Origin of the sequence: Chryseobacterium nakagawai (assembly GCF_900637665.1) — a bacterium.
GTDB lineage: Bacteria > Bacteroidota > Bacteroidia > Flavobacteriales > Weeksellaceae > Chryseobacterium > Chryseobacterium nakagawai.
The window spans coordinates 2,421,959-2,537,301 of sequence record NZ_LR134386.1 but is presented as its reverse complement, the minus strand read 5'-3'; the positions used below and the strand labels follow the sequence as shown (position 1 = coordinate 2,537,301).

97 protein-coding genes and 2 pseudogenes (2 of these 99 running past the window's edge) are annotated in these 115,343 nt (G+C 35.5%); 51 read left to right on the top strand and 48 right to left on the bottom strand.

Annotated features, from left to right (window positions below; translation table 11 throughout):
* The 4 genes from EL260_RS11530 to EL260_RS11515 all read left to right on the top strand — a co-directional run.
* Positions 1-1,890, top strand: partial view of an AAA family ATPase gene (locus EL260_RS11530; protein WP_123860415.1) — the 3' portion only. 87 nt of this gene lie to the left of the window's left edge; only the last 1,890 of its 1,977 coding nucleotides appear in the window; its start codon lies beyond the left edge, outside the window; it ends in the stop codon at positions 1,888-1,890.
* The gene (locus EL260_RS11525; protein WP_123860414.1) at positions 1,890-2,861 is read left to right on the top strand and encodes a hypothetical protein; all 972 of its coding nucleotides are present in this window, start codon (positions 1,890-1,892) and stop codon (positions 2,859-2,861) included. The genes EL260_RS11530 and EL260_RS11525 overlap by 1 nt, the downstream gene beginning before the upstream one ends.
* Positions 2,862-6,901: 4,040 nt before the next feature.
* A complete protein-coding gene (locus EL260_RS11520; protein WP_123860413.1) occupies positions 6,902-8,386 on the top strand; it encodes a DUF11 domain-containing protein in 1,485 nt (494 codons plus the stop codon).
* A gap of 19 nt (positions 8,387-8,405) precedes the next feature.
* Positions 8,406-8,945, top strand: coding sequence for a hypothetical protein (locus EL260_RS11515; RefSeq protein ID WP_123860412.1), 540 nt, complete (start codon positions 8,406-8,408; stop codon positions 8,943-8,945).
* Between the two features lie 655 nt (positions 8,946-9,600).
* Here the strand turns inward: EL260_RS11515 and EL260_RS11510 are convergent.
* Complete coding sequence (locus EL260_RS11510; RefSeq protein ID WP_123860411.1) at positions 9,601-11,085, bottom strand: DUF11 domain-containing protein; 1,485 nt, start codon at positions 11,083-11,085, stop codon at positions 9,601-9,603.
* A 200-nt stretch (positions 11,086-11,285) separates the two neighbouring features.
* On the opposite strand from EL260_RS11510, the gene EL260_RS11505 reads away from it, so the two are divergent.
* A complete protein-coding gene (locus tag EL260_RS11505) occupies positions 11,286-12,113 on the top strand; it encodes a helix-turn-helix domain-containing protein (protein ID WP_123860410.1) in 828 nt (275 codons plus the stop codon).
* Positions 12,114-12,250: 137 nt separating this feature from the next.
* Here EL260_RS11505 and EL260_RS11500 read toward each other — a convergent pair whose 3' ends face one another.
* The 3 genes from EL260_RS11500 to EL260_RS11490 are packed head-to-tail and all read right to left on the bottom strand — an operon-like array spanning position 12,251 to position 15,658.
* Positions 12,251-13,006 (bottom strand): SDR family oxidoreductase, encoded by a 756-nt coding sequence (locus tag EL260_RS11500; protein WP_198418066.1) that lies wholly within the window; start codon positions 13,004-13,006, stop codon positions 12,251-12,253.
* A gap of 47 nt (positions 13,007-13,053) precedes the next feature.
* Positions 13,054-14,706 (bottom strand): flavin-containing monooxygenase, encoded by a 1,653-nt coding sequence (locus EL260_RS11495; RefSeq protein ID WP_123860408.1) that lies wholly within the window; start codon positions 14,704-14,706, stop codon positions 13,054-13,056.
* A gap of 4 nt (positions 14,707-14,710) precedes the next feature.
* Positions 14,711-15,658, bottom strand: a complete 948-nt coding sequence (locus tag EL260_RS11490) for an alpha/beta hydrolase (RefSeq protein WP_123860407.1) — start codon at positions 15,656-15,658, stop codon at positions 14,711-14,713.
* Positions 15,659-15,829: 171 nt separating this feature from the next.
* On the opposite strand from EL260_RS11490, the gene EL260_RS11485 reads away from it, so the two are divergent.
* Complete coding sequence (locus EL260_RS11485; protein ID WP_123860406.1) at positions 15,830-16,723, top strand: AraC family transcriptional regulator; 894 nt, start codon at positions 15,830-15,832, stop codon at positions 16,721-16,723.
* A 189-nt stretch (positions 16,724-16,912) separates the two neighbouring features.
* Here EL260_RS11485 and EL260_RS11480 read toward each other — a convergent pair whose 3' ends face one another.
* The gene (locus EL260_RS11480; RefSeq protein ID WP_123860405.1) at positions 16,913-17,893 is read right to left on the bottom strand and encodes a hypothetical protein; all 981 of its coding nucleotides are present in this window, start codon (positions 17,891-17,893) and stop codon (positions 16,913-16,915) included.
* A gap of 617 nt (positions 17,894-18,510) precedes the next feature.
* Here EL260_RS11480 and EL260_RS11475 point away from each other — a divergent pair.
* Complete coding sequence (locus EL260_RS11475; protein WP_123860404.1) at positions 18,511-19,404, top strand: MBL fold metallo-hydrolase; 894 nt, start codon at positions 18,511-18,513, stop codon at positions 19,402-19,404.
* 308 nt (positions 19,405-19,712) lie between these two features.
* Here the strand turns inward: EL260_RS11475 and EL260_RS11470 are convergent, their stop codons facing one another.
* From EL260_RS11470 to EL260_RS11460, 3 genes are all read right to left on the bottom strand, one after another.
* On the bottom strand, positions 19,713-20,444 hold the full coding sequence (locus tag EL260_RS11470; RefSeq protein ID WP_123860403.1) for a hypothetical protein: 732 nt from the start codon (positions 20,442-20,444) through the stop codon (positions 19,713-19,715).
* Between the two features lie 33 nt (positions 20,445-20,477).
* Entirely contained in the window at positions 20,478-21,221 is a 744-nt protein-coding gene (locus tag EL260_RS11465; protein ID WP_123860402.1) for a hypothetical protein, read from the bottom strand.
* A gap of 61 nt (positions 21,222-21,282) precedes the next feature.
* Positions 21,283-22,008, bottom strand: coding sequence for a hypothetical protein (locus EL260_RS11460; protein WP_123860401.1), 726 nt, complete (start codon positions 22,006-22,008; stop codon positions 21,283-21,285).
* Between the two features lie 385 nt (positions 22,009-22,393).
* On the opposite strand from EL260_RS11460, the gene EL260_RS11455 reads away from it, so the two are divergent.
* Positions 22,394-23,215, top strand: a complete 822-nt coding sequence (locus tag EL260_RS11455; protein WP_123860400.1) for a helix-turn-helix domain-containing protein — start codon at positions 22,394-22,396, stop codon at positions 23,213-23,215.
* A 1,076-nt stretch (positions 23,216-24,291) separates the two neighbouring features.
* On the opposite strand, the pseudogene EL260_RS11450 reads toward EL260_RS11455, so the two are convergent.
* Positions 24,292-24,495: pseudogene (locus EL260_RS11450) on the bottom strand (AraC family ligand binding domain-containing protein); the annotation flags it as partial.
* A gap of 124 nt (positions 24,496-24,619) precedes the next feature.
* Entirely contained in the window at positions 24,620-24,868 is a 249-nt protein-coding gene (locus EL260_RS11445; RefSeq protein ID WP_123860398.1) for a hypothetical protein, read from the bottom strand.
* A 575-nt stretch (positions 24,869-25,443) separates the two neighbouring features.
* Between EL260_RS11445 and EL260_RS11440 the strand changes: the two genes are divergently transcribed.
* The 3 genes from EL260_RS11440 (at position 25,444) to EL260_RS11430 (ending at position 31,499) form a co-directional block, all read left to right on the top strand.
* The gene (locus tag EL260_RS11440; RefSeq protein ID WP_123860397.1) at positions 25,444-27,897 is read left to right on the top strand and encodes a DUF5686 family protein; all 2,454 of its coding nucleotides are present in this window, start codon (positions 25,444-25,446) and stop codon (positions 27,895-27,897) included.
* Positions 27,898-27,949: 52 nt separating this feature from the next.
* Positions 27,950-30,436: a DUF748 domain-containing protein gene (locus tag EL260_RS11435; protein WP_123860396.1), complete on the top strand. Its 2,487-nt coding sequence runs from the start codon at positions 27,950-27,952 to the stop codon at positions 30,434-30,436.
* A 205-nt stretch (positions 30,437-30,641) separates the two neighbouring features.
* Positions 30,642-31,499, top strand: a complete 858-nt coding sequence (locus EL260_RS11430; protein WP_123860395.1) for a hypothetical protein — start codon at positions 30,642-30,644, stop codon at positions 31,497-31,499.
* A gap of 379 nt (positions 31,500-31,878) precedes the next feature.
* On the opposite strand, the gene EL260_RS11420 is transcribed toward EL260_RS11430, so the two are convergent.
* The 6 genes from EL260_RS11420 to EL260_RS11395 all read right to left on the bottom strand — a co-directional run bounded on the left by EL260_RS11420 (position 31,879) and on the right by EL260_RS11395 (position 37,115).
* Positions 31,879-32,079, bottom strand: a complete 201-nt coding sequence (locus EL260_RS11420) for a DUF1266 domain-containing protein (RefSeq protein WP_232534828.1) — start codon at positions 32,077-32,079, stop codon at positions 31,879-31,881.
* A gap of 153 nt (positions 32,080-32,232) precedes the next feature.
* On the bottom strand, positions 32,233-32,931 hold the full coding sequence (locus EL260_RS11415) for a hypothetical protein (RefSeq protein ID WP_123860394.1): 699 nt from the start codon (positions 32,929-32,931) through the stop codon (positions 32,233-32,235).
* A 41-nt stretch (positions 32,932-32,972) separates the two neighbouring features.
* Positions 32,973-33,521 carry a hypothetical protein gene (locus tag EL260_RS11410; RefSeq protein WP_123860393.1) on the bottom strand — a complete coding sequence of 183 codons (549 nt, stop codon included), beginning with the start codon at positions 33,519-33,521 and terminating at the stop codon, positions 32,973-32,975.
* Between the two features lie 14 nt (positions 33,522-33,535).
* Positions 33,536-34,435 carry a serine hydrolase domain-containing protein gene (locus tag EL260_RS11405; protein WP_123860392.1) on the bottom strand — a complete coding sequence of 300 codons (900 nt, stop codon included), beginning with the start codon at positions 34,433-34,435 and terminating at the stop codon, positions 33,536-33,538.
* 138 nt (positions 34,436-34,573) lie between these two features.
* On the bottom strand, positions 34,574-35,149 hold the full coding sequence (locus EL260_RS25970; protein WP_228445417.1) for a helix-turn-helix domain-containing protein: 576 nt from the start codon (positions 35,147-35,149) through the stop codon (positions 34,574-34,576).
* 805 nt (positions 35,150-35,954) lie between these two features.
* The gene (locus EL260_RS11395) at positions 35,955-37,115 is read right to left on the bottom strand and encodes a hypothetical protein (RefSeq protein ID WP_198418065.1); all 1,161 of its coding nucleotides are present in this window, start codon (positions 37,113-37,115) and stop codon (positions 35,955-35,957) included.
* Between the two features lie 601 nt (positions 37,116-37,716).
* Between EL260_RS11395 and EL260_RS11390 the strand changes: the two genes are divergently transcribed.
* Positions 37,717-38,640 carry an alpha/beta hydrolase family protein gene (locus tag EL260_RS11390; protein ID WP_228445415.1) on the top strand — a complete coding sequence of 308 codons (924 nt, stop codon included), beginning with the start codon at positions 37,717-37,719 and terminating at the stop codon, positions 38,638-38,640.
* Positions 38,641-38,732: 92 nt separating this feature from the next.
* Here EL260_RS11390 and EL260_RS11385 read toward each other — a convergent pair whose 3' ends face one another.
* From EL260_RS11385 to EL260_RS11360, 6 genes are all read right to left on the bottom strand, one after another.
* Positions 38,733-39,044 (bottom strand): hypothetical protein, encoded by a 312-nt coding sequence (locus EL260_RS11385; protein WP_123860389.1) that lies wholly within the window; start codon positions 39,042-39,044, stop codon positions 38,733-38,735.
* A gap of 91 nt (positions 39,045-39,135) precedes the next feature.
* Positions 39,136-39,915 carry a hypothetical protein gene (locus EL260_RS11380; protein WP_123860388.1) on the bottom strand — a complete coding sequence of 260 codons (780 nt, stop codon included), beginning with the start codon at positions 39,913-39,915 and terminating at the stop codon, positions 39,136-39,138.
* Between the two features lie 184 nt (positions 39,916-40,099).
* Positions 40,100-40,594 carry a hypothetical protein gene (locus EL260_RS11375; RefSeq protein ID WP_123860387.1) on the bottom strand — a complete coding sequence of 165 codons (495 nt, stop codon included), beginning with the start codon at positions 40,592-40,594 and terminating at the stop codon, positions 40,100-40,102.
* A 98-nt stretch (positions 40,595-40,692) separates the two neighbouring features.
* Positions 40,693-41,043 (bottom strand): immunity 51 family protein, encoded by a 351-nt coding sequence (locus EL260_RS11370; protein WP_123860386.1) that lies wholly within the window; start codon positions 41,041-41,043, stop codon positions 40,693-40,695.
* Between the two features lie 513 nt (positions 41,044-41,556).
* A complete protein-coding gene (locus EL260_RS11365; protein WP_164466634.1) occupies positions 41,557-43,332 on the bottom strand; it encodes a S41 family peptidase in 1,776 nt (591 codons plus the stop codon).
* Positions 43,333-43,408: 76 nt separating this feature from the next.
* The gene (locus EL260_RS11360) at positions 43,409-43,912 is read right to left on the bottom strand and encodes a DinB family protein (protein WP_123860384.1); all 504 of its coding nucleotides are present in this window, start codon (positions 43,910-43,912) and stop codon (positions 43,409-43,411) included.
* Between the two features lie 179 nt (positions 43,913-44,091).
* Between EL260_RS11360 and EL260_RS11355 the strand changes: the two genes are divergently transcribed.
* The 7 genes from EL260_RS11355 to EL260_RS11325 all read left to right on the top strand — a co-directional run bounded on the left by EL260_RS11355 (position 44,092) and on the right by EL260_RS11325 (position 49,077).
* The gene (locus tag EL260_RS11355) at positions 44,092-45,234 is read left to right on the top strand and encodes a tetratricopeptide repeat protein (RefSeq protein WP_123860383.1); all 1,143 of its coding nucleotides are present in this window, start codon (positions 44,092-44,094) and stop codon (positions 45,232-45,234) included.
* A gap of 292 nt (positions 45,235-45,526) precedes the next feature.
* Positions 45,527-45,733 carry a hypothetical protein gene (locus tag EL260_RS11350; protein ID WP_123860382.1) on the top strand — a complete coding sequence of 69 codons (207 nt, stop codon included), beginning with the start codon at positions 45,527-45,529 and terminating at the stop codon, positions 45,731-45,733.
* Positions 45,734-45,855: 122 nt separating this feature from the next.
* Positions 45,856-46,194, top strand: a complete 339-nt coding sequence (locus tag EL260_RS11345) for a nuclear transport factor 2 family protein (protein ID WP_123860381.1) — start codon at positions 45,856-45,858, stop codon at positions 46,192-46,194.
* A 161-nt stretch (positions 46,195-46,355) separates the two neighbouring features.
* Positions 46,356-47,306 (top strand): helix-turn-helix domain-containing protein, encoded by a 951-nt coding sequence (locus EL260_RS11340; protein ID WP_123860380.1) that lies wholly within the window; start codon positions 46,356-46,358, stop codon positions 47,304-47,306.
* Between the two features lie 14 nt (positions 47,307-47,320).
* Positions 47,321-48,061 carry a GNAT family N-acetyltransferase gene (locus EL260_RS11335; RefSeq protein WP_123860379.1) on the top strand — a complete coding sequence of 247 codons (741 nt, stop codon included), beginning with the start codon at positions 47,321-47,323 and terminating at the stop codon, positions 48,059-48,061.
* A 216-nt stretch (positions 48,062-48,277) separates the two neighbouring features.
* Positions 48,278-48,583 (top strand): thioredoxin family protein, encoded by a 306-nt coding sequence (locus EL260_RS11330; RefSeq protein ID WP_123860378.1) that lies wholly within the window; start codon positions 48,278-48,280, stop codon positions 48,581-48,583.
* 5 nt (positions 48,584-48,588) lie between these two features.
* Positions 48,589-49,077 (top strand): DUF2938 domain-containing protein, encoded by a 489-nt coding sequence (locus EL260_RS11325; protein ID WP_123860377.1) that lies wholly within the window; start codon positions 48,589-48,591, stop codon positions 49,075-49,077.
* Between the two features lie 141 nt (positions 49,078-49,218).
* On the opposite strand, the gene EL260_RS11320 is transcribed toward EL260_RS11325, so the two are convergent.
* The 3 genes from EL260_RS11320 to EL260_RS11310 form a co-directional block, all read right to left on the bottom strand.
* Positions 49,219-49,779 carry a DUF6624 domain-containing protein gene (locus EL260_RS11320; protein ID WP_123860376.1) on the bottom strand — a complete coding sequence of 187 codons (561 nt, stop codon included), beginning with the start codon at positions 49,777-49,779 and terminating at the stop codon, positions 49,219-49,221.
* Positions 49,780-49,850: 71 nt separating this feature from the next.
* Positions 49,851-50,414, bottom strand: a complete 564-nt coding sequence (locus tag EL260_RS11315; RefSeq protein WP_123860375.1) for an AAA family ATPase — start codon at positions 50,412-50,414, stop codon at positions 49,851-49,853.
* A 275-nt stretch (positions 50,415-50,689) separates the two neighbouring features.
* On the bottom strand, positions 50,690-51,046 hold the full coding sequence (locus EL260_RS11310) for a winged helix-turn-helix transcriptional regulator (RefSeq protein WP_123860374.1): 357 nt from the start codon (positions 51,044-51,046) through the stop codon (positions 50,690-50,692).
* A 102-nt stretch (positions 51,047-51,148) separates the two neighbouring features.
* On the opposite strand from EL260_RS11310, the gene EL260_RS11305 reads away from it, so the two are divergent.
* Positions 51,149-52,291: an MFS transporter gene (locus tag EL260_RS11305; RefSeq protein WP_123860373.1), complete on the top strand. Its 1,143-nt coding sequence runs from the start codon at positions 51,149-51,151 to the stop codon at positions 52,289-52,291.
* 14 nt (positions 52,292-52,305) lie between these two features.
* Here the strand turns inward: EL260_RS11305 and EL260_RS11300 are convergent, their stop codons facing one another.
* From EL260_RS11300 to EL260_RS11285, 4 genes and pseudogenes are all read right to left on the bottom strand, one after another.
* Positions 52,306-52,533 carry an ATP-binding cassette domain-containing protein gene (locus tag EL260_RS11300; RefSeq protein WP_123860372.1) on the bottom strand — a complete coding sequence of 76 codons (228 nt, stop codon included), beginning with the start codon at positions 52,531-52,533 and terminating at the stop codon, positions 52,306-52,308.
* Positions 52,534-52,689: 156 nt separating this feature from the next.
* Positions 52,690-54,189: a sodium/proline symporter PutP gene (putP, locus tag EL260_RS11295; RefSeq protein WP_123860371.1), complete on the bottom strand. Its 1,500-nt coding sequence runs from the start codon at positions 54,187-54,189 to the stop codon at positions 52,690-52,692.
* A gap of 249 nt (positions 54,190-54,438) precedes the next feature.
* Positions 54,439-57,006 (bottom strand): M1 family metallopeptidase, encoded by a 2,568-nt coding sequence (locus tag EL260_RS11290; RefSeq protein WP_123860370.1) that lies wholly within the window; start codon positions 57,004-57,006, stop codon positions 54,439-54,441.
* 180 nt (positions 57,007-57,186) lie between these two features.
* Positions 57,187-57,724, bottom strand: a pseudogene (locus EL260_RS11285) (REP-associated tyrosine transposase); the annotation flags it as partial.
* 171 nt (positions 57,725-57,895) lie between these two features.
* On the opposite strand from EL260_RS11285, the gene EL260_RS11280 reads away from it, so the two are divergent.
* The 12 genes from EL260_RS11280 to EL260_RS11225 all read left to right on the top strand — a co-directional run bounded on the left by EL260_RS11280 (position 57,896) and on the right by EL260_RS11225 (position 74,791).
* Positions 57,896-58,777 (top strand): cupin-like domain-containing protein, encoded by an 882-nt coding sequence (locus tag EL260_RS11280; protein ID WP_123860369.1) that lies wholly within the window; start codon positions 57,896-57,898, stop codon positions 58,775-58,777.
* 87 nt (positions 58,778-58,864) lie between these two features.
* Entirely contained in the window at positions 58,865-59,587 is a 723-nt protein-coding gene (locus EL260_RS11275) for a hypothetical protein (protein WP_123860368.1), read from the top strand.
* Positions 59,588-59,771: 184 nt separating this feature from the next.
* Positions 59,772-60,308, top strand: coding sequence for a TetR/AcrR family transcriptional regulator (locus EL260_RS11270; RefSeq protein ID WP_123860367.1), 537 nt, complete (start codon positions 59,772-59,774; stop codon positions 60,306-60,308).
* 61 nt (positions 60,309-60,369) lie between these two features.
* A complete protein-coding gene (locus EL260_RS11265; RefSeq protein WP_164466633.1) occupies positions 60,370-61,212 on the top strand; it encodes a tail fiber domain-containing protein in 843 nt (280 codons plus the stop codon).
* 99 nt (positions 61,213-61,311) lie between these two features.
* Positions 61,312-66,951: a hypothetical protein gene (locus EL260_RS11260; RefSeq protein ID WP_123860365.1), complete on the top strand. Its 5,640-nt coding sequence runs from the start codon at positions 61,312-61,314 to the stop codon at positions 66,949-66,951.
* Positions 66,952-67,203: 252 nt separating this feature from the next.
* Positions 67,204-68,037, top strand: coding sequence for a sigma-70 family RNA polymerase sigma factor (locus EL260_RS11255; RefSeq protein ID WP_123860364.1), 834 nt, complete (start codon positions 67,204-67,206; stop codon positions 68,035-68,037).
* Positions 68,038-68,081: 44 nt separating this feature from the next.
* Positions 68,082-68,669, top strand: coding sequence for an FMN-dependent NADH-azoreductase (locus EL260_RS11250; protein WP_123860363.1), 588 nt, complete (start codon positions 68,082-68,084; stop codon positions 68,667-68,669).
* Positions 68,669-69,028, top strand: coding sequence for a nuclear transport factor 2 family protein (locus EL260_RS11245; protein ID WP_123860362.1), 360 nt, complete (start codon positions 68,669-68,671; stop codon positions 69,026-69,028). Before EL260_RS11250 ends, EL260_RS11245 begins: the two co-directional genes overlap by 1 nt.
* A 156-nt stretch (positions 69,029-69,184) precedes the next feature.
* Positions 69,185-69,568, top strand: a complete 384-nt coding sequence (locus tag EL260_RS11240) for a hypothetical protein (protein WP_123860361.1) — start codon at positions 69,185-69,187, stop codon at positions 69,566-69,568.
* A gap of 88 nt (positions 69,569-69,656) precedes the next feature.
* Positions 69,657-70,790 (top strand): DUF4236 domain-containing protein, encoded by a 1,134-nt coding sequence (locus EL260_RS11235; RefSeq protein WP_123860360.1) that lies wholly within the window; start codon positions 69,657-69,659, stop codon positions 70,788-70,790.
* Positions 70,791-70,932: 142 nt separating this feature from the next.
* Positions 70,933-73,743 carry a TonB-dependent receptor gene (locus EL260_RS11230; protein ID WP_123860359.1) on the top strand — a complete coding sequence of 937 codons (2,811 nt, stop codon included), beginning with the start codon at positions 70,933-70,935 and terminating at the stop codon, positions 73,741-73,743.
* A 4-nt stretch (positions 73,744-73,747) separates the two neighbouring features.
* On the top strand, positions 73,748-74,791 hold the full coding sequence (locus EL260_RS11225; protein WP_123860358.1) for a phytase: 1,044 nt from the start codon (positions 73,748-73,750) through the stop codon (positions 74,789-74,791).
* Positions 74,792-75,003: 212 nt separating this feature from the next.
* On the opposite strand, the gene EL260_RS11220 is transcribed toward EL260_RS11225, so the two are convergent.
* The gene (locus EL260_RS11220; protein ID WP_123860357.1) at positions 75,004-77,253 is read right to left on the bottom strand and encodes an ATP-binding cassette domain-containing protein; all 2,250 of its coding nucleotides are present in this window, start codon (positions 77,251-77,253) and stop codon (positions 75,004-75,006) included.
* A 53-nt stretch (positions 77,254-77,306) separates the two neighbouring features.
* On the opposite strand from EL260_RS11220, the gene EL260_RS11215 reads away from it, so the two are divergent.
* Positions 77,307-77,729 carry a MarR family winged helix-turn-helix transcriptional regulator gene (locus EL260_RS11215; protein ID WP_123860356.1) on the top strand — a complete coding sequence of 141 codons (423 nt, stop codon included), beginning with the start codon at positions 77,307-77,309 and terminating at the stop codon, positions 77,727-77,729.
* A 236-nt stretch (positions 77,730-77,965) separates the two neighbouring features.
* Here EL260_RS11215 and EL260_RS11210 read toward each other — a convergent pair whose 3' ends face one another.
* The 9 genes from EL260_RS11210 to EL260_RS11170 all read right to left on the bottom strand — a co-directional run bounded on the left by EL260_RS11210 (position 77,966) and on the right by EL260_RS11170 (position 89,695).
* On the bottom strand, positions 77,966-78,688 hold the full coding sequence (locus EL260_RS11210) for a sterol desaturase family protein (RefSeq protein WP_123860355.1): 723 nt from the start codon (positions 78,686-78,688) through the stop codon (positions 77,966-77,968).
* Between the two features lie 171 nt (positions 78,689-78,859).
* On the bottom strand, positions 78,860-79,129 hold the full coding sequence (locus EL260_RS11205; RefSeq protein WP_123860354.1) for a hypothetical protein: 270 nt from the start codon (positions 79,127-79,129) through the stop codon (positions 78,860-78,862).
* A gap of 35 nt (positions 79,130-79,164) precedes the next feature.
* Positions 79,165-80,511 (bottom strand): S41 family peptidase, encoded by a 1,347-nt coding sequence (locus EL260_RS11200; protein WP_123860353.1) that lies wholly within the window; start codon positions 80,509-80,511, stop codon positions 79,165-79,167.
* 6 nt (positions 80,512-80,517) lie between these two features.
* The gene (locus EL260_RS11195; protein ID WP_228445413.1) at positions 80,518-81,258 is read right to left on the bottom strand and encodes a hypothetical protein; all 741 of its coding nucleotides are present in this window, start codon (positions 81,256-81,258) and stop codon (positions 80,518-80,520) included.
* Between the two features lie 177 nt (positions 81,259-81,435).
* Positions 81,436-82,362 carry a T9SS-dependent choice-of-anchor J family protein gene (locus EL260_RS11190; RefSeq protein ID WP_123860352.1) on the bottom strand — a complete coding sequence of 309 codons (927 nt, stop codon included), beginning with the start codon at positions 82,360-82,362 and terminating at the stop codon, positions 81,436-81,438.
* Between the two features lie 76 nt (positions 82,363-82,438).
* On the bottom strand, positions 82,439-83,737 hold the full coding sequence (locus EL260_RS11185) for a hypothetical protein (protein WP_123860351.1): 1,299 nt from the start codon (positions 83,735-83,737) through the stop codon (positions 82,439-82,441).
* Positions 83,738-84,072: 335 nt separating this feature from the next.
* Positions 84,073-85,362 (bottom strand): hypothetical protein, encoded by a 1,290-nt coding sequence (locus EL260_RS11180; protein WP_123860350.1) that lies wholly within the window; start codon positions 85,360-85,362, stop codon positions 84,073-84,075.
* A 44-nt stretch (positions 85,363-85,406) separates the two neighbouring features.
* The gene (locus EL260_RS11175) at positions 85,407-88,694 is read right to left on the bottom strand and encodes a TonB-dependent receptor (RefSeq protein WP_123860349.1); all 3,288 of its coding nucleotides are present in this window, start codon (positions 88,692-88,694) and stop codon (positions 85,407-85,409) included.
* A gap of 53 nt (positions 88,695-88,747) precedes the next feature.
* Complete coding sequence (locus EL260_RS11170; RefSeq protein ID WP_228445411.1) at positions 88,748-89,695, bottom strand: FecR family protein; 948 nt, start codon at positions 89,693-89,695, stop codon at positions 88,748-88,750.
* A gap of 242 nt (positions 89,696-89,937) precedes the next feature.
* On the opposite strand from EL260_RS11170, the gene EL260_RS11165 reads away from it, so the two are divergent.
* Positions 89,938-90,564: an RNA polymerase sigma factor gene (locus EL260_RS11165; RefSeq protein ID WP_123860347.1), complete on the top strand. Its 627-nt coding sequence runs from the start codon at positions 89,938-89,940 to the stop codon at positions 90,562-90,564.
* 71 nt (positions 90,565-90,635) lie between these two features.
* Here EL260_RS11165 and hxpB read toward each other — a convergent pair whose 3' ends face one another.
* Both hxpB and EL260_RS11155 read right to left on the bottom strand, forming a co-directional pair.
* Entirely contained in the window at positions 90,636-91,277 is a 642-nt protein-coding gene (hxpB, locus tag EL260_RS11160; RefSeq protein WP_123860346.1) for a hexitol phosphatase HxpB, read from the bottom strand.
* Between the two features lie 31 nt (positions 91,278-91,308).
* A complete protein-coding gene (locus EL260_RS11155) occupies positions 91,309-91,929 on the bottom strand; it encodes a helix-turn-helix transcriptional regulator (RefSeq protein WP_123860345.1) in 621 nt (206 codons plus the stop codon).
* A 192-nt stretch (positions 91,930-92,121) separates the two neighbouring features.
* Between EL260_RS11155 and EL260_RS11150 the strand changes: the two genes are divergently transcribed.
* The 7 genes from EL260_RS11150 to EL260_RS11120 all read left to right on the top strand — a co-directional run bounded on the left by EL260_RS11150 (position 92,122) and on the right by EL260_RS11120 (position 96,703).
* Positions 92,122-92,748 (top strand): superoxide dismutase, encoded by a 627-nt coding sequence (locus EL260_RS11150; protein WP_123860344.1) that lies wholly within the window; start codon positions 92,122-92,124, stop codon positions 92,746-92,748.
* A gap of 21 nt (positions 92,749-92,769) precedes the next feature.
* Positions 92,770-93,270 carry a DUF2480 family protein gene (locus EL260_RS11145; RefSeq protein ID WP_123860343.1) on the top strand — a complete coding sequence of 167 codons (501 nt, stop codon included), beginning with the start codon at positions 92,770-92,772 and terminating at the stop codon, positions 93,268-93,270.
* Between the two features lie 6 nt (positions 93,271-93,276).
* Positions 93,277-93,846, top strand: a complete 570-nt coding sequence (locus EL260_RS11140; RefSeq protein WP_123860342.1) for an NADPH-dependent FMN reductase — start codon at positions 93,277-93,279, stop codon at positions 93,844-93,846.
* A gap of 1 nt (position 93,847) precedes the next feature.
* A complete protein-coding gene (locus EL260_RS11135; protein ID WP_123860341.1) occupies positions 93,848-94,900 on the top strand; it encodes an NAD(P)/FAD-dependent oxidoreductase in 1,053 nt (350 codons plus the stop codon).
* Between the two features lie 5 nt (positions 94,901-94,905).
* A complete protein-coding gene (locus EL260_RS11130) occupies positions 94,906-95,229 on the top strand; it encodes a 2Fe-2S iron-sulfur cluster-binding protein (protein WP_123860340.1) in 324 nt (107 codons plus the stop codon).
* A gap of 132 nt (positions 95,230-95,361) precedes the next feature.
* Positions 95,362-95,712, top strand: a complete 351-nt coding sequence (locus tag EL260_RS11125) for a 4Fe-4S dicluster domain-containing protein (RefSeq protein ID WP_123860339.1) — start codon at positions 95,362-95,364, stop codon at positions 95,710-95,712.
* 106 nt (positions 95,713-95,818) lie between these two features.
* On the top strand, positions 95,819-96,703 hold the full coding sequence (locus EL260_RS11120) for an alpha/beta fold hydrolase (RefSeq protein WP_123860338.1): 885 nt from the start codon (positions 95,819-95,821) through the stop codon (positions 96,701-96,703).
* Between the two features lie 109 nt (positions 96,704-96,812).
* Here EL260_RS11120 and EL260_RS11115 read toward each other — a convergent pair whose 3' ends face one another.
* The 4 genes from EL260_RS11115 to EL260_RS11100 all read right to left on the bottom strand — a co-directional run bounded on the left by EL260_RS11115 (position 96,813) and on the right by EL260_RS11100 (position 101,601).
* The gene (locus EL260_RS11115) at positions 96,813-97,748 is read right to left on the bottom strand and encodes a ketopantoate reductase family protein (protein ID WP_123860337.1); all 936 of its coding nucleotides are present in this window, start codon (positions 97,746-97,748) and stop codon (positions 96,813-96,815) included.
* 363 nt (positions 97,749-98,111) lie between these two features.
* Entirely contained in the window at positions 98,112-98,702 is a 591-nt protein-coding gene (locus EL260_RS11110; RefSeq protein WP_228445409.1) for a Crp/Fnr family transcriptional regulator, read from the bottom strand.
* 203 nt (positions 98,703-98,905) lie between these two features.
* Positions 98,906-99,700, bottom strand: a complete 795-nt coding sequence (locus EL260_RS11105) for a class I SAM-dependent methyltransferase (RefSeq protein WP_123860336.1) — start codon at positions 99,698-99,700, stop codon at positions 98,906-98,908.
* A 239-nt stretch (positions 99,701-99,939) separates the two neighbouring features.
* Entirely contained in the window at positions 99,940-101,601 is a 1,662-nt protein-coding gene (locus tag EL260_RS11100) for a GIY-YIG nuclease family protein (protein ID WP_123860335.1), read from the bottom strand.
* Positions 101,602-101,754: 153 nt separating this feature from the next.
* Between EL260_RS11100 and EL260_RS11095 the strand changes: the two genes are divergently transcribed.
* A complete protein-coding gene (locus EL260_RS11095) occupies positions 101,755-102,312 on the top strand; it encodes a GNAT family N-acetyltransferase (RefSeq protein ID WP_123860334.1) in 558 nt (185 codons plus the stop codon).
* A 126-nt stretch (positions 102,313-102,438) separates the two neighbouring features.
* Here EL260_RS11095 and EL260_RS11090 read toward each other — a convergent pair whose 3' ends face one another.
* Positions 102,439-102,987, bottom strand: coding sequence for a hypothetical protein (locus tag EL260_RS11090; protein ID WP_123860333.1), 549 nt, complete (start codon positions 102,985-102,987; stop codon positions 102,439-102,441).
* Positions 102,988-103,283: 296 nt separating this feature from the next.
* On the opposite strand from EL260_RS11090, the gene EL260_RS11085 reads away from it, so the two are divergent.
* The 9 genes from EL260_RS11085 to EL260_RS11045 all read left to right on the top strand — a co-directional run bounded on the left by EL260_RS11085 (position 103,284) and on the right by EL260_RS11045 (position 111,079).
* Entirely contained in the window at positions 103,284-103,646 is a 363-nt protein-coding gene (locus tag EL260_RS11085; protein ID WP_123860332.1) for a hypothetical protein, read from the top strand.
* A gap of 117 nt (positions 103,647-103,763) precedes the next feature.
* Positions 103,764-104,117, top strand: a complete 354-nt coding sequence (locus EL260_RS11080; protein WP_123860331.1) for a hydrogenase maturation nickel metallochaperone HypA/HybF — start codon at positions 103,764-103,766, stop codon at positions 104,115-104,117.
* A gap of 1 nt (position 104,118) precedes the next feature.
* Positions 104,119-104,832, top strand: coding sequence for a hydrogenase nickel incorporation protein HypB (gene hypB / locus EL260_RS11075; protein WP_123860330.1), 714 nt, complete (start codon positions 104,119-104,121; stop codon positions 104,830-104,832).
* Between the two features lies 1 nt (position 104,833).
* Positions 104,834-105,310 (top strand): urease accessory protein UreE, encoded by a 477-nt coding sequence (locus EL260_RS11070; RefSeq protein ID WP_123860329.1) that lies wholly within the window; start codon positions 104,834-104,836, stop codon positions 105,308-105,310.
* Positions 105,300-106,313: an ABC transporter substrate-binding protein gene (locus tag EL260_RS11065; protein WP_123860328.1), complete on the top strand. Its 1,014-nt coding sequence runs from the start codon at positions 105,300-105,302 to the stop codon at positions 106,311-106,313. The genes EL260_RS11070 and EL260_RS11065 overlap by 11 nt, the downstream gene beginning before the upstream one ends.
* Positions 106,313-107,323: a FecCD family ABC transporter permease gene (locus tag EL260_RS11060; protein WP_123860327.1), complete on the top strand. Its 1,011-nt coding sequence runs from the start codon at positions 106,313-106,315 to the stop codon at positions 107,321-107,323. Before EL260_RS11065 ends, EL260_RS11060 begins: the two co-directional genes overlap by 1 nt.
* Positions 107,320-108,090, top strand: a complete 771-nt coding sequence (locus EL260_RS11055) for an ABC transporter ATP-binding protein (protein ID WP_123860326.1) — start codon at positions 107,320-107,322, stop codon at positions 108,088-108,090. Before EL260_RS11060 ends, EL260_RS11055 begins: the two co-directional genes overlap by 4 nt.
* A gap of 5 nt (positions 108,091-108,095) precedes the next feature.
* Entirely contained in the window at positions 108,096-108,614 is a 519-nt protein-coding gene (locus EL260_RS11050; RefSeq protein ID WP_123860325.1) for a GNAT family N-acetyltransferase, read from the top strand.
* A gap of 29 nt (positions 108,615-108,643) precedes the next feature.
* On the top strand, positions 108,644-111,079 hold the full coding sequence (locus EL260_RS11045; protein WP_123860324.1) for a TonB-dependent receptor: 2,436 nt from the start codon (positions 108,644-108,646) through the stop codon (positions 111,077-111,079).
* A 237-nt stretch (positions 111,080-111,316) separates the two neighbouring features.
* On the opposite strand, the gene EL260_RS11040 is transcribed toward EL260_RS11045, so the two are convergent.
* Both EL260_RS11040 and EL260_RS11035 read right to left on the bottom strand, forming a co-directional pair.
* Positions 111,317-112,705 (bottom strand): efflux transporter outer membrane subunit, encoded by a 1,389-nt coding sequence (locus EL260_RS11040; protein WP_123860323.1) that lies wholly within the window; start codon positions 112,703-112,705, stop codon positions 111,317-111,319.
* Positions 112,706-112,708: 3 nt separating this feature from the next.
* On the bottom strand, positions 112,709-115,343 hold the 3' portion of the coding sequence (locus EL260_RS11035) for an efflux RND transporter permease subunit (RefSeq protein WP_123860322.1). It continues 530 nt past the right edge of the window; the window shows 2,635 of its 3,165 coding nt (coding positions 531-3,165); its start codon lies off the right edge, out of view; the stop codon is at positions 112,709-112,711.

Sequence of the window (115,343 nt, the reverse complement as noted above, 5' to 3'; positions counted from 1 at the left end):
TTTTTCAAGAATCTCGAAGAAAATAAAATATATGCATTCACTTCTGATTACTCTTTTCCAAATGATAATTTTGATGAAGTAGTTATTGCTAGTAAATCGGTTTTAGAACTTTATAGTTTTATATCGAGAAACAAAAAAATTTCTGTAAATATCAATGCTATTGTAGGCAATAATGGTTCTGGTAAAAGTTCCCTTGTAGAATTATTATTTTGGGCAAATTATAATATTGGTTGTGTTGCAAAATTACTCAGAAATGGGAAAACAAATAATTTATTGGATCCTTACAAGTTTATAGATTTAGAAATTTTATATTCTATTGATGATGAAAATTTAATTAGAATTGAGTTTAAGGATGGAAGAGTTTTTAAGAATAAATTATTTTTAAAGGAAAATACTTATATCTCAAAAAAAGATGATTTACAAGTAAGAACGACCGAGGATCTTCGGGATTATTTCTATAGTATAGTAATTAATTATAGTCACTACGCTCTTAATTCTAACGAAATAGGAGATTGGATAATTCCTCTTTTTCATAAAAATGACGGTTATCAAACTCCAATAGTATTGAATCCAATGAGAACAGGAGGAATAATTGATATTAATGATGAAAATAAGCTTTTAAAAAGAAGGTTACTGGGTAATTTACTTGAGGAAATTGAAGACCAAAATATAGAAGAGAGTTTAAGAAATATAGGAAATAACAAAATTGTTACTTCTATTAAAGTTAAATATAGTTCCAAAGATTATTTGTATGAAACTAAAAGTTTTAAGATTAAGAATCAAGTAATTAAGGCTATTGAAGACAACTTTAGATTTAAAATAAAACAGGAACATTTAGACGGAAATTTTTTTACTAATATATGTATTAATTACATTATTGAAAAATTACTAAAAATGAGTTCAAAATATCGACCTTATTATAAGTATAAGGATGGTGATAGTCTTAAATATATTGATTCATATATTAAAAGAATTAAATATGGAAATAGTCACATTGTATTTAAAGTGAAAGGAGCTATTTTGTATCTTAAATATTATGAACTAATATTTGGGAATAAGTATAGTCTAAGCAAACAAGATTTGATTATTGATATTGAAGATTTATCTAAAAAGATTACAAAGATAAGAGAAAAAGAGAGTGATTATTTTATTAACACATTTACCATGGTACCTCCAAGTTTTTTCGAGACTGAAATCATTCTTTCGGACGGGTCTTTATTTTCATCATTAAGTTCAGGTGAAAAACAAAGAATACATAGCAATAGTTCAATTATATACCACATTATTAATTTAAATTCAGTAAAGGATGAAGATGATAAAGATAAATATGATAGTTATCCATATATAAATATTATTTTAGATGAAATTGAACTATATTATCATCCTGATTGGCAACGCAATTATGTAAAAGATTTGCTAGGTTCTATCCGTAAAATTCCTCATAATAGTATTAAAAATATTAAAGGAATTAATATTACTTTTCTGACGCATTCACCTTTTATTTTATCTGATATATCAAATGCTAATGTATTAAAACTTAAAAATGGCTCTCCACAACCATTTAATAATAAAGAGGAGACGTTTGGTGCTAATATCAATGATATTTTAGCTAATGAATTCTTTTTAAGAAATGGGTTTATGGGAGAATTTGTAAAAACCAAAATAAATTCTTTAATTGATTATATTAATGAAAATAAAAACATTAACAATGAGTGGAGTGAAGAAAACGCTAAAGAATTTATAGAATTAATTGGTGAGCCGTTAATTCGTATAGAGTTGAGAGAAATGTTTTTTAATAAATACTATAATAATGAGCAAATAGAGATTGATGAAATTGATATGGAAATTGAACGATTAAAGAAGATTAAAATAAAAAAAATTGGTAAATAATGATTTCAATAAATTCCAAGATATTAATTGATATCCATATTAAAGATAAACTAAATATTGATGCTCTAATTTCCAGCAGAAAGGCAGAATTATTGCACTTTATTAATAATCCAACTAAAATAGTTAATAGAAAACCAACATCTATAGTGTTAATAGGTAATCAGTTAGCCTATTTACAAGAGTTGTATGGAAATTTTGAAAAAATTGTCTTAGCTAACACTTTTGAAATTCAAAATTTCAAGATTGTTTTTGATAGTATTATAAGTGTTAAATTAATGAAAACTACTACTTATAAAGAATTTCGTAATGAACTGAATAGAAGATTGGGATATAAAGATTTAAGAGATAATTTTTATTCCGAATATTTTGAAAAAATTGGTATAAAAACCTGTGTCTATTGTAGTTCTCAATATGCTTTAACTGTTAGAACTGTAAATGGTAAAAAGTGTGCAAAATTTCAAGTTGATCATTATTATTCTAAATCAGATTATCCATGTTTTAGTATTTCATTTTATAATTTATATCCTGTTTGTGGTCCTTGTAATAATAGTAAAAGCACTAATACTACAAATTTTAATTTATACTCAGATGATTTTAATGAATATAAAAGTTCTAAATTTAAATTTGAACTAGATAAAAAGTCATTATTAAAATATAGAGTTAATGGTATTAACTCTGAGTTAAAACTGAAGTTTAAAGAGCCACTAGGTAGTAATTTCAATTCGTTATTTGCAATTGAAGGTATCTACGAAACACAAAAGGATATTGCAGAAGAATTAGTTTTAAAATCGATTATATATAATCAATCTTATACTAATTCTTTAAAAAATGCCTTAAAAAAACTTTACAAGGATAAGAGTCCAATGTTAGAACAACTGCTTATAGGTAACTATATTAATGAGGCTGATATCCATAAAAGACCTATGGCCAAATTTACGCAAGACATAGCAAAACAACTTAAATTATTATGATTGTTTTGATTAAGAAAATCACATATTAACAATCTATTACTATTATTATATGATCAATATTTTAATCGTTGCTTAAAAAATGTACATATTGCTTTTTAGATGAACTTCTTTGGAAAAATATACTTGGGTTAAATTAAAATAATCTATTATACAGTATACTTTGAAGTTTATAAGCTAGACTCAAAAGTATTCTGGAACCATAATTGCAATTTCTTTGATATTTGTGAAAATGAATGATGAATTCACTGTAGTTTTTAATGCAAATTTGAGGATTATCAACTAGTTTGAACCTTGGTATACCTGATACCCTTTTTTGATAATGATATAAATAAAAATTTACTTTATCCTTCGAATAATAAAAATATTTAGAAAGTAGAGTATTAAATTCCAAATATGAATTTGAAAAAAAGTGTTCAAAATTTAGCAATCTTTACTTGCAAATCCGAACGAAAAATTCTACTTTTACTACGTAAAATTTTTATATTGGATTTTACCGCTTTTTGCAAATGCCCTATTTAAGGCCTTTCACAAGATGCTACAGCGAAATGCTTATCAATAAAAGGACGAGAAGAAGTTACAAAAACCCTCACTCTCCGCTGAGAGGGTCTTTTAATAAAAGACCCTCTTTTTTTTGTATATAAGCAGTCCTTTATCCTTCATTTTTAAATAATTATGCAACAATATTTTCATCATGGTAGGTATTCGAAAGATTCGATTTTCATAATAAAGATTGTTATCGAACACCACACTTTTTTGAAGCGTCTCCGATGAATCATATACATAACTTAGATCAGTCAACATATCCAATTTATTTTCCAGTATACCAAATGCAAGACTTCTATTTTCACTCAATCTTTCCATAGCTCCTCTTAAGCTTATAATCTCCTTATTGTAGATAGAAATGCTTATCTAAAATAAAAAGGTTTTTCAGTTCTGAAACTGAAAAACCCTGGCTTATGAAAAAAAAACTATTTACTGAAAAACTCTTAAAATTCAATTGGAATAAACAAGACCAAAATTATTCATAGAGATTTCCGTACAACTAATCCAACGAGATAAAAGATTTAAATGGTATTAGGGGGATACCTATCTGTCGGAAAAATCATGAAAAAGACTGCTCTAGTTATAGCTAATGACAGTGTCGTTTACTTACATTTCAAAAGTATAAAGTATTGGGGAGATAGAAACTATTGGTATCATTCTATAAGTTATTTATTTCATCAGTATTTCCTTTTGAAATAACAAAAAGGTCCTTTATTTTAAGGTAGTATATATAGCTGTGTCTTTTATTAAAAAAGGGTAATCCTTTCGCAAATAATTATCTAAAAAATAGGTTTTTCAGTTTAAGACTGAAAAACCTATTAAAAACTAAGTCCATGAAATTTTAAAATTTCAATGGTAAAAACATAAACCAATGTAAGTCTTAAAGATTTTCATATAAGATAATCCAAAAAGAATTGAAATTAGAATGAAATTGGAATTATCTATATATTAAAAAAAAAATGAAAAAGACTGCCCTAGTTTTAACTAATGACAGTGCAGATGGCTTACTTTTCAAAAGTAGAAAGTATGGAATAGATAGGAACTATTGGTATCATTCTATAAGTTATTTATTTCATTAGTATTCGAATATTTCAATCAATAGATTGATCTTCGCAACAAATACTTCTTTTTAAAACACTATTTTTACGAATCATACATTTTATAAGTTTGAGCTACCTATAGACAACTTCATTAAGACTGTTATTTTTTAATAAAAAGTTTTTCAAATATTGTATCAACTGTTTTGACTTCTCCGTCGACATCAATCGTTGCTGTTAATGGCTGACCTAAATTATGATGACCAGATAGCATAATATCAAAGTTTATAACACCAAACACCTGCTGTGCAATGTGTTATATTCTTGTTTTGTATGAGGTAAGGAAAATAAGCCTGGCCTCATCTGTACATCCAGAATTGCCTTTAAGTGCGTAAGCTCCTGCCCCCTCCGCTAAAAACACTCAATGATAATTCCTATTCTTTTGCCAAAAATAATTAGGTTCATATTCATAAGTCGTAGAACCGCCAGTAGGGTAAATAATTTTATTAAGAACTCCCAGCTTCATAAAAATAACGTTCGCCTAACCCAATCCCTATATTGGTGATTGGAATGAAAAAATTGATTGAGGTGCTAATCTACAGTTTCGTTTGCCTGCATAGTATTGTTTTGAAGTCCACGATATCTTTGGCTGTAAGCCTCATCATATTGGTAGTAGACCGCTGTACCCTGAGCAAATGAGATACATAAGCCAGAACATACAAGAAATACAGCTAACTAAAGCTTTTTCATATTTTCTGATTTATTTTTTGTTAGTCTTTTAATGTCAAGCGATAGGAATCAACACCCCGTCTTAAGGGACTCTTCTTTGATGTCTTCTCATATTTATCATTTAAATAATACTGATTATCAGTAAGTTAACAAACTACATTAACTTATTGTAAATCTATTTCAAAGGTAAATATAAAGTCATCTTTGAGGTAATGAAAGCAAACAATAAATCCAACAATTCCTGAAAAAGGAAATTATCACAGCATTAAATATTCTCATTATAATATAATGTGTTTTTGGCCACTGATCCTAAAAATTAGAATCCGGGTTAATAGTAGTTTTGAAATCATTAGCTTGATTTCAGCAATATTCCGGTTATATAGCGGCATAACCTGACACAATAAAAACTAATGTGTAACCAATAACTTATGGAAAATGTAAAAAAAATTCATAGAGATTTCAGGATAAATACTTCCCAAACGAAAAAACACCATACAATTAATTAACCTATATTTTTTAAATAAGCCACTATTTTAAGAAAGATTTTAAAAAAAAGAATAAAATAACAAGAGCTATCTCGAAAGAAATAGCTCACTGTATTAAATAATTAAAGTTAGTCTATGATTGCCATATATTAGATTTGTCTTTCACATTCAAACATTAGTTTATTATGGCAGCTTAATCGTTTACAATTACCAAACCTACTAATGCTGGTGCAAATTTATATGCAAACCATAAAAACTTTATAATCTCATTTGTGCCATAACTTATGCAAATTATAAATCGATAAAGAATTTTTTCTTGAGGCTAAAGATTGAAACAATTACAAAAACAAAAGATGGGAACTTAGAGTTTGCCCACCTTTGTATTTAAATATTGAAGAATATTATACTTCATAAACTAACTCAGACACTTCGCCATAAACAAAAGCCTTTGCCGGAGTTCCTGTTGCTCGGAAATCTCTTTCAAAAATATATGCATCCAAATAATGATGGATTACGGTTGAAGGGATGTCGGTAGCCCTCATTTATTTCATAAAGATTTGGAAGCGATATGTAAAGCAAAAACAATTCTATTATTTCTAGCTAACAACTTATATATGTGAAATAACCAATAGGAATAATATGAAAAGTACTCAAGGTCATCATCTTTGTAACTTTACCCCACTCTAGAATTATGGAGTCCCTATGCTAAAAAATCAATTATTTTTCAAAGTCACTACTTAATATCTATCATGAGTATTATGCACCATATCACTCATGGACTTCGAGATAACAATTGGAATCTAACCGATGATAACAGTTAATGATTTTAACCTGAGCATATCATTTACAAGATTGGTATTAGAATTAATATTAGTTACAGTTCTATTTTCATTGTTTACAGTATGATAAGGGAGCGATGTAAAATAACTAAAAGATAGGAATGTACTTTTATCTTTATTTAAGTAGAAGCTACTGTCAACATACCATACGTTTACAAAACCACTTCGAGATTGAAAGCTTGGATCAACATTTTTAACATTTTTAATTTGTCAGAAAAACAGATAAGGCTACCATTACAATCTACTTCATTTATACTCAGTTTGAAAAGTTGGAAGTATTCATCAATAAATATTTTGTTTTTATTTCGTGTTATTATAATAAAGCAAATAAGTAAGCGAATGATTTAAAAAACTTCAATAATATGTAAAGCATATAATTTTGCATTTGAAATTTTTTAAACACTAAAATGAATAAGCTCGCTGGGAATTTAATTCTCGTTTTGATTCTATTGAGGGGCATAGAAACGGCAGCGCAAAATTCTCCAAATTTAGAATTTGCATCCGCCCAAGGAACATCTAATCCCACAGGTAATGGCCCTGTGACCAATACAATAATCAATTTTGTACAGAATCCCAACAACCCCTCTGGGAATACTTTTCAAACCTATACTCCTACATTGAGTGTAACTTTTGCAATTTCCAATCAAATGTATAATAATGCGGGGAGAATTGGATATGCGAATCTAAATGTATCTGCTCCTATCTTTCCCCTAATGAATTCAGCAGGATCACCAGCTAACAATAATTTTACGGCTTCAGGTGCGTCAACAGGTACTGGAATCAATACAGCTAGCAACAGAGGTGTGGGGCTATTCTTCAACACCGCAGCATTGAACGGAAGACCAACTAACGCGACTTATCAAATGGCAGATTTAACCATTACATTCAGCAGACCAGTGGACGATCCAATCCTTCATATTGGAGGTATGGGAGGATTTCAAAATAATTTGGGCTTAACAGGAGGTTTTGATTATGTTTCATCCAATGTACCTATTAGTTTTTCCAGATTATCCGGAAATTCAAATAGTTTTACAGTTACTTCCACTTCCATTAAGAATACAGCTGCTAATCCCACCTCCACCGGAAATAATTCGGCATCAGGATCTGTCCTCGTTACAGGAAAAGGAATTACAACCATTGTATTGAGAATGACAGCTAGAGGAGATGGGAACGATACTTCCTGGACTACGCAGAGTGGAGATGTGGTGACAATGGGGATTTCGACATTAGAGAGTGACCTGGCGGTTACAAAGTCCATTAATAATCCTAACCCTGAACGACAATCGATTGTTGCTTTTACTATCAATGCCATTAATAATGGACCTTCCCATAATACGAATGTGGTAGTTTCGGATTTACTTCCTAACGGCTACACTTTTATAGGCTCATCAACCAATTCCGGAGTATATAACAGCTCAACAGGAAATTGGACGATAGGAAATATGAATGCCGGAATAACAGCTAGTCTTACGGTTACTGCAAAAGTAAATTGTACAGGAGATTATACCAATATAGCCACTATTTCAGGAAATTTATCTGACCATATATCGGGAAATAACAGTTCATCAGTAACCCCAGCTGTTAATCCAAAGCCATGTGCCTGTTATAATGATCCCAATCGGTCCAGTATTGGCGCAGACTCAAAATTCGGAATAACATTACTAAAAAGGGCAGGTGCTAACAGTGATAATTGGCCAATGGCAAGAAAATCAGCACATTTAGTATTAGAATCCAACGATAAGGGGTTTGTAATTACCAGGATGACATCCGATCAGGTCAGCAGTATAATGGTACCAGTAGAAGGAATGATGGTTTACGATACCACCCAAAAATGCCTGAAATTATATTCAGATAATAGCTGGAACTGCTTTACCACACCGACATGTCCATAATTAAAAAAAAATAATCATAATGAAGAAATATCTATTTTCAATTTTAGCAGTAATAGCGATCAGTGCTCTTAACGGGCAGGTTATTATTGGTGGAACAAATGGAATAGCACCAAACAAAGCTTCAGTATTACTGGAATTTGAAGGGCAGAACAAAGGAATTATTATTCCATATACAAGAACTCTTCCTGCTTCTCCAGCAGAGGGTACTCTTTTACTGGATGTCAGCAACGAATCTCAAGCACGTGTCAAATATTATAATGGATCCTGGACTGATTTAAGTGGCCAGGACGCTAATGTTGCTTCTGAGATGACAATTCAGCCTACCTCTGCTCAGGTTTTTGAACAGAACAACACGAAGGCTATCATTGGATCAAATGTATCATCTGCAGAAGGTGTTCTAATCTTGGAGTCTTCAACAAAAGCGATGGTATTACCTACTGTTGATAGTACGGACAACATTCCGGATCCCTCGCCCGGAATGATTGTATATATTAATAAAACCGGGAGTAAGAGACTTGCCGTTTTTAACGGGAATAAGTGGTCGTATTGGATGCCTTAATAAATACGGTCTTATAATAATAAACACAAAGGTTATTATATATTTTACAGAAAGTCTTCACCTCAAACATACTACGATGAAAGGTGGAGATGGATTGGTGGAAGTCTGTTTAAAACAGGCTTCCATTTCATGTTTAAATTAAACACATTATTACCTCAATAGACACCTTAAAATTCCAAGATACAAATGATATTTAATCAATGGGCATCAATAAACTATTATTTTCATATGTGCTCTTTATGTAACGAAATAATTCTTCAATTCTTTTATTACCATTAAATAATTATGAATATAAAATGAAAAACAGAAGTAATCGAAAAATTTGAAAGATTGAGTTTACTATTATTTATTGCACGATATTTAAAACAATCGTCCTCATTAAAAACCAATTAGATTATAATGGTAATCAATAATCTAATTGTTTAATCCACAAATCATCTTTTTCTTAGGTAAATATTGAAAAGCCTAAATTACATATTTAAAACAAAGAATATCAATGAATTAAAAATAATGTAAATAAAAAGAGCATGGATTAAAAGCTAATAATTGGTATTTAAATGATTAGCGGACTCACTTCATTAATATAAAATAACCCATGCAAATAGTATTGCACAGGTTAAAAAAAAAATCAATAGTATCAAAAATTATTTTATTTCTAAGGACATGTGGCTGTGGTAAAGCAGTTCCAGCTATTATCTGAATATAATTTCAGACATTTTTCGGTGGTATCGTAAACCATCATTCCTTCTACTGGTATCACTATACTGCTGATCTGATCAGATGTCATCCTGGTAATCACAAATCCTTTATTATTGGACTCTAATACTAGATATGCTGATTTTCTTACCATGGGCCAATTTCCATTATTGATTCCAGCACGTTGTAAAGTGGTAATCCCAAATCGAGAGTCAGTGCCTACCTCACTCCTGTTCGGATCCTTATAACAAACAGCTCTTCCTGCAATCAAAGGAGTAATCGAAGATTGATTATTATCCAAATTGGGATCGCGAAGATCTCCAGAAATTGAGGCAGCTAAAGTGTATGAACCTGAACTTTTAACCTTTGCCTTAATCGTTAAATATACCTCACTATTATCATTCAACGATCCAATATTCCAGATTCCTGTATTTACATCAAAAGCACCTGTAACTGTAGATGCCGTAAGAATTTCATATCCGTCTGGGATTGTAGTAGCAACCTGAACATCAGTATTGTCAGATGCTCCTAAATTTTTCGCTTTTACAGTAAACGTAACAATATCGTCGAAATAGGGAGTATTATTATCAATAAAAGTGCTGATAGCCAAATCGCTTTCAAGTACAGAAATTCCAAATGTTATTAAATCTCCTGAGCCCAATCCCCAAGTTGATTGTCCACCATCACCACGGACTGACATTCTAAGTCTCATTGCTGTTATACCTTTACCATTAACACGCACAGATCCGGAGGCAGATTCAGTTCCTATGTCATTAGGGTGCATAGACGAGTTTCTTATGCTTGTTGTGGTCACGGAAAAATTAGAGTTATTCCCAGAAACCCGGGAAAAGGTAACCGGCACATTTGAATCAATTAAATCAAAGCCTCCAGCAAGGCCCAATTGATCTTTAAACGCTCCCATAGCGCCAATGTGTAAAATTGGATCATCAACAGGACGGTTAAAGTTAATCAAAAGATCGGCCATTGGATAGGTTCCACCTGTATATTTATTACCAAGTACAGCCGTATTATAAAAAAGGGATAATCCATTATTATTAGAAATCGATATCCCTTTTCCGATAGGAGCACCTGATGAGGTGAAGTCATTGTTTGAGGGTGTCCCAATATAATTCATTTTGGGATAAATAGGGATACTGGTATCATTAATATTATATCCCATTATCACTGCGGAACTATAATTTTGACCAACGATTGAAAAATTTACTTTTAGATTAGGTTGATAAGCCACATAAGTATTTCCATTAGGGTTATTAGTATTTTTAACCAAATTAATACTGGCATTATAGGCAGGTCCATTTCCTTGTGGATTCTGAACTCCTTGCTGGGTTGCAAATTCTAAGTTGGGAGATGATTGAGCCCAGAGCATAGGGCAAGAAAGGGTAAGTAGCCCTACCCTGAGTAAAAAAAAAGTATAGATTTTCATGTTAGTGTATTTAAGATTTCAAAAATATTAACATTAAAAAAATATTAAACACACTAAATTATTCCAGTTATTGCTCATAGCATAATATTTTACATCGTATTATAACCGGATAAAACGCCTAAAAAACAATAACTTACTTAAAAAGAGAATGGCATAAAATATGAATTAAAGTACTTATAAGAACTCAAACAGGTCATAACATGGAAATTAAACAGGTACCTACTAAACTTGCTGATAATGAGATTGCATACAAAAGAATTGAAGGTATAGAAAATTATAATAAAACTACAAAATGCACTTATTTTTTATTGGTGCTATTCTCCGAAGGCAGTGGTACTCACTTCATTGATGATAAATCTTATCCTATTGGTAAACAGCAATTACATTTTCTTTTTCCAGGTCAGCATCACCATTGGGAAACTGGAGCCGAGACAATAGCTCAAAAAATAGTCATTGGACAGAAAGTCTTTTCGTCGTTTTCAAGTACAGATGAATTTCACTTCATCAGACATAATCTTCATCCGGTTTTTAAACTTTCTGATTCGATTTATCATACAGTAAACAAGGAAATTCAATCCATTGAAAATGATATTGTCATACATTCTGAGAATGGAGCATGGAATAATATCCTCTTATTAAGAATGGATATTTTGGCTTCCATTATGAAACGAGAAGCTGAAACATATATCAAAGAAAACCTATTGATTTCCAAAAATCAAACTATAGAAAAATACTGGGAATTGGTCAACCAACAGTTTATTACAGAGAAAAAGACTTCTGCATATGCAGAACAGCTATGTGTTACCTCTAATTATCTCAATATTTTATGTAAAAAGCATCTAAACATTACTGCCTCAGATATCATTAAACAAAAAGTCATCCAGGAAGCTAAACAAAAACTTAAATTCTCAGATAATTCTATAAAAGAAATATCTTATGAACTTGGATTTGAATCCTTAATCTCTTTTTCTACTTATTTTAAGAAAAATACCGGCTTTTCACCTTCCTCTTACCGAGAATCACATTGATCGTAAAGCTTTATAGTTGTCATCTCCAGGCATCAATTAAAAATATAAAAAGGATATTGATTTTTTAATCAATATCCTTTTTTACAATTACAAACTAAAACTATATTAATATACAATTAGTTTTAACCTTAAATTCCTTATTGAGATACAAAACCTCCATCAATCACCAATTCAGTTCCTGTAACATATTTAGCTTCATCCGAAGCTAAATATAGAATTCCATAAGCTATGTCATGCGGTTGCGCAACATGTGGAGGCAATGGAATTGGCCCTGTCCCAGAGAGTTGTTCATTTGAAAATCCACCCGCTTCAAGTCCTTTTATCATCATTGGTGTCAGGACACCGCCAGGATAAACGGAATTACATCGAATTTTATCTTTGGCAAAGTGCTGTGCTGTATGTTTACTAAAAGAGCGTACAGAGCCTTTGGATGCACTATATGCAGCAGCACCTGCATCTGCGTTCATTCCGCCTACTAGCGCGGCAACGGATGCAACGTTTACAATAGAACCACCACCCGATTTTTGCATATAAGGCAGAACCGCCTTTGTTCCCAAGAAGACACTTGTTGAATTAATCAACATCAAATGATTCCAAGAGTCCAATGTCGTTGACAATATCCCCGTATCGGCAGAATGAATTGCAGCATTGTTTACCAGAATATCAATAGTTCCATAACTCTCTATCGTTCTTTTCACTACATCATTCCATTGCTCTAGCGAACTTACGTCCAGTTTCTCTATTTTTATATTCGGGAAATTAGCTGCATCACCAAATTCTTTTTGCAGGTGCTGTTCCTGAATATCTGCCGCTATAATTTTCGCCCCCTGCTCATGAAATAATTTTGCTGTAGCCAATCCAATTCCACTTGCAGCACCGGTTATTATGGCCACTTTATTTTGTAATCTATTCATTGTAATATTGTTAAGTTCAAGTTATATTAATGGATGATAAATCCCTCATAGTTATTGTTTACCACTTCTTCACACTTGGCAATATAATTCGGCATCCCCGCGATGTATGCCATAAATACCCGAGGCTTACCTGGTACATTAGCCCCAACATACCAGGAATCGCCCTTAGACACAAAAAGTGGTTGTGCAACATCAATACAATGATCTACCCATTCATCTTCCTGTTCTAGAATCGGTTCTATTATGTCCTTTCCTTTTTCTCTCATATAGCTAATGCAATCACTTACCCATTCCACATGCTGCTCTATGGCCAGGACCATATTGCAGAAAACCGATGGACTACCGGCGCCTGCAATCATAAACATATTTGGAAAGCTATTACTCATCAGACCAAGATAAGTTCTTGGACCTGCACTCCACTTTTCTTTAAGTACCTGCCCTTCCCTACCCACAATATCTATCTTGTTTATAGCACCAGTCATTGCATCAAAACCGGTAGCACAAACAATAATATCATATTCATAATCATGCTGGGTTGTTCTGATACCTCTTTCGTAGAACTCTTGGATGGGTTCTTCGTTAACATCAACAATGTTTACATTTTTTTTATTAAATGTTTGATAATAATTTGTATCAATAACAGGCCTGCGATCAGCATAGTGTTCAGACTTTGGTATTAATGCCGATGCCTTTTTCGGGTCTTTAACCAACGTATAAATTCTATTATTCAGATATTCACGAAGTCGAACGTCTGTTTCTAAATCATACTGTATATCTGGAAAATTTGTAACAAAGCCCAATCCTGTACCCAGATACTTTTCCTCCATCATTTGTTTTACCTCTTCACTGGAATATGAGCCTAATGTTCTTTTTGATCTTCTCTCTTCACCTTTGAGCGCTTCGCTTACAGATTCAACAGTAGGATTTGAATTAAACAGAATCCCGCCCCACATTTGACGGGCTTTTTTTCTTAAATCAGGATAATTATTTTTAACCTCTTTGGTAAATTCCGGTGTCAATAGCTGGTTCCCTGCAGGAAGAGTATAATTGGAATCCTTTATAAATACCGTTAAATGCTTCGCATCCTCAGCAATTACAGGTATTGACTGGATACCTGAAGATCCGGTCCCAATCACTGCCACACGCTTACCCTTGAAATTTACAGGAGTCGTAGGCCAGTCGCCAGTGTGGTAAAATTCTCCATTAAAATCTTTGAGGTTTTTAAAATTAGGGAGTCTTGGGACAGATAGATTACCTGTAGCTAAAATAAAATAAGAAGCTTCAAAATAATTTCCGTCATCCGTTTTAATTATCCATACTTTTTCCTGTTCATTGTAGTGTGCACTTACTACCCGAGTATTAAAAAGAATATCCTTTCTGATGTCAAACCTGTCTGCTACGTGTTGTATGTATTTTAGAATTTCTGGTTGTGGGGAATATTTCTCGGACCAAGTCCACTCCTTTTCCAGCTCTCTGGAAAATGAATAACTATATTCAACACTGGGAACATCACAGCGTGCACCCGGATATCTGTTCCAATACCAGGTCCCACCAACATCCTGCCCTGCTTCAATAGTTTGCACAGAAAAACCATTTTCACGAAGTTTATACGTAAGATAAACTCCTGCAAATCCTGCTCCGACAACCAATATGTCTATTTTCTTTGATTTGATATTCATAATTCTACCTTTTATTTTTACTTTCAGTTAGTACTTCATTTAATATAACATCCGAAATAATGGCTTGAGCCTCCCTGCTTACAGATGAAAAATCAACCCAGGTAAAAAATCCATGCATTTGTCCTTCAAATCTTTTAAAAGTTACCGGCACACCTGCATTAATGAGCCTTTCTGCATAATCTTCTCCTTCCTGACATAACGGATCATGCTCAGCAGTAATGATTACTGTTCTGGGTAAACCGCTTACATTCTTTGCATACATTGGTGATACATAAGAATTCTTACGTACTTCCACATCAGGAACATAATGATCCCAAAACCAAATCATATCCTTTTTGGAGATAATAAGCTGCTCTCCATGGCTGTTATAGCTCTCATTTTCAAAATTGTGATTTGTAATAGGGCAAGCTAAAATCTGGCAAGCTATTTCTGGTCCATTTGAATCTTTTGCCCTAAGAACAGTTACAGCCGCGAGGTTACCTCCTGCGCTTTCACCACAAACAATTAAGGGTAAGCGCTTTCCGGCTATTTTTCCCATATTATTGTCTACCCATAAAAGGGTTTCATACGCATCATTAGCAGGGATAGGATAGGAATTTTCAGGAGCTTTACGATAGTCTGCAACAACTATAATACTATTTGTTATTTTAGCGAGATAGCAAGCATATGAGATATACCCTGAGGCTTTACCAATCACCCAGCCTCCACCATGGTAAAAGACAATCACAGAAACGGGTTCTTCTAATGGCTCAATGACAAAAAGATCAATTTCACCACCCGAAACAGGAATAGTTGTCTTATTGATTTCTTTTATTTGAGCCTGATCTTCAATTTTGGATGGTGCTGAATCATATATAATTCGAGCTTGCTCAGGTGTACACAAATGAAATGGTAATGCTCCATGATTTCTCATTTGAGCCAGAAAGTTTTGAGAAATTTTGTCTAAAGTCATAATTAAGATTTAGAATTAATTGTATTACAAATAGATGTAAATAAAGACCTACTTGTTTGACATTAACTCCTCAATTTTTGATCTTTTATAACATATGTTGTGTATGAAAGATTTTCACTACTTTTAATATAATAAAACACAACTATCTTCAACCATTACCATCCTATACCTATGAATAATGTAAAAAACATCCCTTCCTTAAAAATTGATGATCTTATTCTCAGTTCTGTTAACCGATGGAAAGCAAAAGGTTTTTTTATACATAGCCAAAATATTCATGAGACATTCAATTCATATCCATGTAGATCCGATTATTATGCAATAGGAATTTGCACCTCTGGCTATGCTAAAATTATGGTCAATGGTGAAATATTAAATTACGATAAAAATTCATTTGCTATACTTTTACCTAATACCGTTTCGAAAGTCCTTGAGATTTCGAAGGATTACTCAGCAATGAGCATATATTTTGAAAAAGATTTTCTATTAACTGATTTGAGCCTTTATCAGCTTGAAAAATACCACTCACTTAATTATAAAGGAGTTCCCAGAATCAAGATTGCAAATCAGGAAATGGATCTTATTGTGGAGTACATTGAAAGACTACAGTCAAAGATGGAAGATATGGGTCATCTTTTCAGGGATATTATAATAAAAAATCAGATCATCAGTTTGATTAATGAGCTGGAACATATTTATCTTTCTAATTATTGTAAAAACCTAAGCATTGCCCCAATACAAGGAAAAGAAAAATTATTGAACGAGTTTAAGGATCTTTTACGAAAACATTTTAAACGAGAACACTATACTTCTTTTTATGCCAACTCCTTAAGCATAACAACAAAATATCTAAATGAACTGCTAAAGGAAAGCACAGGTAAAACAACAAAAGCATGGATCAATGATGCTCTTTTAACTGAGGCTAAAATACTTCTAAGAACAGGATCTTTTAATATTTCTGAAGTCTGCACTATCCTAGAATACGATAATTTGGAGGTTTTTAGCCGATTCTTTAAAAAAAATACAGGAATAAGTCCATCAAAATTTAAAAACGGTAGTAATTAATAATTTACAGAAAAAGTCTGAAGCTTCAGGTTTAAGAAATAAAGAAATCAGATTATCACTTATACCTTAATTAGTAAAAATAGCTTTTAATTTAAAATGATGTAAAGCATACCATAGAATCAAAAAAATCCTCTCAGAAAACGATCTGAAAGGATAATCATAAGTGTTTTTAGATTCGAGCTAAGATAATTATTTATCCATTGGAGTTGCGATGATATCAATTACAGACCTTAGATCTGAGGCTCCATTCCCATTAGTTCCAAATGTCGCTCTAACGCCCACATTCTCGTTAGGGTTGGCATAAACAAAAGCATTGAAATTCATAGTATATGTTCCTGCTTCGAGAACGAATTTGCGACTTCCTCCAATTTGATAAATACCATTAGCATAAAAATTGCCTGAATTTGTAAATGATTCTGTATCCCTTAATATATTTTGGTTAGGAAAAGTAGGGGCATCTGTTTTTACCAGATAGACATTTAATCCAAATAATTTTGATGTCCCATCAACAGGTGCTTGGCCATTTGCTCTTGCAACAGTACTTACCGGAATAGAAAAGAAAACATCTATCATGGATTTACGAGTCAATGTAAATTGCTTTGAGTATAAATTGGCCTGCGTTGTTCCTGCTGTACTTAATGTCGTTTCAGCAATCATCACACGATTCAAGATATCACCACCTGCTATAACAGTAGGATCTCTATTAAATAACGAAACCCATTGACCTGTTGTTCCCAAACTACTGTTGAAGCCAAAGTAACCTTTATCTAAAACATTCACTGTACGTGCTGTTGTTTGGCCAGCTGCTAAAGGCTGAGTGACATAAATTATAGCACCATCCTGATTCGCATTGTACACGTTGTCTTTGCTTTTCAGTTGTTCACCAGTAATTCGAGGGGCTATAATACCATCAATAGTTGTTGTATTTGTTGCCTGGCCAGTAACGTCTAATGTCGCTTTTGGTGTAGTATTATTGATTCCAACTTGGCTATAGAACTTTCCTACGGCTAAGAAAGAAACAATACAGAGATATTTTTTTAAAGATATTGCCTTATTATTCATAGTGTTTTGTTTGTTATTTAAAATGAATTCAATGAAATCTTTTGCAAAAATATTTCCTTTACCATCAAAAGATATTATGTAAATCATTACAAACATTATCTGCATCATTCTAATTTTTAAATATTTAAACCAACTATACTTAGTAACTTATGATTAACATTAAAAAATCATCTTTTTAATTCATATTAATTATTAATCCCATACTTGTAGAAAACTAAGGAATTTAAAAAGACTTTTCAGTATTACTGAAAAGCCTACTCAAAGTGAAAAAAAAATTATATTTTGGGTGAAATAAGTCTTGTTGGTTCTATGCCGGAAGTAATACAAATTGTATCTATTAGCAAGATCAGATTTGAAAGATTCCTCTATTCTTTATTGTTGCTAAAAATCCAAATAAGTATTATCCCATTACAGTTAAACATAAAGGCCAATAATAGATTTGTGAAGACAAGCTTATTGGCCTTACTTTAAAAACTTTATACAAAAATAGCAGGAGTATTCACAATTTTAATTAATCAAATTATTCTAAAAATTGATTATTGTATAACTTCAAGAGCACTTCTTAATTCTTGCAATTAAATTAAAAACATTTCAACAAAACTGAAATCATTTACAAAACAAATTAGATTATATACATTCAAAGTACACAATCATTTATCTATAATTTTATTCAAAAGCTTGAGTACAAGCAATCATAAAATTTGAAATATTAATCTTAAAAAATTATGAAACAGAATGTAGGTTTTATTAAAACAAATCTAAAGGAATTAGAGGTTTTTATTCTCACAGACGGCTTTTTTAATATTGGTAACCCGCAACCAATTTTAGCTCCTGATATATCTGAGGAAGCCATGCATGAAATGTTACACAAGTTATTTCTTCCAGAATCTATTTACGAAGCTCCAATTAACGTAATGCTTATTAAAAAAAATGATCGAATTATTTTAATTGATACTGGTGAAGGGTATTATAATACCGAAAATGCCGGTTTATTATTAAAAAGTTTGGCATCCGCCGGTTTTCAACCGAAAGAAATTACAGATATAATTATTAGCCATGCACACCGGGACCATATTGGTGGAATTTTAGATGAAAACCATAATTTTATATATCCTAATGCACAATACTATCTTTCCTATGAAGAATTTGATTTCTGGCTTGGTGAAAATCCTGATTTCTCAAAAAGTAGAAACCCTGAAATAAACTGTGCAAATATTGAATTAATATCAGGAATCCTCACTTCCATAAAACCTTATCTTCAATTATTTGACCCTGGAGATGATCTATTTGATTGTATAAAAACGGAGGCTGCTCCAGGGCATACACCCGGCCATGTAGTTTTTAATGTTTATTGTGATGAAATGTCTATTACAAATTTAGTTGACATCATTCATTCACCGCTACTAGTTTCACAACCTGATTGGGGAACACAATGGGATATCGACTTTGAAATGGCAGTACAAACGCGTAAAAAGATTTTAGAAAAATGTTCTCAAAATCGAATGTTAATTATGGCATCTCATTTACCATGGCCCAGTATAGGATATGTCTGTAAAATTAACGATCAATTTCAATGGATGCCCAAATCACATAGTGACCCTTTCTATTTTAAACTATAGGAGATGATTTTATTATAAACTGACAAAATTAGAATAAGTTTTCAATATGAACTCTACCCAAAAAACCGGCGAAATAAATTAATATTCCGCCGGTGCCTAAACAAACGTACCCATTAAATAATATAATAATGGTTCTACTTATTGTAGATGGATCATTCTCTACTTGGCAAAAGTATTAATCTCATAAAAACTAATTGTTACCTGAATAATTAATTATATTGTTCAAATTATTACAAATAAAAATATGACTTCAAATTGTTATGAGATTTCAGGATAGTTTTAATATTAAGCAAAGTACTTTTTATAAATTATTTTAATCTTTTAACTGTAACCTGTGAGATAGGGCCAGATCCTGTGGTTCCTCCACTTAGCCGTCTGATCGTATAGTTGGAAGAATTGGTTGCTCTGAAGGAATAGGTTCTTGAAGCATTCATAGGTACTGTTGTGATAAGCGTATAAGTTTGTGCAGCACTAGTTGCAACAAAAAGATCATTTACATTAACCAGCCAATTATTCATTGTATTATCCCATATACCTATAGTAGGATATGTATTTGCACTGGTTACCACCTGCATATTTAAATATACCTCATAAACTCCGTCGTTAGCTACCTGAAAAGAATTTGATGATGCAGTACCTGTATATTTATTCTGATTGTCCAAAATTTTATTACTTAAGTTACCGATAGCAATGGGCACTGTCGAACCGTTTGCGGAGCCTGAATAGTCAGCTGACAATTGAACGGTAATCTCCTGCGCTACAACAAATTGTCCATTAACCACAATGAGTGTTCCAGTAACATCAGAAGTTTCAGAGATGTCTTTCCATTGCGGAGCTTGCCCAGGTCCATTTGAAACCAAGCCAAAACCTGCCGTTCCAGCATTCCCCGGCGTCTGAGTGTCACCTCCAACGTTAATCTCATTAACAACTTGCAAACTTCCATTGATGTGTAATGCTTTTTGAGGCGTTATCGTATTAATGCCCATTTGGGCTAAAGCAGTGCAAGGCACAATCATAGAAATATATATGAGTTTATTCATTATGATTATTTTTGGGGTTATAAGCTAAATAAGTTATTTCAATCGCCTCATGGAAGCTTCGGATACCGGGCCAGAACCTGTCGCCCCAGAACTTACAGCCTTTATAGTAAATGCATCAGTATTTACAGCTCTAAAAGAATAATCTCTACCAGCTGTAAGTTGTATGGCAGTCAATAATGTGTAGGTTTGCAAGCCATTAGTAGGCGCCGTAAAAAGATCATTGACTCTCGCAACCCATAAATTGGCAACATTATCCCAGATACCAATTACCGGTTGAGTATTATTTGTTGTAGAAAGCTGCATATTCATCATGATTTTATACACCCCGTCGTTTGTAACCTGAAATTTATTTCCAGTTCCATCAGCTGTATATTTATTCTCATTGTCGATGATTACATCATTTAAATTACCTATATTAATAGCTATTGTAGCACCTGGAATTCCCGGACCTGAAAAATCCGATGTTAAGTTAACGGTAATTTCCTGTGCTACAACATAATGTCCATCTACAACCATAACAGTACCTGTAGCTGTAGGAGCTTCGGTTAATTCACTCCAGACAGCGGGTTGTCCCGGGCCATTGGATTTTAACACCTGCCCTGTGGCTCCCGCATTCCCTGCAACACTTCCATCTCCGCCAACATTTAATTCATTAGTAATCTGTAATTCACCATTTACATGCAGCGTCCTTTGAGGAGTTGTTGTATTTATTCCCACCTGACAATAAAAAAAAGAAAATATATTCAGGCTTATAAAAAACGTAATATTTTTAATCATTATCATTTGATTGTAGGTATTAATATGAATAATTAAATCTATTTGCTTGTACTGTAAACTCTTATTTCATACGTTTCACAGAAACATAAGACATGGGAACCGAGCCTGATCCTCCTTTGTTGATAACACAGTTAACATTACTTGAGGCCCGAAATGAATAGTCTCTTCCGGCTAACATCGGTATGCCAGTTATTAAGCTATAGGTTTGACGTGTACCATCCGCTGCCGTATAAGTATCATTGACTCTTGCTATCCATTTATTAGAAACATTGTCCCAAATACCGATGACAGGATTACTCCCTTTAGTAGTAGAAAGCTGCATATTCATAATCACTTGATAGGTACCATCTACACTTACTTGGAAAGAATTTGTTGTTGCATTACCTGAATATTTACTTTCATTATCTACAATTTCGGAATCCAGATTCCCTAGAATTGAAGCCGATCCTCCGGTAACGCTAAAATTTCCAGACATCTGGACAACTATTTCCTGTGCCACAAAAAATGCCCCACTAACAGCAATCAATGTTCCCTCAGAATTTGGAACATCTAATAGATCACGCCAAGATGGAGGTTGATTTGGTCCATTAGACTTTAATACCTGGCCAGCCTCCCCCGGATTTCCAGCTGTTATTTCGTTTCCACCAACATTCAATTCTTTTGTCAGCTGTAACGATCCGTTAACATGCAGGGTTCTTTGAGGAGTTGTTGTATTTATTCCGACCTGTGAAAATGTCAAAATCGAAATCAGCAACAATCCGCTTATTAATATTCTTTTTTTCCTCATATAAAGATATTTTTAGTGTTTATAAATAATTCTTTAAAAAGAAATAACCCTATACATTATGATCTGATATGAATGTCTCATTATGTGTAAGCAAAATTATAACATATCAGTACTTTACTTCTTAATTATATTATTCCAAATACTATTCATATTATCATTATAACCTGTTTTCAAGAATTAATAAAATGTTCGGGATAATCTGCTAACTTAAAAACATAGAATTGGAAATAAGAAGAGTTTGCAGAATATTTCCGATGATTTGTATATAAAACATTTATTATGCTAAGCCTAATTTTACTTAACAAAATGAGTAAAATAACTAGCAGGCTCGCAATAGATATACTATTATAATCGTGCTGATCCTGCTAACTAAACACAAACATTGGTGGAAAAAAATACATATGCAATCAAAATAGCTGATCATCAAATAGGGTATAGCCCTATAAATCAAATAAATGATCTAAACGAAAAGGCTTCCAATACAGACTTTTTAATTGTACTATTCTCGGAAGGCAGTGGTATGCATTATATTGATGGGATTGGGTACCCTATTTCTAAGAGACAACTTCACTTTTTGTTTCCGGGCCAACAACACTATTTTGAAACAAACAATGATACCATAGCACAGAAAATAACGATCAGTAAAATGTTATTTGAGGAGTATTCTTGTATTGAAGAATTATATTATATTAAAAATAACTTCTGCCCAGTCTTTAAACTCAATGATGTCATTTTTAATTTTATACAACAAGAAATCGAAGGTATAAAACGTGATATTAATTTAATCGAAATAGATTTTGCTTTTCGCCTTATACTTTTTCGGAGATTGGATATTCTCTCCTCAATCATTAAACACCAAGCAGGCCAATATTTTGAGAATGAATATTATACCGGACTGAATCCAACTATTAAAAAACTTTGGGTATTAATTAATCAACATTGTAGTATTCAAAAGAATGTCTCTTGGTATGCTTATCAGCTTTGTGTAACACCTAATTATTTAAATATTCTTTGCAAGCGGATTTTAAATATTAATGCATCAGAAATAATCAGTCAAAAAATATTTTATGAAGCGAAGCAGCAATTACGATTAACCAATAAAAATATAAAAGAAATTGCTTTTGATCTGGGGTTCTCTTGTCCATCATCGTTTACCTCATTCTTTAAAAAGAAATCAGGTCTTACCCCTGTAAAGTATAGAAGTTAGACGCGCAACGCATTAATCATAAAATATGCTGATCGTTTTAGATAAATAATAATAATAATAATATAATTAGCTAAATGAAATATTTCAATATATATTAAAGTTAAATATAGCGCCAATAGAAATAGCTAATGATAAAAATTAATAACCATAACCTCGTCAATATCTACTTTTGTATATTTGCCATCATCCTCATTGCGTTGTGTATATGCGGGTTCGTATTTTTTAATAAAGGATTCGGATTATATCTATTAGTTGTTATTGCTCTTTTGGATGTTTACCTTATTCTTACACTCAGCTATTTTGAATACGAATTTGACGGTAATTTCATTATTATTAGAAAAGTAAACATTTTACAAAGTAAGATTAAGCGCTTCATAAAACCATCCCTTGTAGTTCCATCCAACTATTTTGTAAATTATTCGGTCATCGAATTGCAACTAACACAAGTGTTACTATTAAATTTTAAAACTAGTAATAGGAACATTAAAGCAGGATTTAGATTATCAGCATTAATATCAAATCAAAAATTTTTCAATCCCTTGATCAGTTATTAATAACTCTTAATAGCTATAAATAATCTCTTTTAATAATAAAGCCCCCTATTAAAAGTGAAGGTCTTTATAAAACTTATGGACATGGTTTCATAAACTAGTAATCTTTTGATTTCAAGAACAAGTCTTTCGGTTAGCCAGCCCTTTGGAGTTTTATTTTCATACTCAGAAAAAGCTCCCTGAAGTGTGCGTGTGGTTACATGTAGGAGAACAGCATACTCTTCAATAGTCAAGTGATTAAAGAGGTTCTGGTTCACCAATCTTTTAAAGTCATATGTTAATAGCTGTTTTCGGGAAGGTAATGTTTTTTTGTGTTGGGTTATAAATCCTCTCAGCTGTCAAAAGCACATTAAAAAGACAGTTATGTAGAATTCCTGTTTGATTCTCGTCAGGTACATTTTCTAATTCATCAATAATGAACTGATAGAGGGTTGAAAAAGTATTAAAATAAGCACCAGAATCAAAATAAGCCAGCTGAAGGGGTCATTGAAAAGTGTGGTTTGGTTAAGGAAGTTTCGATGTATCTCAGATCTGCAAAAAAAGTCTTCCGTAAAAACAATGGTTTGCCCCATCATAGGTTTCCAATGGATCAAAATGATGAACTTGCCCTTGGATCATAAACAAAAGATGTCCGGGAATCACCTCAATATCATTAAAATCTACAGAATGCTTTCCCGAACCATCTGTAAAAAGATAGACTATATAAAAGTCGGTCATATGGGGCTGGAATAACTGATGTGGTTTCTGCTAAGCCTCTCACTTATTGTTGTAGCATTAATCTTTTGAACAGGATTAAATGTATGTAAAAAATGGGTATTGCTGTAACTTTTTCATGAATCTAATATACGCTTTTCTATAAAGTGAATATTCCTACATTGAGAATGGCTTCTTCAATCTGATGTTCTTTGATTTTTGCATAAATAGAATCAGAATTTACTGCAAATACTTTTTGCTCCCTCATCCTGTCTTTTTGGTTGAAACTGCTTTCAGAAATTTTATAACGGATAAAAACAGTATTTTCTTTGAATATCGAAATTTCAAAAGGTAATCCGTCAAGTATTTTCTTAAAACAATCGACAAAGGGAACTTCTTTACATTTCACTTTTTTACCTATTCGAAAGTTTTCAAGTTCTATAGCAGAACCTTTTTCTATTTTGTACTTTGAAAAAAGAATAGTGACTGCCTCTGAAACTGGGATGCCTCGCCCTCGAAACTGACCTTTCTATTTTGAAGTTTTAGAGTTTGACTTTCAAAAATGTTAAAAGTGGTATTAAAAATTCGATTGAAGTCCCTCCCTCCCCACAAGATGCAAAAACAAAAGTTTTCAAAAGGCATCAAAAAAACAGATAAAGCCTACACAACTCACTAACATACAGACCATAACAAACATTAACATCCTAATTTAGCGCCCTACTCCATTAATCTATCCTGAACTGAATAAGCAAAAAAAATCATTCCTAAAATGATCATGAGTCTCCCATTATTTGTCATTTTATGAGAGGTTAAAGTCTTCTCATGTAAATAATATGTCAACTATTATAAAAGGAATTATTTATGAACTACAATAAAAAATACATTGACGGCACCTTTTTTGCCTCAATATGTATAGTTTATATCTGCAAATGGGAGATGATGATGTACTTATAAACCCAAGAACACCTATCAAAAAAACTTTGTATGAAAAAACTTTTCGTCCTGCTATTATCATTTGGATATTTCAGCGTGTTTTCGCAATCAAAGATTATCGTCAGAAGTTCAGGAGACCATTCCCCTATTTCTGATGCAACTGTTTCCTGCAACAATAGGCTGCTGGGCAAAACAGATGCAACAGGAACCTTTAACTTCAAAACAAAATGTAAAAAAGTAGAAATTTCAGCCAACGGCTTCCAAGAGGAAGATGCAGTGGTAGACAAAGTGATGGAAGTTTTTCTTTCCAAGGCTGATCCCAGTATAAAAAATATTCAGGCCATCGTTCTGGAAGACAAAAGTGACCCCAGAGCGTTGGAGATTCTAAGGAAAGTCAACGAAAACTACAAACAGAATTCTCCTCAGAGCTTGGATTCTTATTCATATAAATCTTATGAAAAAATTTCTCTGGATCTGGATGAAGACAGCATCAATGCATATAATGCCTATATTACCAACCGTATCGATTCGCTAAAAAAACTTCCACAACGCCCTATGAAAGCTGCAGAGAAAAAAGATTCTCTGCAATCTGTGGATCTGATGAAGCTTTTGGGAGAAAGTAAAATTTTTCTATGGGAAAGAGCTTCCCAGACCCTGTACTCAAAAAAATTCGGCGAAAAAATCAATATCCTGGACAATAAGATGGCGGGTATCAAAGATCCTATCTATGAGCTGATGACTTTCCGGTCCAACAGAAATCAGATCCCCAAAGAGATTCGTGAAGAAAACAGAAACCTTTACCGTTTCTTTTTAACAGATTCTATAGAAATTGAGGGAAGGCAGAATTACGTCATCCGTTTCCGTCAGGTAGATTACAAAAAAACTATAAAGCAGAGGAAATACAACGGATATCTGTATGTAGACAAAGAAACCTATGCCCTCAAAAAGATTGAAAGCAATAGTAAAGTCAAAAGCGAAGGCAGCATTACCAGCATCTGGAAACCCGTGGATAACAAATGGTTTCTTGTAAAGGAAAACTATAAGCTGAAAATGACTTCCACCATCTTTGATAATAATGATAAAGAAGAGAAAAATAAAAGCAAAGAGGAGAAAGAAGCTGATAAAAAGAATACCACAAGGTTTGGAAGCTATGCTTTTGTAACCGCTGATTATTTTGATTTCAAAACACCGATTGAAGAAAAGCCGGAAGATTTCAGGGGCTACACCATCGGCGTAAAAAACTCTGACGGAACCAGTATAGAGCAGTACCGTACAGAGAAACTTACCGCCCGTGAAGCAGCCACCTATACAACAATTGACAGCTTAAGCAGCAAGTATAAGCTGAACCAAAAAGCGAAAGCATTAACCGGTTTACTGAAAGGTAAAATAAGATTGGGAATGGTAGATTTTGACCTTTCTAAAATAGTCGCCTACAACAAATATGAGCATTTCCGGCTTGGAGCCGGAGCCAAACTGAATGAAAAGTTCAGCAGGTATATTTCCCCGGATGCCTATTTTGCCTATGGTATCTATGATAAAGACTGGAAGTTCGGAGCTGGAGTGGATATCCGTACCAGTCTGGAAAAAAATTCGTTTTTCCGGGTGGAGTATTTCAATGATGTCATGGCAGCAGGTCGCTTTTCTGAAAACTTATGGAACTTCAGGATGAAAATAATGAATTCCGGGGTGGCTTTGAATAATGGAGTTTTCTATGGTTACGAAGGTTTTAGAGTGAGCTATGAAAATGATATCACCAATGCACTGACCATTAATGTTTCGGCAAAAAAAACTCAGGAAGAATCAAAATTTGATTACAATTTTAAAGGCCTTGGAAGCCGGTTTGATATTGCATCATCTACCATCACCATAAAATATTCTCCGAATTCAAAGAATATCATGACCCCTACCGGTAAATATACGTATGAGCAGAACCTTCCGGAACTTTATCTGAACTATGAGCAGGGATATAAAGCCCTGGGCGGCGATTTTAACTTCAGCAGATTTGACGCACTGTTTGTTCACAACGTCAAAACAAAGCTTGGGGTAACAGGCGTGAGGCTTTACGGAGGTCTGATTACCGGTAATGCTCCTGTATGGAAAAACTTTACCCTAAACGGACTGGGTGACGGAACAGAAGGACTGAATTTCAACCTTACCTCCTATCTTGGTTTTGCCACCATGGAAGGCGGAAGATACTATAATGATAAATTTGTGGGGGCCTATCTTACTCATAGGCTGCCATGGTATTTTAAAAGTTTCGGAAAAAATACTTCAAGCTTCGACCTTATCTACAGAGGAACCATTGGCGATATGAAAAATCCGGAATTTCATCAGTTCGATTTCAAGAAGCTGGACCATTTGTATAATGAAGTGGGTCTTGAATGGAACAACTTCTTATCATCCCAATTTAACTTAGGATTTTTCTACCGTGTAGGCTATTACAATACTCCAAAGTTCAAAGATAATTTTGCAATCCAGTTTAAGTTTAAATTGTTAGGATTCTAAATACAGGACTGACAACCTTATTTTTCTATTCATCTTTATCAAAAAAACAAACATGAAAAAAAACTCAGGCCAGTCAAAATTTCAGAAAAGAAAAAAAACCGTATTAATTGTACTGGGAATAGTGGTCGTTATAGCCCTTATTTTCCCATTTTTGCTGAACCTTTATCTTAAACATAAATTACCTGACCTCATCAATGAGAAAACCCCATATCAGATAACCCTTAAGGATTTTGATATGAATCTCTTCAAGGGCGATATTTCAGCCCATACCATAATTATAAAAACCAAACCGACCCGTGATTCTGCAGTGTCCAGAATATCTGGAAATATTAAAAGCCTTCAGGTTGAAAACTTCGGGATCTGGAAAGCTATATTCAATAAATCTTACAAAGTAAATACCGTTACGCTTATTGACCCGAATATTCGGGTGGTTCTAGGCAAGTCTAAAAATAAAAAAGATTCAGCACAGAAGAAAGTAGACTTCGGTATTGAAAATATTCTCGTAAACAATGGCAATATTTCCGTAAAGCAAAGTGATAAGAAAGATCTTTTTACCGGTAAAAATATCAATATCAAGCTTACGGATATCCGCCAGAGCCAGGATGTTTCCAAAATACCTGTAGCCTTTAAAGATTTTAAGATCGATGCCCACGATGTGTTAATCACCGTCAATGATTTTTATACCATTTCTGCAGGTAAGATCGATGCGAAAAACAAGCAGCTGAATATTTCAGCGTTTCATCTGAAGCCTGTGGAAAGTCCTGCCTTGTATAATGCTAAAAATGTATTCGATCTGAAAGTAAGCAAGCTTTCCGCTGAGAACTTCATTATTGATCAGGACTCCCTTATCATTGATAAAACCAGGTTTGTCCAACCACAGCTGACCGTTACCTCTACCGATAAAAAAACAGTAAAAGAAAACCCGAAAGAAATCAACCTGAAAATAGGAATCAAAGACCTGGATCTACAAAAGGGTTCTGTGCTGATACAGCAGCAGGATAAAACAAAAACAGCTTCCATAGAGAACTTCCATGTGAACCTTAAAGATATTGTCTTTGACAAAAATACGGTGAAAGAGAAAGTACCTTTTGCATTTTCTACCCACAATGTTGAGCTTGAGAATATCTATTTCAAGGTAGACCCTTTACAGGCGGTAAGCGTTAAAAACATCCGTTCTGACAATGCTGATATTTTCATTAATAATGCACAGTTCCAAGCAATTGGAGTCAGCAGTACAAAAGATGTTTTCAACATTAAAACAGAGAAAATTGAGATCCTTAACAATACTTCAAAATTTGTGGGGCAGCAACTGCAGCTTAAGCTGGAGGCCATCAATGTATATACTCCCGATATTCAGATCATTGCCGCCGCTCAAAAGAAGAAAACTCTTTCTAAAAAACAGGGTCCTACCCCTGACCTCATCTTACATCTCGGAGCACTGAATCTAATTAACGGAACATTCAGTCAAAAGCAGCAGGGCATTCAGAAAATGAAGGTTGGAAATTTTAATATCAACCTGAATACTGTTACCACGAACAAAGACATCCTGAAAGAACCTGTCCCATTTCATAGTAAAAACCACCTGATTACTGCCAAAGCCATTGATATGGATGCCGGAAAATATTACCGACTGAAAGCAGATCATATAAAAAACTCCGGCAAAAAAACCAACATCAGTAATTTTGCTTTTCTTCCCAAATACTCAAGAAAGCAGTTCAACAGGATGATTGCTGTAGAGGAAGATCTTTATACAATCAAAGCGAAGTTAATCAGCATAACGGATAAAAACTCGGTAATAGGCGGAAAAACAAGTATAGACCTGGACCATATTGTTCTGGATGGGATAAACTGTAATATTTACCACGATCTTGCCCCACCCGATGATAACAGTGCCCGTTATATGTTCAGCAAAAAACTCCGTGACGTCAAATTCCCTCTGTATATAAGACAGGTAGATATTAAAAATTCAAAGCTGGCCTATGAAGAAATAGCGGAAAAGGCACAGATTCCCGGGAAAATCACGTTTGAGCAATTTAACGCAAAAATCGCCAACGTAAACAGCGCCAAAATGAGAGGAAAGCCTACCATGGTGAAAGTAGATACTGACTTTAAATTCTTTGGAGATGCTCCTACAGACGTTCACTGGCAGTTTGATGTGGCCAATAGAAATGATGACTATGCCATCAACGGAACCATCAAAGATCTTTCGGTAGATAATGCCAATCTCTTTGTAAGGCCTTACCTGAATGTAACACTTGACGGGAAAATTCATTACCTAAAATTTGATTATAGAGGAAACAGCAGTAAAATAGGAGGGAATTTTTATTTTAAATATACCGATATGCATGTTAACTTCATGAATAAGAATACAGGGAAAGAGAGAAAGCTGCTGACTGCCATTGCCAATATCTTTGTGAAAAACGATTCCAAAGGGGAGCCGGATCATGTGGAAGTAGAAAAAGAACGTGACCCGAACAGAAGTTTTTTCAACACCTTATGGCAGGGTATTATGGAAGGGCTTAAGAAATACCTGATTTAGTATAATTAGGAGTTTATTTTAGAAGTATATCATTTCCTAATTTATTATACCAGAATTGTTCATTCTTATTTTATTCAAAAATAAACATTGAGAATTTCACAAACAATTAAAAATATATTTATTAAAAATAAAATTATTATATTAGATTATTGATTTTAACAAAGATCAAATAGTAAAAACTTAATAACACCTAAATTCTAAAACCATGAGAAAATTTTTAAAACTTTCGGTAGCACTAACCTTATTTTTTTCTATTAATGCCTGTCAAGAGGATCAGGAGCCAAAGATTTCTAAAAACGAAATCCCAACCGTTGCAGTAACAAATAAATTTGGTGTTTCTGCTGATTTTGCGCTAAACCCCTATGATAATGCAGGTAAGGTTCATAATGAGATCCTTCAAAAAGTAGTAGAAAAATGGGATGAAAATTTGACAACGGATGATTATATTAACATTTCCAGAGAGGAATTTTTCAAGCTGTATCCTGGGGAGAATCCAGAAATATTCTTACCCAATATAAAAATTAAAAGTATTTTGGATGATTCGGACAATAATTACGCTACAGCTCTTAATAACCCAAACCTTAGCCCAATTGTAAGAAATCATATGTCCAGTTTTATAAAATTACTAATAGATTTTGAAGCAACCAACAATAATGATTATGCCGCTTTAAAAGAAACAATAATCTCTTTTGAAACTTCAATTATCAATAACAGTGCGATTAATGATAAAGATAAAGCAAGTATTTTATCCGTAACTTCTATTGGCAGACACTCTGCCTATTTTTGGAATACTATCTATTTGGATGCTTTAGCTAATGGCTATTCACCATCAAGTATCATCGCAAAAAAACCTTGGTGGAAATGGGTAGCAGTAGGCTTGGCTGACGTTGCAGGTGGAATATCGGGAGGTGCAGCAGCAGGGGCTGTATCTGGTGGTGTAGTTCTTATAGGAGGTGCAATAGCCGGTGCAGTTGGAGCAAGTGCTGGTGCATCATCATTAGTAGATTGGATCAGTCCACCTAAAGAAGCATCCCGTCAATACAATATGATGATCACCAATTAATGAACATTCCGGCTTTTTCTTAAAAGCTAAAACACTCTTTAAATCTTTGATTAAGATTTTTTAGAATAGATATCAATGGATTTGTGGCTGATTCGTGACTATTTTGAAATTAAGTTCAATAAGCAAGCTTTCCTTCAAATACTTATATTAAAAACTGAATCCCTCAACCTCCAAAAAAAGCCTTAGAAAGTAAATTTCTAAGGCTTTTTATTTTCCCTTAACAATTTATGGGGATTTAAATAAAAATAGGAACAATTCTTTCCTCTCGTCGATTAAAAAAAAGGAGACTGTTGTACGCTTTCCGCACGATCAGATTGTCTTAAAAAGTTTTCCGAAAACAAACAGGTATAACCTGTATAGGTGTTGAAACCGTTTCCCATCAATAAGGAATATGTGAGTTTCCAAAGAATAGAATTCTCAACGTTGGTCTAGTTATACCCATTATTATTGCCTCCATTCCAAACTGCCCTGCCAAAGTATAATTTGTTGTGTATTCTTTCCAGGTGCTACAGTATTTTTTCAATTCTTTGTGGGATTTTGCTAAATATTCTATCAGTTCTTTTTCAGAAATATAACCCAATTCGTAACAACAGCTCGTTAAAAATATGCCGACTATTGTTCTGCATACCTTAAACCTACGAGTATATGATCTAATAAATAAATAACTATTTACTTTATTTTAATCGTATGCTTTTAAATGAGTTCAAAAGTTTTGAAAAAATCCTATATTATATTAAGACATTTTTAGATTAGAGAATCTATTCTGTAAAATTTTCACAAATCTTTCACCAACTACCTGATATTTTGCTCTTGCTTCTAATTGCATTTTTAGATCAAGCATACCTTCCGGGTTAACCCTATAATTAAGCCTATCATGAATTTCAAGAGATAATGAACTTCCATCAATATCAAAAGTGATAAGATATGTTTTGGGTAAATATTCTTCTGATGCTTTTGAATAAACACCTAACTGCAATTTCAGAATCCCTCCGTATTGAAGACTTGCTTTTTCAACTCTAAAATTATCAAATACAATGTGTTCGCCTAATTCACCCGCTATATTGGCACTAAAAAAGTGAAGATCATTTCCACTTAAAATCCAAAAGCAATCTGTTTCACTTCGATTGAGCTTTACCCCTATTGTGGATAATGCCACATTTTTTATCCCCTCAGTTACAAGCTCCTGCACTTTATGGGTTGTTGATTGGGGAACAGAGGCAGAAGTAAAAGCATCAATGGACTTACCATTCATCCATTGTGTTAATTTTGAAAAATCCTGATCGAGAAGCTCTTGTTTGTATTGATCATATTTAGCTCTTTCAGAATCTAAATCAATTTCTGATGTTGCAGTTTTGTATTTTTTACTCATCATTATCATGAAAGCTACCCCTGCAATTATTAATACAACCGGAATTAAAAATATTGGATTCATTCTTTTTGGTTTAAATTGTTGTTATTTACTATTTGTTAGGTTTATTTTTTAGTAATTTGAACTTCTGTTTTCATGGAATTTCTTGTTAGAGTGACAGAATTTACTTTTCCATTACTGAAATCAAATTGTAATGCATTGGGATAATCTACAATTCTAAAAGTCCCATTTTTCAGATATACTAACTCGTTAGCATTTTTTCCTTTAAAAAACCCCAAAAATGGAGATTCAACATAGAGACGGTTATTATTTTCTACAATTTTCGTTTCTGCTCCCTGTCCATAAAGAAAATCATTATACGTCCCGATAAGTTGTTTTTTTAAATTCAAAGGAAGTTCCTGAATGTTTTCATTAGATATTTTCTTATTCCAGTCCATTAAAGTCAGAAGCTTTATGCGGGCTTCGTTTATTACCGGAATACGATTAGGCTTTTCACCATTCGCAAGCATTACAAAGCCATTTCCGTCTTCCATAGTAGCCAAAATACTTCCGCCAACTCCGGTATTGGAACCATTACACATAAACCAATCATAGTTGTTATAAGCAACAGACTTTTGCCAGCCATAGCCCCAACCTCCAACGGCATCTTTCAAAGCTGTTACTTCCGTTATTTTTTGGCAACCTGATGAGAAATCACTTTGTTATTTTTATTGCGTAAAGCATTTTGTATCTCAATAGAAAGCTTAGCTAAATCTATAGGGGTAGTCCATACGCCTGATGCTCCAATCTGTGGTGTGATAGGCAAGCCTGTTTTTATAACTTTTCCATCTTTATCGTGAACAGAAGCTACATTTTTTGGAAACCCCTTTTCATTAGGCTGTATCATAGTGGTATTCATCAAACCAAGAGGCGAAAAAAGATGTTCTTTTGCCAGTTCTGCAATAGACTTATTCAAAGTGTCTTCTAATGCCATTTGAACAATTACATACCCGCCACCACTATATTCAAAACCGGTTCCTGGTATAAACAGGAATTCAATTTCCTTATCATATCTTGGTATCTGCCCCAAAAGACTTTGTTTAATAGTTGGAATAACATCTCCATTATAATAATCTGAGAATCCACCCTGGTTTGTACCCGAAGTATGATTAAAAAACTGTCTCCAAGTTGGGCTATTCTTTTCAGTAAACTTACTTTTTGGTAAATGCCATCGTTTTAAGTACTTATCAATGGGCTCATCCAGGTTAATTAAACCCTTTTCTTCAAGGATATGACAAAGAAGTGCTGTTATCGGTTTTGTGATTGACGCTGTAGAAAAAACAGTGTTTTCATCTAACTTTTCTTTAGAGTTCATCGATTTCACTCCTACCTGATCTGAATATACAATCTTATAGTTTTCAAATACAACAAGACTAAATCCCGGGAGTTTGTACTTCTCCAATTGCTGTTCAATATGTAAGCTATCAGTAAGAAAACTGTAGTCTTTTTTTTCTGAAATGATTTTTTTACTTGCTTGGCAACTTGAAATCAGTACTAGTAGAATTAGTAAATAAAAGCTATTTTTCATGGTATCGAATTTTGATATTAAAATTTATTTCGATACAAATATGTAGAAGACATTGAAGCTATGCGACCGAATAAAAGTAAAGGGTCGTATTTGTTCAGAAAAATATGTATGAATATTTACATAAAAAAGTGCGAATAATTACAATTCACTGATTTGTAAGTTTTTACGATAACCAGTTGGTGTATTACCCGTGTGTTTTTTAAAAGCAGTATTAAAAGAAGATTTTGAATTAAAACCCACTTCATACAGAATTTCAAGAATAGTCACCTTATTTTTTGTAAGATCCTTTAAAATTTCCATGGCATTTTCTATGCGATAAGTATTTACAAAATCATAAAAATGCTGCCCTAGTTGATGATTAATCAAAAGAGATAAATCCCGTACTGGAATTTCAATATCATCAGAGACCTCCTGAATAGTGAGCGAAGAATTAAGATAAGGTTTTTTTTCAACCATATATTTCTTTAGTTTCAAAAGCTTTTCATTAGGTTCCTTTTCCTCTGATATTGATTGTTCAACACCTTTTTCTTCCAAAACAAGCTCAGAAACAAGCTTTAATTTTGAATCAATATTCCTAAAAAGGCCTGGATTATTTAATGCCTTGAACAGATACCAACAAAAAACAAAAAGAGAAGATACCAAAAGTGTAATCTTTAACCATTCAGAAATATGTGGATAATCAGAAAATTTAAAAATATTTTTTACAAGAGCCACTGTATATAAAGAAGTTAATACAATGGTAAACTGAAATAGCCAATTATAAGAACTGATGCTTTTCCCTGCATAATTTTCAAGATAAAGTTTTTTTGATCTTCTTAATACTTTGAAAACAGCGATGATATATATTGCGATCTGCGTATGTATTAAAATATGAATGAACTGAAACTCTATCATATTTTGACGATTCTGAATAAAACTTATTTTTGATCCCAGATCTACGGTATAAAAACGAGGCATTAAAATCCCATTCACTACTAAAAAAGGAAGCAGATGCAGTAAATATTTTGGCTTCAATTTAAAATCAGAATAACAAACTGACATTACATAGAGATACAAAACCGGGGTTTGCAAAAAAGCGAAGGTAGTCCTAAACATTCCCAAATTTGATGGCCCATTCGCCATCAAGTTAAACAAAGGCTCACTGATATCTATTGCATTGAGCACAAGAAAAAATGCAAATAGGAAATTACTCGTTCTATACTTTGTTTTAACTGTAATTAGGAAAAATACCAGAAAAAATGAAATGAATAAAGAGACTATAGTTAAAATAATTAATAAATTAATTTTATCCATTCTTACTTTTCTTTGTTTATAGTTATAGTAGTTTTAAGTTTTTAATTGCAATTCTGATAGTCTATCAATATTAAAATTCCAACTGTTGCAAATATAAAAATTTGATTGACTTTATTTTATTTTTTTATTCAAAAGGATACTCCACCAAGGAAAATTATGAAAAAAATAATATTTATCAAGGTACAGATCATATTTTATATCAAGTAATCTAAGATTTGAACAATATCTATACTTTTAAAATCCTATTCTCTGACCTCTTCTTATACACTAATAATATAATAATCATAACAACTACGAAGGCTAGATAAACATACTGAGTACGGGAAACTCCCACACCATATGGAAACCAGATTCCCTGAATATGAAGCGCTGATACTTCCTGCGAAAATAAACCTATAGAAACGAGTAATGCCGCAGGCAGATAAGTCCAGCCTTTTTTTCCCTGCTGATGAATGCCACGACACAATGTATAGATCATCAAAAGAACAAAAAACAGCCTTATATATTGAGAAGCTTTTTGAAAAGAACTGTAAGGAATAGATTTGAACAGCCAAGGAAGCCCTAAAAGTTGGGAAACCATATACATCAAAGTGAGCACTATCGCAATTTTGGCAATCCAGCTTACTCTGTATAATCCGTTCCAATCTCTCCATGCCATCACCCAAGAGCCTAGTACTAAAGGCATAAGAATTACTGTTGTGACAATATCAATTCCGTGGGCAGATTCCACTTGAAACCAATAGAAAAAAGCCTGATTAGCACGTACTAAGGACAACAAAACTAAAGCAATAATAAACCATCGATAATGTTTTACAGGTTTCAGAACAAAGATCATGATTGCTAATAAAATGAAGAGTATGGGTTCAATTACTTCTACAATATAACCCTTGATAGTCTGTCCCCATTGCTCTCTATATTTCGATTCGATACTGCTTTTATCACCAAGCTCCGGAGCAATATGAATTCCTCCGGCATCTGCTAGTTGGTTTAACGTAGATTCACTCATCCACACTCTGAAGACAATCGTCACCTGGTCTTCCTTCTTTACATTTTCCGGCAGCAGAAACATCTGTGGGCGTATACTGTAGGCGGTGGGAACCAAGTCCGAAAAATCTCCTGCAGCGCCTAATAAAGTTCCATTAACGAATAATTGATATGCATCATCAACAGCAGGTGGGCCGGTTAGGGCCAGTATATTTCCCTTGACTTGTTTTAACGAAACTTTGATACGATACCATGCATAACCTGAATACCCCGAATGCCCTCTATGAGTCCAGCCCGAAACGTAACCAGAAAGACCTACATCACCATCATGTGCCCCAATAGGAGCTTTGAGATCAACCGTTTCCCATTCCGAATCATCAAAATCAGGGGCAATCCATTCCATATCGTCACCTGTTTTGAATTTCCATGGCCCATTTAGTGTTATTATCGTTGGAATTGAATCTTCTACTAAAGTGACGTTAGCTTTACTTAGACTATAAGAGCATAACATAAATAATAAAAGCCACAGTCTGACGGAAATGAAATTATTTTTAAAATTTATTATCATCACTACAGTTAGTTTATTAATTTTCAACAATATAAAAATACACAAATTCTTTTGGTTCTTTTTTATTTTCGTTGGGATTAAAGATTCTGACTAAATTGATAAATAATGATTCAATACTTATTTAAAATATCATAATAGAATCTTATGAAAATTGATTATACCAACCCGGAGATCTGATCCGCAAAGATATACAGGTAACGATCAAGGTATAATTTTGAAGATATTGAATCAGATTTCTGTTGTATGGAGATCGGAAACTCCTTTTTATCTTACCTTATTTTTGTTCAAACAAGTAACCATTTTATCCTATAAAATTAACGTATTGAATTCTGCCAAATTTATGTACATTAGCCTCTTAAAAACAGAGCTTTCCTGTAGCACAAATAACTTCAAAACATTATTAGGTGCCACTGGAAAATAATAAACTAATAATAAAATGAAACATAGTGTTCTAAGCCCATTGACTCTTCTCAAAAACTCCATGTATACGAGATTTTTTTCAATGAACTTCCTTCTTGTGTTATTCCTTTTTGCAAACACTTCTTTGTCAGCAGTTTTACCAAATTTCACTACTAAGAATATAAAGTTCAGCAGTGAAGGGGTATCGCTTTCAGGAACCATTTTCAAGCCCCAAAATGCTTCTGCTGCTGTTGTAATTGTTCATGGGTCGGGGCAAGAAAAAAGGATGACAGAATTCGCAACACTTTTGGCTAACAACGGCATTGCTGTTTTAACTTATGACAAACGTGGTGTGGGTGAATCCGAAGGGGTATATGCAGGACCGGAGGTGGGTACCAATAATGTAGATGCCTCAAACCTTAATCTATTGTCTTTAGATGCAAGTGCCGCTGTAAATACATTATCTAAGGATTTACAGAATAATAAGATACAGATCGGTTTGATTGGTGCCAGCCAAGCCGGATGGATCATTCCTTTGGCCGCAAAAAAAAATAATAACGTTAAATTTATGACGATATTCAGCGGAGCCCTTATTACGGCAAAACAGCAGCTTCGCTTTCAATTCTACACCAATGGAAATTCAAATTTTTGGGCTACACACACAGAAGATGATGCACGAAAGCATACCATGACTGATCCGGATAGGTATGAGTTTACAGATACTGACCCCTGCACTACCCTTGCTGAAATATCAATTCCAGGATTATGGATTTTTGGCAGTAAAGACATACAAGTGCCTGTTAACCTATCCATAGAGCATCTGAATACATTAAAATCCGGTAATAAACAATATGAATATAAGCTATACCCAAACTTAGGGCATAATACAGCATTTTCAAACTCTAATGAGCCTGTTAACTACGCTATTAAGTGGATAGCAAATAGGAAATTATTGAAATAAATGAGCTAAAATAGAATATTCAGATGATGTCTTAGTATTTAAAGTAAATTTCTGTTTACGACTCTACAAAAGTTAATAGAAATATACAATGCCTATTCTTCTACTCTTTTAGAAAAAGCCCTCAAAACCAATAGGCTTATCATGATTAATATAGGTCCAAAGAAGATATTCCCAGCTGATGATCTTGAATTACTGACAAATTCTTCATAATGTTCTTCTGGATGGCTATTAGTTTTCACAGCAGCGTAATTGCAACAATAGTTCTTAATTTCAATGCAGCTTCTATTTACATGACTGCTCTCTTCAGCTATATCAGTTACACTCTCAAGGGATCTCCCCTGCCCGTTAATAAATTGAGGTGTAATCATTAGAATCAGAACAAAAATGAAATATAGTCTGCTCATAAAAAGATAGTCATGGTTATTTCTCTAAAATATAAATTTTTATGCTATATAATAGCATATTAAAAAAATAAAAATGTATTCAAATATGGACTTACTGTTTTACCTGAAAATTTTTGAAATCAAAAGGAATTTTCTGTACAGATTCTTCATTTTCAATGAACAGTTCAAGTGGAATATCTCCTCTTTGCTTTGTAGTCATTGATTTATTAATTTTATAGAATGTATAGACAATTCCGGTTTTAGGATCTTTTATTGTAATATTGTGGTAACCAAAGTCCAGTTCATCATCCATACTAGTTACTACAGGTATAATCTCATGTTCTTTATCATTTATTACTGCAATGATCAGATCATAGTCATTAAAGTCCACACTTTTCCCCTGATTACTCTTATGGCTAATAAAATCCTTAAATGTTTTATTCGCTGATTCTATAGATACAATACCAAAATAAAGCCTTGAATTTTTCACCAGAATACTTTTGTCAATAAGGTTCACATCTTTTTTCAAATCCTGTACTTTACCCAAGATAAAGTAGGAGTTATTTTCCTTTGAAGGCTTAAAATATTTGACTATACCTTTAGCATTTACAGTTTTTAGCGGCTCTTTTGGTAGCTCATAACGCGCAAGGATGTTAGCTCTTCTATAGATATTCTTTATATCACCGTTTTCGATCAAAAGGATTCCTTTTTTAGCTGAGGCCGTAATGGTATCAAATTTTATTAAATGAAATTTATCATTGGGTTTATTCTCCAATTTAAAACTCACTTCTATAAAATCAAAAAGCTGAGTAGCCCGGTCAAAACTAATGTTTTCTTGAGAATATAAGCTTGTGGAAAGAATAATACCTGCCCAAAGAAATAGTTTATTCATTTTATTTTTTTAAGTTTTGAATTATCCATAGATCCCTTTTAGATTATGCTCAAAAAGTATAATTTTCCTATTGATTGATTAAATAAATTGGCTTTAGAATTTTATAATTTTTAGCAAATTATTTGGATTTTAGTTTCCTCTGTCTCATTTTGTAATGACTTTCATAATTTTTAAGCCACTCTGATCAACTAAAATAGTACGTTGTAGTAAGATCTCCTGTAAAGTCCGGTCTGTTTTCCTGCTTCTTCGTATTGAGCTCAAAAAGTCTTTCTCCATTTTTATGGCCGGCAAGTATTCTTAGTGAAAACCAGCCATTTTCCAGATTCAACTGAATACTGTTTTCGTCGTTAATGGTAGAAATATCTTTTAAATAGCCAATACCCACCACTCTCAATTCATTATTGGAAGTCTGAAGTATCCAGCCATCAGACTGTGCCGCAACTTCTCCGTTTCCCAATACATGCTCTTCATTCGCAGAAATGCAGAATGAATAATAATCCTCTTCTACTCCTATTACAGGAATAGCAATTCCAGATCTTGTTATTTCATCTCCATGTTCATTTTCCACAAAATATTTTAGGATATTGTTCCCCGGAAGATTATGATCCTGCAGATATTTTGATAAAAGCTCAGGGCTGTATATAACAAAGCCTTTGAGTTCTGAAAATATTTTCTTCATATTATTTTTATTAGATGGGTTTAAAATATTGTCTACCGAATCCGGCTATAACTCTTTTTCTATTAAAAACTGATAGACCACCTTACCTTTTGAAAGAATCAATCCAATTCTGCTCTTGAAAACAAATCTCTTATCAACGCTTCATCTTCGCATATAGCTTTGAAATCCAGGATAAAATCTTTCAGCTGGCTTTCTTGGGAGGAATATGCACAAAACATTCCGCCTTCAGGATCAAATCGTATACTTTCAATCAGATCCTGTCTTTTCTCATCCAGAAAAACCTGAGCCAAAGAGCCCCAGTCATAGCCATTTCCTTCAAAACCTTCATCTGCCCGTGTATCAAAGATTTCCTGTTTATAGCTTCCCACATCCAGACATACTGAAAAACTGTTGCCATGTTCTACCCAGAAGAAAGGGGTAATGGCTTCTTTAAAATGATTATGGTCCATATTCTTCGTCTTTTTTATTTCTATTTTTTTGGCACTAAAAAATAACCCTAAAACAAAAGTTTCAGAAAGTATTTAAAATGATTTAACTAATGGATAATGGTAAGCTTTATGAACTGCTGTAGATCAGATATTGTTTTAACAGCATTTTTTCTTTTCCATTTTTGAATGTTAGGATCTCTTTTTAATTGCCGTCATAGTCTGTAAATTTTAATCGTTAATAATACTTTGTTATGGTGTGATGGTAAAACAAATATAAAGCGGTTATTTATATTCAAAAAATTTTAAAGCATCAATCTGAAAATTTGTAGTAGTTCTACGACTTTTTTGAAAATATTTCCATTCTAATAGAATTATGAAAAACTACAAGGTACTCTATTTTAAAATCATACAAACAACATAATACATTTATAAAAAACTGAATTTTCACACTAACAAGAGAAATAATCAATCTTTTTTATCATTCTTAAAAAAAAAAAAATAGCTACAAATTAATCTTCTGCAACTATTCTTATACTATTTATTTTTTTGTTTCTGAAGTTCCAATGTTTTTTTCAGATAAACATCAGACTGGTCTAAAAACTCCTGAGGAGTTGCCCGTATTTCATAATGTGGAATAATCCCCTGCCCTTTGCTCTGATCTGGAAGATTTTGGGCATCCTGAATCACATGAACTATGGAGAACCCAGTTTGAATCCCTGTATTGGGAAGCTCATACACTAACGGAAGATGGCCATTATGTTCGTAATATCCTCCAACCGTTTCTTTTCCAATTACAATGGCATTGGTATAGGATTTTATTAAAGAAGCCAAATGAGATGCAGCAGAAGCTACCCGTTGATCTACCAGAAGATAAAGCTGTCCTTTAAACGTTCTTTCATTAGGTAAGATCGAAAGGTTTTTATCATCTGCCCAATAATATTTTCCCTGGACCTGTTTTGGATAAAGCTGTTTTAGGTAATTATTGATCCCATTTTTATCTTTTACACCATTGGAAAGGAAAAGCGGGGTAATCACAAGTTTATCTTCCATTGGAACTTCATTAAACCAGGTATAAGCATAATGACTGTCACGAAAAGGTCTCTGAGTAAGATAAGAGAAAACTTTTTCATAAAGGGCACCGGTTCCTCCGGTATTTCCTCTCAGGTCAATGATGAGATTTTTTACTTTCTGCTGTTCCAGAGTATCCATCATTTGATCAAGAAAAGCACTGAACTTTTTATAGCCCGGATCTTCTTTTCCTGTTGCAAAATCAAAACCTCTTATCGATAAGCGATATACATCATCGCCTTCTTTGGTAAAACTATATTTTTCAGCCATCAGTTTTTTATCTAAGCTAAGAGAATGCCTTGAATCCTGGAGTTTTTTAAAGGCTTCCAATGAAATTCCTGGTAAACTCACCGCTTGAATCTTACCATTCCATCGGTATTTGATTAGGTATTGTTTATGAGTACCGAATTCTATATAAAATTTATCCAGCATTCCTCTTTCAAAACCTGTGGTCTCTCTGTAAGGCATAGAATAACCATCAGAAAAATAGTATTGAGAAAAACGGCTAATCATTTCTTTAGCAGGAATCCCATTAATAGAAATAATTTCGGCAGCAAGTGGAATCTTATGATCCTTTGAGTCCTGCAACAATCGGCCATCAATATTTTTCAGTGTGATGGGTAGATATTCCTGTTTTTGTGTTAAATAATAGGATGCATGATTAGGAAGATCTGTATAATTATGACAGCTGCCTTCAAAACCTGTAACGCTGGCTATCACTTTATAAAAATCAAAAATATTTTTACTGTTGGCTGCTGTTACCTCTGCTTTTTTATAAATGCTGTCTATCTGTTCTCTGCTTCTGTAAACATATAATCCTGAATTCGCCTGTTCTCTGATAGAGCGGAAAACATGCAAATCTTCTACAAATTGAGCGGAAGTAAACTGCCCATTCAGGACGGGAATATTTTTGGATTCTGAGATAGAAATCTTTGAAACTTTACTTTTTTCAACATAGGACTTTGGCCAAACTTTAAGTTCATAGCGTTTTCCCTTTTCAGGGGTATACAACAACCGTTCTATACTTTTTATTCCTTTGGAATCATCCTGCTCTTTTATTTTCTTACCTTCCATAAACAAGGCGACAGCAACATTTGCATCCTTTGACTGAACAGTTATCCATACTGGTCTCTGAGATTGTGGCGAATATGTAAGAGTATCTCCAGATTTCAATTCAATATCTGTCTGTGCGTATATGGAGTTTACCAGTAGTAATAAGGGAATAATAAAGGGTTTGGTCATTATTAATTTTTGAATGGCAATATACAAATTAACCTTCATCATTTTAATGACTGTAAATTCATGATTGTGCTGAGACTCATAGCTTCACACTCAAGTCCTGAACTTCTTCTGCTGAAAAGCCAAAAATTTGCGGGGTTTTAATGTCCAGAAGATTGAGATAAATATAGAGTTCTGCCCTGTGATGAATTTCATGCTCTACCATTGCTCTAAGCCATTTCCATATAGAAATTGGATTATTTCCAGGTGTCAGACATTTACGATTAAGGTCTTCATCGGAAAGCCCATTAATAATTTTCAGGGTCTGGCTGTGCATTTCATTGAAAAAAGCGATGATATTTTCATAGCCATCCGCCAGTTCTTTTCCACATCCCGGATAAGCACTTTTCCTTCCTGAAATGGTTTCACCATACATATACCTTTCTATAGATGCAATGTGCCTAATCTGATCTCCAATAGTAAATTTCCCTGGTTTATAAGAAAAATCAAGATGCTCAGGAGGAATAATTTCAATAATCCGGTTGGTTCTGGACCTGATTTTTTCATAATAGTCAATGAATGATGCTACAGAAGTAATTTCCATTTCAAAAAGTTTATAATCTTTAGTTTTGAATTTCCGTATTGTGAATATAAGAAATCCAGGAATATTTATTTCATTCTATAATACTTATTTACTATTAATATTTAAAAATTCCCCAATAAGTGATAATAAAACTTGTAAGCTTAACAAATAACAAATATTTTAGTTATTAAAAATTAATAATGATGAAAATAGGGTTTCTTATTCTGCTTATTGGGCTAAGCTTCAAAACACTTGTTGCCCAGACTGTGAAAGTTGATACTGAAAAACTGCTTGAGTATTACGAAAATCAACGTTATGCAGATGCTGCCCAATATCTCCAAAGCCTATACCCTGCAAACACTCAAGATGTAAAAGCACTCACCCAGATCGCTTATTGCCAGATGATGGCCGGGAAACTTCCTGATGCAGAAAAAAACTATATGAAAGTCAATATTATCCAACCCAACAACATTCCGGTTCTCTTCAGCCTGACCAGCATTAATTCCCGGAGAGGAAATCGTACAAATGCAAAAAATTATCTTCAGCAGATCATTCAGCTGGACCGTCAAAACTTCAGCGCTTACAAACAAATGGCAGCTTATGCGGATACCCCCGAAGTAAGGCTTGAATTTCTTAAAAGAGCCAATAGTCTGAATCCTGCTGATCCTGATATAGCCTATGATCTGGCCACCGTTTACGACGGACTTAAACAGTTTCAGCCTGCTTATGATGTATTGAAAATCGCCATCGCCTCTGATCCGGAAAATTTTACTCTACAACAGACCCAATTACCCATTTCTAACCGTTTGGGGAAATATCAGGAAGTTATTGAGAATGGTGAAAAATTATTGCAGATCCATGCAGATACCAATGTAATGAACGAAATGGGACAAGCGTATTTTTATGTAAAAAATTACCAACGTTGTGTTGATCTTTATAAAATGCTGGAAGATCTGGGAATGCAGAATGAAGGAACGTTATATTATATGACATTGAGCTATCGTGAACTAAAAGATTATGACAAAGCTGCTATTTATGCCCAGAAAACAATTGATGAAGCGATTTCAGACCATACCCCACTTTATTATGCTGCACTGGCAGGAATTTATGAAGTTAAGAACCAGTACAATGATGCAGTAACAGCTTATAAAAGAGGCCTGACCTTTGGAAACAGTACTATCATTTATTACCGTTTGGGACTATTGTATGATGGTAATCTGAAACAGCCTAAAAATGCAGTCACCTACTATCATTTGTATCTTAAGAACAATCCTGATCAGAAAAAGGAAAAAGAACAAATTGCTTATGCTAAAGACAGAATTACTTTACTTAAGGTAAAATAGGGTTTTGGATTAAAACAAAATGTAAAATTCAGGTTTAATATGCTGTTTTTCAGTTCATCAAAGTCCTTGATTTGGGTAAGGTTAAGCAGGTTTGTGATTTTGATATTGCTTCAGGTTCTTTTAAACATCTAATCTACGCTTTCTGCCGCGTCAATAGTATTAGTTCTGTGTTTCTTTCTTTTTTTGTTGAAAAATTGATACTGGTTGTATTCATCACCAAAGTACCTCATTATGGGATGAAAAACAGTTGTTATTTTCTGCGGCCAGCTGATAGCCATTCTGATTTTTAAAAATGTTCATTCCGGAAAAAGTAAACGCAACCCGTGCTGTTGCATCTTTTGATGATATTTCATTTGATGAAGCTGTTCTGGACACTAATCCGGATCGGGATAACTTTCAATACAGACTATGGAATAACTTACAGCTATTTGTAACTTCTGAATTACGTTCAGTATTTGAAAAACTTCAATTATTTGTTCCAATGCTTTCACATACTTAATCACTTGATCAACCAGAATATTTATGATAATGAAGATTTTTATTTATATGTTCGTTTGTGACAATTGTCACAACGACAGCTAATTCTCATGCCTTAATTTTGTCTTTATAAAACAATCTAATATGAGCAACACAAACCAAAATGCAGCAGAACAGTTTATTCAGTATTTAAATGAAGAAAATTTTGAAAAAGCAGAAAGCTGCCTTGATCCTGATTTTAAATTCATTGGAGTATTAGGGACAAGAGAAGGCGCATCAGTTTATATAAAAGACATGAGGCAGATGAAATTTAAATATCAGATTATAAAGACTTTTACAGCTGGTGAAGATGTTTCTTTCTGGTATATAATTGATATGGGGAATAAAGCCATAGAGGCTTCGGGGTGGTATCAGATCATTGATGGTAAAATACATTCTTTAAAAGTATTGTTTGATCCACGATCATTACTGAACGATCAGTAATCGTATCTCGAATATCATATAAATCCGGCAGCCATTCCCTAGGAGTGGCTGCCTTATATAAATTTTCTATGTAATTCATAGACGTTTTGCAGTACGAAAACTAAGATCTGTACTTATCTTTATACCAAAACAATAACCTTTCGGAAAAAGAATAATTGAATATGAAACATTCTGAAATCAAAGAACTGAGAAATGACCAGGATTTTAAAGATTTTTATCTTAATGATGCTCCTGCTTCTTTCTGTGAAGAATGTAATAATATTACTTATGCTCATGGAAATGGTTTTTTAGAAATCGCTAAGCTGGAAGATCTTAAAAAAGGGCAAAAATCCATAGAAGGAAAACAGACAAGACGGAAATTTTACAGCATTATTCTGCTTAAGGAAGGAGAAATAAAAGAAAATATAGGTCATAATCTTTATCATTTTTTACCTGGGACCCTTTATTTTATTGGAGAAAATCAGCTCCATGCCATTGAACACTGGAGTAATGATGTAAAGGGAATATTTTGCATGTTTGATGCTGATTATTTCTTACTCTGCATTAAGCATCAGATCAAGCTTAACCAATTTCCCTTCTTTCAGGTTACTCAGAAACCGTTCATCAGACTTTCGGAAAGAGAAATCCAAATGATGGAGCACCTTTTCTGGAAATTAAACAACGAAAAATGTCAAAAGACTACTTTCAATGATGATTTGCTTACCCGTATGTTTCTGAATATTATCCTCTTGGAAGCAGAACGTATTTACAATCAACAAACTTCTGTGGATGCTTTCTCCTTATCGAGAAAAGATCAACTGACTGCACAATTTCAATTATTGGTCAACCAGCATTTTATAGATAAAAAACAGGTTACAGAGTATGCAGAGCTACTGCATCTACATCCTAATCATCTTAATGATGTTATTAAAGAAGTTACCGGATTTCCTGCTAGCCATTTTATTCAGAAACAGTTGGTACAGGAAGCCAAATCACGCCTTATTCAAACCAGTGATACCATTTCTATGATTGCCGTAGGTCTTAACTTTACCGATGATTCTTACTTTGGCAGATTCTTTAAAAAACATACCGGTGTTACCCCGCTTCAATACCGTAAAAATCATAAACATTAATCAAATACAACAGCATGTACGCCTCCAAAATCACATCATCCGTTGTTCATGAATACTGGAAAGATCAGTTTCAGGGCGAAGTTATCTGCAACAATCCTGGCTTCACACTATTTCTTAATGATGATCTGGAGGAAGACAGCCAGATCATGACACTGGAGTTTCCATCCGGAAACAGCTGGGCAATCATCAATTCAAAAGTTGTCACTTATCTCAACAATGTAAACCTTACCACACTTGATTTTGAAAACTTTGTTAACATTTTAAAAGGCAAAGAAATCTTTCTGTATGGAGCAGATTATATTTTTTATTTTCCTGAGGAAGAAAAAAAATATATTCTAACCCTTAATTCGCCCGAAAACACCCGTCCTTTGACGGAGAATGATACGGCTCATTTCTCTATTTTTGAATCTCTGTCCACAGAAGAAAATCTGGATGGTGCTTTTGTAGAACTAAATCACTGGAAAGTATTTGGAGTGTTTGAAGAAAATCAGCTGATTGCCGCAACAAGTATGTACCCATGGCAAGATACAAAACTATCGGATATAGGAGTTATTACATTAGATCAGTTCAGAGGAAAAGGATATGCCAAACAAGCGGTTCAGCTTATTTCCAAGGCTGCCTTAGAAGATGGTTATGAACCTCAGTACCGCTGTCAACTGGATAACGCTGCTTCTGTTGCGCTGGCTAAAAAACTTAATCTCAGTTTATTTGCCAAATGGAACTTTATTTCACCGGAATCTGTAGAAAAGTTGTAAGTCATAAAAAATATCAACTTGTCTGTTGAAGGGTATCAAAACATCATAGAAGAAAACAAGATGCATAAATCAATCTAAAGCCTATAATAACTTTTATCTTCTGGTTTCTAAACTCAATCTTCTCAAAAATCTTTGATTTATGCCATTTTCGCTCTGATTTGTGTCAGCAAAACCATATAATAACTCTCTAATTTTGTTTCCATAAATTTTAAAACAATGACAGAGAGAAATCACAACGTACAGGAAATTGATTCACTGATGCTTTTCCAATTTTATGCTGAATGGTGTTATCCATGCAAAATGATGATGCCGGTAGTGAATACTTTAAAAGTGAAACTGGAAGACTGGCTGAATGTACAGCAGGTGGATGTGGATGAACAGCAGGAACTGGCCGTTAAATATGGAATAAGATCCGTTCCTACATTTGTAGTCTTAAAAAACAACGTAGAAGTATGGCGCAGTTCAGGAGTACTTTCGGAAATGATATTAGAACAAAAACTGAACAGTTTAAGACAAATCTAAAGAAAATGAATGTGTTAGTTAATGCCATGTTACTTGGTGTGGGAGCAACCCTTTTTATGGATGGGTATGCTCTTATCATCAAAAAGATTTGGAATATTCCCTCTCTCGACTATCGTATTGTAGGGCGATGGATTGGACATTTTAAAAATGGAACCTTTAGCCATTCTACTATTATACAGGCCACTCCCATACGAGGAGAAAAAGTTCTGGGATGGCTGGCTCACTATTCCATCGGGATTGCGTTTGCCTATCTCTTACTTTTACTCTGGGGAAAAGGCTGGCTGGTGCAACCTACTGTTTTTCCACCTATATGTATTGGCCTTGCAACTACTTTAGCACCATGGTTTATAATGCAGCCTGCTTTTGGCTTTGGTATCGCAGCCTCTAAGTTATCTAACCCTACTGTTGCCAGACTACGAAGTCTGCAAGCACACCTTATTTATGGAATTGGTTTATATTTGGTGGGATTATTTATTTCAACCTTTTTCAAATAAACAAAACTGGATGAAAAAACATCGTTATGAATTACAAATTTTGAATCCAGCGTAGATTTAAAATAGATGATAAAACGGGCTTTGGTCCGTTTTTTTTGAGCATAAGCTGATAAGCTAATCAATAGCCTTGAACTTCGAATCTTACACCCAACCTACTTTCTTTCTCCAGATCAAATAGTCCTGATCCTTTCCATCAATTTCCGGAATCTCTTCTGGATCAAAAATCTGGTTAATTGCTTTTTCTGATAATGGGGATAGATTCACTTTCTCCCGTTCTCTGTTCAGGTTTTCTTTATTTACTACCGGATAAGGAATTCCTCCAGCAATAAGCTGAGTCCCATATTTTTGAGGCTTGCCTTGAAAAACCTGGATCCGATCATAGAGATAGGCTTTATTTTTGGGATTAATGTCATCATCGCTTTCCTCCATCATTTTATAATATGCCTTCATAAATTCAGGCTCACCAATAGAATGCTGAACGATAAGCCATGCGGCATCACTTCCTTTTAAGCCAACCCTTGAACGTGTTGGAAATCCTATTTTGCTGATTATTTCCCGAAGTCTTTTTGCATTGGCTTTATGAACACGCTCCATTTCCGGGTGATATCCTCCTGCTAACTTCCCTTCAGAAGATAGTTTTTCCCTTACTTCAAGATCATGCTCTGCAAGGTGTATTAATTCTTTTTCAAATTCGGATTCCATTATATTCTAAACTAAAGTTAGCTGTTTCTCAAAGCTACAAAAATAACTCTAGCGGATAAACAACTCGGGTTTTATGAAATATTTTTAACAGTCTCAAGAATAAAGCTTATTCTTTGTTCTACCGTTACTTTGGGAACTTCTATTACATGATAGCCATATTCCCGGTAGGTCTCATTCATACATTCAAAGGTATGTTCAGCCACCTCTAGAGTTTGCTTTCTTTCAGGATCGTTTTCATAGATCTCTTTCCAGGGCGGAAGGATAAAAACATTGACGTTATAATTCATTTTACAGGCAGCAATTTCCATTTCTTTGGGTACAGCAATCTTTTCCAGCTTCAGATAACCGATAGTGTCTACTATTCCCCGATCGAAAAAAACAGGATCACTCAAAGAGATTGACCTCATCTTCTCATATGCTTTTACTGAGGCTTCAAACATTAATTCAGCAAAAAGTTTTTTATCCAGCCAGGGCAATCCTTTTCCATTAGAAATTTCCTGTTCTTTAATAATTCTCCGCCCTTCTTCAGGAACAGTTATAAATCCGATGTGATGTAATCTGTTCAGTAATGTAGTTTTGCCTGCTCCCGGACCACCAGTGATGATATAGAAATTTTGAGCTGTATTATTATTCATTTTTCAAATTGTATTGGGTTTAATCATTATTAAAAATCAACATTCCATAGGGAGATAAAATCAGAAAAGAGACGCTGTCTTATAATCGTATAAGTATCAGGAATAATGAAAAAACAAAGTCAGGAATAAGTGAATGTCTGCACAGACAATAGTGATAGAAAACCAAAATGTTCTCGGAGTAATTTACGGTTCCAGTAGGAACTCAATAGAATATTGAATCTACTCTTATCCGTAAAGATAATTCATTTTTATGAAAATGAAGGCTGAAGAAGTAGTTATTCTTTAGGTGGAAATATAATTCCTGAATCCTGAATCAAGTCATATCCATACTTCATGATGGTTTCAATAACAGGAATTGCTTTTTTCCCTTTTTCCGTAAGACTGTACTCTACTTTTGGAGGAACAACAGGATATACTTCACGATGAATCATTTCCTTGCTTTCCAGCTCCCGAAGCTGGCTGGTCAGCATTTTGTCTGTGATATGAGGAATATCTTTTTTCAGTTCACTAAAGCGAAGTGGTTTTTCTTGTAACCGCCATAAAATAGGCATCTTCCAGGTACCGCCAATATGGCTTAATGCAAATTCAATAGGAGTATAATACAATCTTTTATCGTGGAAAAACTGAGGCATAAGAGTATTTTTATCGTTACACTTTCAAAAAGGTAAGTATAGAACTAAAAGGTAAGTATATAGTTTTCTGATAGTCTATTCTGCAAATTTGCACAAAAAAAAATGAAATCGAAAAGAAATCTTTATGTGCTTGCATTAGGGGTATTCGGGATTACCACTACAGAGTTTGGAGTTATTGGCGTATTACCGGAAATAGCATCTTCTTTCAATATTTCCATTGAAAAGGCTGGCTGGCTTCTGAGTGCTTTTGCTTTGATCGTAGCTGTTTTTGGGCCTTTTATGCTTGTTGCATTGTCTGCATTCAAAAGAAAAAACCTGCTGGTTTCTTCCCTGCTTATTTTTGCGGTTGCTAATATTCTTTCCGCTTATATAGAAAATTTTTATGCATTATTGGCGATTAGAATGATTCCTGCTTTTTTTCACCCCGTTTATTGGTCTATTGCTTTATCCGTTGCTGAAAAGACTTCCAATCCTTCCAATACATCAAAAGCGGTAAGTATTATTTTTTCCGGACTTACACTGGCCACTGTTTTAGGAGTGCCATTGGCCACTTTAATGTCTGATCTATTTTCCTGGCAGTCTTCCTTCTTACTTACAGCCTTCATTAATATTGTGGCATTAATCGGAGTTCAATTCTTGCTGCCGGCCATTGAAAAAGGAACTGAAACTCAGGCAACATTTGATCTTAAAATTTTTCAGAATAAAAGCCTCTGGATGGGGTTATCCATAGCATTTTTCACTATTGCCGCAATGTATTCTACCTACGGATATATGGCTGATTTTCTTAAAAATGTAACCCATATGAATGGTAAACAGATCGGTATGATGCTTTTTATGTTTGGTACAGTGGGGATTTCAGGAAATAGAATCGCAGGAAAATATATGAGCAGGTTCCCGTTTCAGACCACGTATACCTTCCTGATTTTACTGGCTGGTATCCATGTATTCATCTATTGGTATGGAAGTTTTTTTGTTCCTATGGTCTGGATTATCGGCTTTTGGGGACTGATTCATTCCGGTGGTTTTCTCATCAGCAATATCAATGTTACTTCTTCGGCTTCCGGCTCTTCAGAATTCATCAACAGTATTTTTACTTCCTGTGGAAATTTTGCAGTCACAGCCGGAACTTTATTCGGAGGTTTCTGGATTGCTCATTATGGCATTGAAAACATTATGGGATCAAGCATTTTGATTTTGATCTTTGCTTTAATAATGGTCTGCATTAAGAAAAAACTTGTGAAATAAATCACTCCCAACCTTTAAAATCTTAGTGTACTCAGCTGCCCAAAATCTTCTTTATGGTATATAGCTTCAACACTTCCGTTTTGCAGCAAAGCAATTTTATCACAGGTATGGAAAAGCGTTTCTATGATATGGGAACTTATCACCACGACTTTATTCGCCGTTTTTAATTGTCTGATGATATCATACAGAAGATGAGCACCTTCAAAATCTACCCCATTTAAACTAAAAAGAATTTCTCTCATTATCTCTAAGCCTCTTAAAATTAAATGGGTGCTATAAAATCTAAACAGCACTTTTATTTTTAGAGTTTCATTACTTCCAGCTTCCGGTCATCCTCATAAAATACAAAACCCTCGCTTTTGGCAAGGGCTTGTTTTTATATTACATTTTGGTTATCATTATGGTTCCAGCATAATTTTTTTAACTTCATCGAACTCGCTTTCAATAACCGTATCAGGTTTGTAAGTGAATAAGGAAACAATAATATTGGTCAATAAAGAAAGAATGAATCCAGGAATTATTTCATACCAGTCTTTCAACGGATGCTGAAGGTATACCCATGCCAGCACGGTGATTCCTCCCACTAACATTCCGGCCAAACCTCCCTGCCATGTTGTTTTCTTCCATAAAAGAGACAACAAAATCAACGGTCCGAATGCGGAGCCAAATCCTGCCCAGGCATTTCCTACCAGATTAAGGATACTGTCTTTAGGATTTAGTGATAAAAGAACAGCAATAATCGCTACTAATAAAACAGAAAGTCTACTCGCCATCAGAAGCTGCTTTGGTGTTGCTTTTTTATTCAGGAAAGCCTTATAAATATCCTCCGTTAATGAACTTGAAGTGACCAATAGCTGAGAAGAAATGGTACTCATTACTGCTGCAAGAATTGCTGTCAATAGGAATCCTGCAATAAACGGATGGAATAAAATACGGGAAAAATAAATAAAAATTGTTTCTGCCTCTGTCTTTGATCCGTCAAATTTCATCATCGTTTCTATGTCAAATTTTTGCAGATAAGCAATTCCTACTAAACCAATCGCTAAGGCTCCTGCCACCGTAAAAATCATCCAGGTAATTCCGATTCTTCTCGCTTTAATCAGGTCTTTTGGTTTATCAATAGCCATGAAACGAACCAAAATATGTGGTTGTCCACAATATCCTAATCCCCAAGCCAATAAAGACATAATACTCACGGTGGTGGTTCCTCTGAATAGATCCAGGTAATTTGGATCTTTAGCCTCAATCAACGATAAAGTCTCTCCTACTCCGCCAATCTGAATAATGGCAACAATAGGTACAATAACCAAAGCCAACACCATAATGGTTCCCTGTACAAAATCGGTAAGGCTTACTGCAAGGAATCCGCCTAAGAAGGTGTATAAGACCACTACCAAACTCGTCAACAGTAATCCTACGGTATAATCCATTCCGAACGCTGATTCGAAAAGCTTTCCGCCAGATACCATTCCTGCTGAAGTATAGAGGGTAAAAAACACGAGAATAAAGATAGAAGAAGTGATCTTCAGAAGATGGTTTTTATTTTTAAACCTGTTTTCAAAAAATACGGGTAATGTAATGGCATTTTGAGCCACTTCGGTATAAATTCTGAGTCTTGGTGCGACAATAATGTAATTGAGAAAAGCCCCAAGTGTTAGCCCTATCGCAATCCATGAGCTGGAAATCCCAGACAGATACATTGCTCCCGGAACTCCCATCAGCAGCCAGCCACTCATATCGGCAGCCCCTGCAGACAGCGCTGTCACAGCAGCTCCCATTTTTCGTCCTCCAATTAAAAACTCCTCCGAGTTATTTGTTGATTTTCTATAAGAATATATGCCTATACCTATCATCAATAATAGATACAACCCCACAGAAATCCCTTCATATAATTGCATATCATTTTTTTTATGAAGCCGAAGATAACCATTTTTTAAAAAATGAGAAGACTTTGCCTTCAAGCAGTATTATACACCCAATACAAAAAAACTACCCCTATATCTTAATTCTTCAGCTAACTCTTAAAAATACCATGAGTTTGTCAATGGCTTAATGGCTTTGGAATCTAAATATTTTGCCAGATAATCATTATGTATGCCTGTATAATACTTCTATCAAATATTGCTTTTTCTTATTAATACCTTATCTCATTTCACCAACTTCTGAGCTCTTCTCAGATTATCCGTTGCCTGTAAGATCTTATTTTTCAAAATAGCATTATAATTGGGGTTTTTCAGAAGAAACTGATTAACCACATCAAGTGCTTTTGGGTCCTGATAACTACTAAATGTGGAACGAAGCCAATTATCCGGGAAAAATATATCTCCTGTTTTCTGAATTTCCTGTAAAATATCCAAAGTCTTAGAAAGATAATGCACGGAAGTCTGTTGTCTTAATGGATGGTGCAGATAACTCACCGCTGAGCCCACCGCAGATTCATTGGATCTGTTCTGTTTTTGCGTAAGCCCGTTGAAAAAATCGTCACGCACTTTCTGGTCGGATGAAGCAGCTTGCATAATAATCTTAAAACGATTCACCCGATCCGGATTTTTAATTCTACCCAATTGTTCTTGCAGCAAATCATTATTATTTGAATTCCTTAATGATAAAGCAAGAGCAAGATTTGTGAAGTCTTCATCATTAAGTGATACTCCTTGTGGTGGGATCTGAGACTTCCAGATCGTGTACAGATTATCATACGCCTGCTGAGACTGGAAAATACTCTGATACCCATCAAACACAATTTTCTTATTGTTTTTTGCTGTCTGCACCTGTAACGCTTTCCATAGTTTATCTTCCATATTTCCTGATTCTTTCAGTCTGGAACTTTCAGGTAAGAAGTTCCAATAAATAGAAGAACTATATCCTGTAATTAAACGAAGGTTCAGTTCCGTAGTTTCCTTTGGCAGCTGTTCTGCAAAAAAATACAATAATTCCTGAGCCTTCACTTCTGAACCGTTCAGCATATTTTCATACAACGAAATATAGGCACTGGCACGGTTGATAGGATCTTTTACCAATGAAAAGTTTGATAGGAGCGTTTTGTCTGTCTTGAAGACTCCATACCCTATTCCCGATGAGTTTTGCAGGATAAACAGAGGTCTTATTTTTCCTTTTAATTCAGAAACATCCTGTTGCTTTCCATCCAGTTTTACATTCACTTTCTCAATTCTGTCAGTGTAAAATAAACTGATCTCAAATTCCTGAGGCCACGATTTCTGTTCTTTTCCATATTCCGGTTTTTGGGATATGGTAAAACGTTCTATTGTATTGCCTTTGTATTTTATATCATAATCGATCACTGGTCTGCCGGGATCATTCACCCATACTTTATTCCAGCTTTGTAAATCTTTGGGGGTATGATTATCCAGAATGGTAATAAGATCCGGCCAGCTAGCATTGTTGTAAGCATATTTGGCAAGGTATTCATTGACTCCTTTTCGGAAATCTTCTTCCCCGATCAGCAATTCCAATTGACGCATCATAATGGGTGCCTTATTATAAATAATTGGACCATACATCATCCCTGCATTCTGTAAGTTATCTAATACCTGTCTGATAGGATTCGCTCCCAAAGTACGGTCTACAGAATAGGCTGCCGGAAAATGGGTCGTTAAAAATTTCAGATCGTAAATGCTTTTATCTGAGGATGCTCCGGTACTTTTGTCAGCCATAAAATTAGCAAAAACCTCCTTCATCCAGACATCATTGAACCAATCCATCGTCACCATATCTCCGAACCAAAGGTGAGCCACTTCATGGGCAATCAGGTTTGAACGGTTATTCAGCTGATTTTGTGTTGCATTTTTATCTAAAAACAAGGTTGAATTTTGAAATAGTATAGCTCCGGGGTGTTCCATTCCGCCAAATTGAAAGTCTGGAATAGCTGCCATTCCATGTTTTTGAAAAGGATGTTTTATACCGGTCCATCTTTCATAATAAGCAAGAGAATTACGATAGAGTGTAAAGATAGAGTCCATACTATTTTTAATTTTCGCAGAATCCGTTTCACGGTATAAAATTCTGGAATCTTGTTGACTGATTTTCTCTGTATGGTTTTTAAAATCTCCGGCTGCAAAAGAAAACAGATACGTTGGAAGTAAATCTGATTGATTAAAGCGTAGTGTTTTCTGCCCTTGTTGTACAAAAGTATCTTCCAATTTTCCGTTGGATATGGCACTCCATTTTTCAGGCATGGTTAAAGTGAGAGAATAATTAGCTTTCAGATTGGGCTGATCGAAACATGGAAACATGGTTCTGGCACGATCAGGTACAAATAAGGCATACAAATATCCATCGCGTCTGTTTAATGCTCCATTTCCAGCCAGAAAATTGAAATTAATCTGGTTGGAACCTGACTTAAGGTATTTGGCATCAATCACCACATGTTCGTTTTCAAGAACAGGCTTTATCGTGTGGCCATTCACCGATACTGATAAAAGCGAAGCAGGGTCTTCTTTAAAATCTATTAACAATGACGTTTCATCCTTTTTTTTATAGTTAAAAGTAAGAACTTCAGTTCCGGAAATCCTTTCCGATTTGCTTTCAGGAATTTTCAGACTGAGTTCATATTTAATCTCACTTAATGTACTTTTTCTAAACTGAGCCAATTCATACGATACTCCGGATTCAATTTTAGATAATGATTTCGTTTGTGCATGATACCCACTATTAAAAACGACAAGAAATAATGCTAATAGACGTACTTTTTTCATACATCAAATATAAGAATTGGAATCTAAGGGGAAAATTCCAATTATAAATTATACCTGTAAAATTTAAGGTTACTTTTTATTACAAACAAAAAACTATCTATAATGAGTAATCATGTAAACATTTATTAATGTGCATCCGCTGATGCGAGCTTCTAGCTCGTGCTTTTTGTCATTATTATAGTTTACATCTATTTCCAATATCTCCTGATAATCATCACAATAATTTCTAGCACTGCTATACTTCCATTCCCATGGGTCTATGACAAACCCACTTTTAACAGGATTTTGATGAATATAATTCAATTTCTGCTCAAATACTTTGAGAGACCATATTTCTATTGGTTTATTATGCTGTTGCCAAAACTGATATTTTTTAACGTTTGAATTTCTCTTTCCTGCTTTCTCAAACATCTATAACAAACCAATCTTTTCTACTTTCCTGAGTATTTTCTTCAATAGCTTCTAATAATTTTCTTGCTATGAAACCTTTAAAATCTCTTATCAATTCTGAAGGTTCACCCTTCTCTGAACGAAAAAGCAAATGAATGTGATTCGGCATGATACAATATCCGAAAATGGACATCCCTTTATTCTTTCTACAATAATCCAAAGCATTAATGACAAAATACTCCATTCTGGTAAAAACATCAATCCAGAATGCCGTAGCAAAGCTTATAAAATAAGCACCATCTTTTTCATGAAAATAGTATTCTTTCATATAAGCAGTTTATTTTCCAACAAAAACATACAAATATCCCTATTAATAAATGCTTTACAAAGAAGTCAGCCTTGTTAATTTTTCATCTATTTATATTAATTCCAGATAAACGAAATTATTTTCACTTACTATCATAAATTATTAATAATTTAGCGGGATAATTTAAAACGAATGGGCATACTCCTTAAACCAATTGATATTGTAGATGACATTTCACAGGAAGATTTCCGTGAGAAATATCTTAAGCCTCGCAAGCCAGTGGTAATCAAAAATATGGCAAGAAATTGGCCTGCATATCAAAAATGGACAATGGAGTACATGAAGGAAGTGGTTGGCGATGTTGTTGTACCTTTATATGACAGTGCTAAAGCGGATCCTGCAGCTCCCATTAACACTCCGACCACCAAAATGCCTTTTGGTGAATACGTAGATCTGATCCAGCGAGAACCTACGGATCTGAGAATCTTCTTTTTTGATCCTATTAAGTTTGCTCCTAAATTGTTGGATGATTATATCCCACCTAAAAACCTAATGGGGGGATTCCTTGATAAATACCCGAGCATGTTCTTCGGTGGTAAAGGTTCTGTAACGTTCCTTCATTATGATATTGATATGCCGCATATCTTCCATACTCATTTCAACGGAAGAAAGCATGTTCTTCTCTTCGAATATAAGTGGAAAACCCGTTTGTATAAGCTTCCTTATGCAACGTATGCTCTGGAAGATTATGATATTTCCAACCCTGATTTTGAAAAATTCCCGGCACTGGATGGGATCGAAGGAATAGAATGTTATCTTGAGCATGGAGATACCCTGTTTATGCCTACCGGTTGGTGGCACTGGATGAAATACCTGGATGGTTCTTTCTCTCTTTCGCTTCGTGCATGGGATAAAAGCTGGTCTGTAAAGGCTCATTCTTTATGGAACCTTGCTGTTCAACGTAATTTTGATAATTTCATGAAAGGAAGGTATAAAAAAAGATACATGGATTGGAAGGAAAGAAAATCTGTTGAAAGAGCCAATATAGCTCTGAAGAAGGGACTTCCGAAATAAATTACCTCTTACTTCACTGGTTTTATGCGATATGCAATTTAAAAATGATTAAATTGCATAGTGAACCCGTTCCCTTAATACTTGTGTATGTTCGAAAAATTGATTGACAGTTTCGAGAAGCTATGTCTTCAGATCATTATTGAAATATTGCTGGTGCCGGTAACTATTTTTAAATTGTTTCAGGATCCCCGCCGTTGCTATGATCTGTCCGTTCATGAGATGGAGAAAGAAGAAACCGAACGATTTCACGACTATCTTTCTCCTATCAAGCTCTCTGTATATACTTCAGTGATTGTATCAGTCCTGTTAATGGATTATGGCGGAGAACAAAATTTCCTTTCACAGATCAAGGGATTAAGTATGGTAGAAAAAGCCTTATTTATATTCCTGATGAACAATTTTACAGCTGTGATGTTTAGTGTAATATTGTTGTGGTATAAAAAAGAAAAAGTGAATACTGTAGCTTTCCGTACCTTACTCTTTTCTTTTATCTATACTACAGTTTACACTTCTACTCCATTTTTTATACTGATTCTTTCTACTATGTTCTTGGGACATACTATCAATGTACAGTCTTACATAGATCATCTGGATAAATTATCATTGTCTGGAGATTACAGTTCCAGAGAATACACATTTTTTGTCATTTTCATACTCTTTTCTGTTATAGGAGTGATTGGATTGTTTAAACTATTCAAAGCCCTTCATTATATCCTGAAAGAAAATTTCCGCTATCATCCTTATGTAGTATGGTTCTTTACCTTATTGTTTTTTCTCATACAGCTTTATTATGCAAAAGGCTTTGTATAAATAACTATTTATAAAAAACAATGCCAAGCATATTAATGCTATTTCATTTAAAACCTGCACTTTACCTATTAAATTCTTAATATAATTACTTTATTTTTTTTATATTTCATAGGAATATTGATGTTTTTTTAACAAACATACCAGTCTGTTCATATTTTGTTTAAATTTGTGAAAAACATAACCAATGTCCAAACCTCGTGAAAGAATATTAAGTACCACCCTGCTTCTGTTTCATAAGCAAGGTTTTAACAGTACCGGCATTAATCAGATCATTGAAGAAGCCAATGTTTCAAAGGCAAGCTTCTATCAGCATTTTAAGTCAAAAGATGAGCTGTGTATTGAATTCCTCAACAAAAGATATGATTATTGGGTCTCGGAACTGAAAAAGTTCATCTCCGGAGCTTTAGGCTCTGAAGAAAAGATTCTGAAATCTTTTGATTTTCTGATGTATATGAATGAAAAAGAAAATTTCAGAGGCTGCAGTTTCTGGAATATCTTATCTGAAATACCTGCTGATAAAGAGGAAATCCATTCCGTTCTCCGCTATCATAAGAATAAGCTGAGAATCTTCTTCAATGATGAAATGAAGGATGAAAAGATAGCAGCCCATATCTATCTCCTTTTTGAAAGCTCAATACTTACCAGCCAGCTCTATAGGTCCAATGAGTTTATTGAAACCTCTAAAACTATTATTAAAAATATACTTCATTCCTCACACTAAGGAAAGATTAAACATACTCAAATAAAAAACAATTAAAAAAACTATGCAAAACTCTACTTTTGTGCAGAAGACTCATTCTGCAGTGTTCAGGCTATGCCTCATCGGAAGTATTTCCATCTCTTCATTATTTTATTCTCAGGCCGGTAGAATCGGGATAAACACCCCAGATCCAAAAGCTACACTGGATATTACCGCTAAAACAAATGGAAGTTCACAGGCTGAAGGGCTTATGATTCCCAGGCTTACCGGAGATCAGATTCAAACGATGACGGCAAGCATCCAGTCCGGAAGTGAATCTCTAATGATTTACGCTACTGCCACACCAGCTTCCCCTACTTCAAAAGTAGCCAAGATCACCCAACCCGGTTATTATTTCTGGAACGGAACCAGCTGGGAAAGTATGGGAGTTAATTCTAATATTTACACTTCAGATGGAGCTATTACAACCGCTTTGGCTTCAAGAAATGTAGATCTGAACGGTAAAAACCTTGTCTTTTCCGGCATTGGCAGTGTAGGGATTGGAACGGCTCCTTCAGCCACTGCAAAACTGGATGTTGCCGGAACGGTAAAAGCAAGCGCTATAGATTATAATTCTGATGAAAGATTAAAACAAAATATTACCGAAATAAAGTCTTCCCAAGAAATTATCAGTAAGCTAAAACCTGTTTCTTATTTCTGGAATGAAACCGGAAAAAAGAAAGGCGGAAATGCTCAGCTTCAGTATGGTCTTGTTGCTCAGGAAGTAGAGAAAGTACTGCCCAACATCGTAAGTACCGATAATGATGGATATAAATCTGTCAATTATAATGAATTGATTCCCCTTTTATTACAAACGGTTCAGGAACAGGGAAAAAAAATAGAAGAATTACAAAAAGCATTGCAACACCTGAAAAAATCCAAATAATCTTCATGACGGATTGCCTCTAGTCAAAGAGGTATTATGTTTAGCAAAGGTTGAGACAGCTCTCTCTCAATCTATTACCAATTTTGTAATTCTAACAACATGAAACATAAATTATATTTCATATTATTATTCCTTACCTCCCAAATTATTTTTGCTCAGAATAATTATTACTGGGTAGGCGGTGCCGGTAGCTGGAGTGATCTGAATCACTGGCGTATAGGCTCGGCATCAGGACAGGCAGCTACTATTATTCCTTCACGGTATGATAATGTCTATTTTACTTCAGGAAGTGGTTTTCCTGTTAGTGGAGGTACATTAACGATCCCATCATCAGCTACTTGTAAAGATTTCATTATAGATGATTCATTTACTACTAAGCTAAGTTTTCCATCAGCAAGTGTTTTTAATATATATGGGAATCTGAAATGGAAGTCCAATGCCACGGCATTCTATAATCTTACGATGAATTTGTTTTCAGAAAGCTCCAATCCTACCCCCAATATGATTGACGTTCCCGATAATATGATTGATCCTTCATATATCAACGGTAGTTATCAATCTGCTATTAATCTTAAAGGAAACGGAGCCTTTAAACTGGTGAAAAATTTTGCCAGCAACGGGTTTTTCTATTTCAACATCAGCGACAGTGCTTTTTTAGATACGGATAATAAGAATATCAATTCTATGGTATTCAGCTATAGTTCTACAGCAGCTTCCAACTTCAGGTCCTCAACGGTGACTACCACCAGTACGATGACATTAAATTCAGCGGCTAATCTTACCCAGGCTACAGTTTCCTTTCCTGCATTGAATATACAGACTACCCAGAATATCAAAAAAATACATCTTACTTCCTCAGGTTACTCTCAGATAACAGGCGGAAATCTTCTGACAGTGGATGAGGTAACAGGAATAGCTACCGCAGGAGGTAATTTTACCGGAACACAGTTTAATTTTAACAAAGTTAATTTATATGCCTGCTACATTAATGCTAATTTATATAATGCCAATGATATGGTTTTGGGTGATGGAAGTGCTGAAATGATAGGAACCCGATTTGAAATAAAAAATATGACCCTTGGAAAGGGAAATAATATATTCAGAGCATCACAATTTGACATCAATAATCTCACCCTGAATGGCGGACAATACAGCTTCCGACAAACTTCATCCAATACATATTTTCAGGTTAATCAAAGTCTTACGGCCAATACTCCATGTAATGGAATTATCCCAAAGTTTTTAGCTGTAGAACCTTTATTACCTGTCAACCTGATTCTTCCAGGTTCTATCAATGGAAATGGAGTCGTTTCATTTAATGGTTATAATTTAGCTTCGGTAAAGCTTACAGGAGGAGCATCTGTAACAGCAGGCATAGATGGAGGAAATAATACTGGCACTATTACTTATCCAGGGATAGCCGCAAAGACATATTACTGGATAGGTGGCGGAGGTAACTGGAATGATCCTGCCCATTGGTCATTCACATCTGGAGGACCTTCTGCTAACTGCATTCCTATCATGTATGACGATGTTATCTTTAATGAAAACTCAGGTTTTACTTCAGGAAATAACACTATTAATAATGGTGGGACAGTTGCCTTAATAAGGAATATGACCTGGAATAATGCTCCTGCCAGTCCTGTTTTGAATATTAATACGACTTTGTATGGTAATCTTTATCTTCAGAAGGACGTGTCTGCTCCTGTTAGCATTAGTTTTATTAAATATAATCCAGGAGATCCGGCAGCAAATCGTTATATGAATTTCGAAGGTCAGAAAGTAAGTCAATTGGTTATCTACGGAAATGATAATTTTTATCTTATGCCCTCTAATTCAGGAACTCCTTATGATGTAGAAGTGGCTGGCATTTTCAATTTTGATAACAATGCCTTAACAAGTAATCTTTATGCTGACGGAAGAAAAATAAAAGCCGGTGAGCTTTGGCTGGGAGGAAATAATGTTAATATAGATAATGCTTTGCTAAGTCAGAATCTTCTCAATATTTTAACAAAACAGACCATTACGGCTCCCAATACTTCTGTATACTTCCAAAACTACAACGGGCGTTATTCCGGTTCAGGAAATACCAATCATTTTTTTGGTAAAGCCTATAAAGAAGGCAACAGTATTGGAAATATACAGTACCTTACTACTGACAACTTTCAGGTGAATGGTGGTGACATCAGATTTTTTGGAAACAACAAAACAAAAAATGCAGTTATTAATGCAGCTTCTAATATTACTATTTCTGATACTACGGTAAAACTTACCATCACAGACAGCTGGATTTTTAATCGTGCAGACTGTGATTTGGTTCTTACTTTTACTGGTCAGGGTGGAAATAATCTGATCCTAGGCAACAACATTAACGGAAATGGATTCGTTGAGCTTAACCGAATGAATATTTCAGGGATTAATGCAAGCTATGTCACTCCTGTTGCAGGTGCAAAACCTATCAATGCCAGCAATTCCGTAGACAGTGGGAATAATTCCGGAATTAATTTCAAGGCCAGCGCTTCTAAAAACTTTTACTGGAAAGGAGGGGCCGGAACCTGGAATGACCTCAGCCACTGGTCCCTGGATCCATCAAGTACCAGAGCAACAGCCAATTGTGGTCTTCCTACGATTAACGATAATGTTTTCTTTGACCAGTATTCAGGATTCTACACTACTGGAATTACAGCTATACAGATGACCAATGATGTTTCAGTGAATGATATCATATTCAGTGGACTCACTCCAGGATCAAGATCTTATTTTGCAGGAAATAACAATTATTACAAAATGAATGTCAATGGAAATATGGTCTTACATGCTGGATATTATGATGCCGGATACTTCAGTGGATTTACGTTTGTCAACATTAACAAACCTACAGGTGCTTTAAAAAATGTAACTCCCAACGGAGCAACATCTGCTTTAACTTTCTCAGGAGATGCTCAATGGAAAATCAATAGAGGAACGTCACAGTATGACCTTATCGGATCTTCAAGCATCAGCCAAACCAATGTACCTGGTAACAGTTTAGATATAAGTGGTACGATAATGAATGTCAATGCTTTTAATCTCAATGGTTCACAGCTGGTGATGGACAACGCAGATCTTACCGTAAATAGCGGCTTCGCCATCAATACCAAACAACCGGTAGTAAATACGGCCAATAGTGTAATCAAATTATTCAGATCTACAGGAGGTTCCGATGCTGATATTGCTTTCAGCAACGTCAATCATTATTTTGAAAGAATAGAATATACCAATTCCACAACGAATACTGACTATATCATCTCTTTTAGTTTTCCTGGCGGGGTTATCAATAATTTCATCATCCGCTCAGCGGTGGTTTCAAGAATTGATAAAGTAAACCCTTCCATCGTTCTTAAAACAACTATGTCAGTCAATAATCTGACTATTGAGAAAAATAATCATGTTGCTTTAGAAGGTAATCTGCAGGTAAACCAATCTTTAAAAATGCTTGGAGATTGTTTGGACAGGCTGACTTTTGCAGGAATCAATGCACCATCAAGAACTTTAATCCTTCCTGATTACAGTACCAGTTCATCCAATTATATTATAGATAAAATCCAATTAAAGTCGATCTCTTCTTCCGGCGGACAAACGTATACTGCTACTGGAAGTACAGACCTTGGCGGCAATACCGGAATTAATTTTCAGGATGCCATTCCTTCTACGTCAAGAAATCTTTATTGGATTGGAGGTCAAGGATTATGGAGAGACCATCAGCATTGGTCACTAACCTCAGGAGGAGTTCCTGTTACAGGTTGTGATATCCCAACAGCCATTGATAATGTATTCTTTGATCAGAATTCAGGATTTACTGCTACTTTAAATAAAATACAAATTAGAGGAGCCTATCTTTCAAAAGCTAATAATGTTACTTTCAACAATGCGCTCAACCAGCCGGTTCTTGATTTTACTACAGATGGTGGAAATCCTTATTATCTGTCTGTGTATGGCAATCTTACTTTGCAAAGTGATACAAAGATCATCGTTCCGATGTCTACTTTTGGGCTTACCCGAAATATTATTATGGCTCAGGGGACTGCTTCCGGGAAAACACGATATATTGATACCAAAGGAGCCTTCATTCACCTGAATGTTAATGCTCAGGACTATTTTGAATTGAAAAGTCCATATCAGGGAGATCTTAACTTTCTGAATGCAGCAGGATTCAAAACCAATAACTTCCCTATGACACTGGTGAACTTTAGATGGAACCAAAGTATCAACAATAACCCAGTGGTTGATCTTGGACAATCTGTCATTACAGGAACGAGGACGAATAGTGCAGGTATTGCAAACTATTATATGCCTTCAATTCCTTTCTATAATTTTTACAGTCCTTATTTTTATATCAGCACCGGAAATAATCCTCTCACCTTAAATGCCACTGAGGCAAAAGCCGACATGGGATATTTTACAACCAATACTCCGGCAGGTTTCAATTTTGGAGATCTGACCGTTTGGAAAGACGGAATTGTAAATACAGGAACAAGAATCTGGAATTTCAACAAAATGACCTTTCTTGGAAGTACCACTACCAATAGTGTAAGCACATTGAGTTCAGCAGGAAAATACAAAACATTGTATTTCAATCCCGGTTCTTACCAGGTAGACAATAACCAGACCGTCACTGAAAATCTATTCATGACAGGAACTCCTTGCAACAGAATTTCTGTGCTGAGATCTACAACAGGACAAAATACAATTAATCTGGACCCTGCAGCAATGTATACGATGTTCTATGCCTCTATCAGAGATATGAATTTCTCCCGTGCGGTAAGTGCTTATGGAAATAGCCAGGACCTTGGAAATACGGCTAACCTTTCGATTATTCCTACAGATGTTCAGGCCGCAGGATTTGGTGGTAACAAAGCAATTTGTGCTTCGGAATTCCCTAAAACTTATGATGCTTCTGCTTTATATGGTACAGATCCTAATGCTGCCTATACCTGGACCAAACTTAATAATCCTAATTCAGGAATCATAAGTACCGGACGCTTGGTTACTTTTACACAACCGGGAAATTATAGAGTGAACGTAACCTATAGCCAGGATGGATGTAATATTACGGAGGATTTTACCATTTCCTCTATTGCTTTACCTGCTGACAATACCACATATTCACCCATAAGTGCGGCAAAACAAGCATCAGGAGATATACAGGTAAAGTTTAAAGGCTCACTGGCCCAAACCTATATTTTCACATATACCATAAATAATGGTCCGGATCAAATGATTACTTCTGCACCTAACGGAGAGGCAATTGTACTCCACTCCAAAGGGCAGTCAGGAACAATGGTTTATCGTCTTAAAAATATTCGTTTTGCTACAGGAGAAGCTTGTCCGGTTGCGATCAATAAAGAAATTGTTGTGAATATCAATCCGGATTGCCCTACTCCAGGTGTTGTAATGCTAATAGATAATATCCTTAGAGGATGTACTTCTGATATGGGAGCAAGACGTCTGTCAGAGTTAAACCCAATAACCATATCTAATCCTCCAGCTGACGCAGGTGTAACAAGACTTATTTCAGGGACAGGAATAGTCGTGAAAGAAGGAAATGAGGTATTTATGATCCGAAATAGCAATGCCTTACCTGAAACTCTTACTCTTCCTGCCAATAAATCTTATATTCAAGGAGCAATTATTTATCACAATGACCATTTCTATGAAGGAGTAGAAAACGGAAAATGGATCAGAGTAGACAATGATTAAAAACGATCAGAAATTCATTCAAACCCACTAATGACCATGAGCCGCATTGATGTATCTTCAATGCGGTTTTTGTTTGAATACAATAGTTATTTTAGATATAAAGCCAATGGAATTATCTACCTTCAGGAAAAAGGTCTAGAGCCTGCTCCTATTGATCTTGATATCTGAATGGATAATAGATGTTTAATGATAATACTTTTTACTTAAACTTGTCACGTTTTCTTCACTAAGTTTGTCTTAAAAAGAAATATCATGCAGGAAAATTACAACAGGCTCCTAACCTACGCCTATAATATTACCGGTTCTTATGAAGATTCTCAGGATTTGGTACAGGATGTAATCGAAAAATATATTTCTTTAGATAAATCTGAGATCAGAAATGAAACCAATTTCCTAATCAAAAGCATTATTAATCATGCCATTAATTTTAAAAACAGACACAGTAAAAAAATGGTGTATGGCGAATGGCTGCCCGAACCTCTTTCTTTTGAAAATGCAGAAAATAAGCTCATTAAGGAGCAAACGGCACGCTATACCCTACTCGTTCTTCTGGAAAAACTGAACGCTAAAGAACGCGCAGTCTACATTCTAAAGGAAGCTTTTGATTATTCTCATCAAGAGATCGCAGAAACGCTCGATATTTCAGTAGAAAACTCCCGAAAACTGCTAAGCCGTGCAAGTAAACAATTGCAGCATGTAAAATATGCACCGGATACCATCAGCCTATCTTCCGGAGCTGATATTCTCCAGAAATACCAGCTGGCATTGAGTGAAGGCAACATTCCCGATATTGAAAAACTGCTTATTGATGAGATCAGGCTTTCAGCAGACGGTGGAAAACGTGTTCGTGTTATCAAAGCTGTGGAAGTTGGAAAATCGGCTACCGCACAGCTTTTGGCTTATGTACAACAACAATTTCTTGGCAAAAAGCCGCATACCTTCCATCTCTTTAATCATCAACCGGCTATTTGCTTCTGGCAGGATGCTCGTATTTATAACTGTCACATCCTGGATATTGATGCAGAAGGAATGATTCGTGAAATTTATTCTATTATAGATCCTGAAAAGTTAAAAAGATTGCAATAATCTGTCACATTTCAGAAATGTAGTATGTCTTTAAAGAAAAAAGTATGAACACACTTCTAAGAATCGACAGCAGCTTAAGAACAGAGAATTCTTATTCCCGAACATTAGGTGATTATTTTATTCAACAATGGAAACTCACGAATCCGAATGGAAATATTCTGGAACGGGATCTTAACCAACAGCTTATTCCCCATATCACCCAAAAGACCATTGATGCTTTTTTTAGCGAAAATCCCGACAAGAAAAGTATTCATCTATCTGATGAACTGATTGATGAATTATATCAGTCTGATGAAATCTTAATCACCTGCCCTATGTACAATTATGGAATTCCATCTTCCTTAAAAGCTTATTTTGATACGGTTATCAGAACAAAGAAAACGTTTACGGGAACTACCTCACTGAAAGGCTTGCTTGAAAATAAAAAGGCGTATATCATTTCTTCTATGGGAGGAATAGCCCTTGATCTCCATCATCGAAATCCATTGGAAAACCATCTCACCTTCCTTTTAAATCATGTAGGGATCACCGATATCTGTTACTTTCCATTGAATGGTACCGTGATCGATGAGGTCAGCAATACAGAAAAAATAGCACTACAACAATCCAAAATTTTAAAACAATTCAATTAATGATGGAACAGATTCAACAAACCATTGAAAAATTCATTAAAGGTGGCGACAATAGTGATCTGGTGCTTTTGGAAGAAATTCTCCACGAAAATTATCAGAATATTCAGGACGGATTTTTTGACAAATCCGGAATCTTTATTATTCCCAAACAGGAATATATCAATCTGGTAAAGGATAAAATATTTGGTGGAAAACCTCGTAAAATTACTTATCATTCTTTGCAACATAAAAATAATATTGCTTATGCTCAGGTTTCGTTAGAAAGTGCAGCATTACGATTTTCATCCCTCATCACGTGTGTACAGGAAAACGGAAAATGGCAGGTTATCACCAATGTTCCTTCTATAGAAATTAAATAATTCATAGGCTACGAATGAACGAACGAACATTGCTCATGTATTTTTATTTGTGCATTCGTGGCTAAACTTTATGATTATTTTTTCAATAAACTGTTTACAAATGTTATGGGTTACGCATACATATCAGATGTAATTTTGATCCATAACAATATATTTATGAAACACATTATTCAGCAAGTTTTCCAGGATATTTTAGAAAACCCGGTATTTGATTTATCATCCATTGAGAAATATTTCTCAAAAGATTATATCCAATTTGTAGATCATCATCAGCTCAATTATAATGAGTTCATCCTTCATATTAAAAAACTCAAAGAGAAAGTAGCTGAGCAGAAGATTGACATCATTAATTATGCTGAAAACGGGAATATCATTTTCACCCATCACATGGCAAAATCAGTATTAAAAGATGGAAGTATGGTGATACATAAAGTATTGGCAGAGTTTACCATTCAAAATGACAAGATCATACAATGTAATGAACTGACTTTATTATTGGAAGGAGATTTTTCATCTAAAAATCTAGGTTCTGAAGTGTAACCACAGATTATTGTTTATGGTTTCCCGTAAATAAATTATGGCATTGCTTATTAATTTTGAACCACAAGTAATCTATAAAACAATAATCATGACCTGGAGCTACAAAAAGAGAATTAAAGTAATCCCTGGAGTACATCTTAACTTCAGCAAAAGAGGAGTCTCTACCACTATCGGTGTGAAAGGAGCCAGTATTAATTTTGGCAAATCAGGAACAACTTTAAATACTAATGTACTTGGATTTTCTACCCGTCATAAATTATCTGGTTCTCCATCAAGATCAAAGCCTCAACAAAAAACTAAACCGGCATCCTTTTATCCAGAACTTCCCGAAAGCCATTCTCATTTTTTAGGCGAAAATATTTTCAGTGCTGATATCCATGAAATAACGAGCCAGAACATGCAGGGGATTAAAGAAGCTATTATTTTGGCCCAACAACAAAAAGAGGATCTGACTTCTGATCTCAGAAAAATTACAAGAACTCTTTCTGCAACAAAAGCCAAGAAGATCCTGAGTTATCTATTTCTTTATGGGCTGATAAAAAAAGAGATTCCAAAAAATTCTGATCGGGATATCAAAGCTCAGCAAGAAGCTATTAAACAAACCAAAGAGATGATTGAGAAATGCTATGTAAATCTCAAAATTGATTTTGACAGCGAGATCAAAAGAAAATTTGAAAAACTCCATGAATCTTTCAAAAAGCTTACCACCTCTCAAAAAATATGGGACATTACAAGCGCTCATTTCCAAGATAGAGTGGCAATGCGTTCTTCTGCAGGCACAATTGTAAGCAGAAGAGAAGTTAATTTTGCATTGAGAGAGATTCCTTATATAAAATCAGATTATCAGGCACTGTATATGAAAAATGCAAATGGAGCGGATATTTATATTTATCCAACATTTATTGTAATGTATACCAATGAAAGCACCTTTGCAATTATCGGAATCAATGAGCTGAATTTCCAACAGACGTATACCCGTTTTACAGAAACCTCAACGGTTCCCAGAGATTCTAAAATCATTGGCCAGACTTGGGCAAAAGTCAATAAAAATGGAACACGCGACAAAAGGTTCAAAAGTAATTATCAAATCCCGGTAGTTCGTTATGGAAATATAAGACTCTCTACCCAAACTGGGCTTCGTGAGGAATATGAATTCAGTAATTATGAGCTCTCTGAAGAATTTGGTAAAGCTTTTAAAGAATTTCAATCAGAATGCAGATGATACTGATCAAAATTTCATTATCATTTTATCAGCATGCATAGCTTCTGTATTAACAAATCTTAAAACAACGTTAATTTTAACTTCAACCCATTTTCCAAACAGACGTTTAAATTTGTTCTGATTTTTATCTAATTAAAATAAAGTGAAGAAAATTTTTACATCTGTTTGGCTTTGTGCTTCCATTTTTTTCTATGCACAAACCGGTACTCTTTCCGGAAACATAAACGACGACGCTAAGATCGCCCTGCCTGGAGCCAAAATCTCCTTATATCCGGGAAACATATACACCACCTCTGATGAGCATGGAAATTTCGTTTTCCTGAATGTTCCTCCCGGAAATTACACCATGAAGGTAGATTACCTTGGATACGGAATCCATCAATATAATGTAATTGTAGAATCTGAAAAAAATACAAAACAAAATATCATTTTTGATAAAAAGGAAACAAGTATTGGTGAAATTGTGGTTTCCGGAGCTACGTTGAAGAACCAGGCAAGAGCGTTAAACAAACAAAAGAACAATGCCAATATTACCAATGTAATCTCTGCCGATCAGATCGGACGCTTTCCTGATGCCAATATCGGAGATGCGCTAAAGCGTGTTCCGGGGATTACCATACAGAACGATCAGGGTGAAGCCAGGAACCTTATTATCAGAGGCCTAGCTCCCAATCTGAACTCTGTAACTTTAAATGGTGACAGAATTCCTTCTGCTGAAGGGGATAACCGTAATGTACAGATGGACCTGATCCCTTCTGATATGATTTCCACCATTGAAGTCAATAAAACGCTTACTCCTGATATGGATGCTGATGCCATTGGAGGTTCTGTTAACCTGATTACCAGAGCTTCCCCTAATGGACAAAGAATATCTGCAACATTGGCTGGAGGATACAATCCCATTCGAGAAAAAGGAAATTATACTGCAGGATTTGTCTATGGGAATCGTTTTCTGAACAAAAAACTGGGAGCAGTATTCAGTTTTTCCTATAACAATAATAATTTTGGTTCAGACAATATAGAACCTGTATGGAGCCAGGCTAATGATAAGGCCCAAACTGCTTATATAAGTAAAATGGGGGTGCGTTCTTATAATGAACACCGGATCAGACATAGTTTTGACCTGAATATGGATTATGAGTTCAATTCTAAAAACAAAATCTATGCTTCTGCGATGTACAATTTCAGAAATGACAAGGAAAACAGATTCGCATTAGGATATAAAATAAAGCCGGTTTACAATGCTGACGAATCCGAAATTATAGATTGGAAAGGCAGTATTACAAGACAAAACAAAGGTGGAGATGCTCACAATGACAATACCCGCCTTGAAAAGCAAAAAGTTCAGAATTATGCCTTAAGAGGGGAACATCTACTGGGTTCTAAAATAGATCTTGACTGGTCTATGAATTATGCTACAGCCAGTGAAGATAAGCCTCATCAACGTTATATTGAATTCGAAAACAGTAAAATGAGCTTCTCTCCGGACCTTAGTAATCCAAGAGTTCCCATGTTCAATCTTCTTGCAGCAGATAATCTGGGAAGCTATAAACTCAGTGACCTTTCAGATGCCAACAGCTTCACTCAGGAAAAAGAATTTGGAGCCAAGGTGAATGTACGTTTCCCGTTTTCTGTAATTGAGGGTCAAAAAGGAAGACTTCGTACTGGTGCACGAATTCGTTTGAAGGAAAAAGAAAGAGAAAATGACTTTTATACCTTCACCCCTACCAGCAGCATGGGAAGTCTTTTGTCTGTACCTACTCAATATCTTGACGGACACAACTTTCAACCGGGGAATTATGTTCCGGGAGCATTTGTAGATCCTGCGTATTTAGGAGGGTTAGATTTGTTTAATCCCGTTTTATTCAATGGAAAATCTAAGCCTTCAAAATTCCTTTCTAACAATTACAGTGCAAAAGAACAGATTTATGCAGGATATATCCGTTGGGACCAGGATTTCAATGATAAACTATCCATGATCGTGGGAGCACGTGTGGAAACTACCAAGATTGATTATACTGGAAACTACGTCATGAATGAAAGTAACCTGGTGGGAAAAATCAATAATACAAATACCTATACCAATGTACTTCCGAATATATCATTCAAGTATGTTCCGGTTCAGGACCTTGTATTACGTGCGGCATTTACCACTGCCCTTGCCCGTCCGAACTATTACTCGTTGGTTCCTTATCTTAATGTTATTTCAGAGGATGAGATTGTTTCAGCAGGAAATCCTAATCTGAAGGCAACTTACGCTTACAATTTTGATTTCATGGCAGAGAAGTACTTTAAATCAGTGGGAATTCTTTCGGGAGGTATTTTCTATAAAAATCTGAAAGACTTCATCTATACTTTTTCCCGAAGAAATTATACAGCAAATGACTTTGCAAATGATTTTGCAGGACAATCCAACCCGATTCCGGCTGGCGAGAGCAATTGGAAATTTACCCAGCAGCGCAATGGAGACAATGTAAGTATTTATGGTTTTGAAGTGGCTTTGCAGAGACAATTGGATTTCATCCCCGGGGCATTCTGGAAAGGTATGGGAATCTACGTCAACTATACTTATACCCATTCAAAAGCAAAGGGAATCACTAATGATGAAGGAATTGAAAGAACGGATGTAGGATTTCCGGGAGCAGCTCCTCACATGTTCAACGGATCGCTTTCATGGGAAAACAAGCGCTTCTCAGCAAGGGTTTCTATGAATTATGCTTCTCATTATATTGATGAGTTGGGTGGGAAAGCCTTTGATGACCGTTATTATGATAAACAGTTTTTTCTGGATGCTAATGCTTCCTACAAGATTACAAGCCAACTAAGAGTTTTCGCTGAAGCCAATAATCTTACAAACCAGCCGTTAAGATACTATCAGGGAATTCCAAGCAGAACCGCACAGGCAGAGTATTACAGACCACGATTTACCCTAGGAGTGAAATTCGACTTTTAAGAACATGAAAAAGATAATATATTATATATCAGCATTTGCCATTTTTCCTTTGGTGATAGGCTGTAAAGGACAAAATCAATTAGGAGAAAAATTAAAACCAACCGTTATTACAGAAACTGTGGTTCATGATACCGATGATCCGGCCATCTGGATCAATCCTCAGGATGCTTCAAAAAGTATCATCATAGGAACAGATAAAGATACGGATGGCGGACTGTATGCTTTTGATCTGAATGGTAAAATCATCCATAAAGTTTCAGGTCTTAAACGTCCTAATAATGTGGATATTGAATACGGTTTTGTTTTAAACGGAAAGAAAACAGACATTGCAGCCGTTACCGAGCGGGAAACGAATAAAATAAAGCTTTACTCTCTTCCTGAATTGAAGGAAGTGGGTGAAATTTCTGTATTTGACGGAGAAACAGAACGTGGCCCAATGGGAGTATCCATGTATAAAAACCCGGAAACAGGAGAAATTTATGTGATTGCAGGAAGAAAATCCGGACCAAAGGATGGCTATCTATGGCAGTATAAGCTTTCAGAAAAAGGAGGAAGAATCACTGGAGATGTTGTCCGTAAATTTGGAAAATACAGCGGATTGAAGGAGATTGAAAGTATCGCAGTAGATGATGAACTGGGATATATTTATTATTCTGATGAACAGTTTGGCGTTCACCAATATTATGCAGATCCGGAAAAAGGAAATGAAGAACTTCTTGTTTTCGGGCAAGGTGATTTTAAATCTGATGTGGAAGGGATCTCAATCTATCCTACCTCAAAAGGAAAGGGATACATTTTGGTTTCCGATCAGCAGAATGATACCTTCAATGTCTATCTAAGAGAAAATCCGGCTAAAGGGAGAATTGTCGCTATTCCTGTTTCTACCCTTGAAAGTGATGGTTCTGAAGTTACGAATGTTAATTTAGGCCCCAAATTTCCGAAAGGTGTGTTTGTAGCCATGAGCAATGGCCGGGTATTTCATTTGTATGACTGGAGAATGATTGAAGAAAGAATTCAGGCAGCTGTAAAAGCAAAACAAACAAAATGATTTTTTAACCATGAATAACACTCATGTTGTCACCAATAATACAATGATTAACATTAGAAATATTTGTGGTTATAATATAGGTTTAAACCATTAAGATTCAATAAGGGTCTAAGGATAATTAAGAATCTCCGCTTTAAATAGAGCTTATTTACAATCGCAGGATTTTCTTTTAATTATGCTTATTTTCTTTAAAATTTTAATGGTTTAATTTTCTATTCAATATGTTTTCTCAGGAATTCTGCAGTATATGAGGTTTTATTTTTCAATAACGCATTAGGAGTTCCTTCAAACAAAACTTTTCCACCAAATTTTCCAGCACCGGGGCCAATATCAATGATCCAATCAGCCTGAGCAATAATATCCAGATTATGCTCAATAACAATTAATGTATTATGCTGGTCTACAAGATCATTAAAAAATGACAACAGTTTTTGGGTATCACTTGGGTGCAAACCTGTACTTGGTTCATCCAGAACAATAATCTGATGGGTATTTTTCAGTTCCCGGGTCAGTTTCAAACGCTGTCTTTCACCACCCGAAAAGCTGTCCAGACGTTGTCCCAGCATAAGATAATCTAAGCCCAATTTTACCAGCAAATCAAAGTTTCTGATGATATTTTTATCCGCAAAAAAATCTTGAGCTTCCAGAACTGTCATATTCATCACTTCTACAATAGTCTTCTGATGATATTGATATTTCTGAACTTTCGGGTCGAATCCTGAACCACCACATACTTCACAAGGCTGTTCAATATCATCCATAAAAGCTAAATCTATTTTTTCTACTCCCAATCCTTTACAGTTTTTACAGGCTCCTTCACTATTCCGACTGAACAGCTTTTCTGAAACATGATTGGATGCTGAAAACAGTTTTCGTACCGTATCGGATATATTTAAATAGGTCAGGAGATTGGATCGGGCACTTGCTGTAAACAAAGACTGATCAATCACCGTTAAATCCGAATAAAATAAAGGTAAAACATGATTGATTAAAGTACTTTTCCCTGAACCGGCCACTCCTGTAACAACAGTCATAACTCCTGTTGGGATATTCACACTGATATTTTTAAGATTATGGAGACTGGCATTCCTGATCTCAAGATAGCCATCCGGTTTTCTGAAATCTTTTTTGATCACAGGTTTTTCTTTAAAATAAGATCCGGTTTTTCCTTTAGATTTCTTTAATCCATTGAAATCTCCTTCATAGATCACCTCCCCACCGTTTTTCCCGGAGCCAGGTCCCATATCAATGATCCAATCCGACATCTTAATGATATCCGGATCATGCTCTACTACCAAAACAGAATTTCCTTTATCTTTAATCTGCTGGATAATGGTATTAATATTCTGTAGGTCCTTTGGATGAAGGCCAATACTAGGTTCATCAAAGATATACAGTAAATCAACCAGACTATTTCCCAGGTTCCTTACCATTTTTATCCTTTGGGATTCGCCTCCCGAAAGAGAATTTGTATTTCGGTCCAATGTAAGATACTGCAAACCAATATTAATAATGTTCTGAAGCTTTCCGGAAAGCTCTTTAATGATAACTTCATAAGCTTCAGATTTCAGGTTGTTAATAAATTCCAATAGCTCATCAATAGAAAGTGCAGTACAGTCTGCAATATTTTTACCTTTGATCTTACAGCTCAGAATCTTTACATTTAGCCGTTTCCCATGGCATGATGGGCAGGCTTTTGTGATGATTACATTATTTAAAGCATCTTTTCGGGTACTATTTTCTTTGGAATCTTTTTTTAGAAATGTCTTTTCAATCCTCGGAATAATTCCTTCATATTTCACAGTTTTACCCCAGCTTTTATCAGGATGTGTAGGTATATGGTTACGTTCATATAACAGGATATCCCATTCTTTGGCTGTAAAATCCTTCAGCTTTTTATCGTTATCAAAATAGCCTGATTGTGTATATCTTGTTAAACGCCATCCTCCCGGTTGAAAAGTTGGAAATTTAATGGCTCCTTCATTTAAAGATTTCGTCTGATCAATCAGCCTATTAACATTTACCGTCTGTACAATACCTAGTCCTTCGCATTCCGGACACATACCCTGTGGATTATTGAACGAAAATACATTGGAATATCCTACGAAAGGATGTCCCATTCTTGAAAAAAGCAGCCTCAGAGAAGCATAAACATCAGCAGCTGTTCCCACCGTAGAACGTGCATTTCCTCCCAGTCTCTTCTGGTTGATGATAATGGGAACATTAAGATTTTCGATTTTGTCTACATCCGGTATGCCATAATGCTGTAACCGGTTTCTGATAAAACTGTTCTGTGTTTCATTAATCTGACGCTGTGCCTCTGCTCCTATGGTTTCAAATACCAGGGAAGATTTCCCTGATCCCGATACTCCCGTAAAAACTACGATCTTATATTTTGGAATTTTTATGGAAATATTTTTGAGATTATTCTGTCTTGCATTAGTAATTTCTATGTTTTCCATTTTAAAATCATTAACTTTGTTAATAGTTAACTAAGTTAATCAAAATTCATTCCATGAAACCTATTGAAAAAAAATTTTTTGACACATTTACAGATTTCCAGTGTCTTATTCTTGCCCATATGAACAGAGGAGATATTAACGGAATAACAGCTTCTCATTATAATATAATCGAATTTATTCTTCGTAAAAAAGGATTAACAGGAAAAGAGATCGCAACTGCTTTTAAAATCACCCCTGCAGCCGTTTCTAAGCAACTGAAGATTCTTATTAACAACGATTTTATTACTCAGAAACAGGATGAGACAGACCGTAGAAAGTTCATACTATCCGTCACTGAAAAAGGAAAATTTATAGTTGAAAATTCTGAAACCTTCCGGAAAAGCATGACTCAACAGGCTGCTTCTATACTTACTTCGGCTGAACTTAAACAGTTTAATTCCCTGCTGAATAAGATTTTGAATGAAATCAAGCTTTAATCCATCGGATTCCTTATAATTAATTGTATTTTTGGAAAGCACAGAATGCTGTAACACTACAATCATTTAAAAATTAATTTCGACTCATGAATGAATTGATCAAACTATTTCCAGCCTATGAATAAGTATTTATGATGATCTGGAAAATTACAAGAAATATTTTCTGCCTATCAATATTCTAAGTACCCTTTAGTTTTTTGAACTAACTCAAACTATTATTCTGGCATTTGTTGCTTTTATTTATATGTACCAAACAGCCTATCCCAGATGGAAGTATAAAATCCAAAATTCTTGGTTTCATCCAGATGATGGCGATTGTGAAATCTGGTAGTTCCTACAAAAAAACGATCAAAACTGGCTGGAAAAAACTCTCTGTTGAGATGTCCTATGGTTCCCCAAATAAGATTGATGGACAAATAAATGGAAATTGAAATAACAGAAAAATTATAACATAGTAATAAGACCAGCATCATGAGTCCAAATCCTATGGTTTCAAAAGGATGAAGAACAAAAAGGCTCAGATAATTGGTGCTTACATGCTCGTGGTGCTTTCCGTGAATCATTTTATATACAAATGGTAAATGGGCAGCATAGTGAAAGAAGTACATACACAGATCCATTAAAAGAAGTAAAGCAATAACCTCCAGGCTGATCTTCATTCCTGATTGGGTAGTTCCCAACTCAATCCAGCCATTCTTCCATAAAAAAACACCTATCAGCATAACAAGGCTATTACAGACAACCGTAAAAAGACTGAGGTAAAAATCTGATGCTGAAACAGGATGATCTTTCTCTTGCAATGGACTTTTACGACAGGTTTTATCAATGAAAACATACAGTCCTATTGAAAATAAATACAAAAGAAGATTGCTAATCAGACTGAAAACAACCCATTGTGGCCAGGAAAACTGCCAGAACATATTGATATAACCGGAAAGCGCTGTCTCATTAAAATTCATAAAAGCATCTTCTTTCAACTTGAAATCATAAATGTATGAATTTTGGAATAAAACAAGGTAAGAAAGAGAACTTAAACAGCATATAGGGTATAAATTTTAAATGATTCCTTCATTTCTAGTTCATCATGACAATGCTGTTATCTGATGGTCACAATTAAGCAGTAAAATAAATTATTTCTGTCTCGCCTTTCTTTTGATTTCGCGAAGTCTCATCGTCAGTTTTTTCCTCAGGTCATTATGATAGTCTCTGTAGTTTTTTATACTTTGTTCCAGATTCTTTTTGTTAATCAGGTATTCTTCATACAAATTTCCCAACTCGGAAATCTGTGTAATGACATCGGATGAACAGGTTTCTGAATGATCTGCAGCTTCAATCAGGAGGCGGTAATATTCGATACGGCTGGTGAGGCTCGTGTGAAGTTTTGGTTCTATTCCCTGCATGGTTTTAATTTTAATTTTTAATGTCAATGCATATGTTATAAATCCTTGCCAACAGCAATAGGAGGAACATCACTCTGATATAAAATCTTAACTTCTTCGGAAGCCCCTTCCTGATGGGCAGACTTAAAATAAGTTCCATTCAAAACAGAAGAAATTAAGGTTTCATTGGGATCACCTAAAGGCAATAAAGGCAACGTAACATACTCGTTCACTGAAACCTGTGGCAAAATCCCATTACTGTATTCACCCATTCCATTTCCATTAAAAACTTTATAAATTACCGGATGCATCTGCCAACGGATCTTTTGAGGTTTCCGTTTATCTTCTATAGTGAAACCTGCCATATCTTTTCCCAGCGTTACATCTCCAACCTGGATCACCTGCATATAAGGTTTCAGATTATTGATGACTATTTCAGCGGCCGAAGCCGTACTGTTTGAAGTTAAAATATAGACTTTATTCAACCCTAAAGCATTGCTGCGTAAAGCATTAAAATCAAGTGCTTTTGGATCATAGGCGATCTGTTGGGAAAATGTTCTTTTCACCTCACCTCCGTTTTTATTTCCTTTAAAAATAATGAAGGGAGATGCCGATGATAGGCCTGAAGGAATCAGGGAACAAAGAGCAGCAGCTGCAGATACGGATCCACCATAATTGTACCTCAGATCAAGAATTAGTTCCTGTACTCCGGCACCTTTAAATTCGGCAAACTTTTGGCTGAAGGTTTGTGTCATCCCATCTGGAAAATCATAAACATATAGATACCCTACCTTTCTACCGTTTTTTTCAAACACTTTAGATAATAGAGGCTGCTCAAAAGATAGTCCATAATATACTTTGATCTCTTTTTCATCAATGATCTTTCCATTGTTCCAACCTCCTACGGTAAGATCCAGAACTGTGAGATCTTTCATGGAAGAAGTCATAGCCTCAGCATTGCTTGCTGTGACTGTTTTTCCATTGATTTTGGTGATAATCATTCCTCGTTCCAATCCCGCATTGAAAGCAGGTGAGTTTGTAAGAACCAGTTTAATGACGGTGACCACTTCTCCGTTAGCCTGCTGAATAACAGTATAATCAAAACCATACATATTCCGGATTGAACGTGGATAACTGGAAGGATCTTCTGTATTGACAATAAAAGAAAACCGATCCTGAGGAGCCAGCAAACTTTTAAAAAAATCTTTTACAGGAAGATGATAATCCGGCTTAGCAGGCATCTGATCTGCCCAGTAATAATATCGTTTCAGGCTGTCCTGTACCCAAAGGTTAATGGACTCTGTACTTCCCTCCGGAAAGACAGGTGCATTTTCATCATGATCCGAACAGGAGATAAAGAGAATGATGATCGCTATGCATTGAAGTTTAAAAAAATTTCTCATCCTTGATTATAAGTATTCTGCCACGTCAACATCTCCTTTTACAACCCATACTCCATTTTCTGATTTTTCCTGCAGGATGATCATATTAGCGCCCATATCCTGCTTTATTTTCACCTTAATCATTCCTGATCCGGCATAAGGCTCTGTAGTTCCCGGCTTATACAACTCAAGGTAGACAGGAGCTGTAACACCAAAAGAACTATAAATCTTAACGGGAGTAAAGCTGTTTTTTCCGATATTATCAAATTCTGCCAGTACAACACCATTTTCTCTTTTTAAAACTCCTTTAACATTTTTAAGGGTTGATCCTGAAAACTCTCCCAGATTCGGAAAAATAAATTCAAAACCGATTTTCCCAAGATTGACCTGTGGCTTTATCACTTCAGCCTGCAAAAAAATTCCCGGAAGATTGAAGAAGTATAATTTTTTATATTCCTCTATATTATCATAAGTAATTTTATATTGTATGATTTCTTTCCCTGTTTCATGGTTATATATTTCCAGCTTATTGATCTCTCCCTGATCCAGTACAAACTGAAGCTGGGTTTCAATTTTATTGGTATAAGAGGTTTTCCCATCAATAGATATAGGTTCACCATTAAACCTCAACTGAAGCACATCAGGTTTAGAGTATCCTTTAATGGTCACTTCTCCCGGTTTTTGTATCTGGTCATATCTTTCCATCGCTGTATTGTCTGTACAGGAAAATAATAGGATTAATAATAGGAATGCAAAGATCTTATTCATCTTTTATATTATTTTAAACTTAAAAATATTGCCCCGCCCATTGTGCAGGGCAATACACAATTATAAAAAAACTAGTTGGATATGTTCTGGATAGCCTTTTCTTATCAAAGCGGCCATCCATTATTGTATATTAAGATTTCATGTTTTGTCTCATGATCAGTAATAAAAACAGAATGTTTATTTTTTAATAAAATTCAAACGTTCCGTAGTTTTTCCGTCAGTTACTTCCGCAATATATACTCCTTCTGATAAACCTGCTATATTGATTAATCTTGAGTATTGAGCTGTAAGAACCTTCTGTCCTGCTGCATTATAAAGGTGAATCATTGTTCTATTGTCTTTTAATGCAGGATTAAGCTGTAACTGTAAGTATTCTTTTACAGGATTTTCTGCAATTTTCGTCAGATTTTCTTTCTTTTTTACATCTTTTGTGCTTAGGGTCGTAGTTGTCGCATAGATTGCCATTTCATCAATATTGATATTCATGATATTATTCCCACTTGCATTTCTGTTGGCCCACATTCCTATATAAATTTTCTTTCCTGCAAAAGCTGAAAGGTCTACAAGGTTTTCTACAAATTGGGTAAGATCTGCTGGAAAAGGATTGGTGGAAGACCCTACCTGTATTTTATAGGGACTTTGCTGATAATTTCCAGATCCATCTATTGTCATAGCCTGAAAATCTGCTAAAACTGGGACTGCTTTTTGAGGAGTACTTACATAGATATAAAGATCTCTGCTCACAATAGTATGGGTTGTTCTCTGCCTTCCGATATAAGAAGCAAGAGTGATTGTTCCCGAAGCACTTGTAAGGTCAATCTGAGGAGAAATAATCCAGTCATCTTCACCTGCAAACCCTGCTGCACTTCCCGTAGGAACCAGGTTGGTAGAATGTCTCAGAACGCCTGCATTTCCATAGGTTAAAGATGTACCGTTGTGATAGATATTAGGACCCTGAATCCATCCGTTATTATTGGTGTTCAGATCATGGAATGTCCATCCCTGAAGATCGGCAGGGGTATCAAAAGTATTTCCCCACACCAGAGATTGCGCTGTAGCCAGCTGAGATAAAAACAAAACAGATGATAAAATTATTTTTTTCATGATACTGATTATTAAGATTTTTAAATAAAAAGAAAGCAAGGAATTAGCCTAGGCCGTTCCTTGCTTTTATAATTTTTTAGTTTACAATGGCAAAATTGTATTTTGTCCAGGTTCCCTGGAATCCGCCACAGTTTCTTGGAGATACATTCCAGCTTCCTTCGTTAAAGAATGGCTGACTCATTCCCCATAATGCAGCTGTACTTCCTGTAAGAAGGTTAGCTGTTGGAATTCCTGCCGTACCCGCTCCTGTAACAGAAGTTGTAAAGCCATGTACCTGGATGGAAGCAAAGTTTGAAGCTGATGAAAGCTCAGATCCTGTATTTTCTACTTTGATTCCTACAGGATATCCTGTTACGACAGCATTATTTAAGGTTAATTTACCATATCTTCTGATGTGGATTCCATTTTCGTAAGCAGCTCCTTGTCCTGCAGTACCGAATTTAGGACCTACAATCGTAAGATTATTGATAACAGGGTTTGTGATTAAAGAAGTAGCTGTACCTGTGGCATTGTTATCAAGCTCAATACCGTTAGAGTCAGGACTTCCACCGCTTACAGTGTGTGCTGAATTGTAATCAGCCAAAGAAAGAGCACATGTAATAGTTCCTGTATATCCGTTATCAAAGTCAAAATTATCGTCTTCTGCTGCAAAAGAAATCAGGTTAGAAGCATTAACAGTTCCTCCGAAAAATTCGAAAGAGTCATCCTGCCCGTAAGATACCTGAATATGATCTAAAGTAGTTCCATTTCCAACACCTCCTAATGATAAAGCATTTACCTCGTTACCTGAATTAGCTCCTACAAAGTCATATCCTGCAAACTCGATACGAACATATTTCATTGTTCCTGCATTATGAGAAGGATTTGTTCCTCCAAAATAATAATCATCACCCGTTAACCCTTCAATAGTTGTTGTAAAAGGTACATTGGTAGGTGCATCACCCAGAAGGATAACCCCTCCGAAATCTCCAGGAGTAGCGGTAGTATCTTCGTCACCGTCTAAAAGTCTGTAACTTGTAAAAACAATAGGTTGAGCTTCAGTACCTGTAGCATTGATTTTACCTGTTTTGGTAATCACCAGGATTCCTGAACCCTCTCCTATGGCATTAGGTTTTGCTTTGATAAAAGTTCCAGGCTGAATGGTAAGTGTTGCCCCGTTTTTAACAGCTACAGTACCATCAATTTCTATAACTCCGCTCCACGTTGTATTAGAAGTAATAGGCCCACTCACTTGAGTAACAGGAAGTGCAGAAGCTGTAAGATATTCAGCTGAAGTAGGTTTCATTTCAAAAGGAGTTGAAGAATCTGCTAAATGGTCGTTTTGGCAAGCTGTAAGAGATAATGCAGCAGCTGCAATTAGAGTTAATCTTTTCATTGTTATAATTTTTTGGTAGATCCGGTTATTTATTTTTATGACCGGAAATTTTTAATATTCAGAAATATCCGCCTCTATATTTCTGCGATTTGGTTATTGTTTTCATCCTACAGGCCAGGAGGAGCTGGGCTGTCTGAGTTCCCTGTTGATCTCCTATTTTCCGGGAAAAGATAATAGCATTCGGATTTGTTTGGTTCGGTACTGCTGTGCGCATCAACAGTAGCATTCCGAGTTATTTTTCAGGATTCCGAAACCTGTACACATCTATATAGAGAGCTCTTTTATCTTTACAAAAAATGAAGATTCTTCATTTCTGGGACCTCTGCATTTATTATTTATTCTACAATAGAGAAGTCATATTTTGTCCACGTTCCCCGGAAATTTCCGCAATCTCTAGGAGTAATATTCCAGCTTCCTTCATTGTAGAAAGGCTGGATCATTCCCCAGGTAGGTGAAGTGGTTGTAATCAATAGGTTTGAAGTAGGAATTCCGGCAGTTCCTGCTCCGATGGCAGCAAGATTGAACGCATGTATCTGGATGCTGTTGTAATCAGAGTTGGCAGAAAGCTCAGAACCTGTTCCCTCTACTTTAATTCCTGTAGGATACCCCGTAATCAATGCATTGTTCAGCGTTAATTTTCCATTTCTTCTTACGTAGATTCCGTTGGCGTACATCCTGCTAAACGGTTCCTTCCATACTCCTATAATACTGAGATTATTGAAGATAGGATGAGTGATTAAGGATGTAGCTGTACCATGAATATTATTTTCCACCTCTATTCCCTGAGAATCATATGTCCCTCCAAGAACCCGATGTGGCGAATTATAATCTGCCAAACCAAGTGCACAGGTAATGGTTCCCGTATATCCCAGAATACAATCGAAATGGTCATCTTCAGCAGCAAAAGAAACCAGGTTGGAAGCATTGACATTCCCACCATAGAATTCAAATGAATCGTCCTGTGCGTGAGATACCTGAATATGGTCTAAAGTGGTTCCTTTTCCAACTCCTGCTAATACAAGGGACGAAACTTCATGAATTAGACCAGGAAGAATATCTGCTCCTCCAAATTCAATCCGTACATATTTCATAATTCCTCCATTATGATTGTTGTTGGTTCCTCCGTAATAGTAATCAGAACCGAAAAGCCCGTCAATTGTTGTTGTGGAAGGCACATTGGTCCATGCATCTCCCAAAATCATAACACCGGCAAAATCGCCACCATGTGGGACCGTATCTTCGGTGCCATCCAGCAGATTATAACTGGTAAAAACAATAGGCTGGGTTTCTGTTCCTACCGCATTAATTTTACCTGTCTTGGTAATAACCAAGAGTCCCGGACCTTCTCCTATGGCATTAGGTTTTGCTTTGATAAAGGTTCCCGGCTGAATGGTAAGTGTTGCTCCGTTTTTAACGGCTACAGTACCATCAATTTCTATGACTCCACTCCATGTTGTATTAGAGGTAATATGATAGTTTACTTTGGTTACAGGAAGTGCAGAAGCTGTAATATATTCTGCTGAAGTAGGCTTCATTTCGAAAGGGGCGGAAGAATCAGCTAGATCATCTTTTTGACACCCTGTAAGGGAGAGTAACGTTATTCCAATGAATAGTAATTTTTTCATTTCTTAATAGTTTTATTAATTTTCTTTATGATTTCAATGCGTCATTAAAATGTATAGTTAACACTTAACCCGAAAATCCTTCCGCTATAAGCACGGAATAAGATCTTATCAATATCTTTATCATACCTGTTCGTGGCACCCGGCACAAGTTGCTGCAATTCTCTGGCTGTCTTATTTCCTGTATTGTCAGTATAGCCTAAATAAGAATTAAAGTTGTTGTAATATTCTTTTACCCTGTTGAAGAGATTCCTTACATTAAACTTCACTTCAAGATTTCTGTTTCTTAAGAGTTTATAGGATACCTGTGCATCTGCCACCGCGTAAGGACGTTGAATTTCTTCTGCATTATAAGAATATCCTACTGTCATATACTGATCTCCTTTTGCATTATATAAAAAATTAAATCCCAGTCTTTTTCCATCATACATCAATCCTACATTATATGCATAAGGAGTCTGTCCGTAAAGAGGTCTATCCACTTCATAGGTTTCGTCATTCTCGCCTGTTTTATACTGATCTTTAAAAGCAATTACTTTCGTTGTATTGTAGGTGAAATTTCCACTTACAAAAAGTCTTTCAAATAATGATCCTTCCGCAATAAATCCGAGGTTTTTCCTTACCTCTACTTCTACTCCTTTCAGCTTTGCATTTTTTGAATTTCCATTGTACAAGGATAGATTTCCATCATTGGAAAGGCGGCCCTCACGTTCAATAGGTCTGTCAATATCCTTATAATACAATCCGGCAGAGAATATCTCCCCCAATCCAGGAAACCACTCAAATTTAAAATCGTAATTGTTCACTGTAGATGATACCAACTGTGTATTGAAAATCTGCCCATTCGCTATCGGGTCAAAATAAGGTAATCCGGTTCTCTCATTAAACTGAGGACGAATAACAGTCTTGTTGTAAGCAAGCCTAAGGTTTATTTTATTGGTGGGACTATAAGTAAAATTGGCAGAAGGCATCCATTGCCATGGTTTATCATCAACTCCTACTCTGGCAAAATTATTGGAATCATTCTTAGACTCGATTTGCTGAGAAATAAGATCATATTGAAAATATTCTGCACGTAATCCCCATACTAGCCTGAATTTATTGTTCCAGCGGTTGTCAAACATCACATATGCAGCATGCTGCTCAACTTCACCTTCATATTTACCATCATCCATGTACAATGGCCTGGTCTCCCATCCAATTCCCCCGGGTACATAATGAGAGCCATCAAACCAATCGGCAAGAGATCCATACATTTCCAAAAATTTCGGATTCGGAACATCCCGGTTTCCATCTACTCTCAATAAAAATTTCTGCTGTTGATTTGTATTGGTTTTTGAGGCTCCGGCATATCCTATTTTAATATCATTTTTAAAATTTCCTCTGTCAAAACCCCATTTAAAAGAAGCTCCATAATTATAATCTGTTTCTTTGCTGGTAATATATCCTCTTGCAAAATCACTTGCAGAATTATTGGCGACATGATAATTCATGATTTCACGTCCTACAAATTTGTATAAAGTCCTGTGCTGGGTATAATCCTTAGTGTCTGATGAAACTCCTGTTCTGGCAGCAAACCAGTTGATTTCCATATTCCCTATCTTATGGCTTCCTTCCAGCTTATTTTGTAAAAACATCTGATAAACAGGATATACTGTATTCTCCGTAAAAGGTTTATCTAATGATGGAATTTTTGATGGATCATTATTGGGAATTATCCCATGATAAAAATAATTATAAGCAACTTCTGCATTGGCTGGCGAACCACTTCCATTGGTGTTTTCATCCCATCCTGTAATTCTTGTCAGTGTATTATCATAGATATGGGTATATGAATTACGGAATGAAATTCTACTCTTTCCCAACTGTAATCCAAAATTCAGCATTCCTGCCACCGTCGAATTATAATTATAGGATGCTCCTGTATTCTTAAAATTATAAAAAGGCATTTTTCCATTGGCATCAAAAGCAGTCTCTGTAGTATCCAGCCAGCTTCCTCTTCCTGTATGATCTATATCCAGCTTATTCTGTTCATTTCTGATAATGAATGCTCCGGCAAAGCCCCATTTGCTATTATTTTTAAGAGCGTAAGTTCTTCCTAATGCCAATTGCCAATTGGACCCCATATCTCCCCTTGTTTTATATGTTGTGAAATTATCATTCCTGAATTGGCTAGACTGTTCAAAAAACATAGGATTGTTCCAGTTCATCGCTTTAAGACCCTGAGGAAAATCTCTTGTTCCGTCATCGTACCCGAAATAATCATACTTTCCTCTTTTACGGGTCAGAAATTCTTTGAAAGCAGACTGATCGTTATAAGAAGTTCCCATACTTACGGTGGTAAAATTTTCATTAGGAATATCTTTAGTTCTTACCTCTACAAACCCACCTGCAAAATTGGCATTCATATCCGGCGTTGCAGATTTACTTACAACCACACTTTCCACCATTGCTGTAGGAATAATATCGAAAGAGAAATTCTGATTATAGGCTTCGGTACTGGGCAGGTTGATCCCATCCATCGCTGCGGTATTCCATCGTTCTCCCATAGACCTTACGACTACGTATTTGTTATCTATAGTGGTGATTCCTGTTACTCTCTTCAAAGTTCCGCCCACATCATTATCAGGAGTTTTAGCAATCTGTTCGGCAGAGATTCCATCACTCAACTGGGCCGCTTTCTTTTGTTGCGCCAACAATCCTGCCTGAGTATCTGCTTTACGCGTTGCCGTTACCACCACTTCTTTGATGTCAGTAATTTTATCAGAAACCCTGTTCAGTGCAAAGGAAACGGTATTTGTTTCTTTATTGATGATTGATAATTTTTCTACCCTGAGTGTGTTATATTTAGATGCTTTCACTGTCATGTTATAAAGTCCTGAAGGAAGGTCTACAGAGAAATCTCCATTATTATCTGTTACCGCGGTTCTTCCTGCAATATTTATTTCTGCACCCACAACAGGATTTCCCACTTCATCCACTATTTTTCCGGAAATACGCCCGTTTCCCGGTACAGAAACATTAGAATTTTCATATTTTATTGAAATGAGATCCCCATGTAAGCGGAATACTACAGGAAGCCCGTTGATAATATCTTTCAGGCAATTATTAATAGAAGAATTTTCACATTTTACCCCTTTTACCTTCAGCTCTTTAATATCATATTTTGAATAAGCCAGTCTCATTCCTGTTTTTCCTGCAAATTCTTCCAAAACTTCAATTAATGGTCTGCTTGCAGGAACAGAAAACGAAACTTTCTGAACCAATTCCTGTGCTTCTGCTGCAACAGTAAAAAATAGGGCTGCTATGGTAAAACCACATTTCAAACTTTTCATACGTAAGTGTTCTCTTTTGATTAAGGTTATCAGATTATTTAATTTTTTGATGGTTATTTTTTCAGGATGTAGATATTATCGTTTTTCTGAACTTCAAATCCCAGGATAAAGGCAAGGGCATCAATATTTTCACTGACAGTTCCTCCCGTAAAATCTGCTGTGATTTTTTTATCCTCCACTTCTTTTGGGTAATGAATTTTTGTACTATAATTACCTTCCAATACTGTAATTACCTCCTTTAAAGGAACATCGTTAAAGCTTAAAGACAACAGCTTAAGATGCTGTTTCCCTGATACTCTGTCAGGAGCGAATGAAATAATAGCTGTAGTACGGGCAACGCCCAGATTCGTCCATTTCTGATTCGGTTTCAGATAAGAAACAGGAACTCCAATGGAAGATACAGCCACCTTCCCTTCATAAAGATCTACTGCTTTTTTCTTCCCGGACTGAGAAACTTTAAATATTGTTCCCAATACTTTTGTACTGAAACCTTCTGCATGAACAATAAATGGATGAGATTTTGATTTTGCTACAGAAAAGATAGCATCTCCTTTTAAATCCACCACTCTCGTAGATGCAGGAAATGATTTGGCCACCGTAAGTTCTGCTCCGGGCAGTAAAGTCACTACAGATCCGTCTTCAAGGTGAACAATCCTGTTTTCTGATACCGCTAGATAGACATCAGGCTTTATCAGTGTATGATACGTCAAAATCCCTCCCAGTGTTAAAAACAGAATAATGACCGCTGCAGTTTTGTAGACATTCTTCAGAAGATGATTTCTGTATCCTATTTTTTCATAAGGCACAAAATAATGCTCCAAACCTACCAATACTCTTTTTTTAGATTCCTGCAGATGAACTTCATCCAGATCTTTTTCTGCATGGGCTTTCCATTTCTTTACAATTTCCATTTCTTTTTCAGAGTTTTTTTCCCCTGAAACTTCGCGTGTCCAAAGTTTGAAAACAAAGGCCTCGATATTTTTATAATTAAAACGTCTCATAAAATATTTCATAGTATTCACCGATACTTCTATCAATAAGACTATGAAAATGAGAAACTTCCCCAGCGCATTTTTAACGTTCCGTTCATATTAAGGCTAAAACTCAGATATTTTTCAACCTATTTTACATTTACTAAACATTAAATTCACAATTAAGGGATAATTTTCAGAAATATTTAACCATACCATAATTAAAGTTCACAAAAAGTTAATTTTCCTTTAGGTAATTTTGTTGCATTAATATGAATCTAACAGACTCTACTTTATTAAAGAAAATAAAATCAGGCGACCGCCCTGCATTTATGCTGTTGTATGACCGATATTGGGATAGTTTATACCGCTTTGTATTTGTAAGGACAAAGGATAAAGAAGCCTCTGAAGAGCTGCTTCAGAATTTATGGATAAAGATCCTTGAAAATACAGAGATGATACAAACGGATGAATCGGAAAGTGCAAAAGGTTACCTGCTCCGACATCTTCATTATCGTATCCTTGATTATTATAATAGCTTTAAAAAAGCTCTGCCCACATTGAGTATTGATGAATTTGATATCCCTTCAGAAATAGATATTTCAGACACTGAGTATTTTGAGATTCTTGAGGAAAATGAGATCTCGGTCTTACTATCTATGATTGATGAAGTAGTTTCTCACCTTCCAACCACTGAACAGCAGGTCTATGATATGAGGATCCGAAAAAATATGTCTGTTAATGAAACAGCGGAAGCACTTGGAATAAGCAATAAGACGGTTAGTAATAAACTAAGCAAATCCCTTGGTGAAATTCGCGAACAGCTTAATCCGGATTATCAATCTTCTAAAAAATTAATATCCATTTTAATGCTGATGGAACTCCTCACAAAATATTGATAAAAGCCTGAAGATGAAAGTAATTGCTTTTTATTAATAAATAATAGTTATTGTAAAAGTCTTCAACAAACTTAAAAAACAGGCCACTGAGCTGATGTAAAGTTCAGAATTTTAAAATCCGCGTGCTCAAAATCTATACTTTCATCATTATTGGTAAAAACAATAGTTTTCATTCCGGCTGCTTTAGCGGCTTTCAATCCTGAATGGCTGTCTTCAATCGCAATACAATGCTCAGGTAATATCCCTAATTGTTGAGCAGACGTAAGATATACAGCTGGATGAGGTTTCCCCTGTTCCTCAAATTCTGATGAGTGAATGGTATCAAAACACTCACGAACCTGAAGTTTTTCAAGAACAGCATCTGCAACACGTAAAGGGGCATTGGTAGCCAGTCCTATTTTATATTCTTTACCTTTAAGGTCTTTAATAAATTCTTGTATCCCGGATATGGTACAATTCTCAGTTTGAATCAGTTCAATTACTTTAGATACAACTTCCTGTTCTACCGAAGACACATCCAAATTTTCCCATGGAAATTTCCTGTACCAGAACTCTGTAACCTCTGTTGTAGTCATATATTTGGTCTGTGCAGCCAAATCATCAGTTATCTGAACTCCATAAGAAGAGAATACCTCCTGCTCTGCCTTCGCCCAGAAACCTTCAGAGTCTACAAGAACTCCGTCCATATCAAAAATCACAGCTTTTAAAACCATAGGTGAAAATAAATTTAAATAATGAAATCTATTATTGGCTGATCTTATACACACATCGTTGTCCCCCGGAAATAATATGATCTACCCTTTCTACAGTGTATTCCTTACCAATCAATGACTGAAAGTTTGATAGTTCCGCCCTACAAAATCCCTGGCATTCTGTAGCCGCCGCACAAATCGGGCAATGATTTTCGATCAGGAAATATTCTTTTCCTTCTTTCTTCCATTCTGCCATATATCCTTCTTTGCTTCGGGCTTCGGCAAGAACCTCCAGGCGTTGTTCTAAATTTTTTGTCTTAGCAAGGGCCTTTTCATATCGCTCGTGGGTATTTTTTTCCCGGTCACTAATTAACAGGTCTAATGCATTTTCCCCTAAAATATTTTTTACAGATTTCAAAAGCTGAACCGTTACTTCAGCATGAGTGTCCGGAAATTGAGCCAGTCCCTTATCCGTAAGAATATAATAAGTAGATGGCCGGCCCACTCCTTCACTCTTCATTGTCGGTTCAATCAATCCGGCTTCTGCAAGGTTCAGTAAATGCTTTCTCGCTCCCTCTTTCGTGATGGATAATTCTTTAGCAATCAGAAGTGAAGTAGCTTCCCCTCGCATCTTTAAAAACATCAGGATACGATCTGCTGCCGGTTTCTTCATTTGACAATATTTAGGTTGTTTTATTTTCAACAACAAAGATAGTCATTTTCTATAATCTTAAAATATTAAACACAAAACGCTAATTACCAACACATTAAAAATACAAATCACGTCACCTATAAAACAACCAAAAAGTTGTTTTATTCAAATATATTGCTACCTTTGTCCAACATTAATCAAAAATAAATGCACATGAAACCATTTACACTACCTCAATTATCTTATGCTTATGATGCTTTAGAGCCATTTATCGATAAAAATACAATGACTATTCACCACCAGCGTCACCATCAGGCCTATGTAGATAATCTGAATGCGGCTTTAGAACAGACCCATGAAACCAATCCTGATCTTGATTCCTTATTACAAAGAATCAGTGAATATAGTCCGGCCGTAAGAAATAATGGTGGTGGGCATTTCAATCATTCTTTATTCTGGGAAATCCTCTCTCCACAACCTAAATTAATCCCTGAGGGAAAACTGAATGAAGTTATTGTCTCCACCTTCGGAAGTCTTGAAGAACTTAAGGCAGAAATGAAGAAGGCAGGACTTGGGCAATTTGGATCCGGCTGGGTTTGGTTGTATATAAAATTCAATGGATCTCTTGCGGTAAGTTCAACACCTAATCAGGACAATCCTATGATGGATATTCTTCCGGTGAACAGAGGATTTCCAATCCTTGGAATTGATGTTTGGGAACATGCCTATTATCTGGCTTATCAGAACAAAAGAGCAGATTACCTGGATTCTTTCTGGTCTGTATTAGATTGGGCATCTGTAGAAAAAAAATATGAAGAAGCTCTTTCAAAAATAAGATAGTAAATACAAATATTGCTAACAATGGATACCCAGACTTTCGTAAATAAAGCAAAAGCTTCCGGCATTATTGCTTTTGACTTTTTAGACTATAAACCCACTACTGAGATTGTGGAATTAGATATCAAGAATCATCTTTTTATGGGAATGATCGTCAAGGAAAAGGAATTTAAAGAATCAATTGCAGCAGTAGATTATTCTGTGTACAAAAACAAAGCTGTTGGAATTATTTGTTCAACCGACGCTATTATTCCGCCTTGGGCTTATATGTTTCTCATGGAAAAACTATCTCCTTATGCTGCTTATGTAGATTTAAACAACGCTGAAACCGTTCTCCTTGATCTCTGGAAGCGTCGTCTAATTTATGCAGACCTAAGACATTTTAAAAACCAGAAAGTAGTTGTTAGAGCTAATACCTCCCATGATCCTGCGCTGTATTTATTAGCCACTGAACTTTTAAAACCATTAGTCAAAAGCCTGATGTATGGCGAAATAGGGTTACCCAAAGTAATTTTCAAAAAATAAAACAAAATGAAAGCAATCATATTCAACGGATCTTTGGAAAGAAGAACAGAATCCACTTCCGGACTGATCTCTGCTTACCTATCAGAGCAGCTGAAAGCGCTTGGAATTCACACTGATGTTTTTACGCTTGCAGATTCCGGAATTCCTTTATTTGATGTCACACTCAACAAAACACCTCTGGCTGTTGAACGGATGACACAAATGTTTCAGGATGCAGATCTTCATTTCTGGCTAGCTCCACTCTATCATGGAAGTATTCCGGGAGTAATGAAAAATTGCCTAGACTGGCTGGAAGTAACAGCTAATACCTATGAGCCTTATCTTACAGACAAAACCATAGGTCTGTTATGCTGGGCAGATGGGTTACAGGCCATGCAGGGAATCAATGCGATGGATGCCATTGCCAAATCATTACGGGCATGGCCTCTTCCTTTCAGTGTTCCGATTCTCAGAACATCATTATTTGACAACGAGAATCCAAAGCAGATCTCAGCATTTTATTCCGGTAAACTTGATAAGCTTATCAGCATAGCTACCACAAAGAAAATAGAAAAAACGATAATAAATCAATCATAACATGATAGAAACAGATATACTGATCATTGGTGCCGGCCCTGCAGGGTTATTTACGGTTTTTGAAGCCGGCCTTCTCAAAATGCACTGTCATATTATTGATGCATTGCCACAGATGGGAGGCCAGTTATCAGAATTATATCCCAAGAAACCCATTTTTGATATTCCGGGATTTCCGAGTGTATTGGCTGGTGACCTGATTGATAATCTTTATGAACAGATCAAACAGTTTGAACCCGGATTTACATTTAATGAAACCGCTGTACATCTCCTGAAACTGGAAGAAAATCTTTTTGAAGTAATTACAGATAAAGGAACAAAACATAGAGCAAAGGCTGTTGTAATTGCCGGTGGCTTGGGAAGTTTTGAACCTAAAAAACCACCTATTGAAAACATTTCCTTGTATGAAGACCGTGGTGTCAATTATTTCATAAAACGTCCGGAAGATTATGCAGGAAAGCGTGTGGTGATTGCCGGAGGTGGAGATTCTGCCCTGGACTGGACTATACATCTTGCGGAAAAAGCATCATCATTGACTTTAATTCACAGACGAAATGAATTCAGAGGAGCTCTGGATTCAGTAGAAAAAGTAAAAAAATTAAAGCATGAAGGAAAGATCAATCTGGTGACTCCGGCAGAGGTTATTGGCCTTAAAGGCGAAAATTCTCTACAGGAAATTGTAGTGGAAAAAGAAGGAGCCATTCAAATCATTGAAGCCGACCATTTTATTCCTTTATTCGGATTGGTTCCTAAGCTTGGACCTTTGGCTGACTGGGGACTGGAACTTGAAAAAAATGCAATTAAAGTGGATAACAGTACAGATTTCCAGACCAATATTGGAGGCGTTTATGCTGTAGGCGATATCAATACTTATCCTTTTAAAATGAAGCTAATCTTATGTGGGTTTCATGAAGCCGCCATTGCTTGCCAAAGCATTTATCAGCGGCTGAATCCTAATAAAAAGTTTGTTTTAAAATACACTACCGTAAGCGGTGTTGAAGGTTTTGACGGAACGAGGAAACAAGCAGAAAAACAAGTAGTAGCAACGATTGACTAATATCCATGAAAGACGAAATAACAATTACAGTGACAGATCAGACCGGTATTCAACATACCCTGATCTGTCCACTGGAGATGGGACTTACTTTAAAAGACATCTGTAAAGCCTATGAACTTCCTATGGAAGCCATGTGTGGTGGTATGGCGATGTGTGCCACCTGTCATTGCTATATTCTGAATGGAGCGGCCTCATTATCTGAGAAAAATGATGTGGAAGAGGCCCTTCTTTCAGAATTATTCACCACCAAGGAAACCAGCAGATTGGCATGTCAAATCTATCTGACTGGTCAAATGGATGGACTCTCCATAGAAATTGCAGCAAATTAACAGATTCAAGATCAAGTTTGCACAGTTTATGATGTAATAAATTGTTGGAACTGTTTTAATTAAGTTTAGTAGGGATTTCTAAAACAGTATGTTGAAGGAATCCCTTTTTTACAACATCTTAAAAATAAAAATATGGCAATTAAAATAACTGATGACTGTATCAATTGCGGAGCCTGTGAACCGGAATGCCCAAATTCAGCCATTTACGAAGGCGCCATCGACTGGCGTTGGCAGGATAAAACCAAACTTTCGGGTCATATCACCTTCCCGGATGGAACTGAAGCTGATGCTGGCGCTTATAATCAGGCGGTTTCGGATGAGGTCTATTATATAGTCTCTGGAAAATGTACGGAATGTAAAGGTTTTCATGAAGAACCTCAGTGTAAGGCTGTTTGCCCTGTAGACTGCTGTATTGATGATCCGGACCATCGTGAAAGTGATGAAGTATTATTTGACCGGCAGAAATTTATGCATGAAGTTTAATCTTTCATCTATTATTCATTAATTTATTTTGTAACAATGACTTAACCTATTTCTACTAATCGGGAAACGAAATATCATCAATAATTTAAACCCAATACTATAAATTATGAAACCGGTATTATTTTTTCTCGTTATGCTTTCTGCTTTATTATCAGCTCAGACAGATGTTCCAAAGCTCAAAAAAGAATATATTCAGCTTTTAGAAAAATCCAATTATGGTAATAATCCAAAAGCTGGTAAATATTATGATATTAATGGAATCAAAATGTATTGTGAAACCTATGGAGAAGGCCAGCCCTTGCTTCTCATCCATGGAAACGGAGGTTCAATTGTAGATTTTTCTAAACAAATTCCCTATTTTTCCAAACATTATAAAGTGATTGTTGCCGATAGCAGAGCACAGGGAAAATCAATAGATAAAGGAGACGCTCTTACTTACGAAATGATGGCTGATGATTATGCGACACTCCTTCAGACAATGAAAATTGATTCTGCTTTTGTGATGGGCTGGAGTGACGGAGGAATTAACGGGCTTTTGCTAAGCATGAGACATCCGGAAAAGGTAAAGAAACTTATTGTTACCGGAGCTAATTTAAGACCGGATTCTACAGCAGTACAACCTGATGTATTTAAAAGAGTGAGTGATAATTATGCAAAATTTAAAGAGGTTTTTGCCAACAAAAAAAACAAAACAGATCTGGATGATATGGTTTTCAAGCTTAAAAGATTATTGAGCGAACAGCCCAATATAGATCCAAAAGCTTTAAAGAGCATTAAGGTTCCTGTTCTTGTAATTGGAGGAGATAATGATGTGATAAAACCGGAACATACCCTGGAAATCTTCAGAAATATCCCTAAAGCCAATCTTTGGATTTTACCCAATTCAGGACATGCTACTTTAGTGGTTTATACAGATGAATTCAATGCTAAAGCAGATACTTTTTTTAAAACAAAATTCAGAACTATTAAAGATCGGGATCGTGAGTTTTAATAATAACCACGCTATAATCAACATTATATTTAAATTTCTATTCAATCTATAAAGGCGGGTTTCAATCCGCCTTTTAGTATTTAGTATTTAATCCGGTTTTAGTCCAAACTTACTTTCCTTTAATTTCATGATATATCTTTTGAGTAAAAGGTGTATCAAGATGAACATCTGCTCCATATTTTAAAACCGCTCCGGCAAACAATTCCAGTTCGTTATCTTTCTTTCCGGAATGAATATCTAACTGTAAGGATGTTGGAGTTTCAAAAGGAAATGTAGATGCTTTTTCAAAAGTTCTTTCTATAATATCTTCCGAAAGATGAATTTGTTTTTTATCTGCAATCTGTTTTATTTCCTTCATAATTTCCGTTGCTTCAGCTTTCTGCCGTTCATCAGTGCATACTATTCCTATGGATGAATTATGTTTGGCTGTTACCAGTCCAAAGCTGGCAATGAAAATAAACTTCGTCCAGATATCGGTTAAGGAATTATCTTTAAAGTCAAAGTCAATCTTGCTTTCTTCAAGCAGCTCTGTTACCCATGCAACATCACTTGAAAAATGTTCAGGATCTCTTCCTACAATCATTTTCCCAGCTTTTCCTTTATGTTCCACTGTCCCTCTTTCTTTAATATGAGACGCTACATAAATACAGGTTGGCAGAATAATGTGGCATGGAATTATTTTTCGGATTCTGTCATAAATGTCTGCTCCATTCATCATGGGAAGTACTATTGTCTCTTTGGTAATAACCTCTTTAAGTTGTTTACAGACATTTTCAAGATCATATTCTTTTACACAGATCAAAACCAGATCGGGATTTTTAATATCGCTGATATTCTCCTCAATCGCATTAGGGCGAGTCCGGTCATTGGGATGTTCCGGTGAAAGTAATACTAATCCATTTTCTTTTACTTTATCATAAGTTTCTCCTCTAGCCACAAAAGAAACAGTATATTTCCCGGAAGTTTCATTAATCTGATTGATTTTAAAACCAAAGTATCCCCCTACGCCTCCTAATCCTACAACTACAATATGTTTTTTGTTCATGAAATTATTTTTAGCAAAGATGAATGACAAATTTTAATCTATCACTTGACAAATGAAAAGAAATGGTGGATTTTGAGGAAATAATGGGGTTTTGACGGGATGGAAGCTGGGAGCCGGAGGTAGGAAGCTATGGAGATTCCAAAACAAAATTCATTCTATGTTTACAGATTTTCTCTTGTTATAGGGGTAGGTTTGTTGGAAATCGCGAAGGCGCAAGAGGTTTTGGATGCGGAGAATTCTTTAAGGTGCAAGAATTTTATCTCCGATAAAATTACATGCTGTAGATTTCATAAGTGCTTAATTAAGTAAAAAAATATCAGAAATTATTCGTCTGCAATACCTTCCAGCCTCCAGCTTCCCTCTTTATTTATGAATATCTCTTCTGATTCTGCTTAATGAGCTGTCCTTAATTCCAAGATAGGAAGCAATTACTTTAAGCGGAACATGTTGAAAAATATTGGGATCTTTCTTCATCAGATTAGAATACCGGGTAGAAGCCTTCTGGCTCGCCATCTCAATCAGTCTGTCGTGAATGTTGTGATAGTTCAAGACAAAAAGCAGCCTGCTGAATTCCCGGAATTCAGGAATATTATGGAAATTATACTGTACATTCTCCAAACCGGTTTCCCAGAACATACAGTCTGTAACAGCCTGATAGATCTCTTTGGTGGGCTGCTGCCTGAAAAAGGATAAAAAATCATTCACAAAACAAGGGGCAGCATAAATATTTGTGGTAATTTCTTCATTATCTTCATTCAGCAGATAAGAACGAACGTAACCTTTTTCCAGAAAATAGGTTTTAGTGCTGATGGTATTCTGATCCAACACAATATCATTAGCTTTCAGCTCAAACGGTTTGAAGGTTTCTGTAATTTTCTCAACCACTTCATCTTTAATACTGAACAGGGAATGAAAATAATTATTGATCGTTGATTTATCCATTGCAAAGTACAAGGCTATCTATTTTTAGCTGTCTAAAATAGGGATAATTCTGTGAATTTTCAGTGAAAATATAAATTGAAGAACAGATAAGAAACCCTCCATCAATTCTACGATTTGACACCCTTCCAGTGGAAGGGAATGATTACGTCCTCAACTGTAATATCAGTAATGATGAGAAACTTTAATTTAAAAAGTTACAGTTTTTATGATTACATCTAGTTTAGTTTTACCGCTTTTGTTGCTATAAAGGTGGGCAGGTATTTATCAATTAAAAATCTTGGATGGGGCTGCATTTCTTCTGTAAAATCGGCAATCACAAAACCGGCCTTTAATTGGCCACCAATCAGATCAGAAAGAGAATGTCCAAAAACCAGTGCTTCCTGATTCTCCATTTTCCTGGCAATCTGCTTCTGATTCAGGTCTCTGATATCTGCATAAGGCAAAGTATATTTAGGCCTGATGATTCCTTCTGCCATATCCTGTGGATTACGGTCCGCTACAAAAACAATCGGATTGAAAAAACTGGACAATAAAGAACCACCCTTTTTTAAGACTCTGTAAGCTTCTTTCCAGACAGGATTTACGTCTTCCACATAATGATTGGAGATGGGATGGAAAACGATATCAAAAGATTCATTTTCAAAAGCACTGAGGTCTCTCATATCTCCCTGGACCGTTTTCAGGGATAATCCGTCGCGTTCTGCTACCTTGTCATCCTGTCTCAGCTGCTCTTCCGAAATATCAAACACAACAACCTCTGCTCCCACAGCAGCTAGCACCGGAGCCTGCTGCCCACCTGCAGATGCCAGACACAAAATTTTCTTTCCTTTTATATCTCCCAACCAGGCTTTATTTAAAGGTTTTGGGGTAAGATGTACTTCCCATTTCCCTTCCTTTGCCTCATTAATTAATTCTGAACTTACTGCCTGAGACCATTTATTCTGTTCCAATGCCTGTTTGTCCCAGGCTGACTCATTGTGGTGTAAAAAGTCAATTTTTTCTTCTTGCATATTATTATCTTTTTCATTAGCATTATAAAACACTTACAATGCATTACAGTATCCAAATATAGAGACTTTAATACCCAACAACGCTGAAAAGGCTGTCTATTTTCGCGAAAAAGACTGATAAATGATTGTATTTTGGCTGTATTAGATTGTTTTATAACAGAAAAAGTCTTTAAACATACGGTTTAAAGACTTTATAGATGACATTCACAATCTTCTCTGGTGTATTGAAAAAAAGAATCTTATTCCTCACTCATTACTTCATCATACGTAACAGGATCTTCAATTTCCTGATATTGTTCCCATTCAGCCTCAAGTTGTTTATTCGTTTTCATTTCTTCTTCAAGCTTCAAAGTTTCACGATATTGTTTGGCTTCCGCAGATAGGGTCCATTTACAGCTAATTCCCATAGATTCCAGATAACTTCTTACCTCATGGATATTTAATTTAAAAAACTCTTTTCTTGGATTGATTTTATTAAGCTGCCTTTTCAAGAACTTCCGGTGCAATTGTTTTTCCAATGCCGGTGCATCATCACAATAGATCATCGCGTGAACATCAAATTCAAATGGAACACTGGCATCTCCTAATTCCCGGACACGGTCTAAAGGTTCCAGACGTCTTGTCATACCAATTTTATAAACATCTTCTCCAAATGACCCAATATTGGAAATAATATACACATTTCCTGTTCTGGTCTGTTGAGCCATGGATATAGCTCTTTGATTTTTTTCTTCTGCCTGAGTAAGCTTCTGCTGTAGCTCTTCCAATTTCTGTTGAAATTGCAGCTTTTGCTCTTCATTTGCTCTTGCGACCTGAGATTCTGCTTTTTCAATCAATCTTTTTAAAGTCAATTCTTCTTTTTCAGCTTCTTTAATAGCTTTTTCATATTCCTTACGGGCTCTCTCCTCTTCACGGATCTGTTCCCGAATTTGTCTTTGCTCTTCCTGCTCCTGCCACTTCAGTTCCTGAGCAACAACTGCCCATTTTAATTCTTCAACTCTAGCGCTGTGATATACCTCTGAGATTCTTGCATTTCTAAAGGCCTGCCCGTTAAAATTAACCAATTGGAAAGCATCATCCATCTTTTGTTTCAATGTTCCAAAATTGTCTTTTTTTACGGAAGATAAAATAGAGTCTGCTTTTCCGTTATAAGCATCAATAACAAAATCAATAGCTGTGTTCCTTCTTGATTCATCCATATAATCACAAATTCCAGCTTGTCTGCTTACAATCATAAGCTTATTATTCTGACGCAGTTTCTTCAAATTTTCTCCAGCTTCTTTATGTCCAAAATCTTCAGCCAGCTCATCCAGTAAAGTATAGGTTGGTATTAAATATTCATTTCCATAGCCTTTGATGACATTTTTCATGGCTTTAACCCGCTCTGCAATCTGATCGGCTTCTCTTAAGCTTCGGTACGCGTCACCACCAATTGATTCGGCCCTTATTTCTGCATTATCAACAATACGCTTAGCCTCATATACAGCATTTTCATACAGTAATTCAATTTCTCTAGATCTTTTTTCAGTCAGTTCCTTTACATTTCTACGCATTTCTCGTGCCTGTCCCTGTGCATCAGAAAGTTCCAGTTCTGCCCTTGCCTTTATCTTCAAACCATCTCTCTGTGCTTTTTGCAATAGATATTCACACTCTAATTTAACATCAATGATATCCTGATATTTTCTTAAAGCATCATTGTGTTGTAATAACTCTGCATTTTTTTTGCTTAAAACACCTTTATCTGTCTGTAATTTTAATACATCAGTCTTTAATTGACTATTTTCACGGTTCAGGTTTGCAATCTTAGTATCTTTTTTAAGAGATTCTTTTTTTAATGTTCCAGATTTTCCAAATGCATAAAACACTAACAGAAGCAAAATAATAATTAATACGATTTCCATGGTTAATTAGAGATTAGGGTACAATAATAGGCAAAATCATGATCCTTGATGTATGGGAAACCGTAATCTATCTAGTTTTATTTATTTTTCAGAACATTTTCTGATCCCCTGAATTCTGACTATTTTTATATTCGATAAAAAATGCATTATTCAATGAGCGACCTTATATTAAAATCAAAACAATTAATCCTGCGTCCATTCAAAGAAAGTGATGTTTTCAATGTACATGAAATGCTTTTAAAACCAGAAAGTACAGCATTTAATCCTACTTCTTACGCTGATGACGAAAAAGAAACCCAAAAATTGATAAACACATGGCAATCAGAAGCAAAATATGGTGAAGACCGGAAAAAGTTTACTTTTTTAATAGAAACGGCCATTGACCAAACTTTTGCAGGCATTATCGGTATTGATCTTATTAAGCTTCATTACAAAAATGCAGAAACATGGTATAAGCTTAGCCCTGAAGTCTGGGGAAAAGGATATGGGACGGAAGCGTTAGAAAGAATCATTCAATTTGGTTTTGAAGATTTAAAACTGCATAGGATTGAAGCCGGGTGTGCTGTTGACAATATTGCCTCCTATAAAGTCATGGAAAAGTGTGGTATGATAAGAGAGGCACATCGCAGAAAACTACTCCCCTTAAAAAGCGGATGGAGTGATAATTACGAATATGCTATTCTTGAAGAAGACTATTTTTCGAAAATATAAATTAATAAAAACCAAATATTTGTGAAAGTGGCTATATACAATTATACATCACTGTCATTCAGGTCAAAATCTATGTGCTTATACGGTTAAAAAAAAATAGAAGCACATAGAAAATATGGTGAAACTTTATATTGATGGAGAGGGAGAATATTCCGATTTACTAAATACTCTTCCTGTCTTTACTTCCTTGATCTTAATAATTTTATTTCCTTTTTTTATCACATCAAGGATTATTTTTTCCTTTTTAGGATCTTTTTTATCAGAAATTGTCATTTTACTTCCTTTTAGTTCAATGGTATCGTAATCTTCATATCTTACAGTATATCCTAGAAGAACAACACGATCATCTCCTTTATTCGGCTTCTTATAGCTTACGGTCTCCAATGGATAATGAGACATAATGCGTACAGCATACATTCCACTGAAATCATAGATCTTTTCTACAAGGTCATTAGGAGTAAAAGTGGTTAATATTTCGGGCTCATTCTTCCATCTGAATGCTGTGTTAGCCTCCATTTCAGCATTGAAAGCCGTTTCTTTTGCTTTAGGTTCAGGATGCATATACTCCACTTTTTTAGGCGGTGGTGGAGCCTCTTTATTTTTCTTTTTCTGAGCAGGTACAGCGATGGAAATTAATATAAAAAACAGGATAAACTGATAGTTGGATATATTCATTTTGTGATCATTTTTAAAATTAAAATTAGCCTATCATACAGGTGCTTTACTCAAAATTACTACTTTTTCATATTCAAAATCAAAAAGTCATTTTTTTCAACATTCTCATTAAACCTTAAAAGCCAAGCAATATTCAACTAATATATTGATTTACAAAAACATAATAATTAAAATACGTAAAAAAAGCATAAAAGAAGTATTCTATAAAGAAGTCTATTCCGTCCTGATTTTGAACATTTTTAAAAGGTTTTTGGTAAGAATGCAGGCGCTAAAATGATGTAAATTTGCTATACTCAATGAAGAAGTCTCTTTACATATCAATTACTTTTATGCTTGTCCTGTTTTTTACATTACTACTGGGATTCGCTCACCACAAAAAAAGTAATATTTCTGTTCATTCTTCAGAGAATCAAATAAGTTTTAAAGTATCTAATTCCGTTCAGCAGCATGATCTTTTATTCATCGCATCGATTGTTGAAAATGATTTTGATGTTGACAAAACTTTTTTTGATCTGCCTTTTATCCTTTTTGAAAAAGAAATGTTTTCATGGGGATCTGGCTTAAACTCTACTACGATAATGAGTTCTGAAACAGAATGGGCACATCATTATCACCTTCCCAAATATCTTTTATTTCATAATCTAAAGATCAGAATATAAGCTTCATGCTTTAATCTACATTTAAACACCCGCCAATATTGGGTTTCACATCTATAATTCTTATTAAGGTTATCCGAAAAATTCAGGTAATCAGTTTCACCTATAAAAATATAAGCTATGCATGAATTGAGTATAGTGAAGGATATCTTTGACACTTTGCAAGAGCATTATCATGCTAAAGTAGAAGATATCCAACAGGTTCAGGTAACGGCAGGACTATTATCCAATGTGCAGCCTGTCCTGATTCAGAATGCGTTTGATGCATTCATTACCGACCATCCGTACTACCAGGAAATGGAACTTGAAGTGCTCGTCAACGATATTATAGCTCACTGTGACCGGTGCCACAAAGATTTTCCGGTCAGGTACCACAAATTTGTGTGCGACGACTGCGGAACTCCCTCTGCTCATATTGTTCAGGGAAACGAACTCTTTATTTCAAAAGTAATTTTTAAACAAAAAAATCATTAATATGTCAACAGCTAATCCAAAAAGTCTAGGAAACCGCGTAGGATCGGTTCAATGTGATAATACCACTCTTCATTTATTAAAGGCTAATGATTTTGTAGCCAAAGCTATCAGAGACCGTCTGAAAGATGTCTGCGTTATCAATGTATGTTCCTCTCCGGGATCCGGGAAAACAACATTAATGCAGGAAACCGGAAAAAGACTGGCGCAGGATCTTAATATTTCAATTCTTGTAGGTGACCCGGAAACAGAGCGTGATGCGATCAGAATGCGTGAGGCAGGAATCAATGCCTTACAGATTGTAACGGGTGGCATGTGTCATATTGAGGCTCAGATGATTTTGCAGGCACTGGATCACCTCGATTTAGAGGGTGTTGATTTATTATTCATCGAAAACGTAGGAAATCTTCTTTGCCCATCAGCATTTGACCTTGGAGAAGATTATCGTGTCACTCTTCTGGCTTCTACTGAAGGCGATGATAAACCTAAAAAGTATCCCCGTATGTTCTTAACCAGTGAACTGATGCTTGTTTCTAAAGCAGACTTGCTTCCTTATGTTCCATTCTCTGTAGAAGCGGTAACAAAAGATGCCCATGAAGTAAACCCTAATCTTGAAGTCATAACGATCAGTACACTCAACGGTGACGGAATTGAAGAATGGTGCAACTGGCTGAAGGAAAAAGTAAAACTGAAAAAAGAAAGCGCTAAAGAAGCTTAATATGAATACAGTACAACCAATCGTAATTGATGAAATAAAAACAGGAATTGATCTGAACCATCAATGCTCTGACGTTCTGGAACTCGAATGGTTTGAAAACAAAAAGCAAAAACTAACCCGGATCACCAAATCCGGGGTGGTTTTAGAACTAAAATTAAAAAATAGAAAAGAATGGCAGCAGGGAGACAGATTATATAACGACGGGCAGCTGATGGCAACCATTCTCATCAAAACCTGCCTTACCATATGTTTTTCCACTGAAAATAATGGTGAAGCAGCAGACTTCTGTTATTTTATCGGAAATCAGCATCTGCCGGTATTTCTAATCTCCCATAAAAAGTTCGCTGTTCCTTATGACGGTCGTCTGTATGAGCAGCTTTCTTTAAGATATGGTAAACGTATTGAACTGATGGATGCTCAGCTTTTATCTCATCAATCCTTACGTTACCTGGCAAAAAATAGAATCTATGAAAATTAAAAGTCTATTTATTACAGTATTTTCAACACTCATACTCGTATTGCAAAGCTGTAATAATTCCAAAAATTCAAATAATACAGAAACCTCAGCAAATACAGAAGTATCTGCAACAGACAGCAGAGGTAAAAAGATCACGCTTCCTCATGAAGCGATGCGCGTTGTTGTTTTATACAATGCATTGGTGGATGATGTCTATATGCTTCAGGCAGGCGAAAAAATTGTAGGAATACCTCAACAGATCTACGAAATGGAAGATACTTACAGCTTCCTTTCCAAACTTGATGACCGTATTAAAAACAAAAGTATTGCAACTCCTACTTTTGGGGGACAGTCCAGTAATGCAGAAAGTATTGTAGGATTGAAGCCTGATTTGGTGTTGACCTTTAATACTGATGAGGACAATATCAATCAAATTGAAAATCTGGGAATTCCGGTATTTACTTTTTCTTCTTTAAATGATGAAAAGATTCTTGATGAACTAAATAATGTTGGGAAACTGCTTGGAAAACAGAAACGAGCTGAGGAAATTACAGGATATGTTGCTGATGAAGTAAAAAAAATGAGAGCATCTCAAGCCACTTCTCCTAAAAAGATCTACTATGCGTGGTCAAAAGGACGTATCATGTCTACTTCAGGAAAAGGAAGCCTGATTGATATGGCCATTACCCTTTCCGGAGCTCAGAATGCCTGTCCTGTTCCGGTAGAAGCCCCCAACATCAGTGCTGAAACCATGTATAAGTGGAATCCTGATCTTATCATTCTATGGAATTCAAAGTTATCGGATGTTTACAGCCTTAAGGAATTGGAAGCTCTTCCTGCCGTTAAAAACAAGCAGGTATTTGTAATGTCTCCATCGTTTCCGTACGACCCGCATACGGTGAAGTTTATGTTGTTTGCCAAACAGCTTCGCCATTGGTGTATGCCTGAATATACACAGGAACAGCTGGATCAGGATGTAAAAAAAGCTTTCGAGATAATCTATGGCAAAAAAGGATTGATCTGATGGTAAAAAGCATTAAAACATCTTCCTTACTCATCCTGCTTCCTATACTTTTGGTGTTTGTTTCACTGATGATAGGTTCCAGCCAGAATATTGGTATGGGAGAACTATTTCATCATATCGCCCTGGAGTTTGGGATTTCCAAAGATGAAGCGGTTCTGCAGGGAAGTCTGCATACGATTTTATGGCAAGTTCGTCTACCACGCATCATCCTTACTTTTCTCGTAGGTGCTTCCCTGGCTTCTGCCGGAGGAGTTTTGCAGGCTGTTTTCAGAAATCCTATCGTTGACCCATTTACATTGGGAATTTCATCTGGCTCCGCATTTGGAGCAGCATTAGCCATGTTATTTCCCATAATGGCGGTTAATATTTCTGCTTTTATCTTCGGAGTTATGGCAGTGGTTATCACTTATCTGGTTTCGTATGCCGGAGCCAAAACATCCATTGTCAGTATGGTTCTTGCCGGAATGATCGTATCGGGAGTATTTACAGCATTTCTTACCGTTTTACAATATCTGAGTGATCCTTATAAATTACAGGCTATTGTACAATGGACCATGGGGAATCTACATACTGCTTCATGGCAGAAAGTCCATACTGCTGTATTCCCAATTCTTATTGGTTTAACCGTTATTGTTGTACTTCGATGGAAACTCAACCTTTTAGCCTTGGGAGATCATGAAGCCATGGCTGTTGGAGTCAATCCGACAGTTCTGAAACTGATTCTGATGGCAGTAGCCACGATGATTACAGCATCATCTGTTGCCGCTGTTGGAGTTATCAGCCTGTTCGGATTAATCGTTCCTCATATCAGCAGAATGATTTTTGGTCCGAACAACAGCATTACCGTTTGGGCTAATATTAGTATTGGTGGTGCATTTTTATTATTGATCGATGATTTCTCACGTACTGTAATGCCTTTTGAAATTCCGATCGGAGTATTTACCATGATTATCGGAGCCCCTATTTTCATCTATTTAATGCGTAAAAATGTAATAAACTGGAACTCATGAACACTATGATTAGTATAGAACAGCTTTCTTTTGATTATGAAAAAGATCAGGTACTGAAAAGTGTCAATGCAAAGTTTGCAAAAGGAAAACTTTCGGTTATTTTAGGAAGAAACGGAAGTGGTAAATCCACCTTATTTAAGATCATTGCCGGACTTGAAAAAAACTACAAAGGAAGCGTATGGATTGCCGATAAGGAACGCCGAAAAATAAAAATAGGGACATCTACTCCAGTTCGCATAGGGTTTTTAACCCAATTTCATCAGACTACATTTCCATTTAAAGTGTTTGATGTGGTCTTAACAGGTAGAGCTTCTTTTTCCAGGTTTTCACCCAAACAATCGGACCATCAGGAAGTAGAAGCCATTCTTCAAAAATTTAATTTAACCCACTTAAAAGATAAACCTTATACTTCTCTTTCCGGCGGCGAGCGCCAATTGGTTCTTTTGTGCCGGGTATTGGTTCAGAAGCCGGATATTTTGATGCTTGACGAACCTACCAACCATCTGGATCTTCATTACCAGGTAGCTGTATTAGAAGTTATTCGTCAGTTAGTCCGTGAAGGAACTACCGTTTTATGTGTAATGCATGATCCTAATCTTGCTTTTCAGTTTGGTGATGATTTTTTTGTCATGCGCCATCATGAACTCGTAATTGTTCAGTCAATGGAAACAGATGAATTGAAACGGCTTCTTGAAGAGACATATCAGGTTCCTTTACTTGCCCTGAATAACCAGGGAACTCCCATGTTTGCCCCACAACTAAAATAAAATATATGAAAAATCATGAAGAAATAACGATTTCGTTGGTACAGGATTACCAGGTATTTGAAGTTCTTCCTTATGTCATGGAATTCAGACGTCAATTGTACCCTTTATTAGATCCCTTGATCGTCCCTAAAGATCTTGTCAATTTTGAACAGAATTATTTACTCTCTCCTACCGGAGCTTTTTTACAAGCCCGAACCGCAACCGGGAAACTGATAGGTGTTATTGGTATGATGCCCTATGATTATCGTTTTCCTCATCTGGACATTGATGAAAAGACAACCGTAGAAGTGGCTAGATTATTCGTCAACCCGGAGTACCGAAGAGCAGGAATTGCTACCCAACTGTTTCAGGAACTGATTAAAACTGCACAACAGAAAAATATAAAACGATTATACCTGCATACCCATCCTTTTCTGCAGGGAGCGTATGATTATTGGCTAAAACAGGATTTTAAACTTTTAAAATCATGTTATGAAGGTACCTACCCAACTCTTCACATGGAATTAATGATTACCGCAGAATAATAAATACTACAACAGCGTAGAAAGATACAATGAAGCACATCACTAAAAAAGTATTATACATCAATGGTATAATGCTCTTACTTCCTTTTGCCCTATCGGCACAGGAAACCCATCCTATTTTTGGAAAAATCCTGAATCAGGAAGGGAAAATAATTTCTAATGCCACGGTTTCCATCAACCAGGGAACCATGACCACAACGAGTAAAGACGGTAAATTTCAGTTTGAAACTCCGGTTCAGTATCCTGCTCAATTAATGATTGATGCCCAAGGGTATTCCGGATCCAATATCACATTAGATTCCCTTTCTTATGATGATAAAAACGGAATTACCATTCGCCTGGTAGAAAATCAAACGGCCCTTCAGGAGGTTTTAATTACTGCCAGAAGAAACAATTCTTACCTTACCAATAATTTGGAATTGGGTGGAAAATTTTCGGGGAATTTAAAAGATCTTCCACAATCCGTTTCTATCGTAAGCAGTGAGTTTATGGAAGACAAACAAGCCTATACTACCCGCGATGTGGCTCAGGATTTGGCCGGGGTAACCACAGCCTCTTCTTATGATGATCTTATCATTCGTGGTTTTAAAAGCGGCTACGAAACCGGAATCCGACTTGTGAATGGACTCCGATCAGGATATAGTTACGGAAACAGTTACTATCGTTCTCCCTTAACTATCAATCTGGAAAGTGTTTCTGTTTTAAAAGGCCCTGGCGCCTCATTATTTGGAGATGTGACTCCCGGAGGAACGATTAATATGGTGACCAAAAAGCCGTTGGATAAACAAAAAGGTTCTATCAATTTCTCCGTTGGGAGTTTTCAGACTATCCGTACCAGCATTGATTTGACAGGGCCATTGGATAAAGAAAAGAAAATCCTGTACCGTTTGAATGCAGGGTATGAAGACAGCAAAACCTTTCGAAATGTCAATCAGCAGAAAAACTTTATGATTGCCCCTTCCTTTACTTTTAAACCATTTGACGGAACGCAGGTAGATATTGATCTGGTATATGACCAGTTTCATGGATATCTTGACCGCGGAATGGGTTTGAGAAACAATGACTTTTATGCCCTGGACCGTTCCTTTACTTTAAGTCAGCCATCAGATTTTTATAATACCAAAACGTTGTCATTCAGTGCAAGACTAAGCCAGCGTCTTACGCACAACCTATCATTGAATGCAAGCTATATGAAGTCCATCTATCAGGAAGATGTGAATGAACACCGTACTCTGAACAGCTATGCAGATGCACCCAACAACACGATCATGAATATGCGTTTCTTTGACCGTCATGGAAAAGATTATACGGATAACTCTGTAGTGTATCTGAAATGGGATCTTACCGGTCATAAAATCGAAAATCATATCGTAGCAGGAGTAGATTATGCCCAATATGAAGGAGACAGCAACAACCAGCAACGCGAAGCAAGACAGCAGAGAATAGACGGCAAGATCGTTCCTCTGACATTTGATCTTAATAATCCGACCTATACCACTCATGATCTGAGTAATTACGTATGGTTATCTCAAGGAAATTATCCTTTTTTAAGTCCTTATAAAACAACCGGAATCTATGTACAGGATCAGATTTCATTTGCAGACAGATTAAAACTTATTGTCGGACTGCGTCATGAGCATTATTATTCTGAAACTGTAAGTGGTAAAGACCGTTTTAGTGCTACTCAAAATGCTTGGTTGCCTCGTATTGGATTAACATACCAGATCAATGATCAGATCAATTATTTTGCAAGTTATTCACAGGGATTTGCCCCTGTTGGAGCCAACTTTATCCAGAACTATCAGGATTATGGTGCTGATAAACCATTCACCGCTGAACATAGCTTCCAGGTAGAAACAGGTGTTAAAACCGGATTTTTTAAAAACCAATTACAAATGGACTTATCTCTTTTCCAGATTGAGCGCAAAAATATGCTGATTGCAACAGGTGAAATCAGTACAACAGGATTTCCTGTCTACAGACAATCAGGAGAAGCCGTATCTAAAGGAGTGGAATTGGATATCCGTGGACAGCTGACAAAGGAGTTTCAGATCATGGCGAATTATACTTATAATGATACAGAAGTAAAATCTTCATCCATTGCCTCTGAAGTAGGACAAGCTTTACCAGGAGCTCCTAAAAACATGGCCAGCATGTGGTTGAAGTATGTTTTCTCAACCACTACCTTAAAAGGACTTGGTTTCGGAGCCGGAGTGTATTATGTAGATACCAGACGTATGGATAACAGCATCGGAAAAGACAGCAATGGAACTGCCCGTTGGGGAGAATGGCCGTCTTACACCACTATAAATGCAGCTGTCTATTATCATATCGGAAAAATGAAAATGGCAGTGAATGTCAACAATATTTTCGATAAATACTACTTCCTTGGTGGGTTCGATTATACACGAGCCTTTCCGGGAGCTCCAAGAAATGTAACAGTTTCTGTGGGGTACTCTTTCTAAACTTATTTTTAATCTTGTTAAAGCCTGGGGTGTTTTTTTACAGTCCGGGCTTTTTATTGTGCGGTATATCGCAAGGATTTCACGTTTTATACATTGAATCGGAAAGATATTCTCACGCAGATTTTGCTGATTACGCAGATGATTGAGTGAGGTTACTTTTAATAGCCACGAATGCACGAATAAATTAATTTAAAATTCTTAAAACCTATGTATCTATGTAGTTTTATGAATGTTCAATTATTTCCAGCCTCCGCCTAAAGCTGCGTAAAGATTAACCACTGCCTGAAGCTGTTGCAACTTATCTGTAACAGCATTTTGTCTTGCACTTAACAGGCTTTGCTCTGAAGTAAGAACATCTGTATAATTGGTTGCACTTGTATATTTCAATAATTCTTTTGTAAAATATACTGCCTTTTCAAGGTTGGCAATCTGCTCTTTTCTGGAGGTTGCTTTTTCATCCACCATCTGATACTGATAAAGAGCATTCGAAACTTCCTGCCCTGCTGTTAACAACACTTTCCTGTAATTGTATTCTGAAGCTTCATAATTAGCCTGAGCAACTTTTAATTTCTGTTTATTCAGTCCGTTATTAAAAATGGGCTGAGTTAATCCACCTACAATATTGGCAAAGAAAGCACCGGCATTGAAAAATGATTTTAGCTGTGTCGCATATAACCCGGCCTGTCCTGTTATGGTCAATGCAGGATAAAAAGCTGTTCTTGCCACATTAACCTGTTCGAAATTGCTTCTCAACTGCAGCTCAGCCTCCTTCACATCAGGTCTGTTAGCTAATAATTGAGCAGGAACTCCAACTGAGAGTTCACTATAGACCTGTTCGCTAAACAATGAATCTCTCTTGATAGATCCGGGTGTTCTTCCCAGTAGTAAACAAAGTGTATTTTCTGCCTGACGAATATTATTTTTAATATCAGGTACCGTAGATTTTACCGCATAATAATTAGCTGCACTTTGTACTACAGCCGCTCCTGTTACTACATTACTATTCTTCAGAATCTTCATTGTTTCTGTATCTTTGGAATAGACTTCCAAAGATTGCTGTACAATGTTCAACTGTTCATCATAAGCCAGCAACTGATAATATGTGGCTGCTATATTTGCTACAAGCTGTGTCTGCACTGCCTGTCGGTAAGCTTCACTGCCAAGATAAGCAGCATACATAGATCTTTTTGTACTTCTCAGTTTACCCCAAACATCTACCTGCCAGGATGAAAGCGCATACAGCTGATACACCTGGGAAGCAGAAGCCTGAGTACTGGCCGGATCATAGGCTCCAGCAGAAGCATTTCCCGACAAAGATGGCAAAAATGCCTGTTTGCTTTGTACAAAATTCGCTTCTGCGGCCTTAAGATTGGCTGCTGCCGTTTTCAGATCCAGATTATTAGAAATCCCCTCAGTAATAAGTTCTTGCAGCAAAGGATCTTTAAAAATTTCTTTCCATGACAGTGTTGCCATATTGCTGTTGGAATCTGTTGCTGCATCTCCGTATAGACCATCCGGAACAACCTGATTGTTAGCATATGGCTTAGTAACATCACAACTAAAAAGCATCACTGATAAAAATGCAGCCTGCACAAAAAGGTTATATTGTTTTGACCAATGTATCATACTTTACGATAGATTATTTTTATTTTCAACAATCAGCTCATCGTTTTCATCATACTTATTCGTTCCTGCTTTCTCCTGCAATCCCTGGAAAATCACATACAATCCGGGAATGACAAATATTCCCAACAAGGTTCCGAACAGCATTCCGCCAATAGAACCTATTCCTATGGATTTGTTTCCATTCGCTCCAACTCCTGTTGAAAACATCAAAGGCATTAATCCAAAAATAAAGGCCAGTGAAGTCATTAAAATAGGCCTTATTCTTATCTTTGCTCCTGCCAATGCACTATCAAACAAACTCATTCCTTCATGCCTTTTTTCAAGTGAAAGCTCTACCATTAAAATGGCATTTTTAGCCAAAAGCCCGATCAACATAATCATACTGATCTGCACATAAATATTATTATCAATTCCAAATAATTTGGCAAATACAAAAATTCCGCTTAATCCTACAGGTAGAGAAAGAATAACAGCCAGCGGCAGGATATAGCTTTCATATAATGCACTTAGAAGAAGGTAAACAAAGCAAAGGCTTAGTAAAAATATAACAACAGCCTGTGATCCTGAACTTTGCTCTTCCTTACTAATTCCACTGTATTCAAAACTATACCCCGGTGGGAGACTCTGCTCAGCCACCTGATTGATCGCTTCCATAGCCTGCCCGGTACTATAACCGTTATTGGGCGAACCATTCACGGAAATGGCATTATACATATTAAATCTTGATACAGAAGAAGGCCCGTATACTTTTTTCATGGTAATGTACTCCGAAATAGGGCTCATCGTTCCGCTTTTCGTTCTTATTTTGATGTTGTTCATCTGTTCAACGGTTCCTCTGTAAGGATTGTCCGCCTGAAGAATGATCTGATACTGTTGCCCGAATTCGGTAAAATTGCTGATATAGGAACTTCCGTAGTATACATTCATAAGATTCAGAATGTCTGATGGCTGTATTCCATTATCTTCACATTTGGCTACATTCACATCCACTTCATACTGCGGAAAATTCGGATTAAATGCTGTAGCAGCATATTGAATTTCACTTCTTTTATTAAGTTCTGCCAGAAATTTTTGAGCCACTCCAAAAAAATCATTGATGCTATGTCCACCACGGTCTTCAATCTGGAAAGTAAATCCACCACTTGTTCCAAAACCACTTATCGTAGGCTGCTGCATAAAATTGATGGAAGCTCCCTGTATATGTTTTGTTTTCTCAGTCAACTGCTGTATGACATCTTTATCTGTAACTCCAGGACGTTCACTCCAGGGTGTAAGCCTTAGAATCAGCATTCCATAAGAACTACCGCTTCCGCCCAGCTGATTTTGTCCTAAAGTAGTCATCGATGCCTGAATCTGAGGAATGGTATGAGCAATACGGTCTATCTGATTATTAATTCCCTGCACTCTTTCTTTAGTAGCAGCTGCCGGAAGGGTAACATTCACAAACACAGTTCCCATATCCTCCGAAGGAACAAAACTGGAAGCGACACTTTTAATCGTAAAGTAAAAAAGACCACCAAAACATATCACGAGTCCAATAGTCAGCCATTTTTTTCTGATCAGAAAACTGACCGCTTTCATATACTTATTGATCAGCTTATCATAATTTGAATTAAAACCAGCCTTAGCTTTTTGCAGGAAGTTTTTCTTTTCTTCTTTTTCATCGTGTTTGGGTGGACGAAGAAACATAGCCGCCAAAGCGGGACTTAAAGTAAGTGCATTCACGGCTGAAATCATAATCGCGACTGCCAGGGTAATTCCAAATTGTTTATAGAAAACCCCTGCCGATCCTCCAAGGAAAGTTACTGGTAAAAATACGGATGCCATCACCAAGGTAATGGAAACAATAGCCGGAGCAATTTCTCCCATAGCATCAATTGCCGCTTTACGTGGAGAAGTATAGCCATGTTCAAGTTTACTATGAACCGCTTCTACAACTACCACAGCATCGTCCACCACAATCCCAATTGCCAAAACAAGGGCAAACAGAGTAAGTAGGTTAAGACTATATCCGAATAAATACAGAAAAAAGAATGTTCCTATAATAGATACCGGAACCGATACACCATGGATAATTGTAGAGCGCACATCCTGTAAAAAAATAAGAATCACAAGAAATACCAATAAAAAACATTCTACCAGCGTATGCAGTACCTTGGAAATACTTTCACTAAGGAAATTATTAATATTTACAAGTTCTATTGTTTTGATTCCTGACGGAAAACTCTTAGCGGCATCTGCCATTACCTTCTGAGCCCCTATAATAACCTCCTGTGCATTGGAGCCCGGAGTCTGGCTGATAGCAATAGCAACAGCAGGTTTACCATTAATGGCAGTAGCACTGGTATAAGTTTGTGTACCCAAATCAATACGTGCAATATCTTTCAGATAAAGATACTGTCCGTTTCCTATAGATTTAACGATAACATTCTGAAACTGTTCTAAAGAAGACAAAGTCCCTGAATAAGTAATATCATATTGAAATGCCTGCGCCAGGTTATCTCCTATCTTACCCGGTGCAGCATTAAAGTTCTGAGCATTCAAGGCAGTTGTTACATCAGAAGGAACCAATCCGTAGGCGGCCATCTTATCCGGCTGTAACCAGATTCGCATAGCATACGTCATGGCTCCACCAAAA

Bases quoted from the DNA above. Each gene is read 5' to 3' on its own strand.
- EL260_RS11525 (WP_123860414.1), top strand. From the start codon at position 1,890: ATGATTTCAATAAATTCCAAGATATTAATTGATATCCATATTAAAGAT.
- EL260_RS11520 (WP_123860413.1), top strand. From the start codon at position 6,902: ATGAATAAGCTCGCTGGGAATTTAATTCTCGTTTTGATTCTATTGAGG.
- EL260_RS11515 (WP_123860412.1), top strand. From the start codon at position 8,406: ATGAAGAAATATCTATTTTCAATTTTAGCAGTAATAGCGATCAGTGCT.
- EL260_RS11510 (WP_123860411.1), bottom strand. From the start codon at position 11,085: ATGAAAATCTATACTTTTTTTTTACTCAGGGTAGGGCTACTTACCCTT.
- EL260_RS11505 (WP_123860410.1), top strand. From the start codon at position 11,286: ATGGAAATTAAACAGGTACCTACTAAACTTGCTGATAATGAGATTGCA.
- EL260_RS11495 (WP_123860408.1), bottom strand. From the start codon at position 14,706: ATGAATATCAAATCAAAGAAAATAGACATATTGGTTGTCGGAGCAGGA.
- EL260_RS11490 (WP_123860407.1), bottom strand. From the start codon at position 15,658: ATGACTTTAGACAAAATTTCTCAAAACTTTCTGGCTCAAATGAGAAAT.
- EL260_RS11485 (WP_123860406.1), top strand. From the start codon at position 15,830: ATGAATAATGTAAAAAACATCCCTTCCTTAAAAATTGATGATCTTATT.
- EL260_RS11480 (WP_123860405.1), bottom strand. From the start codon at position 17,893: ATGATGCAGATAATGTTTGTAATGATTTACATAATATCTTTTGATGGT.
- EL260_RS11475 (WP_123860404.1), top strand. From the start codon at position 18,511: ATGAAACAGAATGTAGGTTTTATTAAAACAAATCTAAAGGAATTAGAG.
- EL260_RS11470 (WP_123860403.1), bottom strand. From the start codon at position 20,444: ATGAATAAACTCATATATATTTCTATGATTGTGCCTTGCACTGCTTTA.
- EL260_RS11465 (WP_123860402.1), bottom strand. From the start codon at position 21,221: ATGATTAAAAATATTACGTTTTTTATAAGCCTGAATATATTTTCTTTT.
- EL260_RS11460 (WP_123860401.1), bottom strand. From the start codon at position 22,008: ATGAGGAAAAAAAGAATATTAATAAGCGGATTGTTGCTGATTTCGATT.
- EL260_RS11440 (WP_123860397.1), top strand. From the start codon at position 25,444: ATGAAAAAACTTTTCGTCCTGCTATTATCATTTGGATATTTCAGCGTG.
- EL260_RS11435 (WP_123860396.1), top strand. From the start codon at position 27,950: ATGAAAAAAAACTCAGGCCAGTCAAAATTTCAGAAAAGAAAAAAAACC.
- EL260_RS11430 (WP_123860395.1), top strand. From the start codon at position 30,642: ATGAGAAAATTTTTAAAACTTTCGGTAGCACTAACCTTATTTTTTTCT.
- EL260_RS11415 (WP_123860394.1), bottom strand. From the start codon at position 32,931: ATGAATCCAATATTTTTAATTCCGGTTGTATTAATAATTGCAGGGGTA.
- EL260_RS11405 (WP_123860392.1), bottom strand. From the start codon at position 34,435: ATGAAAAATAGCTTTTATTTACTAATTCTACTAGTACTGATTTCAAGT.
- EL260_RS11395 (WP_198418065.1), bottom strand. From the start codon at position 37,115: ATGGAATGGATTGCCCCTGATTTTGATGATTCGGAATGGGAAACGGTT.
- EL260_RS11390 (WP_228445415.1), top strand. From the start codon at position 37,717: ATGAAACATAGTGTTCTAAGCCCATTGACTCTTCTCAAAAACTCCATG.
- EL260_RS11385 (WP_123860389.1), bottom strand. From the start codon at position 39,044: ATGAGCAGACTATATTTCATTTTTGTTCTGATTCTAATGATTACACCT.
- EL260_RS11380 (WP_123860388.1), bottom strand. From the start codon at position 39,915: ATGAATAAACTATTTCTTTGGGCAGGTATTATTCTTTCCACAAGCTTA.
- EL260_RS11375 (WP_123860387.1), bottom strand. From the start codon at position 40,594: ATGAAGAAAATATTTTCAGAACTCAAAGGCTTTGTTATATACAGCCCT.
- EL260_RS11370 (WP_123860386.1), bottom strand. From the start codon at position 41,043: ATGGACCATAATCATTTTAAAGAAGCCATTACCCCTTTCTTCTGGGTA.
- EL260_RS11365 (WP_164466634.1), bottom strand. From the start codon at position 43,332: ATGACCAAACCCTTTATTATTCCCTTATTACTACTGGTAAACTCCATA.
- EL260_RS11360 (WP_123860384.1), bottom strand. From the start codon at position 43,912: ATGGAAATTACTTCTGTAGCATCATTCATTGACTATTATGAAAAAATC.
- EL260_RS11355 (WP_123860383.1), top strand. From the start codon at position 44,092: ATGATGAAAATAGGGTTTCTTATTCTGCTTATTGGGCTAAGCTTCAAA.
- EL260_RS11350 (WP_123860382.1), top strand. From the start codon at position 45,527: ATGTTCATTCCGGAAAAAGTAAACGCAACCCGTGCTGTTGCATCTTTT.
- EL260_RS11345 (WP_123860381.1), top strand. From the start codon at position 45,856: ATGAGCAACACAAACCAAAATGCAGCAGAACAGTTTATTCAGTATTTA.
- EL260_RS11340 (WP_123860380.1), top strand. From the start codon at position 46,356: ATGAAACATTCTGAAATCAAAGAACTGAGAAATGACCAGGATTTTAAA.
- EL260_RS11335 (WP_123860379.1), top strand. From the start codon at position 47,321: ATGTACGCCTCCAAAATCACATCATCCGTTGTTCATGAATACTGGAAA.
- EL260_RS11330 (WP_123860378.1), top strand. From the start codon at position 48,278: ATGACAGAGAGAAATCACAACGTACAGGAAATTGATTCACTGATGCTT.
- EL260_RS11325 (WP_123860377.1), top strand. From the start codon at position 48,589: ATGAATGTGTTAGTTAATGCCATGTTACTTGGTGTGGGAGCAACCCTT.
- EL260_RS11320 (WP_123860376.1), bottom strand. From the start codon at position 49,779: ATGGAATCCGAATTTGAAAAAGAATTAATACACCTTGCAGAGCATGAT.
- EL260_RS11315 (WP_123860375.1), bottom strand. From the start codon at position 50,414: ATGAATAATAATACAGCTCAAAATTTCTATATCATCACTGGTGGTCCG.
- EL260_RS11310 (WP_123860374.1), bottom strand. From the start codon at position 51,046: ATGCCTCAGTTTTTCCACGATAAAAGATTGTATTATACTCCTATTGAA.
- EL260_RS11305 (WP_123860373.1), top strand. From the start codon at position 51,149: ATGAAATCGAAAAGAAATCTTTATGTGCTTGCATTAGGGGTATTCGGG.
- EL260_RS11300 (WP_123860372.1), bottom strand. From the start codon at position 52,533: ATGAGAGAAATTCTTTTTAGTTTAAATGGGGTAGATTTTGAAGGTGCT.
- putP (WP_123860371.1), bottom strand. From the start codon at position 54,189: ATGCAATTATATGAAGGGATTTCTGTGGGGTTGTATCTATTATTGATG.
- EL260_RS11290 (WP_123860370.1), bottom strand. From the start codon at position 57,006: ATGAAAAAAGTACGTCTATTAGCATTATTTCTTGTCGTTTTTAATAGT.
- EL260_RS11280 (WP_123860369.1), top strand. From the start codon at position 57,896: ATGGGCATACTCCTTAAACCAATTGATATTGTAGATGACATTTCACAG.
- EL260_RS11275 (WP_123860368.1), top strand. From the start codon at position 58,865: ATGTTCGAAAAATTGATTGACAGTTTCGAGAAGCTATGTCTTCAGATC.
- EL260_RS11270 (WP_123860367.1), top strand. From the start codon at position 59,772: ATGTCCAAACCTCGTGAAAGAATATTAAGTACCACCCTGCTTCTGTTT.
- EL260_RS11260 (WP_123860365.1), top strand. From the start codon at position 61,312: ATGAAACATAAATTATATTTCATATTATTATTCCTTACCTCCCAAATT.
- EL260_RS11255 (WP_123860364.1), top strand. From the start codon at position 67,204: ATGCAGGAAAATTACAACAGGCTCCTAACCTACGCCTATAATATTACC.
- EL260_RS11250 (WP_123860363.1), top strand. From the start codon at position 68,082: ATGAACACACTTCTAAGAATCGACAGCAGCTTAAGAACAGAGAATTCT.
- EL260_RS11245 (WP_123860362.1), top strand. From the start codon at position 68,669: ATGATGGAACAGATTCAACAAACCATTGAAAAATTCATTAAAGGTGGC.
- EL260_RS11240 (WP_123860361.1), top strand. From the start codon at position 69,185: ATGAAACACATTATTCAGCAAGTTTTCCAGGATATTTTAGAAAACCCG.
- EL260_RS11235 (WP_123860360.1), top strand. From the start codon at position 69,657: ATGACCTGGAGCTACAAAAAGAGAATTAAAGTAATCCCTGGAGTACAT.
- EL260_RS11225 (WP_123860358.1), top strand. From the start codon at position 73,748: ATGAAAAAGATAATATATTATATATCAGCATTTGCCATTTTTCCTTTG.
- EL260_RS11220 (WP_123860357.1), bottom strand. From the start codon at position 77,253: ATGGAAAACATAGAAATTACTAATGCAAGACAGAATAATCTCAAAAAT.
- EL260_RS11215 (WP_123860356.1), top strand. From the start codon at position 77,307: ATGAAACCTATTGAAAAAAAATTTTTTGACACATTTACAGATTTCCAG.
- EL260_RS11210 (WP_123860355.1), bottom strand. From the start codon at position 78,688: ATGAATTTTAATGAGACAGCGCTTTCCGGTTATATCAATATGTTCTGG.
- EL260_RS11205 (WP_123860354.1), bottom strand. From the start codon at position 79,129: ATGCAGGGAATAGAACCAAAACTTCACACGAGCCTCACCAGCCGTATC.
- EL260_RS11200 (WP_123860353.1), bottom strand. From the start codon at position 80,511: ATGAGAAATTTTTTTAAACTTCAATGCATAGCGATCATCATTCTCTTT.
- EL260_RS11195 (WP_228445413.1), bottom strand. From the start codon at position 81,258: ATGAATAAGATCTTTGCATTCCTATTATTAATCCTATTATTTTCCTGT.
- EL260_RS11190 (WP_123860352.1), bottom strand. From the start codon at position 82,362: ATGAAAAAAATAATTTTATCATCTGTTTTGTTTTTATCTCAGCTGGCT.
- EL260_RS11185 (WP_123860351.1), bottom strand. From the start codon at position 83,737: ATGAAAAGATTAACTCTAATTGCAGCTGCTGCATTATCTCTTACAGCT.
- EL260_RS11180 (WP_123860350.1), bottom strand. From the start codon at position 85,362: ATGAAAAAATTACTATTCATTGGAATAACGTTACTCTCCCTTACAGGG.
- EL260_RS11175 (WP_123860349.1), bottom strand. From the start codon at position 88,694: ATGAAAAGTTTGAAATGTGGTTTTACCATAGCAGCCCTATTTTTTACT.
- EL260_RS11170 (WP_228445411.1), bottom strand. From the start codon at position 89,695: ATGAGACGTTTTAATTATAAAAATATCGAGGCCTTTGTTTTCAAACTT.
- EL260_RS11165 (WP_123860347.1), top strand. From the start codon at position 89,938: ATGAATCTAACAGACTCTACTTTATTAAAGAAAATAAAATCAGGCGAC.
- hxpB (WP_123860346.1), bottom strand. From the start codon at position 91,277: ATGGTTTTAAAAGCTGTGATTTTTGATATGGACGGAGTTCTTGTAGAC.
- EL260_RS11155 (WP_123860345.1), bottom strand. From the start codon at position 91,929: ATGAAGAAACCGGCAGCAGATCGTATCCTGATGTTTTTAAAGATGCGA.
- EL260_RS11150 (WP_123860344.1), top strand. From the start codon at position 92,122: ATGAAACCATTTACACTACCTCAATTATCTTATGCTTATGATGCTTTA.
- EL260_RS11145 (WP_123860343.1), top strand. From the start codon at position 92,770: ATGGATACCCAGACTTTCGTAAATAAAGCAAAAGCTTCCGGCATTATT.
- EL260_RS11140 (WP_123860342.1), top strand. From the start codon at position 93,277: ATGAAAGCAATCATATTCAACGGATCTTTGGAAAGAAGAACAGAATCC.
- EL260_RS11135 (WP_123860341.1), top strand. From the start codon at position 93,848: ATGATAGAAACAGATATACTGATCATTGGTGCCGGCCCTGCAGGGTTA.
- EL260_RS11130 (WP_123860340.1), top strand. From the start codon at position 94,906: ATGAAAGACGAAATAACAATTACAGTGACAGATCAGACCGGTATTCAA.
- EL260_RS11125 (WP_123860339.1), top strand. From the start codon at position 95,362: ATGGCAATTAAAATAACTGATGACTGTATCAATTGCGGAGCCTGTGAA.
- EL260_RS11120 (WP_123860338.1), top strand. From the start codon at position 95,819: ATGAAACCGGTATTATTTTTTCTCGTTATGCTTTCTGCTTTATTATCA.
- EL260_RS11115 (WP_123860337.1), bottom strand. From the start codon at position 97,748: ATGAACAAAAAACATATTGTAGTTGTAGGATTAGGAGGCGTAGGGGGA.
- EL260_RS11105 (WP_123860336.1), bottom strand. From the start codon at position 99,700: ATGCAAGAAGAAAAAATTGACTTTTTACACCACAATGAGTCAGCCTGG.
- EL260_RS11100 (WP_123860335.1), bottom strand. From the start codon at position 101,601: ATGGAAATCGTATTAATTATTATTTTGCTTCTGTTAGTGTTTTATGCA.
- EL260_RS11095 (WP_123860334.1), top strand. From the start codon at position 101,755: ATGAGCGACCTTATATTAAAATCAAAACAATTAATCCTGCGTCCATTC.
- EL260_RS11090 (WP_123860333.1), bottom strand. From the start codon at position 102,987: ATGAATATATCCAACTATCAGTTTATCCTGTTTTTTATATTAATTTCC.
- EL260_RS11085 (WP_123860332.1), top strand. From the start codon at position 103,284: ATGAAGAAGTCTCTTTACATATCAATTACTTTTATGCTTGTCCTGTTT.
- EL260_RS11080 (WP_123860331.1), top strand. From the start codon at position 103,764: ATGCATGAATTGAGTATAGTGAAGGATATCTTTGACACTTTGCAAGAG.
- hypB (WP_123860330.1), top strand. From the start codon at position 104,119: ATGTCAACAGCTAATCCAAAAAGTCTAGGAAACCGCGTAGGATCGGTT.
- EL260_RS11070 (WP_123860329.1), top strand. From the start codon at position 104,834: ATGAATACAGTACAACCAATCGTAATTGATGAAATAAAAACAGGAATT.
- EL260_RS11065 (WP_123860328.1), top strand. From the start codon at position 105,300: ATGAAAATTAAAAGTCTATTTATTACAGTATTTTCAACACTCATACTC.
- EL260_RS11060 (WP_123860327.1), top strand. From the start codon at position 106,313: ATGGTAAAAAGCATTAAAACATCTTCCTTACTCATCCTGCTTCCTATA.
- EL260_RS11055 (WP_123860326.1), top strand. From the start codon at position 107,320: ATGAACACTATGATTAGTATAGAACAGCTTTCTTTTGATTATGAAAAA.
- EL260_RS11050 (WP_123860325.1), top strand. From the start codon at position 108,096: ATGAAAAATCATGAAGAAATAACGATTTCGTTGGTACAGGATTACCAG.
- EL260_RS11045 (WP_123860324.1), top strand. From the start codon at position 108,644: ATGAAGCACATCACTAAAAAAGTATTATACATCAATGGTATAATGCTC.
- EL260_RS11040 (WP_123860323.1), bottom strand. From the start codon at position 112,705: ATGATACATTGGTCAAAACAATATAACCTTTTTGTGCAGGCTGCATTT.